Annotated in this window: 89 protein-coding genes, 1 tRNA gene and 2 pseudogenes; 40 read left to right on the plus strand and 52 right to left on the minus strand. The window is 60.8% G+C overall.

Translation table 11 applies throughout. The annotated features are described in order from the left end of the window. Positions 1 to 603, minus strand: a 603-nt coding sequence (locus KG698_RS11635) for a TadE/TadG family type IV pilus assembly protein (RefSeq protein WP_213685751.1), incomplete at its 3' end; no start/stop codon positions are given. Between the two features lie 217 nt (positions 604 to 820). Here KG698_RS11635 and KG698_RS11640 point away from each other — a divergent pair. Beyond that, a complete protein-coding gene (locus KG698_RS11640; RefSeq protein ID WP_213685752.1) occupies positions 821 to 2,254 on the plus strand; it encodes a Glu/Leu/Phe/Val dehydrogenase in 1,434 nt (477 codons plus the stop codon). A gap of 3 nt (positions 2,255 to 2,257) precedes the next feature. Here the strand turns inward: KG698_RS11640 and KG698_RS11645 are convergent, their stop codons facing one another. Further along, on the minus strand, positions 2,258 to 2,782 hold the full coding sequence (locus KG698_RS11645; protein WP_213685753.1) for a hypothetical protein: 525 nt from the start codon (positions 2,780 to 2,782) through the stop codon (positions 2,258 to 2,260). A gap of 155 nt (positions 2,783 to 2,937) precedes the next feature. Between KG698_RS11645 and KG698_RS11650 the strand changes: the two genes are divergently transcribed. Continuing rightward, the gene (locus KG698_RS11650) at positions 2,938 to 3,849 is read left to right on the plus strand and encodes a pirin family protein (protein WP_213685754.1); all 912 of its coding nucleotides are present in this window, start codon (positions 2,938 to 2,940) and stop codon (positions 3,847 to 3,849) included. Between the two features lie 65 nt (positions 3,850 to 3,914). Beyond that, positions 3,915 to 4,673, plus strand: a complete 759-nt coding sequence (locus KG698_RS11655) for an alpha/beta fold hydrolase (RefSeq protein WP_213685755.1) — start codon at positions 3,915 to 3,917, stop codon at positions 4,671 to 4,673. On the opposite strand, the gene KG698_RS11660 is transcribed toward KG698_RS11655, so the two are convergent. Then, a complete protein-coding gene (locus KG698_RS11660; protein ID WP_213685756.1) occupies positions 4,670 to 5,167 on the minus strand; it encodes a cytochrome b/b6 domain-containing protein in 498 nt (165 codons plus the stop codon). The two genes, KG698_RS11655 and KG698_RS11660, sit on opposite strands and share 4 nt — an antisense overlap. Before the next feature lie 973 nt (positions 5,168 to 6,140). Here KG698_RS11660 and KG698_RS11665 point away from each other — a divergent pair. The 3 genes from KG698_RS11665 to KG698_RS15855 all read left to right on the plus strand — a co-directional run bounded on the left by KG698_RS11665 (position 6,141) and on the right by KG698_RS15855 (position 7,234). After that, positions 6,141 to 6,422: a hypothetical protein gene (locus KG698_RS11665; protein ID WP_213685757.1), complete on the plus strand. Its 282-nt coding sequence runs from the start codon at positions 6,141 to 6,143 to the stop codon at positions 6,420 to 6,422. Positions 6,423 to 6,593: 171 nt separating this feature from the next. After that, the gene (locus KG698_RS15600; protein WP_300983734.1) at positions 6,594 to 7,073 is read left to right on the plus strand and encodes a hypothetical protein; all 480 of its coding nucleotides are present in this window, start codon (positions 6,594 to 6,596) and stop codon (positions 7,071 to 7,073) included. Further along, a complete protein-coding gene (locus KG698_RS15855; RefSeq protein ID WP_367114090.1) occupies positions 7,016 to 7,234 on the plus strand; it encodes a hypothetical protein in 219 nt (72 codons plus the stop codon). Before KG698_RS15600 ends, KG698_RS15855 begins: the two co-directional genes overlap by 58 nt. Before the next feature lie 200 nt (positions 7,235 to 7,434). Here KG698_RS15855 and lepA read toward each other — a convergent pair whose 3' ends face one another. The 5 genes from lepA to rpmB all read right to left on the minus strand — a co-directional run bounded on the left by lepA (position 7,435) and on the right by rpmB (position 10,727). After that, on the minus strand, positions 7,435 to 9,234 hold the full coding sequence (gene lepA, locus KG698_RS11675) for a translation elongation factor 4 (protein ID WP_213685759.1): 1,800 nt from the start codon (positions 9,232 to 9,234) through the stop codon (positions 7,435 to 7,437). Positions 9,235 to 9,272: 38 nt separating this feature from the next. Then, positions 9,273 to 9,431, minus strand: coding sequence for a hypothetical protein (locus KG698_RS11680; RefSeq protein ID WP_213685760.1), 159 nt, complete (start codon positions 9,429 to 9,431; stop codon positions 9,273 to 9,275). Beyond that, complete coding sequence (locus KG698_RS11685) at positions 9,415 to 9,915, minus strand: copper chaperone PCu(A)C (RefSeq protein WP_213685761.1); 501 nt, start codon at positions 9,913 to 9,915, stop codon at positions 9,415 to 9,417. Before KG698_RS11685 ends, KG698_RS11680 begins: the two co-directional genes overlap by 17 nt. Before the next feature lie 48 nt (positions 9,916 to 9,963). After that, positions 9,964 to 10,332 (minus strand): hypothetical protein, encoded by a 369-nt coding sequence (locus KG698_RS11690; protein WP_213685762.1) that lies wholly within the window; start codon positions 10,330 to 10,332, stop codon positions 9,964 to 9,966. Between the two features lie 104 nt (positions 10,333 to 10,436). Further along, positions 10,437 to 10,727 carry a 50S ribosomal protein L28 gene (rpmB, locus tag KG698_RS11695; protein ID WP_213685763.1) on the minus strand — a complete coding sequence of 97 codons (291 nt, stop codon included), beginning with the start codon at positions 10,725 to 10,727 and terminating at the stop codon, positions 10,437 to 10,439. Between the two features lie 178 nt (positions 10,728 to 10,905). Here rpmB and KG698_RS11700 point away from each other — a divergent pair, with 178 nt between their 5' ends. From KG698_RS11700 to KG698_RS11725, 6 genes are all read left to right on the plus strand, one after another. Beyond that, complete coding sequence (locus tag KG698_RS11700; RefSeq protein ID WP_213685833.1) at positions 10,906 to 11,559, plus strand: DUF2161 domain-containing phosphodiesterase; 654 nt, start codon at positions 10,906 to 10,908, stop codon at positions 11,557 to 11,559. A gap of 156 nt (positions 11,560 to 11,715) precedes the next feature. Beyond that, complete coding sequence (gene nrdR, locus KG698_RS11705) at positions 11,716 to 12,186, plus strand: transcriptional regulator NrdR (protein WP_213685764.1); 471 nt, start codon at positions 11,716 to 11,718, stop codon at positions 12,184 to 12,186. A 3-nt stretch (positions 12,187 to 12,189) separates the two neighbouring features. Continuing rightward, positions 12,190 to 13,290, plus strand: a complete 1,101-nt coding sequence (gene ribD / locus KG698_RS11710) for a bifunctional diaminohydroxyphosphoribosylaminopyrimidine deaminase/5-amino-6-(5-phosphoribosylamino)uracil reductase RibD (protein ID WP_213685765.1) — start codon at positions 12,190 to 12,192, stop codon at positions 13,288 to 13,290. A 65-nt stretch (positions 13,291 to 13,355) separates the two neighbouring features. Next, positions 13,356 to 14,114: a fumarylacetoacetate hydrolase family protein gene (locus KG698_RS11715; protein WP_213685766.1), complete on the plus strand. Its 759-nt coding sequence runs from the start codon at positions 13,356 to 13,358 to the stop codon at positions 14,112 to 14,114. 284 nt (positions 14,115 to 14,398) lie between these two features. Further along, positions 14,399 to 15,325 carry a hypothetical protein gene (locus KG698_RS11720; protein ID WP_213685767.1) on the plus strand — a complete coding sequence of 309 codons (927 nt, stop codon included), beginning with the start codon at positions 14,399 to 14,401 and terminating at the stop codon, positions 15,323 to 15,325. A 142-nt stretch (positions 15,326 to 15,467) separates the two neighbouring features. After that, a complete protein-coding gene (locus KG698_RS11725; protein WP_213685768.1) occupies positions 15,468 to 15,896 on the plus strand; it encodes a fumarylacetoacetate hydrolase family protein in 429 nt (142 codons plus the stop codon). An 8-nt stretch (positions 15,897 to 15,904) separates the two neighbouring features. Here the strand turns inward: KG698_RS11725 and KG698_RS11730 are convergent, their stop codons facing one another. The 5 genes and pseudogenes from KG698_RS11730 to KG698_RS11750 all read right to left on the minus strand — a co-directional run bounded on the left by KG698_RS11730 (position 15,905) and on the right by KG698_RS11750 (position 21,377). Then, the gene (locus KG698_RS11730) at positions 15,905 to 16,408 is read right to left on the minus strand and encodes a type II TA system antitoxin MqsA family protein (RefSeq protein ID WP_213685769.1); all 504 of its coding nucleotides are present in this window, start codon (positions 16,406 to 16,408) and stop codon (positions 15,905 to 15,907) included. After that, positions 16,405 to 16,698: pseudogene (locus KG698_RS11735) on the minus strand (type II toxin-antitoxin system MqsR family toxin); the annotation flags it as partial. The gene KG698_RS11730 and the pseudogene KG698_RS11735, both read right to left, overlap by 4 nt. Before the next feature lie 119 nt (positions 16,699 to 16,817). Then, entirely contained in the window at positions 16,818 to 18,863 is a 2,046-nt protein-coding gene (locus KG698_RS11740) for a capsular polysaccharide biosynthesis protein (RefSeq protein WP_213685771.1), read from the minus strand. A gap of 7 nt (positions 18,864 to 18,870) precedes the next feature. Beyond that, complete coding sequence (locus KG698_RS11745; RefSeq protein WP_213685834.1) at positions 18,871 to 19,995, minus strand: polysaccharide biosynthesis/export family protein; 1,125 nt, start codon at positions 19,993 to 19,995, stop codon at positions 18,871 to 18,873. Positions 19,996 to 20,087: 92 nt separating this feature from the next. After that, complete coding sequence (locus KG698_RS11750; RefSeq protein ID WP_213685772.1) at positions 20,088 to 21,377, minus strand: capsule biosynthesis protein CapA; 1,290 nt, start codon at positions 21,375 to 21,377, stop codon at positions 20,088 to 20,090. Between the two features lie 170 nt (positions 21,378 to 21,547). On the opposite strand from KG698_RS11750, the gene KG698_RS11755 reads away from it, so the two are divergent. The 8 genes from KG698_RS11755 to KG698_RS11790 all read left to right on the plus strand — a co-directional run bounded on the left by KG698_RS11755 (position 21,548) and on the right by KG698_RS11790 (position 27,224). Beyond that, positions 21,548 to 22,135 (plus strand): riboflavin synthase, encoded by a 588-nt coding sequence (locus KG698_RS11755; RefSeq protein ID WP_213685773.1) that lies wholly within the window; start codon positions 21,548 to 21,550, stop codon positions 22,133 to 22,135. A gap of 89 nt (positions 22,136 to 22,224) precedes the next feature. Further along, positions 22,225 to 22,821 carry a hypothetical protein gene (locus KG698_RS11760; protein ID WP_213685774.1) on the plus strand — a complete coding sequence of 199 codons (597 nt, stop codon included), beginning with the start codon at positions 22,225 to 22,227 and terminating at the stop codon, positions 22,819 to 22,821. 55 nt (positions 22,822 to 22,876) lie between these two features. Then, positions 22,877 to 24,007, plus strand: a complete 1,131-nt coding sequence (gene ribB / locus KG698_RS11765) for a 3,4-dihydroxy-2-butanone-4-phosphate synthase (RefSeq protein ID WP_213685835.1) — start codon at positions 22,877 to 22,879, stop codon at positions 24,005 to 24,007. Beyond that, on the plus strand, positions 24,007 to 24,528 hold the full coding sequence (locus KG698_RS11770) for a 6,7-dimethyl-8-ribityllumazine synthase (RefSeq protein ID WP_213685775.1): 522 nt from the start codon (positions 24,007 to 24,009) through the stop codon (positions 24,526 to 24,528). The genes ribB and KG698_RS11770 overlap by 1 nt, the downstream gene beginning before the upstream one ends. Continuing rightward, positions 24,525 to 25,025, plus strand: a complete 501-nt coding sequence (nusB, locus tag KG698_RS11775; protein WP_213685776.1) for a transcription antitermination factor NusB — start codon at positions 24,525 to 24,527, stop codon at positions 25,023 to 25,025. Before KG698_RS11770 ends, nusB begins: the two co-directional genes overlap by 4 nt. 113 nt (positions 25,026 to 25,138) lie before the next feature. Continuing rightward, positions 25,139 to 26,059, plus strand: a complete 921-nt coding sequence (locus tag KG698_RS11780) for a calcium/sodium antiporter (RefSeq protein WP_213685777.1) — start codon at positions 25,139 to 25,141, stop codon at positions 26,057 to 26,059. Between the two features lie 108 nt (positions 26,060 to 26,167). Beyond that, positions 26,168 to 26,464, plus strand: a complete 297-nt coding sequence (locus KG698_RS11785) for a hypothetical protein (RefSeq protein ID WP_213685778.1) — start codon at positions 26,168 to 26,170, stop codon at positions 26,462 to 26,464. 295 nt (positions 26,465 to 26,759) lie between these two features. Beyond that, complete coding sequence (locus tag KG698_RS11790; RefSeq protein ID WP_213685779.1) at positions 26,760 to 27,224, plus strand: MmcB family DNA repair protein; 465 nt, start codon at positions 26,760 to 26,762, stop codon at positions 27,222 to 27,224. Here KG698_RS11790 and KG698_RS11795 read toward each other — a convergent pair. Next, positions 27,221 to 27,418 carry a DUF6324 family protein gene (locus tag KG698_RS11795; protein WP_213685780.1) on the minus strand — a complete coding sequence of 66 codons (198 nt, stop codon included), beginning with the start codon at positions 27,416 to 27,418 and terminating at the stop codon, positions 27,221 to 27,223. The genes KG698_RS11790 and KG698_RS11795 overlap by 4 nt on opposite strands. Before the next feature lie 114 nt (positions 27,419 to 27,532). Here KG698_RS11795 and KG698_RS11800 point away from each other — a divergent pair. Then, positions 27,533 to 27,609: transfer RNA gene (locus KG698_RS11800), tRNA-His, on the plus strand. Between the two features lie 350 nt (positions 27,610 to 27,959). Continuing rightward, positions 27,960 to 28,085 (plus strand): annotated as a pseudogene (locus tag KG698_RS11805) (IS5/IS1182 family transposase); the annotation flags it as partial. 175 nt (positions 28,086 to 28,260) lie between these two features. Here the strand turns inward: KG698_RS11805 and KG698_RS11810 are convergent. Next, positions 28,261 to 28,953, minus strand: a complete 693-nt coding sequence (locus tag KG698_RS11810; RefSeq protein WP_213685781.1) for a fumarylacetoacetate hydrolase family protein — start codon at positions 28,951 to 28,953, stop codon at positions 28,261 to 28,263. A gap of 70 nt (positions 28,954 to 29,023) precedes the next feature. Continuing rightward, positions 29,024 to 29,527, minus strand: a complete 504-nt coding sequence (locus KG698_RS11815; protein WP_213685782.1) for a hypothetical protein — start codon at positions 29,525 to 29,527, stop codon at positions 29,024 to 29,026. Between the two features lie 277 nt (positions 29,528 to 29,804). Between KG698_RS11815 and KG698_RS11820 the strand changes: the two genes are divergently transcribed. Continuing rightward, a complete protein-coding gene (locus KG698_RS11820; RefSeq protein WP_213685783.1) occupies positions 29,805 to 30,485 on the plus strand; it encodes a GntR family transcriptional regulator in 681 nt (226 codons plus the stop codon). A 586-nt stretch (positions 30,486 to 31,071) separates the two neighbouring features. On the opposite strand, the gene KG698_RS11825 is transcribed toward KG698_RS11820, so the two are convergent. From KG698_RS11825 to KG698_RS11870, 10 genes are all read right to left on the minus strand, one after another. Further along, complete coding sequence (locus KG698_RS11825) at positions 31,072 to 31,992, minus strand: alpha/beta hydrolase (RefSeq protein ID WP_213685784.1); 921 nt, start codon at positions 31,990 to 31,992, stop codon at positions 31,072 to 31,074. A 26-nt stretch (positions 31,993 to 32,018) separates the two neighbouring features. Beyond that, a complete protein-coding gene (locus tag KG698_RS11830) occupies positions 32,019 to 33,005 on the minus strand; it encodes an aldo/keto reductase (RefSeq protein ID WP_213685785.1) in 987 nt (328 codons plus the stop codon). An 11-nt stretch (positions 33,006 to 33,016) separates the two neighbouring features. Beyond that, entirely contained in the window at positions 33,017 to 33,994 is a 978-nt protein-coding gene (locus KG698_RS11835) for an aldo/keto reductase (RefSeq protein WP_213685786.1), read from the minus strand. Then, entirely contained in the window at positions 33,981 to 34,721 is a 741-nt protein-coding gene (locus KG698_RS11840) for a GntR family transcriptional regulator (RefSeq protein WP_213685787.1), read from the minus strand. The genes KG698_RS11835 and KG698_RS11840 overlap by 14 nt, the downstream gene beginning before the upstream one ends. Positions 34,722 to 34,782: 61 nt before the next feature. Next, on the minus strand, positions 34,783 to 35,796 hold the full coding sequence (locus KG698_RS11845) for a tripartite tricarboxylate transporter substrate binding protein (protein ID WP_213685788.1): 1,014 nt from the start codon (positions 35,794 to 35,796) through the stop codon (positions 34,783 to 34,785). Positions 35,797 to 35,846: 50 nt separating this feature from the next. After that, positions 35,847 to 37,118: a hypothetical protein gene (locus tag KG698_RS11850; protein WP_213685789.1), complete on the minus strand. Its 1,272-nt coding sequence runs from the start codon at positions 37,116 to 37,118 to the stop codon at positions 35,847 to 35,849. Between the two features lies 1 nt (position 37,119). Then, positions 37,120 to 38,631, minus strand: a complete 1,512-nt coding sequence (locus KG698_RS11855; protein WP_213685790.1) for a tripartite tricarboxylate transporter permease — start codon at positions 38,629 to 38,631, stop codon at positions 37,120 to 37,122. Between the two features lies 1 nt (position 38,632). Next, positions 38,633 to 39,124 (minus strand): tripartite tricarboxylate transporter TctB family protein, encoded by a 492-nt coding sequence (locus tag KG698_RS11860; protein ID WP_213685791.1) that lies wholly within the window; start codon positions 39,122 to 39,124, stop codon positions 38,633 to 38,635. Between the two features lie 4 nt (positions 39,125 to 39,128). Beyond that, a complete protein-coding gene (locus KG698_RS11865; RefSeq protein WP_213685792.1) occupies positions 39,129 to 39,986 on the minus strand; it encodes a fumarylacetoacetate hydrolase family protein in 858 nt (285 codons plus the stop codon). A gap of 154 nt (positions 39,987 to 40,140) precedes the next feature. Then, the gene (locus KG698_RS11870) at positions 40,141 to 41,019 is read right to left on the minus strand and encodes a fumarylacetoacetate hydrolase family protein (protein ID WP_213685793.1); all 879 of its coding nucleotides are present in this window, start codon (positions 41,017 to 41,019) and stop codon (positions 40,141 to 40,143) included. Between the two features lie 85 nt (positions 41,020 to 41,104). Here KG698_RS11870 and KG698_RS11875 point away from each other — a divergent pair, with 85 nt between their 5' ends. Next, on the plus strand, positions 41,105 to 41,851 hold the full coding sequence (locus KG698_RS11875; protein WP_213685794.1) for an FCD domain-containing protein: 747 nt from the start codon (positions 41,105 to 41,107) through the stop codon (positions 41,849 to 41,851). Further along, positions 41,817 to 42,803 carry a 4,5-dihydroxyphthalate decarboxylase gene (locus KG698_RS11880; RefSeq protein WP_213685795.1) on the plus strand — a complete coding sequence of 329 codons (987 nt, stop codon included), beginning with the start codon at positions 41,817 to 41,819 and terminating at the stop codon, positions 42,801 to 42,803. Before KG698_RS11875 ends, KG698_RS11880 begins: the two co-directional genes overlap by 35 nt. A 317-nt stretch (positions 42,804 to 43,120) precedes the next feature. On the opposite strand, the gene KG698_RS11885 is transcribed toward KG698_RS11880, so the two are convergent. Then, the gene (locus KG698_RS11885) at positions 43,121 to 43,288 is read right to left on the minus strand and encodes a hypothetical protein (protein WP_213685796.1); all 168 of its coding nucleotides are present in this window, start codon (positions 43,286 to 43,288) and stop codon (positions 43,121 to 43,123) included. A 290-nt stretch (positions 43,289 to 43,578) separates the two neighbouring features. On the opposite strand from KG698_RS11885, the gene KG698_RS11890 reads away from it, so the two are divergent. Next, complete coding sequence (locus KG698_RS11890; RefSeq protein WP_213685797.1) at positions 43,579 to 43,899, plus strand: transposase; 321 nt, start codon at positions 43,579 to 43,581, stop codon at positions 43,897 to 43,899. Positions 43,900 to 44,098: 199 nt separating this feature from the next. Here KG698_RS11890 and KG698_RS11895 read toward each other — a convergent pair whose 3' ends face one another. After that, the gene (locus tag KG698_RS11895; protein ID WP_213685798.1) at positions 44,099 to 45,148 is read right to left on the minus strand and encodes an IS110 family transposase; all 1,050 of its coding nucleotides are present in this window, start codon (positions 45,146 to 45,148) and stop codon (positions 44,099 to 44,101) included. Positions 45,149 to 45,937: 789 nt separating this feature from the next. Here KG698_RS11895 and KG698_RS15860 point away from each other — a divergent pair. Then, positions 45,938 to 46,102 (plus strand): integrase core domain-containing protein, encoded by a 165-nt coding sequence (locus tag KG698_RS15860; protein WP_367114087.1) that lies wholly within the window; start codon positions 45,938 to 45,940, stop codon positions 46,100 to 46,102. A 271-nt stretch (positions 46,103 to 46,373) separates the two neighbouring features. On the opposite strand, the gene KG698_RS11905 is transcribed toward KG698_RS15860, so the two are convergent. Beyond that, on the minus strand, positions 46,374 to 47,012 hold the full coding sequence (locus KG698_RS11905; protein WP_213685800.1) for a hypothetical protein: 639 nt from the start codon (positions 47,010 to 47,012) through the stop codon (positions 46,374 to 46,376). A 1,001-nt stretch (positions 47,013 to 48,013) separates the two neighbouring features. On the opposite strand from KG698_RS11905, the gene KG698_RS15605 reads away from it, so the two are divergent. Further along, a complete protein-coding gene (locus KG698_RS15605) occupies positions 48,014 to 48,370 on the plus strand; it encodes an HGGxSTG domain-containing protein (protein WP_300983755.1) in 357 nt (118 codons plus the stop codon). A gap of 75 nt (positions 48,371 to 48,445) precedes the next feature. Here KG698_RS15605 and KG698_RS11910 read toward each other — a convergent pair whose 3' ends face one another. From KG698_RS11910 to KG698_RS11925, 4 genes are all read right to left on the minus strand, one after another. Then, a complete protein-coding gene (locus tag KG698_RS11910) occupies positions 48,446 to 50,740 on the minus strand; it encodes a phage/plasmid primase, P4 family (RefSeq protein WP_213685801.1) in 2,295 nt (764 codons plus the stop codon). Next, complete coding sequence (locus KG698_RS11915; protein ID WP_213685802.1) at positions 50,737 to 50,934, minus strand: AlpA family transcriptional regulator; 198 nt, start codon at positions 50,932 to 50,934, stop codon at positions 50,737 to 50,739. Before KG698_RS11915 ends, KG698_RS11910 begins: the two co-directional genes overlap by 4 nt. 186 nt (positions 50,935 to 51,120) lie before the next feature. After that, positions 51,121 to 52,281, minus strand: coding sequence for a site-specific integrase (locus KG698_RS11920; protein WP_213685803.1), 1,161 nt, complete (start codon positions 52,279 to 52,281; stop codon positions 51,121 to 51,123). A gap of 192 nt (positions 52,282 to 52,473) precedes the next feature. After that, on the minus strand, positions 52,474 to 52,791 hold the full coding sequence (locus KG698_RS11925; protein ID WP_213685804.1) for a DUF6476 family protein: 318 nt from the start codon (positions 52,789 to 52,791) through the stop codon (positions 52,474 to 52,476). Here KG698_RS11925 and KG698_RS11930 point away from each other — a divergent pair. The 5 genes from KG698_RS11930 (at position 52,790) to KG698_RS11950 (ending at position 56,585) form a co-directional block, all read left to right on the plus strand. Further along, positions 52,790 to 53,821, plus strand: coding sequence for an RluA family pseudouridine synthase (locus KG698_RS11930; protein ID WP_213685805.1), 1,032 nt, complete (start codon positions 52,790 to 52,792; stop codon positions 53,819 to 53,821). The genes KG698_RS11925 and KG698_RS11930 overlap by 2 nt on opposite strands. Before the next feature lie 157 nt (positions 53,822 to 53,978). After that, positions 53,979 to 54,875 (plus strand): RNA polymerase sigma factor RpoH, encoded by an 897-nt coding sequence (gene rpoH / locus KG698_RS11935; RefSeq protein WP_213685806.1) that lies wholly within the window; start codon positions 53,979 to 53,981, stop codon positions 54,873 to 54,875. A 119-nt stretch (positions 54,876 to 54,994) separates the two neighbouring features. After that, the gene (locus KG698_RS11940; RefSeq protein WP_213685807.1) at positions 54,995 to 55,987 is read left to right on the plus strand and encodes a Gfo/Idh/MocA family oxidoreductase; all 993 of its coding nucleotides are present in this window, start codon (positions 54,995 to 54,997) and stop codon (positions 55,985 to 55,987) included. Next, positions 55,974 to 56,279, plus strand: a complete 306-nt coding sequence (locus KG698_RS11945) for a DUF4389 domain-containing protein (RefSeq protein ID WP_213685808.1) — start codon at positions 55,974 to 55,976, stop codon at positions 56,277 to 56,279. Before KG698_RS11940 ends, KG698_RS11945 begins: the two co-directional genes overlap by 14 nt. A gap of 60 nt (positions 56,280 to 56,339) precedes the next feature. Further along, positions 56,340 to 56,585: a CDGSH iron-sulfur domain-containing protein gene (locus KG698_RS11950; protein WP_213685809.1), complete on the plus strand. Its 246-nt coding sequence runs from the start codon at positions 56,340 to 56,342 to the stop codon at positions 56,583 to 56,585. Between the two features lie 19 nt (positions 56,586 to 56,604). Here KG698_RS11950 and KG698_RS11955 read toward each other — a convergent pair whose 3' ends face one another. From KG698_RS11955 to KG698_RS11970, 4 genes are all read right to left on the minus strand, one after another. Continuing rightward, on the minus strand, positions 56,605 to 58,446 hold the full coding sequence (locus KG698_RS11955; RefSeq protein ID WP_300983760.1) for a M3 family oligoendopeptidase: 1,842 nt from the start codon (positions 58,444 to 58,446) through the stop codon (positions 56,605 to 56,607). 184 nt (positions 58,447 to 58,630) lie between these two features. Continuing rightward, positions 58,631 to 59,317 carry a molecular chaperone DjiA gene (locus tag KG698_RS11960; RefSeq protein WP_213685810.1) on the minus strand — a complete coding sequence of 229 codons (687 nt, stop codon included), beginning with the start codon at positions 59,315 to 59,317 and terminating at the stop codon, positions 58,631 to 58,633. Positions 59,318 to 59,370: 53 nt separating this feature from the next. Then, complete coding sequence (locus tag KG698_RS11965; protein ID WP_213685811.1) at positions 59,371 to 59,841, minus strand: GNAT family N-acetyltransferase; 471 nt, start codon at positions 59,839 to 59,841, stop codon at positions 59,371 to 59,373. Beyond that, the gene (locus KG698_RS11970) at positions 59,838 to 60,449 is read right to left on the minus strand and encodes a VOC family protein (RefSeq protein WP_213685812.1); all 612 of its coding nucleotides are present in this window, start codon (positions 60,447 to 60,449) and stop codon (positions 59,838 to 59,840) included. Before KG698_RS11970 ends, KG698_RS11965 begins: the two co-directional genes overlap by 4 nt. Before the next feature lie 74 nt (positions 60,450 to 60,523). On the opposite strand from KG698_RS11970, the gene KG698_RS11975 reads away from it, so the two are divergent. The 6 genes from KG698_RS11975 (at position 60,524) to carB (ending at position 69,565) form a co-directional block, all read left to right on the plus strand. Then, positions 60,524 to 61,090: a 5-formyltetrahydrofolate cyclo-ligase gene (locus tag KG698_RS11975; RefSeq protein ID WP_213685813.1), complete on the plus strand. Its 567-nt coding sequence runs from the start codon at positions 60,524 to 60,526 to the stop codon at positions 61,088 to 61,090. A 51-nt stretch (positions 61,091 to 61,141) separates the two neighbouring features. Then, on the plus strand, positions 61,142 to 61,966 hold the full coding sequence (locus KG698_RS11980) for a TIGR00282 family metallophosphoesterase (protein WP_213685814.1): 825 nt from the start codon (positions 61,142 to 61,144) through the stop codon (positions 61,964 to 61,966). Then, complete coding sequence (locus KG698_RS11985; RefSeq protein WP_213685815.1) at positions 61,956 to 62,861, plus strand: DMT family transporter; 906 nt, start codon at positions 61,956 to 61,958, stop codon at positions 62,859 to 62,861. Before KG698_RS11980 ends, KG698_RS11985 begins: the two co-directional genes overlap by 11 nt. A 78-nt stretch (positions 62,862 to 62,939) precedes the next feature. Then, complete coding sequence (locus tag KG698_RS11990) at positions 62,940 to 64,721, plus strand: SLC13 family permease (protein ID WP_213685816.1); 1,782 nt, start codon at positions 62,940 to 62,942, stop codon at positions 64,719 to 64,721. A gap of 178 nt (positions 64,722 to 64,899) precedes the next feature. Continuing rightward, positions 64,900 to 66,126, plus strand: coding sequence for a cyclopropane-fatty-acyl-phospholipid synthase family protein (locus tag KG698_RS11995; protein WP_213685817.1), 1,227 nt, complete (start codon positions 64,900 to 64,902; stop codon positions 66,124 to 66,126). 109 nt (positions 66,127 to 66,235) lie between these two features. Next, positions 66,236 to 69,565, plus strand: a complete 3,330-nt coding sequence (gene carB / locus KG698_RS12000; RefSeq protein ID WP_213685818.1) for a carbamoyl-phosphate synthase large subunit — start codon at positions 66,236 to 66,238, stop codon at positions 69,563 to 69,565. Positions 69,566 to 69,636: 71 nt separating this feature from the next. Here carB and KG698_RS12005 read toward each other — a convergent pair whose 3' ends face one another. From KG698_RS12005 to KG698_RS12045, 9 genes are all read right to left on the minus strand, one after another. Continuing rightward, positions 69,637 to 69,855 (minus strand): YlcI/YnfO family protein, encoded by a 219-nt coding sequence (locus KG698_RS12005; RefSeq protein WP_300983768.1) that lies wholly within the window; start codon positions 69,853 to 69,855, stop codon positions 69,637 to 69,639. Positions 69,856 to 69,934: 79 nt separating this feature from the next. Beyond that, positions 69,935 to 70,318, minus strand: coding sequence for a BrnA antitoxin family protein (locus KG698_RS12010; RefSeq protein WP_213685820.1), 384 nt, complete (start codon positions 70,316 to 70,318; stop codon positions 69,935 to 69,937). Positions 70,319 to 70,420: 102 nt separating this feature from the next. Then, a complete protein-coding gene (gene proS / locus KG698_RS12015; RefSeq protein WP_213685821.1) occupies positions 70,421 to 71,767 on the minus strand; it encodes a proline--tRNA ligase in 1,347 nt (448 codons plus the stop codon). 78 nt (positions 71,768 to 71,845) lie between these two features. Beyond that, complete coding sequence (locus tag KG698_RS12020; protein WP_300983770.1) at positions 71,846 to 73,414, minus strand: Ppx/GppA family phosphatase; 1,569 nt, start codon at positions 73,412 to 73,414, stop codon at positions 71,846 to 71,848. A gap of 56 nt (positions 73,415 to 73,470) precedes the next feature. Next, positions 73,471 to 75,645, minus strand: a complete 2,175-nt coding sequence (locus KG698_RS12025; protein WP_213685822.1) for an RNA degradosome polyphosphate kinase — start codon at positions 75,643 to 75,645, stop codon at positions 73,471 to 73,473. A gap of 87 nt (positions 75,646 to 75,732) precedes the next feature. After that, on the minus strand, positions 75,733 to 76,410 hold the full coding sequence (locus tag KG698_RS12030; RefSeq protein ID WP_213685823.1) for a DnaA/Hda family protein: 678 nt from the start codon (positions 76,408 to 76,410) through the stop codon (positions 75,733 to 75,735). Beyond that, positions 76,410 to 77,492: an AI-2E family transporter gene (locus KG698_RS12035; RefSeq protein ID WP_213685824.1), complete on the minus strand. Its 1,083-nt coding sequence runs from the start codon at positions 77,490 to 77,492 to the stop codon at positions 76,410 to 76,412. Before KG698_RS12035 ends, KG698_RS12030 begins: the two co-directional genes overlap by 1 nt. A gap of 195 nt (positions 77,493 to 77,687) precedes the next feature. Then, positions 77,688 to 79,820 (minus strand): methylmalonyl-CoA mutase, encoded by a 2,133-nt coding sequence (scpA, locus tag KG698_RS12040; protein WP_213685825.1) that lies wholly within the window; start codon positions 79,818 to 79,820, stop codon positions 77,688 to 77,690. After that, positions 79,783 to 80,712, minus strand: coding sequence for a hypothetical protein (locus tag KG698_RS12045; RefSeq protein WP_213685826.1), 930 nt, complete (start codon positions 80,710 to 80,712; stop codon positions 79,783 to 79,785). The genes scpA and KG698_RS12045 overlap by 38 nt, the downstream gene beginning before the upstream one ends. Positions 80,713 to 80,872: 160 nt before the next feature. Between KG698_RS12045 and KG698_RS12050 the strand changes: the two genes are divergently transcribed. Beyond that, complete coding sequence (locus tag KG698_RS12050) at positions 80,873 to 81,340, plus strand: DUF4174 domain-containing protein (protein ID WP_213685827.1); 468 nt, start codon at positions 80,873 to 80,875, stop codon at positions 81,338 to 81,340. 45 nt (positions 81,341 to 81,385) lie between these two features. Here KG698_RS12050 and KG698_RS12055 read toward each other — a convergent pair whose 3' ends face one another. From KG698_RS12055 to KG698_RS12080, 6 genes are all read right to left on the minus strand, one after another. Further along, positions 81,386 to 83,431 (minus strand): acetyl/propionyl/methylcrotonyl-CoA carboxylase subunit alpha, encoded by a 2,046-nt coding sequence (locus KG698_RS12055; RefSeq protein ID WP_213685828.1) that lies wholly within the window; start codon positions 83,429 to 83,431, stop codon positions 81,386 to 81,388. A gap of 138 nt (positions 83,432 to 83,569) precedes the next feature. Beyond that, the gene (locus KG698_RS12060; protein WP_213685829.1) at positions 83,570 to 83,782 is read right to left on the minus strand and encodes a hypothetical protein; all 213 of its coding nucleotides are present in this window, start codon (positions 83,780 to 83,782) and stop codon (positions 83,570 to 83,572) included. A 304-nt stretch (positions 83,783 to 84,086) separates the two neighbouring features. Further along, entirely contained in the window at positions 84,087 to 84,455 is a 369-nt protein-coding gene (locus KG698_RS12065) for a hypothetical protein (RefSeq protein WP_213685830.1), read from the minus strand. 72 nt (positions 84,456 to 84,527) lie between these two features. Next, a complete protein-coding gene (locus KG698_RS12070) occupies positions 84,528 to 84,674 on the minus strand; it encodes a hypothetical protein (RefSeq protein WP_213685831.1) in 147 nt (48 codons plus the stop codon). Between the two features lie 205 nt (positions 84,675 to 84,879). Further along, positions 84,880 to 85,290 (minus strand): DUF6497 family protein, encoded by a 411-nt coding sequence (locus KG698_RS12075; RefSeq protein WP_213685832.1) that lies wholly within the window; start codon positions 85,288 to 85,290, stop codon positions 84,880 to 84,882. Beyond that, positions 85,287 to 85,438 (minus strand): RidA family protein (locus KG698_RS12080; RefSeq protein WP_213685838.1); only part of this gene is annotated, 152 nt, incomplete at its 5' end. The genes KG698_RS12075 and KG698_RS12080, both read right to left, overlap by 4 nt.

An 85,438-nucleotide genomic window follows, 5' to 3' on the forward strand; every position in this document is an offset into this window, starting at 1 on the left:
ATGGCGCCAGAGAATTTCCACCACTTTTGAGACACAACCATCGTTCGCTTCTAGAATACTCGTCACGAATTCGCGCGCTGCTGGTTTGAGGTTGGTCATGCGATCAAGAAACATCATTGATCCAGAGATATCGAGAACGAGCGAGACCTCAACCTTTGGAATGCGCTCTTCAGCGGCACCGCTCGCAAAAGACGTCAACACCCTTTGGCCAAAAAGCTTCATGAAAAGCGTTTGAACATCGACCTCGGCCTCGACGGCGACGCGGCGGAAATTGATGTTGCGCTCGACATCAACACTCAAGCGATAATTCTCAAAGCCCGCGGTTTCAAAGTAGTTGCGCACAACCCCTTCGGCATCGCGCTGCTGGTTGAGCGAGGCGGCCGCCAGAACCGCGCGATCCAGTGTAGATTGCAGCTGCGACCGCTGCGCCTCGAAGCGCATCAAATCGACGGCAATACCGCCCACCCCGACCATCAAGACAAAAACCGCCATTGCGAACACGGTAATGGTGCCATCTTCGCGTCGCATGAACCGTTGGGCAATGCCATGCGTAGCCCTTAGGGCTGCTTTCGGGACGAGGCGTTCTGCTTCGCATGGGCGCAAGGTCTTTCTCCTCTCAACGCTGGCCCCGGCAAGAGGTGAACGGGGCCATGCGCCTCGATGCCCGGCGAGCGGGGCAAAAATATGTCCCAATCGGGCCATTACATGACAATTTGACGACCCCCTCACTCAAGGGTTGAGTTGCAGGGCGGCCTATGGCTTGCTGGCCGCAGCGGTGCCGCACCCATGGGCCGGGTGCCGCGTGCAGGGGGATTTTGTGATGCAGACGCAAGCAGGCGAGCCGAGTTTTCGCCAATCGGTCGATTTGATGTTCAACCGCGCCGCCGCGCTGATGGATTTGCCGCCGGGGCTGGCCGAAAAGATCCGGGTCTGCAACGCGACCTATATCGTGCGCTTCGGTGTGCGGCTTAGGGGCGAAATCCGCACCTTTACCGGCTATCGCTCGGTCCATTCCGAACATATGGAACCCGTCAAGGGCGGCATCCGCTACGCGCTGGCCGTCAACCAAGACGAGGTGGAGGCGCTGGCCGCGCTGATGACCTATAAATGCGCGCTGGTTGAGGCACCTTTTGGCGGCTCGAAGGGGGGGCTTTGCATCGATCCCCGCGAATACAGCGAAGAAGAACTGGAAAAGATCACCCGCCGCTTTGCCTATGAGTTGATCAAGCGCGACCTGATCAACCCCGCCCAGAACGTGCCAGCCCCCGATATGGGCACCGGCCCGCGTGAAATGGCGATTATCGCCGATCAATATGCGCGCATGCACACCACCGATATCAACGCGCGCGCCTGTGTCACCGGCAAACCCATTCACGCGGGCGGCATCCAAGGCCGGGTCGAGGCGACGGGGCGGGGCGTGCAATACGCGCTTCGCGAGTTCTTCCGCTATCCCGAGGATGCGGCCAAAGCGGGCCTTTCGGGCACGCTCGAGGGCAAGCGCGTGGTGGTGCAGGGCTTGGGCAATGTGGGCTATCACGCGGCCCTGTTTCTCAGCACCGAGGATGGCTGCAAGATCACCCATGTGATCGAACATGATGGCGCGGTGGTGAATGAGAACGGCCTTGATATCGCGGCGCTGCGCGACTGGATCGTGGCCCATGGCGGGGTCAAGGATTGCCCGCTAGGCACCTATCACGCCGAGGGCGCGCGCCTGCTCGAGGCGGAATGCGACATCCTCATCCCCGCCGCGATGGAGGGGGTGATCAACCTCCACAATGCCGCCGCGATCAAGGCGCCCCTGATCATCGAGGCGGCCAATGGCCCGGTGACCGCAGGCGCCGATGAGATCTTGCGCAATAAGGGCACGGTGATCATCCCCGACCTCTACGCCAATGCGGGCGGTGTCACGGTCAGCTATTTCGAATGGGTCAAGAACCTGTCCCATATCCGCTTTGGCCGGATGCAGCGCCGCCAAGAGGAATCGCGCCACCAGCTTTTGGTCGATGAGCTTGAGCGCATCAGCCGCGACAGCTCGATCAACTGGACACTTTCGCCGGGCTTCAAAGAGAAATACCTGCGCGGCGCGGGTGAGCTGGAACTGGTCCGCTCAGGGCTCGACGACACGATGCGCGCGGCCTACCAATCCATGCGGCAGGTCTGGTGGGAACGCGACGGTGTCCACGATCTGCGCACCGCGGGCTTCCTCGTCTCCATCGGCCGCGTGGCCAAGGCGTATCAGGCCAAGGGGATCTAGACCTCAGCTTGGCCGCTTGGGCATCTCGCCGTTCATCTCGGCCACGATGATCTTGATCAGGTCGGCCACAGGCTTGGCTTGGCTGGGGGCCGTGGCCCCACCGACCGCGACGCGCCGACCCGCCCGCCACCATAGCGCTGGCGCATAGACGCGCCCGCGTGTGGTTGGGGCCTTGAGCCGCACCAAGAACCCGCCCGCTGGCTTGAACGCAAAGATTGAGCGGTCGACGCTCTCGACCTCGTCCAAGGCGAAAAGCACGCGCCCGCCCACTTCGCGCAGTTCGGTGCGCGTCAATTCCACCGCGACCGCCGTCGCCACCCAGACCCGCCACGATAGGTAAAGCGACCCAAGCCCAAGGATCACCAGAAAGGCCAGCCAGCCGAAATCCGCAGGTGGCGTTGCGGCGGCAATATAGACCAGCATAAAGCCCAACATGCCCACCACGCCGGTCGTGAACACGCGGCGCACCGGATGCGGGTCGATGGTGGCCAGCACCTCGTTGGGGTCGGGGGTTTTGCGTTTGGGCATTGTGTCTCGCCTATTGCTTGCGCGCCCCATACCCCGTCGCGGATGATTTGGCGAGACTTGCGCATCATTGCACAGTCACAGTGTGCGCATCCCCCTTTGCCGCGTGGCCCGCGACCGCTACATCACAGGCCAAGACACAAAGGAGTGCTACGACCATGTCGATCCGCCCCATTCTGGAAACCCGCCGCGCCAAACCCACGATGGAGGGGGCAGGCGTCCATCTGCACCGCGCCTTCGGGTTCCAAGACCCGACCGAGTTGGACCCGTTTTTGCTGTTCGACGATTTCCGCAATGATGACCCGATGTTTTATCGCGACGGCTTCCCCTGGCACCCACATCGCGGGATCGAGACGATCACCTATGTGCTGGCGGGCACGGTCGAGCATGCCGACAGCCTTGGCAATCGCGGCCGCCTTGGGCCGGGGTCGGTGCAATGGATGACCGCCGGATCGGGCATCTTGCATCAGGAAATGCCCTTGGGCAACGCGCGCGGCCAGATGCATGGCTTCCAGCTTTGGGGCAACCTGCCCGGTAGCCAGAAAATGACCGCGCCGCGCTACCAAGATATCCAAGGGGCCGAAATCCCCGAGCTGACCGATGATGACGGCACCCATGTGCGGGTCATTACAGGCGAATTCTGGGGCAAGCGCGGCCCGGTCGATGGCATTGCCGCCGATCCGCAATACCTCGATATCTCCATGCCTGCGGGGGTGAAGAAAACCTTTCGGATCGACACCTACCGCCGTGCCTTTGCTTATATCTTCGAGGGTCAGGCAGCCTTTGCCGATGCGTCACGGCCGCAAGGTGTGCTGCTCGAAAAAGAGGTGATGGGCCAAGAGCTGAATATCCGCGACATGTCGGGGGACCGCACCTTGGTGCGCTTTGGCACGGGCGACGAGGTGACGGTGCAAGCTGGCCCCAATGGCGTGCGCTTCCTGCTGATCTCGGGCGCCCCGATCGAGGAACCCGTCGCATGGCACGGCCCCATCGTGATGAACACCCAAGAAGAATTGCAGCAAGCCATGCGCGACCTGCGCAACGGCACCTTCATCAAGCCCGCGCATTGAGAACGGACCCGGCCCCGCCACGGCGGGGCTGGCTTTTGCCACGCGCTTTCGCCTAGTCTTGGTGCATGCTCCAGACCGTGACCATGGGTGCCGATCACACCCGCCCGCCCATCTTGATCGCGCATGGCCTGTTCGGCTCGGCGCGCAACTGGGGCGTGATCGCGCGCCGCCTGTCCGAAGATCGCCGTGTTCTGACGGTCGATATGCGCAACCATGGCGACAGCCCTTGGGCCGACAGCCATACCTACCCCGATTTGGCAGAGGATCTGGCCGAGGTGATTGCCGCCCATGGTGGGCAGGCCGATGTGTTGGGCCATTCGATGGGCGGCAAGGCGGCAATGGCGCTCGCTTTAACGCACCCCACCCTTGTGCGACGTCTCATCGTGGCCGATATCGCGCCTGTCGCATATGGGCACACCCAAATGCATCTGATCGACGCGATGCGCGCGGTCGATTTATCGGTGATCGAGACACGCCGCGACGCCGATCTGCAACTTGCCCAATCGGTCTCAACCGATGGGGTGCGCGCCTTTTTGCTGCAATCGCTGGATGTAAAGGGGCGGTGCTGGCGGTTGAACCTTGATGCCTTGGAACGCTTCATGCCCGCGATCTTGGGCTGGCCTAGGCTTGGCGACACATTTCCCGGCCCGACCCTGTTCTTGTCTGGGGCGCTGTCCGATTATGTGCAGCCCGAACATCGCCCCACGATCAAATCGCTGTTTCCCAACGCGCGCTTTGCCAAGATCCCCGGCGCGGGACATTGGCTCCATGCCGACCGCCCGCGCGAATTCGAAGCGACAATCGCGGCCTATTTCAACGCTTAATCCTGCGCCCGCATCATTCGTTTGAGGATACCCGTCTTCCAAACAAGTTGATGCAAGACGACCGCGCCGATATGGGCCAGCACAAGCAGCATCAGAAGCGTTTTCAGAACCTCATGCGCCTCACCTGCGGCCTCCATCTGGCCGCCCCATGCCAAGGCACCGGTCACGGGCAATGCGATGAGCAGCCCGTAAAGCGCCAGATGCGCGGCATGGCCTGCCTTGCGGAACACTTCGGGCTCGCCCTCGGGTGCGGGCGGGGTGCCGCGATCATTGCGCAAGATCAGCCGCCAACAGGCCAAAAGCAAGATCAGCGCGCCGCCAATGATATGGCCGATCACCGGGGCGGACATGGCATAGACGCCTGTGTCTTTTGCGACATCATAGGCATCCGCGATCCCCTCATGCAGCACGAATTGCAGCACGACCAAGAGCGCGACCACCCAATGCAAGATGATCTGTTGGCGGCTATATCCCTGCGGCTGTGGCTGTGGCATGGCGATCTCGCTTTGATTGATACGCTTGCGAGCCTACCACGCCGGTGCGTCGGTTTCGAGATTAAAGGGCACATACCACATGTTGCGGCTTTGCAAGGATCCTGCCCCGATATGGCGCATAGGCCGAGATATGGTTGCGCAACGCAGGGTCGGCCCCTAAACGCAACATCACAGGTGCGTACGACGCGGTCGCATTGCAGGGGCGGGGTTGGCTTTGGGCCGGCTCCGCCTTTCATATTTCTGCGATGCAGCATGGTGCAATAGATGAAGACGTCAGGTGCTTAGACGCGGTCTTCGCATTGCCTGACGCCTTCTTTCGGACCAACACCCCGAGGGGTGTTTTGCCCTATGATAACCGACCGATCTTGCGACCAATCGATCCCGGTACCCGTGGTCGCAAGACCCCGTCTACCTTCCCGATCTAGCGGTCCAAGACCGCCCGACCGGGCCACCGTATTGCCCATCCCCAAAGGGCTGGCCAATCCAGCGCGCCACCTGTCCTTCCCGTCCGGTAGCAGACCCAAGTCCTTGATCCAAAGATCATTTACCCCGATCTACCCCAGTCCGTCCGGCATTCCAGCATCGCCTGCAAAGCACGAGTCCTTGCTGCGTTTCGCCTTTGGCCTCCGGGCCTGTCGCGCCCCGCTTCGGTTGCCCTTGGCGGTGATCAAATGGTCTCAAACACCCCCTCATCGCGCAAGCATGAAGCAGTGCAGCATAAAAATTTCCTGTGGAGGGAATGGTGGAATTCCGGTGAGTGTAGGGCGATTTCGGGCCTTTGATCAGCGGTTTGCCGGGTGCTGCTTGATGTAACGATTTCATGACGTTTTTCTGCGTCTGCAAAGGGGTTTTTGCCGCGAAAATCCCCGGATGCCGCCCGCACTGACCGCGAATCCCCCCCTTTTGCGCCGCATCAACCCGTCCGCACCGCGCCCGTGCAAGGCTGGCGGACACGCAACCAAGGGGGGAGCAGATGATCTCGCTCGAGGATATGGAGGATATGTGCTGCCTGACGCGGGCCGAGATCGCGCAGGTGGCCGCCCATGAACACATCACCGAAGAAGCCGCCGTAGCCGAGATCGAGCGGCTGATGCACCAGCATGGTGGGCCGCAGGCACTCAACCAGATGCTATGCGAAGATATCCGCGCGGCGCTGCATGCCGATGATGTGGCCGAGGCGCGACGGCTCTTCGCGCTCCTGCGCGGGTTTCTGGCGGAGCATCCCGAGGCTGTGCGGGGGGCGGGTGAGGGGTAGGGTGGGTGAAACCCACGCGCATGCGCGGGTCATGGGGGTGGTGTGGGGTGGAACCTCAATTTGCACCAGCTATTGTTCACTAATGATTTACGTTGAGTGAGTATGCTGCCACCTTGTCAATCTTGTATGTCACCCTGATCTATGTAATTCTGATAGGCAATCTGGAGGCGCGTGAAAAGTTGGAGCTGGAAAAGAGGGCTTAGAACTGGGTTTGCGGATGGTTTCGCATCTCCATTCGTTTTGTTTTTGGGCCGGCGCCATCGTTATGCATATCGTCACTACGATGGCTTAGCGATTGCTTGGCAAGAAGTTGGTAATGATCTTCATGCAGCCATGACGGCTGAGGGTGTACTAGTTGACGAAGCCAATAAGCGCCAAAAGTCAGATCAGTTACCCACTGAGCAAGGCCAAACTGACGATTTGGCGATCGAAATTGACCGCATGATTGGGAGTAACGTCCCGCAAAAGCAACGTGAGGTCATCGTAGAGCGGTTGACCCGTTTGATGATCAGCGAAAGTTTTCTGGCCCCTTGCCGCACCCACGGCACTTACGCGGCTATGAAGAGACCAGCCCAGGTGCCGCGGAACGCATCATTGCCATGGCAGAAAGTCGCCAAAAGCACCACGAAGATATGGATCGGCGGGTTTTGAATGCCGAAAAATCTGATCGGGATTTAGGCATGTGGCTAGGTGCCGGGGCCTTCACGTTACTTGTGGTTAGTGCGCTCATCAGCGCATTGATATTGGAAAGCGAAATAGTTCAGGGCTATTCCTGGGGGCTGCCGCTCTTGGTGCTGTTGGGTTGTTTGTGAAGGGCAGGACCAATGGAAATTGAAACGCGTCGAGAATTTATCGCCAACTCGTGAGGCATCCATATCGCTTGGGGTGGGGTTGCACTCCAAGCATTTGCGCCGTTGACCGCAGGGAACGGTGTGTTTTACCCATCCTACGGGATGGGGGTGGGCTCGGTGCACCCTTTGATGGGGGTCAGGTTTGGTGGGTTTCACCCACCCTACGAATCCATCTTCAACGCATTGATAAACGCCGACTGCGGGATTTCCACCTTCCCGAACTGGCGCATCTTCTTCTTTCCCGCTTTCTGCTTGTCCAAGAGCTTGCGCTTGCGGGTGGCATCCCCGCCGTAGCACTTGGCGGTCACATCCTTGCGCATGGCCGACAGCGTTTCGCGCGCGATGACGCGGCCGCCGATGGCGGCTTGGATCGGGATCTTGAACATATGGCGCGGGATCAGCTCTTTGAGCTTTTCGACCAGCTGGCGGCCACGCCCCTCGGCCCGGTCGCGGTGCACCATCATGGAAAGCGCATCGACAGGCTCGTCATTCACAAGGATCGACATCTTGACCAGATAATCCTCGCGGTAGCCGATCATCTGGTAGTCGAAACTCGCATAGCCCTTGGTCACCGATTTCAGCCGGTCATAGAAATCGAACACCACCTCGTTCAGCGGCAAATCATAGACCACCATCGCGCGGCTTCCGGCATAGGTTAGGTCAAGCTGTTCGCCGCGCCGATCTTGGCAAAGCTTCAGCACATCGCCCAGGTATTCGTCGGGCACCAAGATCGTGGCCTTGATGCGCGGCTCTTCGATATGATCGACAAAGGTCAGGTCGGGCATATCGGCGGGGTTGTGCAGCTCCACCATCGTGCCGTCGCGCATATGGACATGGTAGATCACGCTGGGTGCCGTAGTGATCAGGTCGATGTCATATTCGCGTTCCAGCCGGTCGCGGATCACCTCAAGATGCAACAGCCCCAAAAAGCCGCAGCGGAAACCAAAGCCAAGGGCGGCTGATGTCTCCATCTCCGAGGTGAAAGAGGCGTCGTTCAGCGCCAGCTTTTCGATCGCGTCGCGCAGATCCTCGAACTCATTGGTATCGACAGGGAAGAGGCCGCAAAACACCACCGGCACCGAGGGTTTGAAGCCCGGAAGCGGTGTTTCGCATTGACGCTTTTCATGGGTGACGGTGTCGCCCACGCGGGTGTCGCGCACCAGCTTGATCTGGGCCGTCAGAAAGCCGATCTCGCCCGGCCCAAGCTCGGCGATATCTTGCATCGCGGGTTTGAAGACGCCGAGGCGGTCGATCTGATAGCTGCCGCCCGTGCGCATCATGCGGATGCGGTCGCCCTTTTTCACAATGCCGTCGATGACACGGATCAGCACGACCACGCCCAGATAGGGGTCATAGTAGCTATCGACCAGCATCGCCTTAAGGGGTGCGTCGCGATCACCCTTCGGCGCGGGAAGGCGGGTGACAATCGCCTCCAGCACATCGGGGATGCCAAGGCCGGTCTTGGCCGATATTTCCACGGCGTTCGAGGCGTCGATGCCGATCACATCCTCGATCTGTTCCTTGACGCGGGCAGGCTCGGCCGCGGGCAGGTCGATCTTGTTGAGCACCGGCACGATCTCGTGATCGGCATCGATGGCCTGATAAACATTGGCCAGCGTTTGCGCCTCGACCCCTTGGGAGGCGTCGACCACCAAAAGTGAGCCTTCGACCGCCTGCATCGAGCGGCTGACCTCATAGGCGAAATCGACATGGCCGGGGGTGTCGATCAGGTTCAAGATATAGGTATGCCCGTCGCGCGCGGGGTATTCGATGCGCACGGTATTGGCCTTGATGGTGATGCCGCGCTCGCGCTCGATATCCATACTGTCAAGGATTTGCGCCTGCATATCACGCTCGGCCACGGTGCCGGTCAGCTGGATCAGCCGATCGGCAAGCGTGGATTTGCCGTGGTCGATATGGGCGACGATAGAGAAATTGCGGATGCGCGAAAGCTCGGTCATGGACGGCCTGCAAGGGAACTGGTTGCAGGGGAGATAGCTTAACCCACGCGGTGGGGAAAGGGGCTGTGCGCGATTGGGAAATGCGCCGCAGCAGGCATGATCGCGCCCCGATCCTTGGCCATCACGGCCAAAGCCCCGCGACCCTTGCCCGACAGGCATGGATCGCGGGGAAATATAGGCTCAGCCGCCGTTTCCATGGCCGCTGTGATCCATCTGGCCATGCTGCATGCCGCCCGCGCTATGGCCGGGCATGCGTTCCAGATCGACGGGCACCTCGATGGTGATCGGATCGGAGTTCTTGAACTCCAGCGTCAAGGTAAAGCTATCGCCATGTTCCAGCGTGCGGGTCAGCCCCAACAACATCACATGCAGCCCGCCGCGTTCCAGCATTACGGTCTCATCGGCGGCCATGGGAATGCCGCCCTCGACCTCGACCATGCGCATCACGCCCTCGGCGTTCATGATATGGGTGTGCAACTCCACCCGCGCGGCAACATCGGAACTGGCGCCGGTCAGTACCTCGGGGAAATCATTGTGGTTATAGATGGTCATGAAGACCGCGCCGGATTGGGCCATCGCGCTGGCGACGCGGGCATAGGCGTCTTCGATCACGACATGGGCGCTGGCAAAGCCGGGCAAAAGGGCCAAGAGCCCCGCGAAAAGGGTAGTTTTGGTGGACATGGGTGTGTCTCCGTCCGAAAGGGATTGGATCGTGTCAGGTTGGGGGGATCAGCCCGCCAAGGGCGGTGCCCTTGCCTGACCACCGGGCGCGGCACGCGCGGGCGACCAATGGGTCGTGACGGAAAGATAGACCAAGCCTGACCACGCAAGCTTGCGCGCCGGCCCATGCAGCGCGGGTGGCAGATCGCTCGCCACGCTCAGACAATCAAGGCACGCGCTCCAATCCAAGGTGACAGGCGCGCCTGCGGCATCAAACAGCGGCAGGCCGTCATGGGCAAAAACGATGGGGGCGGGTGCGGTGATGGTGCAAAGCTGCCCATCGGCGGCCATCGCACCGCGCGCCATGCCCGCACCGATCCCGGTGGCGATCATCGCCAAGCCGACAAGCGAGAACAAAATGGCGCGAAGCTGCTGCATCAGCGTGATGTGGCCCGTCGCGCGCCCCGGGGGAACGCGACAAAATGTCAAACGCCCCGCAGGCCAAGCCGCGAGGCGTTCATCTCTCATCCGATCAAAAGCGTTCAGGCCTGTGCGGCCTTGGCTTTATCGATCTCTTTTTTGATCTTCAGCGCCTTGTCCGAAAGCTCCACATCCTTGGCCTTGGCCATGAATGCGTCCAGACCACCGCGGTGATCGACAGTGCGCAAAGCAGCGTTCGAGATGCGCAGCTTGAAGCTACGATCAAGAATCTCTGAGCCCAGCGTCACCTCGGAGAGGTTCGGCAAGAAACGGCGCCGGGTCTTGTTGTTGGCGTGGCTGACATTGTTGCCAACCATCGGGCCTTTGCCGGTCAGTTCGCAGACACGCGACATGGCATTATTCCTCGAATCTCGGATACGTCAAAGGGCGTAGGCCGTGGCCTCGCCCGGAAATCTTGCGGGGGGATACGGGGCGTGCCCGGCGGTGTCAAGCCGGGAATCGGCCCCTTTGCTTGTTCCGCGCCGCCACAGCGGGCAAGATGGGCGCAAATCGCGCATGAAACGGGCCATGATGCAAGAAACTGCGCTTTACCCACCGATCAAGGCCTATCTCGAAGCTGCAGGCTATACCGTTAAGGCCGAGATCGGGCCTGCCGATGTCATGGCGCTGCGCGGTGACGAGGCGCCGGTGCTGGTCGAGCTGAAAACCGGCTTTTCGCTGACCCTGTTTCATCAGGCCATCGCCCGCCAAGCGATCAGCGACATGGTCTATCTGGCCGTGCCGATGGGCCAAGGGCGGCGGTTCCAAAAAGCCTTGGCCGAAAATCTGGCGCTGGCCCGGCGTTTGGGGCTGGGGGTGATGACCGTGCGGCTCTCGACCGGGCTTGTCGTGGTGCATTGCGACCCCGGCCCTTACGCGCCGCGCAAATCGCCGCGCAAGCGCCAAGCCTTGATGTCAGAGTTTGCCCGGCGGCGGGGCGATCCGAACCTTGGCGGGATGCAAGGCGCGCGCATGACCGCCTATCGCCAAGATGCGCTGGCCTGCGCGCGGCATCTGGCCGTGGCGGGGGCCATGCGCGGTGCGGCGGTCAAGGCTGCAACCGGCGTTGAACAGGCCACCCGGATGATGCGCGATAATCATTACGGCTGGTTTCTCGCCCTTGGCGCGGGGGTCTATGATGTGACCGAAACGGGCCGTGCCGCCCTTGGCCCCACCCCTGAGTGAGGCATCAAAGCCCCACATGCTGTGGTCGTGAAATGCCATCTACCCAACCCCTGTAGGCTGGCCTATAGTGGCTGTGGATAACAGGGGCATCAGACCCCAAGGATGAGGCAGGGGCAGGCCGGTCGGGCCGCCCGAGGGATGAAAAGGGGGACGCCGATGCGCTGCCCATTTTGCGGTAATGTCGATACCCAAGTGAAAGATTCGCGCCCCGCCGAGGATCATGTCGCGATCCGGCGGCGGCGGTTTTGCCCGGCCTGTGGTGGCCGTTTCACCACCTATGAGCGGGTGCAGTTGCGCGATCTGGTCGTGGTGAAATCCTCGGGCCGCCGCGAAGATTTCGACCGCGACAAGCTGGAGCGCTCGGTCCGCATCTCGATGCAAAAACGCCCCATCGAGCCGGAGCGGATCGACCAGATGGTCTCGGGCATCGTGCGGCGTCTCGAAAGCTTGGGCGAGACTGATATCTCGTCGAAACAGATCGGCGAGATCGTGATGGAGCGTTTGGCCGCCATCGACACCGTCGCCTATGTGCGCTTTGCCAGCGTCTATAAAAATTTCCAGGCGACTGATGATTTCGAGGATTTCCTCGCGGAACTGGCCCCGCCAAGCCCCAAGACTGACGGCTAAGCGATGAGCATGGGCGAAGACGACCGCTGGATGCGGTTGGCACTCGCCTTGGGCGCGCGGGGTCTGGGCCGGGTCTGGCCTAACCCTGCCGTCGGCTGTGTGATCGTCAAGGCGGGCCGCGTTTTGGGGCGCGGCTGGACCCAAGATGGCGGCCGCCCCCATGCGGAAACCATGGCCTTGGCCCAAGCGGGCGCGCAGGCGCGCGGGGCCACCGCCTATGTCAGCCTTGAACCCTGTTCCCACCACGGCAAAACCCCGCCTTGCGCCGATGCGCTGACCCGTGCCGGTGTGGCGCGCGTGGTGGTGGCTTTGGGCGATCCCGATCCGCGCGTCTCGGGGCGCGGTCTGGCGGCGCTCCGCGATGCTGGCATCCAAGTGACCGAAGGGGTCTGCACGCAAGAGGCGCAGCGCGCCCATCGCGGTTTTCTCACCCGTGTCGGCCAAGGTCGCCCGATGCTGACGCTGAAACTCGCCACCTCCGCCGATGGGCGGATCGCCACCGCCTCGGGCGAAAGCCAATGGATTACGGGGCCGCGCGCGCGCGCATGGGTGCATGGGATGCGCGCCTGCCATGACGCGGTGCTGGTGGGCGCGGGCACCGCGCGCGCCGATGACCCCAGCCTGACGGTGCGCGGGCTTGGCATCACCCATCAACCCGTCCGCATCGTGCTGTCGCGCCGTCTTGATCTGCCATTGGACAGCGCCCTGATGCGCAGCGCGCGCGATATTCCGGTTTGGCTTTGCCACGGCCCCGATGCGCCCGCGGCGGCGAAAACGGCGTGGGAAGCGGCAGGCGCAAGGCTGATCGCGGTCACAACGGGCCTTGGTGGCCAGCTTGATCTGGGCGCAGTGATGACCGCGCTTGGGGCGGCTGGGCTGACGCGCGTCTTTTGCGAGGGCGGCGGGATGCTGGCCGCCGGTCTTTTGGGCGCCGATCTGGTCGATGATCTGGCCCTGATCACGGCGGGCATGGTTTTGGGTGCCGAAGGCACGCCCGCCATCGGTGCCATGGGCATCGCCGCACTGGCCGAGGCACCGCGCTTTGCCTTGACCGAGACCCGCGCGCTGGGCGGCGATGTCCTTAGCCTTTGGTCGCGCGGCTGATCGGGCTTGCACCCCGGCCCCTCACGCGACAAACAAGACGCCAACGGATTTTGGGGGGGCAGATCATGCATTGGGCCAGAGGCATCACGCCAGCGGGTGAAACGATCACCGGCGTCATCATCAAGGACACGCTCGAGCCGCGCGCAGCACTCGGCGCGGACAAGGTCATCGGCGCGCCCATCCCGCTTGCCGATCTGACACGCTTGCCCCCCGTCGTGCCGGGCAAATTCATCGGGCTTTGGAACAATTTCAAAGCCGCCGCCGAGAAAAACGGGAATGAGCACCCCACCCATCCGCTCTACTTCCTCAAACCCGATAGCGCGCTGTCGGGGCCGGGGGCCACGGTCACGATCCCGGCATCCGCTGGCCGCGTGGTGTTCGAGGGCGAATTGGGCATCGTCATCGGCAAGACCTGCAAAGAGGTGACGCCCGAGGCCGCCCAAGACGCCATCTTGGGCTACACCTGCGTCAATGATTTCACTTCACTGGGCGTGCTTTTTGCCGACCCTTCCTTCCCGCAATGGACACGGTCCAAGGGCTTTGACGGCTTCGGCGTCATCGGCCCGGTGATCGCCACGGGGCTCGATTGGCGCGATCTGACCGTGCAGGTTTTGGTCAATGAGCGTGAGCGGCAATCCTACCCGGCCCATGACATGATCCTGTCGCCGCCCGAGATCGTGAGCTTGCTCTCCCACGACATGACCCTGAACCCCGGCGACGTCATCGCCTGCGGCACCTCGCTGGGGGCCGCCCCTGTGAAGGCGGGGATGGAGGTGGTCGTGGTGATCGAGGGGATTGGCGAGTTGTCGGTGGTGATGGGGTAGGGGGGCGAGGTGCTTGGCGGGGGGGCGTTGTGAAGGGCGGAGAGCGGACGTTGGCTGCGTCCGCGACGAATGGCACAAATGGCAGCAAGTGGGCTTTGCAAGGTTGCGTCGAATAACTGCGTTCACGCTCGTTTGCTGAAAGATGACCGATGCCAGAGTTTTGTAGCTTTCTTGTCTTTAGACCCGACGAAATCGAGTTGATCCACTCGATTTGCGCTGCAGCGAACTGGTCAACCCGGGATATTCCTGACCCATCTATGCGATATACCTTTTTCGAAAGAGACATGACAAAACTATCCCAATTCAGTACATTAAAGGATATTGGCATCCACCGCGAAGGGCAAGAAGGTGGAAGGTTGCTGCAGCTGGGTTCAAACAAAACTGAAGCTGACAACATTATTCAACTGGTCTGCGCGGCAAATGTCATTCTTGAAGGGTTCCCGTTTGTTGAGAACCCGCCCAGTTGCGGGTTCGAGCTTTCTGACGATGAAGCAGATCGGCAGGTAACGTTTGAGAACGTTTTTCGAAGCGATGGGTTCTTTCAATGGTTTACCTATCGTCATACGCTACCAGTCGCCGTTGCCATCGCCGCTGAAGCTTGGCGGGACAAGAAGCTAGTCTATGCCATTCACAAGTTGGCAACCAGCTACGAGACCGAGTGCGTAACGCCGTGGTCAATGCATCCTCGTTACGGGCAGGCGTTTGAAAAACACACCGACAGTTTTGCCTCGCACGTGGGAACGTCTGTAGCGATAAACCTTGCATATTCGGCCATCGAAGAACTTGATCTCGGCGTGAAGGCGAGCGGTGAGATGCCGAGATCGATTGGAAAAGGAACCTTCGTCTGGAACCCGGACGTCTTGAACCCATTCAAGGCACGTTTGCGAAAGGCTGGGATTGATCCAGAAAGAACGATTGATTGGGTAACCCGTGGTGAAAAATCCGAAGTACCCGTATATGAAATGTTCAATCAGCTTTCGGAGTATTCGAATGGGGTTGATGTTAGAGATCGTAAGGTTTCTTTGCCGGACGCGATCAATTTTAGTGAGTTCTTGCGTAGCAAAATGACAGCCCACGCATTTTCATCAGAGACCAATCGTCTCGGACCTTACGAGGTCTACAATGTTCAGCAAGTCGCTAGATTCCTGATTTTGTCGAAATGTAACCTATGGAACACTTGGACCGAGGAACTGAGAACGCGATACCATTAGGATCTTTGGAAAAAGCTGAAAAGCCAGAATCTGTCAGACGCGACGATGGGGTGCCCGCAATGGGGGTGTAGACCGGTCATTCGCTTTGCATCAACAACGGCAGGGCAGGGCCGACATCTGCCGCTCGCACCACGCAGCTTGAATGCTGGGTTTGCCCTCCCACCCTTCCCTACCCCCCACTCAGCGGCATAATACGATCAGCCCGAAAGCCATCGGCCAACCGCGTCAACGTGATGGCGCGCACCACCCCGCCGGTGGCGAGGGGCTCGCCTTCGGCAAAGGCGCGGGCGGCGGCTTTGGCGTCATCGGCCCGGTGATCGCCACGGGGCTTGATTGGCGCGATCTGACCGTGCAGGTTTTGGTCAATGAGCGTGAGCGGCAATCCTACCCGGCCCATGACATGATCCTGTCGCCGCCCGAGATCGTGAGCTTGCTCTCCCACGACATGACACTGAACCCCGGCGACGTCATCGCCTGCGGCACCTCGCTGGGGGCCGCCCCCGTCAAACCGGGGATGGGGGTGGTCGTGGTGATCGAGGGGATTGGGGAATTGTCGGTGGTGATGGGGTAGGGGGGCAATCACGCCGCAACGCCCCTTCGGCCCATGCGCTGCGCAGGTGCCTTGGGTCTTGCACGCTTGGGTAACATTTGGGCGTCGTGCGCCCATTCGTCAGTGTTCAGGGTGCCTTGGCTGCGCATGGTTTCGAGAATCCCGATCATGTCGGGTTGCTGGTTCAGGATTTCCAGCAGCCCCATCGCCGCATCACTGGGGAAGAGTGTTCCGGCCTCGTATTTCTGGAACGCGCGCTTGCCCCCACCGATCAGCAGGCCAGCCTTTTCTTGCGTCAGCCTCAGCTTCTTCCGGATCTGTTTGACATGGTCGGGATAGGCCGCGCGCAACGCCTTGTAGGCCGCGTTCGCCTGCTTGAGGTCTGCGCCTGTGTGTAAGCTGTCGCTGTCGTCATCGGGATACCAGCCCTGCACTTCGACCTCGCGTTTCAGCGGCCCGAAAGACACGATCTCCTTACGCGTTTGGCGCGTGAGCTGTTTCCCGGTCTCGGGGTGAACGCGCGTCTGGGTCATCTGTCGCTCTCCTTGAAAGAGGTGAGGGCTATGTCAACGATTGTCGCGCCTGCGAACTTGATGAAGATGTTTCTCTTGTCCCAAGGCATGACGTAGGTGTCGTGCCAGACCCCCTGCTGTGCCGGGGAATGGGCGGGTTTGGAGTGAACGAAGTCTTCGGGCATAAGATCTTGAACGGCTTCGACAACATCCTCCAACGCATAGCCCATTTTGAAAGCAGAGCGCTTGGCAGAGCCCGTTATCACAAGATTATCGGTCGTGTCGAAGGTCTCCTGTATCTTCTTCAAGTCATGGGTGGGGCGTTTTTTTGATTCTCAGGTCACGCACGAATATACACCATATTGGTCACTTTTCAACAAGGCCCGACGCAGAAGCTAGTTTGTGGCAAGGGCGTCTCGCACTCCCCCCCTCACCGCCAAACCCAAGCCCAGCCTGCGAACCACCCCTGCAGCTTGGCCAATGCGCGCAGCGTCGGGCGGCCGCGCAGCCCCGTGCCATCGGCCAGCCGGTCGAGTGCCACTTCGGGCGGGCAGGGCAGACCGGTCAGCGGGTCGTGGTAGCGCGGATAGGTGATCAGGGCTGCATGGGCCAGCGCGGCGAGGCTGGGCCGCGCGCGGCGATGGGCGGGCATCGGCCCCAGATCGCGGGTCAGCCCCCAGCCTGCGTAAAAGGGCGCACCAAGGCAAGTGACCGGCACGCCGCGCAAGAGCGCCTCGAACCCCAGCCCCGAGGTCATCGTGACCACCCCATCGACCTGTGCAAGCAGCATCGCGGGATCGCCCCCCGCCAGCACGTGATCGGCGCTGGCCACCAGCACATCTTCTGCTACCGCGCCTTGGCGCAGCCCCGCCACCACATCGGGATGAGGTTTGTAAAGGATCACCGCCTCGGGGAACAGCGCGCGGGCGCGGGCCAATAGCCCCGCATTCGTGCGCACCTCGCCTGCGCCAAGGATGATCGAGGCGTCATCCTCCACCTGCCCTGGCACAAGGATCAAGGGCCGCTCACCTGCCAGCGGCAGGTCGGGGGCGGCACCGCCGGGGTTGTATTTCGTCACCCCCAAGGCCACCAGCCGCGCGATCAGATCCTCGGCGCGCAGCAGGTGCTTCGGCTCCATCTTCGCGGCCTCTGCGATCAGGCGATCAAGACGGCTTTCGCGGCTGGGATCATAGTAAATCCCCAGATCATCGCGCACCAGCGAGAGCGGCGGCACGAGGTCCGCCCCCAACCCGCGTGAGCGCAAAAAGCCGTCCTCCACCCGGTGAAGCGGACGCTTCGCGACGTCGCAGGCCGCGCGCAGCGCGGGCGTTGCGCGGCTGGTCCAGACCATGACGGGCCGCCCATCCGCCGCCGCCTTGGCGGGATCATCAGTAAAGCGCATCGGCCCGAAGAATTGCGTCAAATGGCGGCGCTTCCATGCGCGCATGCCGACCGCGACATGCCCCCCCCGATCCTCGCGCCATGCGCGGGCCTGCGCCTCGAGCGTGCCCAGAACATCCTCGATCCGGCCTAGACGGTCGCGGTAGGGGTCATACCATCTGGGGTAGAGGATCAGCGCGGCGGCGGCGAGTTGCGCGCGCGTCAGCCGGCGATTTCGGCGCGCGGGCGTTGGGCGGCGATCATCACTCAGCCCCCATCCGGCATAGAAGGGCACACCGAACAGCACCGGGCGATGACCCGCCAAGATCGCCTCGAACCCCATAAGCGAGGTGACGCAATAGACCGCGCGCGCCCCTTCAAAAAGGCGTTGCGGCGAAATTGGCCGATCCTCAAGCGTCACACCGGGGGGCAGGTTGGCGGTATCGAAATGGCCCGCGCGGTGGCCCGCCCGCGTCTCGGGATGGGTCTTGATCACGATGGGCGCGCCGGGGTGATCCTCCTGCGCATGGGCAAGCATCTCGGCGAAACTATGCGTATTCGCGCCGCCCATCCGGATGGCGGCGTCGCCGCGCGTCTGGTCGATCAGCAGCACATAGCCCGGCGGGGGCGGCGCAAGATCGGGGTCGGTCGCGGCATATTTCGTCAGATGAGCGGCGGCGATCCGCGCCATTGCGCCGCGCGCCCGATCAAGAAGCACTGTGTCATCCAGCGGATGGGTCGCCAAAAGCACCTCGAGATCCGAGGGGGCGCTTGCGTCGAAATAAATCCCGCGCCGGTCGATGATCAGCCCCAAGGGGGGATCACCCGCGCGCCCGGGGTGAAGCGAGCGTAAAAACGCATCCTCCACCCGGACCAGATGCGCGCCGCTGGCCCGCGCCACGCCCTCGCCGCGCCTTGCATAGGGCGAATGGCCCCAGACCAGCACATCATCATCCGGCCCCGGCTTGCCCAAGCGCAGATCATAGCCCGCAAGCTGCAAGATCCGGCGCAGCCGCGCCTGCCTTAGGAACCCCGCGTTAAAATAGAAACCCCGCCTGCGTGGCGCGCCGTTCGCGGTCTCGCCCGGCGCGCCCATACCGGGCTTATGGAATCGCGTTGCCGACCGTTCCGGCAGCACCCAATGTGCCGGTCAGCGCGCTGATGGCGTTGTTCCACTGGGTGATCGGTGCGGCGGTGACATAGACCGTATCCTCGTCGCGGATCACGAAATCGCGCGCCTCGAACATGCCGGTGGGGGCGGTCAGATCCAGCACATAGATCATGCGCTGCGCCCCGATCAGATCGTCGCGGCCCAACACGGCGCGGGCAATCGGCTCGGCCTCGTTGCGCAAGACGAAAACACCTGTTGGGTCGGCCAGATTGGCGTTCAACCCGCCGACGGACGCAATCGCTTCAATGGCCGAGATGACTTGGCTCTCAAACGGCACGATGGTCTGGCTGCCGGTGGCCCCCAATGCGGTGAACGAGCGCCCATCCTCTTCGACCAAGATCCGGTCGCCACCGCGCAGCGCGATATCAAGCGTGGGGTCGCGGAACAAATCTTGAAACCAGATCGTGCCGCGATGATTGCCACGCATCAGCGTGACTTGCGCGATCTCGGGGTCAACGGCGATACCGCCCGCTGCCGCCAGCATGGCCGAAAGCGTGCGCGTCGGCCGCTCGATCGGATAGACGCCCTGACCACCCACGCTGCCCGTGACGGTCACGGTCGACCCGTCGCCAGCGGTGCGGTTCACGATCACCTGCGGGTCGGGGGTTTGTTCATCAAGATTGCGGGTGATGATGCCGCGCAATGCCTCGGGCGTATTGCCAGCGGCACGGATGCGCCCGGCATAGGGGATAAAGATAAAGCCCGAACTATCCACCTGCACCTCGTTGATCGCGGCGGCGGCGGCCCCTTGGCCTGCCAAAAGCCCGTCGGTCACATTCTCATAGACGATCAGCTGGATTTGGTCGCCGGGGCGGATCACATCGGTATCAGACAGGGCCGCGTTCAGCATTTCGGGCGGAAAGCCCAAAGCAGGCACGACCGCCGTGGCGGTGGTGACGCGCTGGTTGACCTCGACCACGAAAGCATCGCCGTCGCGCTGGACCGATCCTGCGAAGATCTCGTTCTTCGTTGGGCCCGAACGGGGCAATAGACTACAGGCCGCGACCGCGCCCGAAATGACGCAAAGCGCGGCGATGCGCGCGATGCGGGATGCCATCGATGTCACAGGGTGGCTCCTCTTGCCTGAACTGCCTCGGATTATCTTTTTTCCTGACATTAGCGATTTTGAGCCGATGGCGCTAGATATCTTTACGTCACCAGTCGCAAGTGTTGCCGTGGTGCCGGTCTGCCCGCGCGCAGGGCGGCATAGGGGTCGTCGGGCGAGAGCATCATATCAACCACTTGGCGCAAAAGTTGTCGCCGTCCGCGTGCGGAATAAAAGCTCCCGCTGATCTGCGAGGTCTCCAACAGGAAATGCCGGTAATCGCGGTAGGCGCGGCTGTCGGGGCGGGTGGGGTTTTGGAAAAACGCATCCAGCGGTTGGGTCGAGACAAACTCCGGCTTGAGATAGACCGCCTGTCCAAAGGCCTTGAGCGGCAGCCCGCGCCACAGCGCTTGTTGGGCCGCCGTAGAATTGACCGTCACCGCCGAGCGCGCGTCGTTCAAAAGCCGCGCCAGCTTGCCGCCGCGCACATAATGCACCCGCGCGCTCACACCATGCTCTGTGGCGATCTTTTGGATGATGCGCCTATGCGGGGTGCGCCCATCCTCGAGCGGATGGGCTTTGAGCACGAGATGATGATGCGCGGGCGCACCGGCGGCAAAGCCTTCGATCAGCAGCGCCAAGAAATCTTGCATTGCGCCAAAAGGGCCATGATCGCGAAAGCTCGCGTCATGTTCGAGTTGTAATAGCGCCAAATGATAGGGAAAGCCGCCGGTCTTGATGCGCCATGTCGCTTGCACGCGGTCCAGCCAATGCACGGGCATCAGCGCCAAGCGGCGCAGGTAAAGCCGGAACTCCTGCGCCACGCCCAAGCTGCGATGGGGGCGGAAATGGGCATAGCTGCGGTTCCAGACCAGCACGAAAAAATGGTAAAGCGCGCCATAAAACACATGCTGGCGCATATCACCCCAGCGTGCGGGCGCATCGGGCAGCTCAAGATCGAGACCGGCCAGCGCTTGGCGCATCTCCTCCACGCTCAGCGACATGATCGGCGAATTGCCATTGGCCCCGCCGCGCTCATACGTCACCCAATAGGGGCGCAGATACCCCTCTTCGAAAACATGCACGGTGATGCCGCGCGCGCGCGCCGCCATGATTGCCGCAGCATGGATGGGCCGTGTATCGCCGTAAACCACCAGATCGGTGATCCCTTTCTCATCAAGCAGTTCCGCCGCGCGCGCGGGCCATTGATCGGCGGGGGCGCGAAAGGCGATGAAGCTTGCCGCATCAGGCCAGAACACCGCATCGCCCGTGTTGAACCCCACCCGCCAAATGCGCGCGCCCGCCGCATGCAGCATGCGCCCAAGCTGGCCGAAAAACGGGCCATGTGGACCTTGTAGGAATAAAAAGACACGATTGGCGTGGCTGGGGGCCATAGGTCGTATTTCCGGTTATCGAAAGTGTGGATCTGCGATTTCGATTGTCAAAGCAACAGTTGTCGTCAGGCTTGCGGCAGAAATCAGCCTGAAATGTGGCGGTGCTGCCTCTTGATGCGGGGGGGCTTGCATGCTTTGTGGATGCGTGTCGCAACAGGAGGGCAGGGGCCATGTTCACAGGGATCGTGACCGATCAAGGCGAGGTCAGGGCGATGCATATGGCGGGCGATCTGAAGGCGCGCATTGCCACGGGCTATGACACGGGCGGTATCGATATCGGTGCCTCGATTGCCTGCGACGGTGTTTGCCTGACGGTAACAGCCCTTGGCCCTGATTGGTTCGAGGTCGATATCTCGGGCGAGACCGTGTCCAAGACCGCGATCAGCGATTGGGTGCTGGGGCGCAAGCTGAACCTTGAACGCGCACTCAGGCTTGGCGATGAGTTGGGCGGCCATATCGTGTCGGGCCATGTCGATGGGGTGGCCGATGTGGTGGGGATGCATGATGAGGGTGCCTCGACCCGGATCACCTTTCGCGCGCCCGAAGCGCTGGCGCGATTCATCGCGCCCAAGGGCTCGGTCGCGCTCAACGGCACATCGCTGACGGTGAACGAAGTGAACGGGGTGGAATTCGGGGTGAATTTGATCCCCCATACCAAGGCTGTGACCAATTGGGGCACCACGGCTGTGGGCGACCGGATCAACCTCGAGATCGACACGCTGGCGCGCTACGTGGCGCGGTTGCAAGACTGGGCTTAAGCGCCTCCACGGGCCTTGCAGGCCCTTGTCGGCGCGCGGCTCTTGGCCTCCGGCGGGGATATTTTTGAAACGAAGAAGGGGCGGGCATCATGGGTGAGCGGCCGGGAGCGGCGCAGATCGGTCATAATGGTGGCCCAACGCTGGAGGCGGGATTTGGGTTTCGCAAACTCGCTTGGACCAAGGCGCGCCGCGCTCTTTTGCCAAGCCTGCCCTTGGAGGTAGTGCGCCTGCGCGTGACGCGCGCCAAGCGTCTGGGCCTGCCCTATCAGACCTATGCCACGATCCGCGCCACCTCGGGCCATGATATCGTGGCCTTTCTGTTCTCGGGCAATGCGCTTGATCTGCGACCAGGGCAGGCCGTGCTGGCGCCCGGCGTGGCGGCGCATCTGCATGCGCTAGACGGGCAGGCTGAGCGGATTGGCGCCATCTATGCGCCCACCGATCCCGCAATCCTTGATGCCGCCCATCCGGGGCTGTTCGAGGCGACAGGCCGCGCGCCGGGTTTCACCGCCACATGGCGCGAAACGCGCGACGGGTTGCGCGCGCTTTTGGCCACGCGCGGGGTGCCGCGTGACGGGGTGGTGCTGGTGGCCGCCACCAGCATCGAGCGGGGCTGGACCTCTGCCGCAGGTCTTGCCGGAACCATCGACCGCGCGACATTCTTTGCCACACCGCCCGTGGCCTAGTCATCGCCTGATGGATGGTCTATCTGGCGGCCAAGAGACCGGCGAGGGGATGGCCATGACACAAGTTTTCGAACAACCGGGTCCGGTCGAGCGCGATTGGGCCGATGCAATCTCGCCCATCGAAGAGATCCTCGACGAGGCCCGCAATGGCCATATGTTCATCCTTGTCGATCACGAGGATCGCGAGAACGAGGGCGATCTGGTGATCCCCGCGCAATGGGCCACGCCCGATGCGATCAATTTCATGGCGACCCATGGGCGCGGTCTGATCTGTTTGTCGATGACATCGGCGCGCATCGATCAGCTGGGCCTGCCCTTGATGTCGACCTATAATTCCTCGCGCCACGAGACGGCCTTTACGCTGTCGATCGAGGCGCGCGAGGGGGTGACGACGGGTATTTCGGCGGCTGACCGGGCGCGCACTGTCCAAGTGGCGATCGATGCGGGCAAGGGTGCGGCCGATATCGCCACACCGGGCCATGTCTTTCCGCTACGCGCGCGCGATGGCGGGGTTCTGGTCCGCGCGGGCCATACGGAGGCGGCTGTCGATATCTCGCGCTTGGCGGGCCTCAACCCTTCGGGCGTGATCTGCGAGATCATGAACGAGGATGGCACCATGGCGCGCCTGCCCGATCTGGTGGCTTTCGCGCAGCGCCACAACCTCAAGATCGGCACGATCAGCGATCTGATCTCGTATCGCCGCCGCCACGACAATCTGGTCAAGCAGCGCGAAGAGCGTGTGATCACCAGCGAGTTCGGTGGCGACTGGACTATGCGCATCTATACCGACGAGACCCAAGGCGCCGAGCATATCGTGCTGATCAAGGGCGATATTACTGGGCCTGATCCGGTTCTTGTGCGGATGCATGCGATGGACCCGCTTTTGGATGTGGTGGGCACTGGCCCCAAGGGCCGGGCGGGCGAGTTCGGCGATGCGATGCGCCTGATCGCCGAGGAAGGGCGCGGCGTTCTCGTCTTGCTGCGCGATCTGACCATGAAGCTGGTGGTGGAGGATGAAGTCAGCCCCCAGACGCTTCGCCAATATGGGCTTGGCGCACAAATCCTCTCGTCGTTGGGGATCAGCGATATGATTTTGCTCACCAATTCCCCCAAACCCAAGGTGGTGGGGCTAGAGGCTTACGGGCTGACCATCACCGGCACGCGCAACATCTCGGAGCTTGGATAATGGCCGGACATTCCGACAATGACATGGGCCTGCCCCAATTCGACAAGCCGGTGAAGATCGCCATCGTGATCGCGCCATATTACACCGCCATCGCCACAGCCCAGATCGCGGCGGCCAGCGCTGTGCTTGCGCGCGCGGGGGCCACCCATGAGGTGATCGAGGTGCCGGGCAGCCTTGAGATCGCGACCGCTATCGGCATCGCGCATCGCTTGGGCGAGTTCGACGGCTATGTTGCGCTGGGCTGTGTGATCCGGGGGGCCACCAGCCATTACGATGTCGTGGTCAATGAAAGCAGCCGCGCGCTGACCATGCTGGGGTTGCAAGGTGTCTGCATCGGCAACGGCATCATCACGGTCGAAAACCGCGCACAGGCCGAGGAACGCGCCGATGCGGGCCGGCTCAACACGGCGGGGGGCGCGGCGCAAGCGGCCCTTCACCTGATCGCGTTGACGCGGCGGCTTGGGCGGCCTAAGGGCGGCATCGGCTTCATGCCCCGCTCTGAAAGCAACGCCACATCATGACCGACGACGAGATCCAAGCGCCGCAGCCCAAGACGATCAGCCGCGAGGACCGCCGCCAGATGCGCGCGGCCGCCCGGCTTTACGCGGTGCAAGCCTTGTTCCAGATGGAAGCATCGGGTCAAACCGTGCAAGCCGTCCGGCAGGAGTTCGAAACCCATCGCTTCGGTGCCATCTATGATGGCGAGGAAATGGCCGAGGGCGACCCCGACCTGTTTCGCAAAACGCTTGAGGATGCGGTCAATTATCAAGCCAAGATCGACCAAATGACCGACCGCGCGCTCGTGGCCAAATGGCCCATCGCGCGGATCGACCCGACTTTGCGCGCGCTCTTTCGTGCCGCAGGCGCGGAGCTGGTCGAGGGGTCAGCCCCACCCAAGGTGGTGATCAGCGAATATGTCGATGTGGCGCACGCCTTTTTCCCCGATGGCAAAGAGCCGAAATTCGTCAATGCCGTGCTGGACTTTATGGCGCGCGAAGCGCGGCCAGATGCTTTTTGATGTGAATTCGCCGCGCTGCTGGTGCCGGACCCTTGCCGCATAGCGAAGCTTGACCCATCTGCTCACAAATGTGTGTGCCAAAGTTCGCGCGCGATCGAAGGGATCATTGATCGATGAATGCCGTGATGATGGTGGCTGGGCTGGCGATGTTGCTGGTCGGCGGCGAGGGGTTAGTGCGCGGCGCGGTGGCCTTTGCCACGCGGATGCGCCTGCCCATGGCGGTTGTTGGCGCGGTGGTCTTGGGCTTTGGCACCTCCATGCCCGAGATGCTGACCTCGCTCTCGGCGGCATTGGCCGGTGCGCCGGGGATCGCCATCGGCAATGTGCTGGGCTCCAACATCGCCAATATCGCGCTGATCTTGGGGGTGGCCGCCATGATCGCGGCGATCCCCGCCGACACGGCCGGGTTTGAAGATCGGCTTTGGCTGATCGTGGCGACCGTGATGGGCATCGCCGTAATCTTGATCGGGGCCAATATTGGCCGGATCGAAGGGGCGATCTTGCTCGGCGCTCTGGCCATCTACCTGTGGCGCGCGCTCAGCCGCGACGCGGCCAACGAGCCGGTGCCAGAGATCCCCGATATGGGGCTGGGCGTGATGGCCGCCTATCTTTTGGCCGGGCTTGGCACGCTGATCGCGGGTGCGTGGTTGTTGGTCGCGGGGGCCACGGGCATCGCGCGCGGGCTTGGCGTCAGCGAAACCATGATCGGCCTGACCATCGTGGCCATCGGCACTTCGCTGCCTGAACTTGCCACCAGCGTGATCGCCGCACGGCGCGGCGAGGCGGGGCTGGCGCTGGGCAATATCCTTGGCTCGAACGTGTTCAACATCTTGGCGATCTTGGGCCTGACGGCGGTGATCGTGCCGATCCCGGTGCCAAGCGATCTGTCCTTGGTCGATCTGGCGCTGGTGGCTGGCACGGCGGCGCTTTTGCTGGTGGCGCTGGCCACGGGCCGGATCGGGCGCGGCATGGGGTTTTTGTTCTTGGCGGTTTATGCGGGCTATACCGGCTGGCTGGTGCTCAACGCTGCCTGAATTTTGGGCAATTGACCGCTGCCTGCGCGCCGCAATGCCGCGCCCCCTTGTGTCTGCAAAAGCCATAGCTACCTTTGAGCCAACAGATGCAACGCCGGGGGGTGCGCCGTGCCTGATCATATTGCCTTTATCTTGCGTCACGGCCTGATCGGCTTTGCCTTGGCACTGATCTTTGTCGCGATGCTCTTGGCCTTTGATGTGGCGGGGCTTTGGCATCTTGTCACCCATACCGCCGATGGGCCGATTGCCGTGATCATGCTGGTGGTGTTTTTCACCATCACCTTTGGCGCGGTGCAGATCGGCTATCAGATCATGATGCTGGGCGAAGATGACGATGATGATGATGACCAAGGCGGCCTGCGCCAGCCGATCCCGATCCGGCTCAGCGATACCGACCGCCGCTAGGCATTGTCCCCAAAACACAAACGCCGCCCCCAAGGGGGCGGCGTTTTGATGTGGCGGGGACCGCAGCAACCGTGGAGGCGTGAATTCCCGAGGACCTGTATGTACAGGTGGGCGCCAGGTAACCGGACCAGGATCCAGACAGAGCCAGCCCCCTCGGAAATGCTTAAGGCCACCGGAATTTTGCCACAGGCACGTGAAGAGCAGACCCGCCACCCTTCACATAGGCGCGCGCGGATGCGCTGGCAAGTGGCGCGCCGCCCTTGTCATTGTTCGCGCAATGTTCCAGCTTGCACCCATGTCCGCCCCCGATCCCCATGCCGCACCCCTTGCCCCCGGCCAGCTCTTGGCGCGCGGTGTCTGTCGCCATCTGCGCGGCCATGACTTTGTCACGCTGGCAGAATTCACCCCCGAACGCGGTAAGCGGCTCGATGTCATGGCGCTTGGCCCCAAGGGAGAGCTTTGGGTGATCGAATGTAAATCAAGCCGCGCCGATTTCACCTCGGACAGCAAATGGGGCGGCTATCTGGAATGGGGGGATCGCTATTTCTGGGCGGTGGATGCGGATTTCCCGACCGATCTTTTGCCCGAGGGCACGGGGCTGATCATCGCCGATGCCTATGATGCCGCGATCATCCGCATGGGGCCTGAGGTCAAACTTGCGTCGGCCCGGCGGCGCGCTGTGATCCATCGCTTTGCCCGCCACGCGGCCCTGCGCCTGCAGGGTTTGCGCGATCCGGGTGCAGGCTTCGACGCGTTTTAGCGCTTTTGCTTGGCCATATTGCGCGCAAGCGCTGCGGCGGCGCGCAGCTCCTCGGCGATTTCTTCGGCCTCTTCGGGTTCGAAATCCAACGGCAGGTCAACACCCTCACCCTCGACATAGATGCGCACCATGCCAAGCGTCGTTGGCCCGATCTGCAAATTCGCCGCGATCTCGCTTTCCTTGTTGATGCCCATCGCCGTTCCCTCCAAGCTTGACGCCGGGGTAGCGACAGACAGCGGCCAGTGCAAGCGATCAGCAGGCCAAGACCCCTTGCAATCGCGCCGACCCTTGGCTATCCCACCCCTCGTGCCGGCGTAGCTCAGTTGGTTAGAGCGCCTGATTGTGGATCAGGAGGTCCCCCGTTCAAGCCGGGGCGCTGGTACCAATACTTTCAATAACATACAAGAATTTGGTCGGCTGGGCACTTGCTGCTGGGTTCCAAGTGGGTTCCAAAAACCGTCGGCTAAGGTTTGCCTTGCAGGGCTCGTTCAATCGACTCTTCTCTCAGTAGGGCACTACTATTGGAATCAGCCATGTCCAGAGGGGTTACTTGCCCCTCTCGTTATCCAAGTCAGATCGTTCACGCAGGGGGCACCCCCCTAATTTAGCCCCCCTGCGCGTCAGAAACGCCCTTGTTTGATAGGTCCGCAAAAAATTCGTTGGGTAATTTCGTTTGTCAGCTGCGGCAGAGATCAAAGTTTTGGGCACCAAGCGCCTTGCCCAGTGACCACGACGCGGCGCAACCAGATCGAGATCATGGCGGGTCGGTTGAAGAACCGGCGGCGCATTGCCACCCGCTATGACAGAAACCCAAATATTTTCCTGTCCGATACAGCCCCCGCAGCGGTCAGTGTGCTCTAGTTTTAAGGATCAATCCCCTCCAAGCCGCGACTAAGGGAACTCTCAGAGATCGCCCCATTTGCCTAAAAAGTCGCGCGGAGCGGAAAGAAGTGATGGTTTCGTGCCGCGACAGTGCGGTTCCCAGATTGGAGAGGTGAAAAACGGGCGGCACCATTGTGACGCCTGCTTGCGATGCTCACAGAACCTTTACCGTCAGATTGCCCACACCTGCGACATGGCCTTCCATCATATCTCCGCGCACGATGGGTCCTACACCTGCAGGCGTGCCCGTCATGATCGCATCGCCTTCGACCAGTTCAAAGTAGCGCGACAGGATCGAGATCATTTCCGGCACCTTCCAGAGCATCTGGTTCAGATCGCCCTCCTGCCGGATCTCGCCATTCACCTTGAGCCAGATCGCGCCCTGATCGGGGTGGCCGATCTTGGATGCGGGCACAAGCGGCGTGCAAGGGGCGGATTGGTCGAAGGATTTGCCGACTTCCCAGGGGCGGCCGAGCTTCTTGGCCTCGCCCTGCAGATCGCGCCGCGTCATGTCGAGGCCGACGCCATAGCCATAGACATGCTCGAGCGCCTTTTCGACGAGGATGTTCCGCCCGCCCTTGTGGAGCGCCACGACCAGTTCGATCTCGTGATGCACATCGCTGGTTTCGGTCGGGTAGGGGAAATCGCCAAAGACGATGTTGTCGGGGCTTTTCTTGAAGAAAAACGGCGGTTCCTTGTCCGGGTCGTGGCCCATCTCGACGGCATGGGCGGCGTAGTTGCGGCCGATGCAATAGACGCGGCGCACGGGAAAGGTGTTGTCCGAGCCTTCGATCGAAAAACGCGTGACCGCGGCGGGGGCGAAAAGGTCTTTGGGGGTCGTTGTCATTCCACTCTTCCTTGGAGTTTTGGTCGTTTGGAGGCCTGATGCCCTGCCTTTGCAGACAGGGCAACAGCCTTCAGCTGTCGGTCAAGGTGCTGGATTTGTGCCAGAACACGAAACGGCGCTGGGTCCAGACCACGGCCATGAAGATCACGAGCCCGATGATGCTGAGATAGATGATCAGCGCAAACACCCGCGCGGTATCGAGATTGGAGGCGGGCGCATCGGGCAGAACCATGGTGTCGCCCTGTCCGATCACGGCGTTCGAGACCTTGTGAAAGGCGTTGATCGGCGGCGGTTCGGGCAGGGTGCCGTCTTCCATGTAGTTGGTTGCCATGCACACGATGTTGCGCGGACGCGGTAGCGGCGCGCGGATGCGGATTGAGGTCAGCGGCACGCCAGCGGCGGTTTTCACATGCGCCTCAATCCGGGCGCGGTAGCTGTCGAACTGCGCGATCAGCGCTGCCATCAGATCTTCGCGCATTAGATGCGGTAGGTCGGTCAGCAGGGCCGTCACATTGACGCCCTCATCGCCCCGCAGCACGAAAACTTCGTGGTCATTGCCGTAAAACAGCCGCATGCATTTCCCCCCCTTGCCGACCGAAGCCATGATTCTATCTTGCTTTTTTCATAGAATTGTCGATTATTTTGTAAACGGCAAACTATTTTCGAAAAATTTGCTGTGAGCCTCGACTTGTCGAGGCTTTGCCTCCGAAACCGCCGCTTGGCGAGCTAAGGAAACGTGTAGGAATAAGGGGCTTTTCCGCTGTATTCATGCGGACTTGCCTGATCGGGGCGGATGGCTTAGGTGCGAGCCGTTCTGCCGATTAGGGCATGGCGGTCATCGGGATCAGGATATGTCTGACAAGGCACAATCGCTTGGAATTTCGGTCTTTCACGAGATCAAGCGCGATATCTTGATGGCCATTCTGCCGCCTTGCCAGAAGCTCGGGCTGAAGATGCTATCGGATCGTTATAACTGCGGCAACTCGCCGATCCGTGAAGCGCTCAATCAATTAACGGTCGAAGGCTGGGTACAGCGTATTGATAAGCGAGGTTTTTTTGTAGCCGATGCCTCGGCAGCCGATTTTGACGACATCTTGCGAAACCGCTGTCTGCTCGAAGGTGAGGCACTGCGCCGATCAATTGAACTTGGTGATCAGCAGTGGGAAGAACAAGTTCTCGTGGCTCATTTTCGTATGAACGCTTTGGACCGCGACGCCGATGATCAGCCCGGCAGCGCCGTCTCGGCCTGGGAAGTGGCCCATCGCAATTTTCATCAGGCGTTAATCTCGGCTTGCGGGTCGCGTATCCTGCTCGAAAACTGTGCTCGGCTCTATGAATTGAACATCCGTTACCGCGTCTTGGCGCGGCGTAGGTCACGTATCGTGCGTAACGTCGTTAATGAGCATGACGCTATAAAAGATCTCGCGCTCATGCGGGATTCAGCTGGTGCAGTCGATATGCTAGTAAAACACTACGTCGCGACCGGTGAGTTCCTATTTCCTACCGCCCCCCCCTCCGATAAGGCAGGTTAACGGTAGTGATAAGGCATCCATAGGTTTGTCGCCTGGCATAGGAACATTCATTCCATTCGATCGTGACACGGTCTTTAGATGCGCAGCGCCGCTATTTGCCTTTACCTTGACCACGCCGACTGAGACGCGCCTATTGTTCTAGACGCTTGCTTTGTTCAGTTTTTGCTGTCTGAATTCGAAGTCAAAAGGCGCTGGATCGACAACACCTTCATCGACCGCTTTTGCGGGCTCTGGCGTAAGAGTGCGCCTACCTGCACGCTTGGGAGACCCAACCGCAGGCAAAGGTAGATGTCGGCCGCTGGATCGCTTTTACACTCATCAGCGGCATCAAACCGCCCATGTCGGACAGCCGCCTGCATTGGTCCAGTTGGGTGCATTCGAAACCGACCAGGTGAAGGCATTATCAGAAGATGATCACACTCCTGAACGGGCCAGAACGGCCCAACATAATTCGATCCAGCCCCGGCTGAGCCTGCATAGTTGTCCTGCCGGACAGCAGCTCTCGTATCCCGCGAAAGCCAAGGTTCATTCTAAGAGAAGCTTAAATCAATTAGAAAGCTGTCCGACAGTTGGGGAGCGGCTCAACCTATTTGTAAACAGCCGCCGGCGTTTCGAAGAAAGATTGCAAGATGTGATACACCGTCATGTAGTTCTTTTGCTGGATCGAGGCGTGTGAAATCCCCTGCATCACCGAAAACTGCTTGTCAGGGTGGGGCAACGCCTTGAAGAAGGCCAACAGATCATCGATCCCCGCGATGCCGTCATATTCCCCGCGCATTACCAGCGTAGGCATGGTCAGGCGGCTGGGGTCGGTCACTGGAAGATTGGCGCACATATCTAGGTAAGTGCCGGTCGGAACGCTGTCATCCAGCGCCACAATGGCCTCGGCAAAGGCTTCAATCACCTTGTCCTCAGCGCAGCCGGGATGGTCGCGATTGAAAATCGACCAGACGAAATCGCGGTCGATAGGGCGGCGTTCGCCTGTTTGCCAGCGCGCAAGGTTTTGGGCGCGCTGTGCCAATGTCGGGCTTCCCTCGCCTGTCCAAACCATCGCATCAAGAGCCAACCGCGCCACCCGCTCGGGCTTGCGCTCGGCGAAATTCGCGGCCCTGAGCGCGCCTGAAGAAATCCCGTAAACCAGGAAGGCGCTCACGCCTGTTTCCGCCATGATGTAATCGGTGGCAGCAATCAGGTCATCGCCGCCGGCCGCGATATTGGCGGTCACGGAGGGGTCTTTGTCAGAGCGGCCATACCCCTCCATGTCGACACACCAAGTGTCGTAGCCTTGGGAAACGAACCAATCCATCGCCGAGGAATAGGGCCGCCCCGGCACCTGAAGATCAAAGGTTGGCGTCGAAGCCATGGATGATCCATGCACGAACAGCACCGTTCCCTTGGGCGTCCCCACTGGCACCTTTTTCTGCCACAGGAACAGGGTGACATCGCCCTTTTTTGTCCAGTGCTCGGTTCCGGAATAGCTCTTTTCGGGCATAACGGGGGTAACCATGGTCATCCTTTCGTATGGGCGGGCCGTTACAGGCCCATTTTTGCAAGTTGGAATTCGGGGTAACGCAGGCCCGCCGCCACTCCGGGGGAAAAGGCGGCGGACAGGCGGGCGATATCGGACGCGGTCAGATACACAGCGCGCGCTGCAAGGTTTTCTTCAAGCCAACGGCGGCGTTTCGTGCCGGGGATCGGTACAAGCCCATCCCATTGCGCCAAAAGCCATGCCAGCGCCACCTGCCCATTGCTGACGCCATGGGCCGCTGCGATTTCGGCAAGCGGTTCCAACAGCGCCAGATTCTGTTCGAAATTCCCTGCTTGAAAGCGCGGATGGGCGTGGCGGCGGTCGGTCGGGATCAGATCGTCGCGGCTCGCGAAGGCGCCGGTCAGAAACCCGCGCCCCAAGGGGCTATAAGGCACCAGCCCAACCCCCAACTCCCTGAGAAGCGGCAAGATCGCCGCCTCAGCATCACGGGTCCAGAGCGAATATTCCATCTGCACTGCAGACAGCGGGTGGGTATCATGGGCACGCCGGATGGTGTCCGGCCCCGCTTCGCACAGGCCGATGAAACGGATCTTACCTGCCTCGACCAGCCGCGCCATGGCGCCGACCGTATCTTCGATCGCCACATCAGGGTCGATCCGGTGGACATAGTAAAGATCGATCACATCAACGCCCAAGCGCCTGAGACTGGCCTCACAGGCTTGCGGTATGTAATCGGGATGACCGTTGGTGCCGCCGCGTTCGCCGTTCGGGCCGCGGATGTTGCCGAATTTGGATGCGATCACCAGACCATCGCGCATGCCCAGGATTGCACCTGCGATCAGCTCTTCGTTGCGGCCCGCGCCATAGGCGTCGGACGTGTCAAAAAGCGTCACGCCCATCTCGATGGCACGCTGGATAGTGGCCACCGATTCCACATCATCGGGCAGGCCATAATCCGACGTCATGCCCGAGCAGCCCAGCCCAAGCGTCGAAACCTGCAAGCCCTGCGACCCCAGCGCGCGATAGTCCATCGCCGCCACTGTCACAAGTTCACGCGCTTCATCTGGCCCGCCGGATAGCGGGTGCCCGCCCCAGCCCCTTCGCGGAAAATCCGATCCAGCGTGGCAAGTGTAGAAACCGAGGGAATGATGTCGAGCGCGGCGGTGTTTTCCTCCAGCCAGCGACGGCGTCGGGTGCCGGGGATGGGCAGGATGTCATCGCCTTGGGCCAAAAGCCACGCCAGCGCCAGTTGGGCCGGGGTGCATCCTTCGTGATGGGCGAGTGCTCTGAGTTCTTCCACCAGCGCTACATTGTGCGCAAGGTTTTCCGGCTCAAAGCGGGGATGGTCGCGGCGGCGGTCATCCTCGGCCATGTCCGCAAGCGTGCCGATGGTGCCAGTCAATAGACCACGCCCCAGCGGCGCATAGGCAACAAAACCGATCCCAAGCGCGCGGCAAGTGGGCAGGTGTTCGGCCTCAACCCCACGATACCAAAGCGAGTATTCGGTCTGAAGCGCGGTGATCGGATGGGTCGCATGGGCGCGTCGCAACGTCTGGGCCGATGCCTCCGACAGCCCCAGATGCAAGATTTTGCCCTCAGCCTTGAGGTCGGCCATAGCACCGATCGTGTCTTCGATGGGCACCGTTGGGTCGATACGATGAATGTAATACAAATCGATCCGGTCCGTACCGAAGCGCTTGAGACTGGCTTCGCAGGCTTCGCGCACATATTCGGGCCGCCCGTTCACATCGCGGCGACCATCGGGATAGCGAATGTTGCCGAATTTTGTAGCCAGAACAGCCCCATCGCGCCGCCCGGCAAGCGCCCGGCCCACCAGCATCTCGTTCTTGCCGTCGTTATAGGCATCGGCGGTGTCGATCATTGTAACACCCAGATCAAGGGCGCGGTGGATCGTTGCCACAGCCTCATCGGGATCGGGTGCGCCATAGATCGGGGTCATGCTCATGCAACCCAAGCCGACCGCAGACACCTCGAGAGAACCAATTTTACGCAATTTCATGGGACATACCTTTGGTGTTCTGAAAAATATGGGACATATCAAGACCTAGACCGGCCGGCACAATCGTAGCCGCCAGCACAGCGTCGCCTGTTTGTCGGTAATGATCGATCAGCGCTTGCGCCGCGCCTTGGGGGGATCGCTCCAATGCCAGATCGCACAGCTTTTTATGCTCGGCCTCGACCGACCGGGCCGAGCCCTGAACCGTACGGGCGAAAAAGCGATAGCGGTTGTTCAAGTCGTGCAATCTTTCGCAGGTTTCCAGCAATATCCGCGAAGGGCAGGCCGACAAAAGCGCCATATGAAAGCGTTTATGCGCTGCTTCCCAATCGGGATTAGGCTGCCGCAATCCATCTTTGCCCTGTGTGTCGCGCTTAAGGTTGCTGAGCCGAAAATGTGCGATCAGCACGCGCTCTTCCCATTCGGCATCACCCAAGGCGATGGATTGCCTCAGCGCCTCGCTTTCCATGAAGCCACGGTTGAACAAGATATCTGCGAAATCATGCGCTGAGATTCCCGCTACGAAAAATCCGCGCCGATCGATACGCTCGACCAGCCCTTCCGAGGCCAGCCGCGTCAGCGCCTCGCGCACAGGAGAGGCGCCACAGGCGTATAGTCCGCTCAACAGTTTGAGCGAGAGCTTTTCACCGGGTTTTAGCCGCGCGGTCAGAATGTCGCTACGAATGGTTTCCACGAGGGAAATACCAATAGATTGCGTTGCGCTGGCCATGAGGCTCCTTTGATTAGGGAAACCGGCGACACAGGGTCGCCGGTTTGCTGTTATGCCTATGTCAGCTGGCGCGTAGGCGATCCGCATAGCGGCGCGCCAGTTCGATCGTATCCGCGACGATCTTCTGGCAGACCACCTCGTCGCCGTATTCCACCCCTTCGAATGGATAATTCGCGGCTGCGAAATTGGCACGCAACTCGGTGTTGTCAAAGCTCGCCCGGATCGAATTGACCAAACGTTCCCGCACTTCGGGCATGGTTTCCCAAACCTCTGTGTGCATGGCGAAACCATTGGCCAGTTCCAGCTCGGGAATGGTTGTGCCGAACACATCGTTGATCAGCGGCGCATTCCCCATTTGGGCGTTGAACGCCTCGACCGAGCGGAATGTTCCCAATACGCGCACCTGATCGCCGAGGCTGATGGCAACACCGGCCGTCAATACCGCCGCATCGGTTTCACCGGTGATAACCGCCATGGAAGTTGGATTGCCACCGCCATAGGGGATCATATTGAAATCAGCGCCCATGGCATCGGCCAACGACAGCATCCCGATGGTACCTGGATGCGGCAGGCGGCTGGTGGCGATGTTCACTGTGCGCTTTTTGCCTTCATCGACGAGTTGCTCGATCGACTGGATCGGGCTGTTGGCCCCGACGTAACATACGATGGGCGTGCCGCCGGTCTTGGCAAAGTGGATGATATCACCGGGCAGATCATAATTGGTGTTTTGCGTCGCAAAGGTGATGATCTCGGGGTGCATGTTGGAATAGAGCAGGTTGTAGCCGTCCTTATCGCGGCGCTGGGCATAGAGCTCGTATCCCACCTGACCACCAGCGCCGGGATGGAATTCATATTCGAACTCCACGCCCAGATCGGTGCGCATCACATTGGTAAAAGCGCGCGCCGTGGTTTCCGCGCCGCCACCTTGACCCGTGGCGATCACGATATTGATGTTTCGTGTCGGATAGGCTCCCTGCGCCCGCAGGATCGCAGGGGCAAACAAGCTGGCTGCCCCAATCGTCGCCCCGGTTCCCAGAATACTACGCCTGCTGAATGTCTTGAGTGTCTTGGCCATGATGTCCTCCCTAATTGGATTTGGCCTTGCGCCATTCCGTCCGAAGCTGATCAGCCCGGCCGGAATTCCAGAATGTCGAGCCCTTCCAGCCGGTCGATCAGATAGACCAGCCCCCGGTCATCGACGTAAACGTCATTGCTTTGTGGGGTCGCGTGCCCGCTTGTGGGTGTGGGGATGAAGTGACCCACCTCGGTCGGGTCTTTGGGATTTGACAGGTCGACCGCCCGCAGCCCCCCAGCAAACCACGCGCAAAACAGCGTGTTGTCGTAAAAGGTCTCGGCGTATTGATGCAGCCCGAACCGCCCCCCTGCCGCGGCAAAGGGGGTATCCAACTCGCCCACATGAAAGGTCGCGGCATAGCGGATGTCGGAAAGATCGGTGACATCAAACACCCATAGATGGGCCGGAAGCTGACCTTGTTTATGGGCGTGTTCTTCATCGGCGGCCACAGCGTAGCGGCGCCCGCCTATCGGGGACAGCAGCGGCTTGATCGTGTGGGTCGGATGCTTGCTCGGCGGGTGGTAGTCAAAGGATGCGATCGTTTTCATCGCTGTGATGTCGGTGGCATCCACCACACGAAACCCCGCATGCCAGCACGAGGCCCACAGCTCATTGCCGACGCGTTGGGTGTGGTGCAGCCGCTGTTGATAGCCTTTCCAGGTAGGGCGAGCGCCGTCGAAATTCTCTTGCTCGGGCATCCACCAGCGTCCTACCTCGACCGGCTTGGTTGGATCGGCGTAATCATAGACGACAAGAATATTGCCGACAAACCCGGGCATCTCGGTCGACATATAAAGATAGCGTTCATCAATATCGAAGCGGTGAACGCCGAAGCCATGGGTCTTTTGATGGCACAGCAAGCGCGGATTGGTGCGATCCTTGATGTCGTAGATGCGAAACCCGCCATCATGATAGCCGCGTTTGGCGCTTTCGCGCAGCGTCGGAATATCGGCCAAGGTCACACCCAGAAATGCCGCCAATTCGGCATCGCTGGGATCGCGCCCCTCGCGGGCTTGCATATGGGCCGTATGTTCAAGCAGCCCTTCACCTTTGCGGTGGAAGTGGCGCTTATTTTGTTCATGGTTGACGATCATTAGATCGCCGCAAACCCGCACCTTGTGGCTGTGGGACCAAGGATCATCCATCGCCACATGGGCCACGACCTTGGGCATACGCGGATCCCTGATGTCGATGATGCTGGTGCCGTTGGGGGCATCCATGTGGCCGACGTAAGCATAGCCGCCCTCGACCCGCACCTGACCGCCGCCAGGAATGTTGAGCCGGGCAAGGCTTGTAAAATTCTTCGCCAAAGTCGCGCCCATATCAGACCGCCTCCTTTTGTTTCTTTCTTGCCTGCCAGCTTTTGTAGACCGGCAAGAGAAGCGTGATGATGAGGAACAGCCACAGGATGTTGCCTAGGTTCGAACTGAACAAAATGCCCACATCCCCGCGCGAAATGCGCAACGCGCGCATCAGATATTGCTCCATCAGCGGCCCAAGGATGATGCCGATCAAGATCGCGGTAACGTGGTAGCCGGTCTTGCGCGCCAAATAGCCCAAAAGACCAAAGGCAACCGCCAGCCCCATGTCGAACATATAGGCGCGCGGCACAAAGGCTCCCAAAAGCGTGAAGGCCAAGATCATTGGCACAAGGAAGAAAGCCGGAACAGTCGTGACCCGCGACATGTATTGCGCCATTGGAAACATCAACGGGATCATCAAGAGGTAGGTGATGAAGGCCGCGGTGAAAATGCCATAGGCCAATTCGGGACTGTCGATAAACAGCCGCGGGCCCAGCGTGACGCCATGGTACTGCAACACGACCATCATGATTGCCGCGGTTGATCCGCCAGGCACACCGATCGCCATCAGCGGAACGAGCGTGCCCGAAGTCACACCATTATTGGCAGCTTCGGGGGCCGCGACCCCCTCGGGGACACCCGTGCCGAACAACTCGGGCGTTTTTGAGAATGTGCGCGCTTGCTGATACGCGACGAAAGCTGCGATCGAGGCTCCGGCACCCGGAATGATTCCGATAATCACCCCAATAAGCGCAGTCCATGTCATCAAGAACCAGCTTCGCAACGCCTCTTTCACTAGCACCCAGACGTCATAAAGTTTCGAGCTGACGACGACATCCATGTATTCGTCCTTCAGCACTCGCCCGCGCTCGATCAGAACGAAAACTTCCGAAATTGCAAAAAGCCCGATCAGCGCGGGCACGAGCGGCACGCCGCTATACAGCTCCAACATGCCAAAGGTTGCGCGCGGCTCTGAATAAATGAAGTCGGTTCCTATGGCACCGATCAACAGCCCAAGCATACCCGCCAAAAGACCCTTGATCATGTCTGCAGCAGCGATCACCGCGATCAGCGTCAGTCCAAAGAGGATGATCACCACCATCTCGACCGAGTGCAGGTAATTTCCGACCTGCGAGAGCACCGGCAACAGCGCCAACACGAACATGGTACCGATCAGCCCGCCAAAGATCGAGGCCACGAAACAATAGACCAGCGCGCGCTGTGCCTGACCCTTTTGCGCCATCGGATAACCGTCGAGCGTGGTGGCCGCCGCCCCGCCCGTTCCGGGGATATTGACCAAGATAGCGGGAATGCCATTGCCAAGCTGCGAGGCCGAATACAGCGCCATCATGAAGATCAGCGCCACCTCGACATCCACCGACAAGGTCAGCGGCAGCAAGATGATGATGGTGTTGGCCGCGCTGAAACCAGGGATCGCGCCGACCAGATTGCCCAGCAAAATGGCCGGGATCATCACCCACCAATATGTCAGCGAGTAGGAGAAAAGACCCAGGATTGTGGAAAATTGTTCCATGTCAGAGGAAAAAGCCCTTGAGGGTCTGGTCGATGATGTTCGTCGGGAAACGAACCTTCACCAGAACGATGAAGACAAGAAAGGCGACGATGGTCATGCCAAGAGCGGTAAAAGCGGCAGCCTTGATCCGCTCTACTCCGCCGATGACGATCACGGCAGAAAACACAAAGGCGAAAATCGTGACGACAAAGCCCAAGACCGGCATCAACACGATAAAACCAACGGTGAGTGCCAGCACGCTCCAACGGCGTGCCTCCGACACCGGGTCGCTGAAAAACCCCTCGATCCCCCAGGATTTCTGACCCGACCAGATTTCCCGACCGAACCGGATGAACAGAATGAAGCTTAGGATCGCAATCGCGGCAGCGACGTAGATGCCGACGACCTTGGCCTGAAACGGCAATTCCCACACCGTCGACAGATAATAGATGCCGAATGCGATCGACCCGACCGGGATGATCAACTCTGGCAAGAGACCCGGACGCTTTTCCATCTGTTTACCTTATCCTTGCTACTGCGCGGCCGACCCGTTCGACCTCGACCACGATCTCGTCGCCCGGCTTCATCCAGACCGGCGGCGTGCGGGCATAGCCCACCCCCGAGGGTGTGCCTGTTGCAATTACATCGCCTGCGCGCAGCGTCATGAATTCGCTGATCAACGCGATCGCTCTAGCGACGGGGAAAATCATGATGTCGGTATTTGCATCCTGCATCACTTCACCATTCAGGATCGCGCGCACGCCAAGTCCGGTCGCACCGGGCGCAAGCTCATCGGCAGTCACAATCTGTTCTCCGAAGATTCCGGTGCCGTCAAAATTCTTGCCCGGCGTCCACTGACCGCCCTTTTGCTGAAAATCACGGACAGAAATGTCATTGAAAACGCCATAACCAAACACGTGATCCAAAGCGTCGGCCTCGGCGATCTTTCGGCCGCCCCGGCCGATCACCACCAAAAGCTCGGCCTCATAATCCAGCTTGTCGCTGATCCCCAACGTGTCGACTTCAGAGCCGCTCGGCGCCAGCGAGGTGTCGATGCGAAAGAAAAACGCAGGATAGCTCGGCGGCTCCCGCCCACCCTCGCGGGCATGTTCGGCATAGTTCAAGCCGATACATATGACGCGGGCATCAGCCACGATTGGAAGCGCGGGCTCAATCGCTCCCGCGACAATGGCACCGCCAGTGATCCGGCCAGTAGCCACATCTTCGGCAAACTGTGCAAAATCGCTGCTATTTGCTGGAAACGGCCCGACATCGCGCACCCCATCCTGATCGCGCAGCGCCAGGCGGGTGCCATTATTCTGTCGATACGCAACCAGTCTCATTATTTTCCCCGATAATTTTGATTCTAAGGTCAAATAGTCGACAAAAATACGAAATGGTCAAATTATTTCGATAAATTGAGTGATTTTATTTATTTATCGTCATGTTCTGGATGCGCAAAGAAGCAGGCCCCACGCGACGCAGTGCCTGATTCAATCTCATTACCGGAGCGCGGCTGCGCCCGAGCGCTTAGCCGATCGTGTTTTCCAACACCCCCAGCCCAGTGATTCTGACACGCATCTGATCGCCCTTCTCAAGATAGCGCGGCGGCTTGAAGCCAATACCAACCCCAACAGGCGTGCCCGTCGCAATGATATCACCGGGTAACAGCGTCATGGTGCGTGACATGGTTTCGATCAGCGTGGGTATATCAAAGATCAGATCCGACAGGCGTGCGCGTTGGCGTTCTTCGCCGTTTATCTCGGTCACCAACTCAAGCGCAGTGACATCAGAGACCTCATCAGCGGTCAGGATCCACGGGCCCATCGGGCAAAAGCTGTCGATCCCTTTACCTATGACCCATTGGTTATGCTGTTTTTGCAGCTCACGCGACGTCACATCATTGATGATCACATAGCCAAAGACGTGGTCCATCGCATCGGCTTTGCTGACGCCGAAACAGCGGGTGCCGATGATCACACCCAGTTCACCCTCATAATCGACCGATGCGGTGGGATCGAGAGAGCCACGCACCACATCTCCCGGCCCGCAAACGCTGGTCGTGGCCTTGGTGAAGACAACTGGATGCGACGGCACCTCTTCTTTGGCCGAAGAATCGAAGCCGCTGGAATAAAACTCAGCGGCATGGGCGTAGTAATTCTTGCCAATACAGAACACATCTCTCCGCGGTTCGGGGATCGGTGCCAACAAGCGCACATCCGCCAACGGCAGGCGACGACCGCCCTTGGAAACCCAGTCCGCGCGCGCATCCGCGCCGCCCTCGATCAACCCCAGAACGGCACCAAGCGCGCCCGCCCCTTCGGCGCAGATCACTGCCTCTTGCCCATCAATGAACCCTGCGGCGGGGCCCGTGGCAGTTTCAAAGCTGATGATTCTCATAATCGACATTTCCTTACTTTATCGATAAAGTAGAAAAACAAATAAATAATGGACTGTCAAACCCGAACCAGAGACCGGCCAAGAGGAGAGCAAGGTGATCAAGGCCCAGTTTGACCCCATCACTGCCGAGACCTTGGCGCAAACCGCCTATCTCCGGCTCCGGCGCGATATCATCACCGGCGCACGCCCACCGGGTGAACGTTTGCGGATTGCCAAGCTCAAGACGATCTATGCCATCGGTCCCACCCCCTTACGCGAAGCGTTACAAAAGCTGGCGCAAGACGGGCTGGTGGTGGCCCATGACAATCGCGGCTTCGCGGTGGCCGATCTGGACCCGGTGGAGTTTGCCGATCTCAACACTGCGCGAACGGCAATTGAAACCGAAGCGATCCGCCTTTCGCTGGCCTACGGCGATGATGGCTGGGAGGCGCGCGTGGTCGCGGCCAGCTATATCATGCAAAAAGAGGACGCTGTCTTGGCGCGCGCGGCGGGAACGGTTGCCGACACATGGGAAAGGGCGAACGCCGATTTCCATACCGCAATCGTGTCGGCTTGCGGCTCCACATGGATGTTACGGCTCCGGGCGCAGTTGCATGATCTGTGCGAACGCTATCGCCGCGCCTCGGTCTATCAAGGGTTAGGCAGTCGCGATCTGGGTGCCGAGCACGCCGCCATCGCGGCGGCAGCACTGGCCCGCGACACAGAACAGGCCACGGCCTTGACCGTACAGCATTTCGCTCGGACCGAAACCGCGCTGGCTGCGCGGGGCCACCAAATCCCTCAATCCGCCGAACAGGACAAACAAGATGCCCAAGATCACTCTCGCCACCTGGGATCATGACCGCGTCATGCCGATCCATGACGGGACGCTGCGTTTGCCGGGCTATGAAATCGACCCGGTGATCCTACCCACCACCAAGCTATTTCCTATCGCCGCCCAAGAAGCGCGGTTCGACGTGACCGAGATGTCGCTGTCGACCTATATCCTACAGCTGTCCCAGGGAACCACGCCCTATACCGCTCTGCCCGTCTTTCTATCGCGCGCATTTCGGCATAACGGATTTTTCGCGCGCAGCGGATCCGGTATTCACAGCCCTGCGGATCTGAATGGCCGCGTGGTCGGCGTGCCGGAATACCAGATGACCGCGGGACTTTGGATGCGGGGCATCTTGCAAGATGAATACGGTGTCGATCTGGCCAGCATCCGGTGGCGGACCGGCGCTCTAGACGAAGGGGTGCGCCACGAGCGGCTGGCGCTTTCCCTGCCTGAAGGAATGGAAGTGCTCCCCATCGCCGAGGGGGAAACCTTGCAGGATTTGCTGCTCGATGGGCGGATCGACGCGGTTCTGGCCCCCAAGCCGCCCATGGCCTTTCTGAAGGGCGATCCCCGCATCCGGCGTCTGATACCCGACCCCGAAACGGCCGAGGCTGATTATTTCCGCCGCACTGGATTTTTCCCAATCATGCATATTGTGGCAGTGCGCGCGAGCCTATTGAAAGACGACCCTGGGCTGGCGATGTCACTGTTTGAAATATTCTGCGAAGCCAAACGCATTGCCATGGAGCGGCTAGAAAATATCTGGCTTGGGTCGGCCAACCGGCTGACTTTGCCGTGGCTTGGCGCCGGGCTCGAGCGCACTCGGCTTGTGATGGGTGCCGATTACTGGCGCTACGGCTATCAAACTAACCACAACGAGCTAGAAACCATCTGCCGCTACTCCACCGAGCAACATCTTGCTGCGCGTCCTGTCTGCGCGCAGGAATTGTTTCACCCCACGGTGCTGTGGACCTGACAGGATCATACCTTTCAGCCTGTCCGCCGTCGGCCAATTTGGCACGAGCGACGTGATCTTGGCGTAGGGGGCGTTTGCTCGTTTAGCGCGTGTTGCGTTTGATCAGTTAGCTATATTGCGTGCAACAGGTGAGGCATCCATGTTGGTGTATCGGGAACGGCAATCCCTAAGCCCGTCGTGAGCCGTGGCGGCAGTGAAAAAACGACACCTGCTGCCCGCATTTCGAAGGTGTTACAGACGAGCGTCACGCCTGAGGTGTCCTCGCTTACCCTGCGCACTGGGTGATCTAAGTGCAGACTATCTCCCAACATTTCGGCTCAAGCATAGGTCACGCGCGCCATCCCACCTTTGATGCGCAACGCACCTCCCATGGTGGCAAAGTCGAGGTCACGACGAACTGTGCCATCTGTATCTACGAAGACAAGACGCCCAGACGCGTATTGCGGAATGCTGCGCAGACCGAGATGCTTAGCAAGTGCCAGCATGCGGTGGTTGTGCGGCCATATTGGCTTGCGCGCGCTGTGTCGTACTTTGCCCCAAGCGATGTCTTTCTGATCATCGCCGTTTTTTGAGGCTTGGTTGGTTGGTTTGCGATTGGACGTTTCCTTGAGCCTCCTTGCACCGCGAAAACTGCGGCGAGAGCAACTCAGACCGAAGTCGAAGGCGTTCGAACTGCACCCGCCGCTTGACGCGCATGTCTCGCTGGCCGCGACGACACCTTAGGCGTGTAATGACCCAGTGAAAATCTGCTCATGCTATAGAGAGGAAAATAGCGATGAGTATGACGATGGACGACAGCATCAAGCGGTGGACAGCGAAGCGGAAGACGGCGCTGGTCATCGAGATCATCCAAGGCAAGACGACGGTGGCGGAAGCCAGTCGTTCCTTCGATCTGTCACCCTCTGAGATTGAGGGCTGGATCGAGGATGCCAAGCGCGGGATGGAGAACTCCTTGCGCGCCAACCCGCTCGATATCCGGGAACAGTACGAGAAGCAGCTCAAGGATCTGCAAGAGGCCTATGGCGAGGCGATGCTGGAGCTTCGTGCGCGAAAAAATGTATGGTCCGCCCCGCTATTGCAAGGTTTTCGTGGGTGACGCACCGGCTTGCGTAAATGTATCCGGCCTCTGATCAGTCAGCCGCTTTTGGCGACAAGGCCTTGATGAGATCCGCCCCTCGGGTTCCAGATTAGTGGAACGGGATCATGTCCCGCTTTTTTGCGCGTGGCTTACCCGTGGTCGATCAACCGTTTGGTCATCACGTCCCCTGCAATGGGTTTTGCGGTGAAGGTTCAGCTCACACAGCTGCCCCTTTTGACCGCAGATAGACGGTGCCGGGTTGTGTGAGGATTGCCCAAACAATCCTCGTCAGTTTGTTGGCCAAAGCAACAACGGCTTTGTTGCGGTGTGTTCGGGCTTCCAAAGCATTTAACCAGCGCCCCAAGGCATGGCTTTCCCGGTTTAGATGCAAAAAACAGGATCGCGCCCCGTGGATGATCAGACGGCGCACGTATCCATTTCCGCGTTTACTGATCCCAAGAAGGATTTGCTTTCCCCCGGTCGAATGTTCTGCTGGCACCAGCCCTAGCCATGCCGCCATGTCTCTGGCTTTGCGGAATTGCTTCCCGTCACCAGCCGCCGCCACAAGTGCTGTTGCGCCCAAGGGGCCAATGCCCGGTACAGTCAACAACCTGCAGATCGTCTCATCCTCTTTGGCTATTGCCTCGATCTTTGTACTCAAGGCTTTAACCCTCTTCTCGATGTAGGTGAGGTCGTCTAACAGATCGCTCAGCAGCCCCCGCATATTTTGGGTCAGATCGTTTTCCTGATTGTCGAGATGCCGCCGAATGTCGGCATGAAAGCCACCGGCTCCTATCCGCATTGCCAGCCCGTATTCGATGCAAAAGGCCCGCGCCTGATTCATCAATCCGGTTCGCTGTCCGACAAGCCGGTCTCGGATCCGGTGAAGCGCTTGCAGATCAACCTGCTCTGGCGTGCGTACTTCGACAAACCTCATAGTCGGCCTGGTGACGGCTTCAGCAATGGCCGCCGCATCAACCGTGTCGGTCTTGTTTGACTTGACATAAGGCTTGACAAATCTTGCCGGGATGATCCGGGCATCATGCCCCATATCAATCAGCCTTCGTGCCAACCATTGTGAACCCGGACAGGCTTCCATGCCAATCAAGGTTCTAGGCGCCAAGTCGAAGAACGATTGGAGCGTCTCACGCGCGAACTTTGTACGCTGGATGACTGCGCCCTCGCGATCGACGGCGACAACGTGAAACACCTTTTTGCCGATGTCGATACCATAGGCAAAGGTTTCTGGTAGGGGTTTGGTTCGCATCCTTTGTCTCCTTTTGTTTGGCGATGCAGCAAGAGCATACGTTAGGGTGCGGGGCGGACCATCCCATTAGTTTCAGGCCCTCATGGTGAGGCCATGAGCCGCCACCGGTCCGAGGCCATGGCCGAACGGAGGACGGGAATTGATCCGGACGCTTCATGAGGGCCTGCTGGCGGAGGGGGGATCTCAGTGCCGCTGGCCGCTGTGCGCTTGTCTGCGTGCCGCGGCGGACGATTTACTACATAAGCCAACGAAGGTCGCGCCGAAGGTCGATCCCTGGCTTTGCCGACCCGACTGCCGATGATCGAGGCAGAGCCGTCCTTTGGGTATAGGACGGTGGCGTGGCTCGGCCTAATAAAAACACGGTTCAGAGGATCTTCCATCAAGGGCTGGCAGGTTCGCAAACGACCTATCGGTATGCGTCCTCGGATCGAGGCGCTGCCTTCCGTCGCCACGACCCCGGAACGAGCGCTGGTCGACTGATCTGTGCCGCGTTTTGCAGGGCGAGATGGCTTGACAACGCTTGCACTGGTGATCAACTGCCATACCCGCGAGCTTCTGGGCTGGCACTCCTCCTCCCGATCTGGAAAATACGACAGTGCCGCCGGCACCTTTTGGAGCACGCCTGATTGCCCGATTTGGCACGCTCGGCAGGGTCCCGCAGGAGTTCCTTCTGAGGTCTGACAACGGCCTGGTCTTCACGAGTAGAAAATACACGGCCTTGGTGAAAAGCTACGGTCTGAGGCAAGAGTTCATCACGCCCCACTGCCCGCAGCAAAACGGCATGGTCGAGTGTGTGATCCGACCCCGAAAGAATGCGTCCATCGCCAGCGCTTCGACAGCATCCAGCACGCCAGACGTGCCATCGGTGACTGGATCAGTTTCTACAACCACAAACGCCCTCACTATGCGATTGCCACGAAAATACCCGCTCAGGCATATGCATTAGCGTCCTGAAATGCGCAGATTCCGCTGAGCCATTACACCGCCGCCAGCCCTCAGCCGTTCGCCTGATCAAGTTCCAAGGACCAAGGACCTCGGACCACGGTCCTCGAACCTTGGCCCTGAGGCCATCGGATTATGGACCGAGGATCTTGCGCCTTGGGGCCCAATCTGTCAAATTTGCGCCCCGCCCATTTGAGCGTTCAGGGAAGAGCATGTGGCGAACTACTATATGCAAGATGTATGCAGTTCTGGAATGATACGTTAGATCTACAATAAGCTTAAACTAACGAATTTTCATTGATTGAACTGCGCCAGAAAAACGATCCTTGTAAATAAAAAATAGATCATTGCCGGCTTCCTGTACGGCATAATCACTGTAACCATATGAGATGTCTATTCTTGATTTTTCACCATCGCTCATTACTACAATGATCCCAAATGGCTTTACTGATGTTGGTGAGCTTATTACAATAAATACGATGGTTCCGTGGTTATTTGTCTCAAGAATAGCAGAGTAAAAATCTGCGGAATAATCAATGCTGGGGGATTTTCCATAATTATAAGGCCCGTGCGACTCGGTAAGGTAAAAAATAAAGTCCTCTACTACTAGGTTTGCAACAGACTGTAGTGTTTCTTGATAGTATTCTTCGGGTAGGCCGCGTTCAAAGTTTATTGATGTGCAACGTTGTGCTCCCTCAGAAGCAGAGCAAAGTTCGTTTGTTACATCTGCTTGAGCGGTGTGGGTAATGGCTAACCAGAAAAGCAGGATCCACCAAAACTTTGAGAGCTTCATTGGCAATAAATTTCTAAATTTGCGAGACTTGGAGGCAGGTGGCTCCAACGTGGTAGCGTTGTGCACCGCGTTGGTACGTTCGGTTGCATCGGTGCGATGGGTTGAAAAACTGGCGGTGGCCGCGCGCAACGTTCCCCAGTCAACATATAGAGTTGTTGATCAGCCATTCTTTCACCAACAGATCCTTGGGGTGAAATACTGCAAGCCGCTCGCAGTTGAATGACGCGGTTCTGTAAATCTTGTTGAGCGTTGGTTGTGCTGCTACTTGGGGTAGACGGCCTACTGACTTGTCTAACTGCAGGTGTCTCTCGAAAAGCAGTCAAAAATAAGCGATCGATATCTCGGTGTGTGCTGCTAGCCCTTAAAAAACTTGACTCTGTGCGCTGCCCCCATAGCCCATCGATCGCACCATTATATTGATAATTGTTTGCGAGCCATTTTTGGATGCGTTCTCTGTCTGATGCTGACAGCTGAAAAAAAGTACTTTTTGCTTCATTTATCCACTCAGCTTGGCTCGTGCGATTTGCTTGCGGGGTATTGATGGCAAGTGCCTCTCCACTAGGCCTACCAAAAGCGGTCTGAGCGTCGTTCTTAAGCGATGTAAATGTGGTAGTGGTTTCCGTCATTATATTTTGTGCCCATGCCAAGATGGGCTCATGAAGAGATGGTTTTTGATATATGAGAAAACCTACAACAGCAAAAGAAACGATGAATGCAATTGTTTTGGGGGATCGGAACGCGTTTCGGTTTTGGCGTGCAGAGGGTGTAGCAGGAGCTTCTTGATACAACTGCCGCGCTGGTTGAGAAGGGTGTTCGCTTTTGGGTGATCGCAAAGGAGGTTCAATCCTCTGGGCCATCTCGCACCTGCCTTCTGTTTCGCAGCAAACGACCGCACCATGCTAGGTGGCCACACCGTTGCCCATATTTTCTCAACTTCCAACTTAGTCGTAAGTTCTCTTGGTGTAGCCGACGGGTCAAGTGTTTGTGCTTGAGATGATGCTTTCTACGATCCTTGACCCTCTGTGCTGATGAGGCCCCTGGTATTGGATTGCGGACCGCGGTTCTTGCAACTCGGCCCTCGACTGTCACCGCAAATGACGTTATATTATAACAGTCATATTGGGGCAGACATGCGGTTCACAAAAGGCAACGAAATCGGCGCTGCAACTCGCTTCGGTCCGGATTGGTCGGGCCAACGCTGTGGCGCGAGGACCAAGGCTGGGGTGCCTTGCCAGCGTCCTGCTGTGAAGCGGACGGGGCGCTGCACGCGGCATGGAGGCAAGTCGACCGGAGCTCGGACCGAGGCGGGACTTGCGCGGATCGCGGCGGCGCAGCTCAAGCACGGGCGGTTGACGCGTGCGGCTAGGGAAGCTGCTAAACGCCGTGCTCAGATTGGGCGTGCGATCAGGAAGGAGCTGCGGAGCATTGAGCAGGCTCTAATTGCTGAAGGGTTGTTGCCCAAAGCGTGGCGCGATCAGTTCGATTAGCGCGTAAGAAGTGACGAAAGTGACGAAAAAAGTTAACAAATTGGAGGGGGGAGACGATGACCCCCCCCTCCAGTATCAAACTTTGGCCGGAAAATTCATCACTTTGGTCAGCAGGTTCCTCTGAAACACCATTTCGCCCTTGCTGCGGCGGACGATGTCCCAGCTGTGATCGCTCACAACGCGCTCCCGCAGGCGTTGCGTAAACCGGCTCTGCCCCGGGATGTGCTGGATGCCGAGGTTGCCCATATCCTCGCGGAAACGTACGTACAAATCGCGGACAAGGACGCCCGCCGTGTGGACGTGCCGCTCTAGCCCCCCATCCTCGAACCATTCTGCTACTGGATCAACATCCTTGAACCACTGCACGGTAGCGGCTTCGCATTTTGATGGGATGGTGAAGCCCCCCCGCGCGACCACATCGGCAGCCGCTTGAAGAGCCAGCGATACGAGCACATCCCCCTCTTGCTCGACGATTTTGGCGGCTAAATCGGGGATCCGCTCAGCTTCTGGGATCGACCGATTAAACGGAACGACGACGATCCGCCTGACAATGCCGTTGTCCACGCCGCCTGAGAAGCTGGGCAAATGGTTGGCCGAGAAAACGTGCAGCGCCCTCGGCGTGAAAGTAAACGGCACTTTGTAGATCGCCTTCGCCTGTACCGGATCGCCGGTCACCGTCGCCTTGAAGCGGTCGGTTGCGATCGCCTTCGCACTCGATATTTCGTCGCTGAGGTTGACTTGGCAGCCCGCGAGCGTCGCCAAAAACTGCGGCTCCCCCAGATCGGCCGGCGCGATGCAAGCGACTACGTTTCTTGGAAGAAGTTGGCGCATCGTAGCTTGAATAGTCGATTTTCCGTTTGCGGCGCTCGGTCCGTGAAAAACAAACGCCTTGGGGTTGGAGAGGCCGGTATTTATCCCAGAAATCGCGGCTCCCATTATCTCCAAAATGAGCCGGTGACTTTCGACGTCGTCCTTGCCGAAACTGCCGAATAACAGTGTCTGCAGGAGGCCGTCTGGCACTTCGCAGACGTCGGGGAGCCATTCTTGCGCGATCAAAAACCGCTGCCGATGCTCAGCAGAATGAGGCTCGAGGCCGATCTTGCCGCACGCGGAGATTTTGACGAAGCCATTGCGCAGATTGACACCCCGTTCACTGGCTTCGAAGAAGTTGGGACTGTCTGCCATGGCGGCCATCTCCCGAATTACCCCGTCTATGAAGCTTCTCGAAATCCGCAAGATGCTGTTTTTTCCGTAGTGCGTCCCGTCAAGTTTGTGGGCCCTCTTACGAAGCGCGCTCTCCGGGATTTCTTCCCAGTGTGTCGAGCTGTAGCCCCAAAACGTTCCCTCGCTGTGGACAAGAGGGGCTGAGGTTTCCGCGCCGATTTCGTTGCACAAGAGGGTGGCGATCTCAATTTGTGTCCCCAGCCGTAGGCCGTTGTTGCGCCGTGTCGGGACGTACCCATTGGCCTTGGCCATGGCGAATATAGCCCCAATCCCGATGCGGTTCGGGGCAAAGCTGTTCCAAGCTGCGATCACGTCGGCGTCATCGATGTAGTTGTGGGGTTTGCGGCCGGTCAGGTCACCTCTCGAAAATTCGAGGTATAGCGCGAGCAGGTTGGGGTCAGTGCTTTTCATTGCATGGCCGATTTTGATCCAATTTTCTCTAGGTTCGGGGTCGATATGCGCCAGAGCTTCCCGTAGCGCCTCAAGGTCAGCCTTGCCGTCAGTGTCAAAATCGCTGTCTGTTTGCTCGACAGCAGGTTTTTCGGTTGTCGGAAATGCTTCCTGAAGCTCGGCATATGTGTACGAAAGGTCGTCATGCGCGCTCTCGATCTGGGTCATGAAGGGCTCGCTTCGGAGGCCTCTTTGCACTTTCTGGTGAAAGAATCCGGGCAAGCGCATAACGCGTGGAAGGTCGCAACATGCGTGATCGCCATCGAACGCATCGGCGATCGCATGTTGCGTTGGCGTGAACGCTTCAAGGGGCATATCCGAGCAGAGAAAATAAACGTGCCACCGCCCCTTTGAGCTTTCGACAACTATGGTCGGCTCGAGTTGGTGATTGAGCACGGGTTCCAATGGTGCGCCGTCTAGATCAACAAAACAGGCCCGCACTTTCAGAACGTTGCTGGCCTTGCGTCCTTTGAAATCGGTTTGATTGATGACAACGAATATCCCCGCCCCTTGTTCGTTGTAATGAACCAGAGTGTCGAAGTGTGTATCCAAGGCCCCATGGATAAACTTTGATAAGTGCCCGCGTTTGCGGTCCTTATCGTCGTCTATGATTTGGAAAACGAACATCCCTCCGGGATCGAGCATATCAAGAAAGCGTTGTGCTTCGGCTTTCGACGGTTTCAGCGGCATGCTCATGGCTGCCCCTCCGCGATGCGTTCGCCACGGAGCCATCTATCGATATCGCCCCGATCGTAAATTGGCACTTGCCCTGAATTGGGCAGCGGTTCGGGAAAGCCGCGCTCTGCGGTCCAGCGCAAAATTGTAGTTTTCGAAATTCCAAGCTCGCGCAGCAGCTCGCGCCGCCCGACGAAACGGGTGATGGTCGACATGCGTCGGCCTCCTTTTTTAAAGTTAAAGGGGGGGCCGCTTTTGCGAGGGTAGGGCGGCTGACCATCTGCATGCAGTTATGGGCGCATGTCCCCCGGGCGCAGCACACCTCGCGTGCCGCTATTTCAGCATAGTGCAAAATAGTGCGCTATGCAATCTAGAGTATAAATTAAGTACGTGATTGTATGCTACTTATTGGAATTCACCAAGTCCTCAACAAATTGCCCCCAAGCCGTCAGCGCGGCTTCTCGATCCGCCAAATGCTCGCCCCTTTGGTAAATCGCGGCTACGCCACGCACTGTGCCTGAGACGTGGTTCAAGATGCGATCAACTACGACCGGAGTAATCCTCATGTCGTCCGCCATAAACGTTGCTGCCGTCCGCCTTAGGTCATGGAGGCGCCAATCAGAGACATGGCTGCGGGCGTCGAGAGCAACCTTGGCCTTTGAAAAGCCGCTTACGGCTGACCGCCCGGTTGTGGTGAACACGAGATCAACGCCGTCCCGCCTAGGGATTTTGGAAAGCAGGGCGCAGGCCTGCGGGCTTAGGTGTACGATATGTGCTTTCGAGTTTTTTGCTCGTTCTTTGCCAATTATCCACCGTGCGCGGTCGAGGTCGAGCTCAGACCATTTCATGCCCGCAACCTCGTCGCGCCTCTGGGCGGTCAGAATAAGCAGCTGCACAATGCCGCCGAACGGAAAGCCCATTTGTTCAGCTGCCTGCCATACGGCAAGCAGCTCGTCCCTCGATAGAACACGATCCCTCGACACCTCCACGGTTGGTCGTGGTAGAGTGGCTGCTGGTGACACTGTGAGGAGATCGCGTTCGGTGGCAAAGTTGAAAAATCGGACGACGAACGCCCGGACCCTATTTGCTTGGGTAAGCTTTCCTTGATCCGCCACTCGGTCAATCACGCGCATGAGATCTGCCTTTGTGATCTGATCGAGTTGGTGCCGCCCTAGGAAAGGCAGGACGTGAAGTCGTATAGCTTGTTCGACCTGCCAAAAGCTTTTTCTGGCCCGCTGCTCGCGTGCGTACCACTCCACTAACGCAGCCTCAAAGGTCATCGATGCCTTCTTGCGGTCAAAAGTACCCTCATGGATTTCGGATAGCGCAACCCGAGCCGCCTCGCGCGCTTTGCTCAAACCCATGGCAGGATATCCGCCGAGCGTGACCCGCTTTCGTCTGCCGCCCTCACGGGTGAGCAACACCCACGACAAAGCGCCGCTCGTCGCTACGCGTACACCAAATCCGGGCTGGGAGGCGTCATAGACATCGTATCGCTTATCTTTCGGCTTGAGCGAACGGATGAGCGCGTCAGTTAGCCGGACCGTTGACAGCTTAGGCATTTTTGGGTTCCATATGGGTGCCAAAATTGATGCGCTGGTACGCAATGGCATGGTACGCAATGGCACGGAATATTCAATATAATATGATATATATAAGGAAAAATGCAGCACTATGGTTCAGCGCGAAACTATCTAGCAGATAATTGTGGATCAGGAGGTCCCCCGTTCAAGCCGGGGCGCTGGTACCACCCCTCACTCCCCGATGCGGAATTCCTGCACCAAGGTGCGGGTTTCGCTGTCATAAACGCGGATCACCCCATCATCGCCGACGATCACGCTTTGCCCGTCGATCACGCTGATGCCCACCGCCCCGACCCCTGCGGGCAGGGTGAAATCGCCCGGTGCCACCAACACAGGCACAGAAGTTGCGTTCAGCCGGATGACAAGCAGCGCCACGATGGTTAAGACGCCGATGATCATCACCGCGGTCAGCACCGTCACCAACCCCTTCAACCACCGAAGGGAGGCGGGCAAAGCATCGGGCAATTCCGCGTCAGGGGGCGTTTTCATGGGCAGGGCCACTCGCATCGTTACGGTCCTGATCGGCCCGGACCCGGCCGGCCGCCTTGATAAGGCACTGGGCGACGCCGTGCCAGAGCACGAGGCGCTGAGCCGTTCGCGGTTGGCCCGCTTGATCGCTGATGGGGCCGTGGCGGTCAATGGCGCCTGCGTCACCGATCTGCGCGCCAAGCTGGCCGAGGGGGACCGCGTCGACATCACGATCGACGAGGCCACCGAAGTCGCCACCGCGCCCGAGGCCATTGCGCTCAGCGTCGTTTATGAAGACGATGACCTGATCGTGATCGATAAACCCGCGGGCATGGTCGTGCATCCCGCACCCGGCACACCCGATGGCACCTTGGTCAATGCGCTGTTGCATCACTTCGGCGGCAATCTCTCGGGGATTGGCGGCGAAAAACGCCCCGGCATCGTGCATCGCATCGACAAGGATACGTCGGGCCTTTTGGTCGTCGCCAAATCCGACCGCGCCCATCATGGGCTGGCCGCGCAATTTGCCGATCATTCCATCGAACGCGAATATATCGCGCTTTGCCATGGCGCACCCGATCCGGGCGATCCGCGCTTGAACGGGGTGCGCGGCGTGAATTTCGAGCTGGGCGGTATCCTCAAGATCACCACCCAATTGGCCCGCCACAAAACCGACCGCCAGCGTCAGGCGGTGTTGTTCCAAGGTGGCCGCCATGCCGTCACCCGCGTCAAGCTCGAGGAAAACTTTGGCCCCGTTGCGCGCGTCACCTGCCGGTTAGAGACAGGGCGCACCCATCAAATTCGTGTGCATATGACCCATGTGGGCCACGCGCTGATTGGCGATCCGGTCTATGGCGGGCGTAGGCGCGTATCGGAAAAACTGTTCGGCGCAGCTCTGGCCGAACGCATCAACGCCTTTCCGCGCCAAGCGCTGCATGCCGCAAAGCTTGGCTTTCGCCACCCGGTCAGTGATGACGATCTGCTGTTTTCCGCCGATCTGCCCGAAGATATGGCCGCGTTAGTGGATGACTTGCGCGCGGTCACAGCCTGATCTGTGCAAATGTGCAATGATTTATCACGACATTGCGACTTGCTGTTCATCTACGTGAAGGTCATGATCTGAACGCTTCGGTTCACTTCCACCTCTTGACAGAAAGTTAACCGATTTTACTTAATCCCCGGTGCAACCTGATAGGGGGGCTTGATCGATGACCAGTTACACCAATTTGCCGGCACCTTCGCCGGAACAGGGTCTCAACCGCTATCTTCAAGAAATCCGGCGTTTCCCGATGCTGGAACCCGAAGAGGAATATATGCTGGCCAAGCGCTGGGTCGAAGATCAAGACCGCGCTGCCGCCCATAAGCTTGTCACCTCGCATCTGCGCTTGGCCGCGAAAATCGCCATGGGCTATCGCGGCTACGGCCTGCCGCAGGCCGAAGTCATCTCCGAGGCGAATGTCGGCCTGATGCAGGCGGTCAAGAAATTCGACCCCGAAAAGGGCTTTCGCCTTGCCACCTACGCGATGTGGTGGATTCGCGCCGCGATCCAAGAATACGTCCTGCGCTCTTGGTCGATGGTCAAACTCGGCACCACCAGCGCGCAGAAAAAGCTGTTTTTCAACCTGCGCAAGGCCAAGGCCCGCATCGGCGCGTTGGAAGAGGGTGATCTGCGCCCTGAAAACGTCGCCCGCATCGCCCATGATCTCGGCGTGACCGAGACTGAGGTGATCTCGATGAACCGGCGTCTGTCGGGGGGCGATGCCTCGCTCAACGCGACCATCGGCTCCGAGGATGATGGCGCGACGCAATGGCAAGATTGGCTCGAAGATACCGATGCCGATCAAGCGGGCGATTACGCCGAGCGTGAGGAATACGAAAGCCGCATGGCGCTGATGACGCAGGCGATGGGCGTGCTCAACGAGCGCGAGCGCGAGATTTTGACCCAACGCCGCCTGCGCGACGACCCCGTCACGCTCGAGGATCTCTCCGCTGTCTATAGCGTCAGCCGCGAGCGTATTCGCCAGATCGAAGTGCGCGCTTTCGAAAAGCTGCAAACCCGCATGCGCGAACTGGCCCGCGAGCAAGGCATGCTGGCCACCGCCTGAAGAAGCCAAGCAAGACCGCGCGGCGCGGGGGCAAACCCTCGCGCCGCTATGCATTCGCGCCTTGCACCGCGCCCCTGATGGCCGCTACCAAAAGCCAAAGATGCAGGGGGAAAGCGCGCATGACCGATCACATTCGTTGGGGCATTTTGGGCGCTGCGGGCTTTGCGCGCAAGACCATGGCCCCCGCCATCAACGCGGCGCAAAGATCGCGCCTTGTGGCACTCGCCACCCGCGACCCGGCCCGTGCCGCCCCCTTTGCCGCCATCGCGCCGGGTCTGCGCGTGCATGACAGCTATGACGCGCTTTTGGCCGATCCGGGGATCGACGCGGTCTATATCCCGCTGCCCAATGCGCTGCATGTCGATTGGTCGATCCGCGCGGCCCATGCGGGCAAGGCGGTCTTGTGCGAAAAACCCATCGCCCTGCATGCGGATGATTTCGACCGCCTGATCGCCGCGCGCGAGGCCACCGGCCACCTGATCGCGGAAGGATGGATGCCCGCCCATCACCCGCAATGGCAAACCGTGCGTGACCTGATCGCCCAAGGCGCGCTTGGCCAGCTTCACAGCGTCACCGGCGCCTTTACCTATGGGCTTGCCGATCCCGGCAATATCCGGCTTTCCGCCGATCTGGCCGGCGGCGCGTTGCGCGATGTGGGCGTCTATCCCATCGGGGCCTTCCGCTTTGCCACCGGGCGAGAGCCCCAGATCCTCTGGGCCGATGCGATCCGCGAGAACGGCGTCGATACCTCCGCTTGGGTGCAGGCGCGCGCGGGCGATATCCGCTTCTCCTTCCATGTCTCGATGCGCACCACCCGCTATCAATCCATGGTCTTCGAAGGCAGCCATGGGCGGCTGAGCGTCATGGCCCCCTTCAACCCCGGCCAATACGGCCAAGCCGACCTTCACCTCGCCATCGAGGGCGCGCCGCTGCGCATCATCTCCTTCCCCGATGCGCGACAATACGCTCTACAGGTCGAAGCGGTCGCCGCGACCCTTCTCGACGGGGCCGCTTTCCCCTATCCTCTCGAAGTCGCGCGCGGCACACAGGCCGCAATCGACGCCGTATTTGCAAAGTTGGATGAGAAAGGTGTCGCGTATGGACCGCAATGACGACGACAAGATCGAGGGCCGCCTGAACGGCGAACAGCCCGATGCCCCCAAGGACGGGATGGGCCTGCGCCTGCTGTATCTGGTGCTGATCTGGATCATGCTCAGCCTCAGCCAAACGGTGCTGGCGCTGATCACCGTGGTGCAATTCATCATCATGCTGGTCAACACCGGCGAGCGGAACAAGCGCCTTGCCGATTTCGGCACCGATCTGGGCATCTGGATGGCCAAGGCCGCGCGCTACCAATCCGCGGCCTCCGAGGTCAAGCCCTGGCCCTGGACCGATCTGGATTGACGCGCGCATATCGCGGCCCATCTCAAGGCGTCACCACATCGCGCCACAGGAGCAAGCCAGATGTCCGACGATACCCCGATCATCGCCCAGAAATCCCCCTTTCCGGTCGAGGTCACCGCCGGAAAGACCTATTTCTGGTGCAGCTGTGGCCGGTCGCAAAATCAGCCCTTCTGCGATGGCTCGCACAAAGGCACCCCGTTCCAGCCGCAAAAATGGACCGCCGAGAAAGATGGCCGCGCGTTTTTCTGCGGCTGCAAGGCCAGCGCGAACAAGCCGCTCTGCGACGGCGCGCACACCAAGCTCTAGGGTGGCGCGATGGGGGGCTTCAGCCCTCCATCGCCTCCAACTCGTCGATGAAGCCCTCGATCATCGACAGCCCTTTGTCCCAGAACGCCGGGTCTGAGGCATCGAGGCCAAAGGGTGCCAGCAATTCCTTGTGGTGCTTCGATCCGCCCGCCTTGAGCATCTCGAAATACTTCTCCTCGAACCCCGGCGCGCCCTCGGCATAGACGGCGTAAAGCGCATTCACCAAGCCGTCGCCAAAGGCATAGGCATAGACGTAAAAGGGCGAATGCACGAAATGCGGGATATAGGCCCAGAAGCGGTCATAGCCTTCCATGAAGTCGAACACCGGCCCTAGGCTTTCGGCCTGCACGCTCATCCACAGCGCGCCGATGTCGTCGGGCGTCAACTCGCCTTCACCCCGCGCGGCATGAAGCTTGCACTCGAAATCGTAAAACGCGATCTGGCGCACCACCGTGTTGATCATATCCTCGACCTTACCGGCGAGTAGCACCTTGCGCGTGGCCTGATCTGATGCCTCGGCCAACATGGTGCGGAAGGTCAGCATCTCGCCAAACACACTCGCCGTCTCGGCCAAGGTGAGCGGCGTGGCCGAGAGCAACTCACCTTGCTCGGCGGCCAGCCGCTGATGCACACCGTGACCCAACTCATGGGCCAAGGTCATCACATCGCGCGGTTTGCCAAGATAGTTCAGCATCACGTAAGGATGCACATCGCTGACGGTGGGATGGGCAAAGGCACCGGGCGCCTTGCCCTCCTTCACACCCGCATCAATCCAGCCTTGGGTGAAGAACGGCTCGGCCAGCCGGGCCAGATCGGGGTGGAACCCCGCATAGGCGCGGCTCACCAGATCGCGCGCCTCTTCCCAGCCGAAAATGCGGTTCTCCTGCATCGGCAGCGGCGCGTTGCGATCCCAGACCTGCAACCGCTCTAACCCCAGCCACCGCGCTTTGAGCGCGTAATAGCGGTGCGACAGCCTTGGGTATGCCGCCACCACCGCATTGCGCAGCGCCTCGACCACCTCGGGCTCGACATGGTTCGACAAATGCCGCCCCATCTGCGGGGAGGGCAGCTTGCGCCAGCGATCGGAAATCTCTTTCTCCTTGGCCAGCGTATTGTGCACCCGCGCAAACAGCGGGAGTTTCTCACCAAACCCCTCGGCCAGCGCACGCGCGCCCGCCTCGCGCCGCGCGCGGTCGGGATCGGTCATCAGGTTCAGCGTCGCCTCGATGCCCAGCTGCTCGCCTGCAACATCGAAATGCATCCCCGCGATGGTCTCATCAAAAAGCTTGTTCCACGCACTCGCCCCCACGACCGATTGATCATGCAGAAAGGTCTCCAACTCGTCGGATAGCTGGTAGGGGGCCATCGCGCGCATCCGGTCAAACACGGGGCGGTAACGCGCCAAATCCGCATCAGCGCCAAAAACCGCAGCATAGCGCGCCTCGGGGATGCGGTTGAACTCAAGGCTGAAAAACACCAGCGCCGTCGTGCAAGCGGTGATCTCGTCTTGCATATCCGACATGAACTTGGCCCGCACTGGGTCGGTGGTGTGCTGGTAATAGCGCAACCCCGCATAGGACATGATCCGCCCCGCCACCCGGTCGATCGCCTCGTAGCGGCGCACACAGGCCAGCATCGCCGCCGCGTCGAGCGCCGCCAACTGCCCCGCATAGGCAGCGGCGAAATCGGCACATTCCGCCGCGAGCCAAGCCAGATCGCGGGTCAACTCGGGTGCATCAGGCGCGGTATAAAGATCGGAAAGATCCCATTCAGGCAGTCGCCCAAGCGGCACGCCGCCTGCATCGGTGGCGGCATCGCGGGCAATTGGGGCGGCAAAGGACAGGGCCATATCAAACCTCATGAAATCCATCTTTCCCCTGATATGCCCTTGCGCGCCCAAGGTCTCAACCCACAGCGGGTCCAATCCTTCTCTGTTTCATAAATATCCCGGGGGGAGGCGGCCCAAAGGGACGCCGTCGGGGGGCAGCGCCCCCCGCCAGAAAGCGCAAGGGGCAGCGCCCCCCGCCAGAAAGCGCGCCATCGGCTCAGGTAGGGCGGCCTGCGATCTCTTCCCATGCGCGGTTGATCGCGATCAGCCGCCGCTCGGCCAGCCGCATCGCTTCTTCCGGCACGCCGCGTGCCATCATCCGGTCGGGATGGGCCGCGCGCACGGCCGCACGCCATGCCGCGCGGATCTGATCAAGGCCCATCTCGGGGCTTACCCCCAAGACCGTATAGGGGTCGGGTGCCGCATCAGCGACATAGGCCGCGCGGATGCGGCGAAACACAGGCTCAGACAGCCCGAAAATCTCGGCCACCCGCGCCAAGAACGCATCCTCGGCCGGGTGATAGCTGCCATCCGCAGTGGCGATATGAAACAACCCGCCCATCAGATCGCTCAAGACCCCCTCGCGCGCGCGCCCGGCAAACATCCGCGCGATGCGCCCGGCATATTCCTCGAACCCCGCCACATCCTCGCGCGCAAGGTTAAAGACCCTTGCCGCCGCGCGCTCCTCGGTGGGGGGAATGTGAAACACCTGACGAAAGGCCGCCACCTCGTCGCGGGTGACCCGGCCATCGGCCTTGGCCATCTTGGCCGACAGCGCGATCACCGCGATGGTAAAGGCGACCGAGCGCTCGGGCGGGGTGCGCAGCCGGTCGAACACAACCGAGAGCCCCTCACCTTTGGCAAGGGCCGAGAGCGCGTCTTGAATGCGAGACCATAGCGACATGGCGACCGTCTTAGCCCAAAACACGCGCCCCTGTCAGCGCAAAGCGCAACCGCTCACAGCATTTTCTGCATCAAGACCAGATCGTGCCAGCGCCCGAATTTCCATCCCACCTCCGGCAGGCGCGCAATCTCGCGGTAGCCCAAGGCGGCGTGGAACGCCGCCCCGCCCGCATTCTCGCCTGCCACCCCTGCGATGATCGAATGGATCGCTGCTGCGCGCGCATGGGCCTCGGCCGCCGCCATCAAGGCGCGGCCCAGCCCCGCCCCGCGCGCGCCTTGGGCCACATGGATCGAATGCTCGACCGTATGGGCATAGCCCGGCCCTGACCGGAACTGGCCATAGATCACGAACCCCACGACCACCCCCGCCGCCTCAGCCACGAAACAGGGTTGCGCGATAATCTGCTCCGCCAACGCGCGCGGGTCTTTTTCGGCGGTGGTAAAGGTTTGCGTCGTCTCGCGGATCACATGGTTCCAGATCGCGGCGATCCCGCCTGCATCCTCACGCCGGGCGGGTCGGATCACAAAACCACCTCGCCATTGGGCGTGGCGATGCGCGCCTCCATCCTCGGGGTAGGGGCCTCATGCACCGTGATCCGGGCATCCGCGACAAGCGGCGCCAGCGCCGCGCGGAGCGCGCTCGCCTGCGGCGAATAAAGCGTCAACCCCACCAACCGCGCGCCCAGATCGGTCAGGCGGGGTGCCGGGTGCGCCGTGCCTTGCCACTGGATCAACGCGGGAAACAGCCCGTCAAAGGGCAAGATCCCATCCTCGGGCACGCCCATGCGCCAGCGCAGATCGGCGCGCGCTAAATCCCAAGGCCGCCCCGTGCCGCGCGGTGCTTGCGCCAAAGCCGCCTCCAGATCATCGCAGCGGCAGATCCAAGTGGTCGCGCGCGGCGCGCCGGTGAAACGGTCCAGATCGAACCAGCGCGGCTGCGCCGGGGCCGCGCCCTCGGGGTCAATCGCGATGACTTCAAGGTAATCCGGGCCCAGCGACATCAGCCGGTTATGCGTGCCCATATGCGGATGCTGCCCACCGGGCTGGAGGGGCAAGCCCAGCTTTGCCTCCACCGCCTGTGCGCCCGCCGCCAGATCGGTTGCCGCCACCGCGATATGATCAAGAACCAGCATCCCCGTCGCCTCTTGCCTGCATTGCGTCGCCCAGCGCCTTGCGCCTTTGTGCAAAACCCTTTCTTGTCGCGCCCATGTCCGAGGTCAAGACCGCGCTGCGCCAAACCGCCTATACCGCCCGCAAGCGGGCCTTTGATCTGCGCGCAGAAACAGGCGCGGTTGCGGCGGCCACCGCCCATCTTCTGGCCGAGATCGGCCCGGCCCAAGGCCGCGTGATCGCGGGCTACCTGCCCATCAGGACCGAAATTGATCCGCGCCCCGCCATGGCCGCCCTCCATCAGGCGGGCGCGCAGATCGGCGTGCCGGTGATCGCGGGGCCGGGCTTGCCGCTCGATTTCCGCCTCTGGACACCAGACGCCGCCCTGATCCCCGGCCCCTTCGGCGCGATGATCCCGCAAAGCGGCGACTGGGTCATCCCCGACACGCTGATCGTGCCCTTGGTGGGGTTCGATGCCGCCTGCAACCGTTTGGGCTATGGCGGCGGGTTTTATGACCGCACGCTGGCGCGCCTTGCCGCCGCAAACCCCGTGCGCGCCTTGGGCTTTGCCTTCGCAGCACAAGAACTGCCGCCGCTACCACTCGAGCCCACCGATATCCCCCTTGATGCCATCGTGACCGAGGCAGGCGTGATCCGCCGCTAGAACCTGTTTTCCCGCTTGCCCCGCAGCGCGCCCGCGCCTAAGCCATCGCACATGCGTATCCTCTTTCTTGGCGATGTGATGGGGCGGGCCGGGCGCGCCGCGATCACCGAACGCCTGCCCAAACTTCGCACGGACTGGCGCCTCGATTTCGTCGTGGTCAATGGCGAGAATGCGACCGCTGGCGCGGGGCTTTCAGCGGGTCATGCCAAGGAATTGCTCGATGCCGGTGCCGATTGCCTGACCTTGGGCGATCACGCCTTCGATCAGCGCGACATGCTGCAATTCATCACGCAAGAGCCGCGCATCTTACGCCCGCTCAATTTCGCCAAGGATGCGCCGGGTGCGGGTGCGCGCGTCTTTCAGGCGCGTGGCGGTAAACAGGTCTTGGTGGCCCAAGCCTTGGGTCAGGTTTTCATGAAGCGCCCCTTCGATGATCCCTTCTCGGCGCTCGATGCGGTGCTGAAGAAATTCCCGCGTGGCGGCAATGTGCAGGCCGCGCTGATCGACATCCATGCCGAGGCGACATCCGAGAAAATGGCCATCGGTCATTTCTGCGACGGGCGCGCCAGCATGGTCGTGGGCACCCATACCCATGTGCCGACGGGTGACGCGATGATCCTGCCCGGCGGCACCGCCTATCAATCCGATGCGGGCATGTGCGGCGACTACAATTCCGTGATCGGCATGGACAAGGCCGAACCGATGCGCCGCTTCATCACCGGTATGTCGCGCGAACGCTTCACCCCCGCATCGGGCGAGGCGACGCTGTCTGGGCTGATGATCGAAACCGATGACCGCAGCGGCGTGGCCACCGCCCTGCACCCCATCAGGCTGGGTGGCCGACTGTTGCACGCAGGCCCGCCCGATGCGCCGTGATTGGCTTTTATACATCGCGATCTTGATCTTTTGCGGCGCGGCTTGGGGCATCACCCAACCCTTGGCCAAGATCGCCGTGACCGCAGGTTATCGCCATTTCGGCATCATCTTTTGGCAATTCGCCATCGGCGCGGCGCTTTTGGGTGCGCTCAATGCCGCGCGTGGCGGCACCTTGCCGCGCCGCCCGGCGCAATGGGTGTTTTGCACGATCATCGCGCTGATCGGCACGCTTTTGCCCAATGCGGCAAGCTATACGGCGGCCTTTCACCTGCCCTCGGGGATCATGTCGATTGTCTTGTCGCTAATCCCGATGCTGGCCTTTCCCGTAGCGCTGGCCTTGGGGCTTGATCGCTTTTCGGCGCTGCGTTTCGTGGGCTTGGGTCTGGGGCTTGCCGCGATCATCTTGATCGCCGCACCGCAGGGGGGGCTGCCTGATCGCGCCATGGTTTGGTGGCTGCCCTTGGCGCTGGTGGCACCCCTGTTTTACGCGGTCGAGGGGAATTTCGTCGCCCGCTACGGCACCGAGGGGCTAGATGCGGTGCAGGTCTTGCTTGGTGCCTCGCTGGTGGGAATGGTCTTGGCCGCGCCGCTTGCGATGATGACGGGCCAGTTCATCATCCCCACAGCACCGCTTGGCTTGCCCGAATTTGCGATCATCGGCTCATCGCTGGCCCATGCCATTTCCTATACGCTTTATGTCTGGCTCGTCACCCGCGCCGGATCGGTCTTTGCGGCGCAAGTCTCTTATCTCGTGACGGGTTTTGGCATTTTCTGGGCCAAGCTGATCTTGGCCGAGACCTATTCCCCTTGGGTCTGGGCTGCCGTTGTCTTGATGCTGGCCGGGCTTGCGCTGGTGCAGCCGCGCAAACCGCCCGAGGTGGTCGCCTTGCCATAAGATGCATCGCGCGCCCGCTTGTGCTGCGCTGCCGCATCGCTAGAGTTGGTCGCGTAGGCGTTGCGCAAAGGGACCAGTATGATCGACCTCTCCCTCTCCGAGACCGGCCAAGGCTTGGCGGCCATCGCGATCATGCTGACCATGTTCGCGCTGTTCTTGCGCGAACGCTGGCCGACCGAGGTGGTGGCCATCGGCGGTGTCGCGGCGTTGTTGATCTTTGGCCTTTTGCCCTTTGATCGCGCGACCGCTGTCTTGTCGAACCCTGCGCCATGGACAATCGCCGCCATGTTCATCGTCATGGGCGCGCTGGTGCGCACAGGCTCGCTTGACCGGCTGACCAAATTCGCCGAGGCCAAGGCCGTCTCTCACCCGGCGGTGGCGGTGGCCACGCTCTTGGCTTTCGTGGCGCTGGCCTCGGCCTTCATGAACAACACACCCATCGTGGTGATCATGCTGCCCATCTTCGTGCAGATCTCCCGCATCCTTGGCACCGCCCCCTCCAAGCTGTTGATCCCGCTGAGTTACGCCGCGATCATGGGCGGCACGCTGACCCTGATCGGCACCTCCACCAACCTGCTGGTCGACGGCGTGGCGCGCGCCGAGGGGTTGGCCCCCTTCACCATTTTCGAGATCACCCCCATCGGCCTTGTCGTCGTGGCATGGGGGCTCATCTACCTGCTGGTCTTTGGCCGCCACCTCCTGCCCGAGCGCAGTTCGATGGCCGCCCTTTTGGGTGGCCCACGGGCCAAGCCCAAATTCTTCACCGAAGTGGCCGTGCCCGAAGGCTCGGCACTCATTGGCCAGAATGTGAACGAAGTCGATCTTTTCGCCCGTGACGGTGTGCGGCTTGTCGATGTGCTGCGCGGCGATGCCTCGCTCAGGCGCGATATGTCGGGGGTCGTGCTGCAGCCCGGTGACCGGATCGTTCTGCGCACCGACATGGCCGAGGTTTTGGGGCTGCAAGCTTCCAAGGAACTGCGCACCGTCGACAAGCTCAGCTCCGTCTCCACTACCACGGTCGAGGTGCTGATCACGCCCGGCGCGCGCATGGTGGGCCGCAGCTTGGGCAGCCTGCGCCTGCGCCGCCGCTACGGCGTCTATCCTTTGGCCGTGCATCGCCGAAACCAAAATATCGGCATCCAAATCGACGAATTGGTCGTGCGCGTGGGCGACACGCTGCTCATCGAAGGCGCGCCCGAGGATATCCAGCGTTTCGCCGCCGATATGGACCTTGTCGATGTCTCCAAACCCTCCGAGCGCGCCTATCGCCGGGGCAAGGCCCCCATCGCCATCGCGGCCATGGCGGGGATCGTGATCCTTGCGGCCTTCAACATCGCCCCAATCCTTGCGCTGGCCGTGGTCGCGGTGGCGGTTGTGCTGCTGACCGGCTGCATCGACGCGGAGGAGGCGTTCTCTTTTGTCGAAGGGCGGCTTTTGGCGCTGATCTTTGCCATGCTGGCCGTGGGTGCTGCACTCGATCACACAGGCGGGATCGAACTGATCGTCGGTCGCATCGCGCCCGCCTTGGTCGATCTGCCACCATGGGTGCTGGTCTGGGCGGTCTATTACATGACCACGATCCTGACCGAGATTGTCTCGAACAACGCCATCGCGGTCATCATGGCCCCCATCGCCATCGCGCTTGGCCAAACCATGGGCGTCGATCCGCGCCCGCTGGTCGTGGCGGTGATGATCGCGGCCTCGGCCTGTTTTGCCACCCCCATCGGCTATCAGACCAATATGCTGGTCTATGGGCCGGGGGGGTATCGCTTCACCGATTTCATGCGCATCGGTATTCCCCTCAACCTCAGCCTTGGCGTGGTGGTCTGTCTCACCATCCCGCTGATCTGGCCGCTGTAACGCACGGGAAATCTCGAGATTTCCCACGCGGAAAACCCTCGGTTTTCCGCCGCCCTTGCCCTTGATCGTGATCAAGGCTGGCCTGCCATGCGCGCCCTATCCTTTGATCAACCGGCGATGCCGACGGCACCATCCGGCGCAGCTCTCGGCAAGCCATCACCGCAAAGGATATCGCGTCATGTGGGATATGGTTCTCGACCGGATGCTGGACCGCTTCATCGTCACGGGCCAGCTTACGCTGACAGGTCCGGGCGGCATCACGCGCCGCTATGGGCCGGGGCAGGGGCCGCAGGCGCATATCACCCTGACCGATCCCGCCTTGCCGCGCCGCTTGGTCTTCTCGCCTGAGCTTGCGCTGGGCGAGGGGTATATGGACGGCACCCTCACAATCGCGGGCGATGATCTGGACGGGTTTTTCACCCTGCTCATCCAAAATGCCGCCCATCCGCCCGTGGGGCTGCGCGCGCTTGACCTCCGCCTGCGCAGATGGCGTCGCTGGCTCGATCAGGCCAATCCGGCCCACAGGTCACGCGCGAATGTCGCCCATCACTATGACCTCTCGGGCACGCTTTACGATCTCTTCCTTGATGCCGACCGCCAATATTCCTGCGCCTATTTCCGCGATCCCGGCATGACGCTGGAACAGGCGCAAGCGGCCAAGAAACATCATATCGCGGCGAAACTCTGTCTTTCGCCGGGGATGGAGGTGTTCGAGATCGGCTGCGGCTGGGGCGGCATGGCGCTGACATTGGCGCAAGACTACGGGGTCAAGGTCTTGGGGGTCACGCTCTCGGTCGAACAACACAAGATCGCCACCGAACGCGCCGCGCGTGCGGGCCTATCTGACCGCGTCCGCTTTGCGCTTGCCGATTACCGCGCCATCCGGGGGCAATTTGACCGGATCGTCTCCATCGGCATGTTCGAACATGTGGGCGCGCCGCACTACACCGAATATTTCAACCAGATCCGCGACCGCCTCAAACCCGATGGTATCGCGCTGATCCACACCATTGGCCGCGCCTCCCCGCCCGGTGCCACCAGCCCTTGGATCACCAAATATATTTTTCCCGGCGGCTATGTGCCGGCCCTGTCGGAAATGGCTGCGGCGGTCGAGGCCGCAAAGCTTTACCCCACCGATCTCGAGGTGTGGCGGTTGCATTACGCCGATACGCTGCGCCATTGGCACGACCGCTTTACCGCGAACGCGGACAGCGCCCGCGCGCTTTATGACGACCGCTTTTGCCGCATGTGGCGTTTCTACCTCAAGGCCAGCGAACACAGCTTTCGCCATAACCGCCAATGCGTGTACCAGTTCCAACTGGCCCGCCACCAAGATGCGGTGCCGCTGACGCGCGATTATCTCTATCCCGCCAAAGCCCCTGAGGCACTGCGCGCCGCCGAGTAGGGTGCTGCCTTCAGGCGCAGCTTGCGCCCACCCCCGCATTCGCACCTTGCGCCCCGGCTGTCCCTGTCTATAACACCGCCAATTTGCGCATCGTCTGCCGGGGGATCCCATGCCGAAAAGAACCGATATCCGCTCGATCATGATCATCGGCGCGGGGCCAATCGTCATCGGTCAGGCCTGCGAGTTCGACTATTCCGGCGCGCAAGCCTGCAAGGCACTGCGCGAAGAGGGCTACAGGGTCATCTTGGTGAACTCCAACCCCGCCACGATCATGACCGATCCGGGGCTGGCCGATGCCACCTATATCGAACCCATCACCCCCGAAGTCGTCGCGCGCATCATCGAGAAAGAGCGCCCCGATGCGCTTTTGCCCACGATGGGCGGACAGACCGGCCTCAATACCTCGCTCGCGCTTGAGGAAATGGGCGTCTTGGCGAAATTCGGGGTCGAGATGATCGGCGCCAAGCGCCACGCCATCGAAATGGCCGAGGATCGCAAACTCTTCCGCGAGGCGATGGACCGCATCGGGCTGGAAAACCCCAAGGCCACGATCATCACCGCGCCCAAGCTGCCCAATGGCAAATTCGACATCAAGGCGGGGCTGCAACACGCCATCGACGCCATCGAATATGTGGGCCTGCCCGCGATCATCCGCCCTGCCTTTACCCTTGGCGGCACCGGCGGCGGCGTGGCCTATAACCGCGAGGAGTATGAATTCTACTGCCGCACGGGGATGGAAGCCTCGCCTGTCGCCCAAATCCTCGTCGATGAAAGCCTCTTGGGCTGGAAAGAATTCGAGATGGAGGTGGTCCGCGACAAAGCCGACAACGCCATCATCGTGTGTTCTATCGAAAACGTCGATCCGATGGGCGTGCACACAGGCGACAGCATTACCGTCGCCCCCGCGCTGACGCTGACCGACAAGGAATACCAGATCATGCGCAACGGCTCCATCGCCGTGCTGCGCGAGATCGGGGTGGAAACCGGCGGATCGAACGTGCAATGGGCCGTGAACCCCGCCGATGGCCGCATGGTCGTGATCGAGATGAACCCCCGCGTCTCACGCTCCTCGGCGCTGGCCTCCAAGGCCACGGGCTTCCCGATTGCCAAGATCGCCGCGAAACTTGCCGTGGGCTACACGCTTGATGAGCTCGACAACGACATCACCAAGGTCACGCCCGCTTCCTTCGAGCCGACCATCGATTATGTCGTCACCAAGATCCCGCGCTTTGCCTTCGAGAAATTCCCCGGTTCTGAACCCACGCTGACCACCGCGATGAAATCCGTGGGCGAGGCGATGGCCATCGGCCGCACCTTCCACGAATCGATGCAAAAGGCGCTGGCCTCGTTGGAAACTGGGCTGACCGGCTTTGACGAGATCGACATTCCCGGCGCGCCGCAAGAGGCGGCAATCATCAAAGCGCTATCCAAGCAAACCCCCGACCGCATCCGCATCATCGCCCAAGCCATGCGCCACGGCCTGTCCGACGAGGCGATCCACACCGTCACGAAATTCGACCCGTGGTTCCTCGCCCGCATCCGCGAGATCATCGAGGCCGAGGCCGCCGTCCGCCGCGACGGCCTGCCCGTGACCGAAGAGGGGCTGCGCCACCTCAAGATGATGGGCTTCACCGATGCCCGCCTTGCCAAGCTCACGGGCCGCGATGAAAGCAACATCCGCCGCGCGCGCCTCAACCTTGGCGTCACCGCCCAGTTCAAACGTATCGATACCTGCGCCGCCGAGTTCGAGGCGCAGACCCCCTATATGTATTCCACCTATGAACACCCCACCATGGGCGAGCCGGAATGCGAAGCCCGCCCCTCGGACCGCAAGAAAGTGGTCATCTTGGGCGGCGGCCCCAACCGCATCGGTCAGGGGATCGAGTTCGATTATTGCTGCGTCCACGCCTGCTACGCGCTCAGCGATGTGGGCTATGAAACCATCATGATCAATTGCAACCCCGAGACGGTCAGCACCGATTACGACACCTCCGACCGCCTCTATTTCGAGCCGCTGACCTTTGAGCATGTGATGGAGATCATGCGGGTCGAACAGTCCCGCGGCACGCTCCACGGCGTGATCGTCCAGTTCGGCGGCCAGACGCCGCTGAAACTCGCCAACGCGCTGCATGACGCGGGCATCCCCATCCTCGGCACCACGCCCGACGCCATCGACCTGGCTGAAGACCGCGAGCGCTTCCAGCAACTCGTCCAGCGTCTGGGCCTGAAACAGCCCGAAAACGCCATCGCCACCACCGACGCCCAAGCCAAGGCCGCCGCCGAGAAACTGGGCTACCCGCTGGTGATCCGCCCCTCCTATGTCTTGGGTGGCCGCGCGATGGAAATCGTGCGCGACACCGCCCAGCTTGACCGCTACATCCGCGAGGCCGTGGTGGTTTCCGGCGATAGCCCCGTGCTGCTCGACCGTTACCTGTCAGGCGCCACCGAAGTCGATGTCGACGCGCTCTGCGACGGCACCGATGTGCATGTCGCGGGCATCATGCAGCATATCGAAGAGGCGGGCGTTCATTCCGGCGACAGCGCCTGTTCGCTGCCCCCCCATACGCTCAGCGACGAGATCCAGACCCGCATCATCGCACAGACCAAGGCGCTGGCCCATGCGCTTAACGTCGTGGGCCTGATGAATGTCCAATTCGCGGTCAAGGGCGATGATATCTACCTGATCGAGGTGAACCCCCGCGCGTCTCGCACCGTCCCCTTCGTGGCCAAAGCCACCGACAGCGCCATCGCCTCCATCGCTGCACGCCTCATGGCGGGCGAGAAACTTTCGGCCTTCCCGCAGGCTGCACCGCACAAACCCGTCGATGATCAAACCGTCATCCCGATGGGCGATCCGATGACACTCGCCTCCTACCGCACGCCGTGGTTCTCGGTGAAAGAGGCCGTGCTACCCTTCGGCCGCTTCCCCGGTGTCGATACGCTCCTCGGCCCCGAGATGCGCTCGACCGGCGAAGTCATGGGCTGGGACCGCACCTTCCCCCGCGCCTTCCTCAAGGCCCAGCTTGGGGCTGGCACCGTCCTGCCCGATGCAGGCACGGTCTTTGTCTCGATCAAGGATGACGACAAAGGCCCGGTTCTGGTCGAGACTGCCCAGATCCTCATCGCCCTTGGCTTCGACCTGCTAGCCACCAGTGGCACGGCGGCCTTCCTCAAGACGCATGCCATCCCATCGGCCGTGGTGAACAAAGCCTATGAGGGCGGCCGCTCCATCGTCGACATCATCAAGGATGGCGGCGTGCAACTGGTGCTCAACACCACCGAAGGCGCGCAAGCGGTCGAAGACTCACGCTCCATGCGCGCGGTCACACTGGCCGACAAGATCCCCTATTTCACCACGCTCGCCGCCAGCCACGCCGCCGCACAAGCCATGCGCGCCAGCCGCGAAGGGGAGTTGGGGGTCAGGTCGTTGCAGGGGTAGGGTGGGTGCAACCCACCACGCGCGCAGCCCCGTAGGGTGGGTGAAACCCACCACTTACCGTAGGCCGGGCTTCAGCCCGGCACCCCCGGCCGCGCCTCCAGAAACCGCACCGCCCGCTCCGCGTCAGCGCCTTCCGCGCGCTTGGCGAAGAAGTCCGCCGCGCCCATGGTGCCGACCTTTTCGGCCAGCGCCAGCGCGATGAACTGGTTGAGCGACACGCCGTCCTTCTCGGCAAAGTCCTCTGCCGCCGTTTTCAACGACTGCGGTAGTCTGACAGTGATCCTTGCCATCCTTGAAAACTCCAAATTCTATCGTCTACTCGTAACCCCACCAGTCTAACTTGGGCTCCTCATTCCCCCAAGAGTTTCCTCACCCCCGCCGCTTCTCCATATCCCCCCAATCTGGCATCGGTTGGCTCGCCTGCCAGTTCTCCCGAAACGGCTCGATCGTCTCTTCCCCGCGCAACAGCCCCGCAAGCTTGGCATGCATGAAGGCGCGCAGCACATCGTTCATGCGCGGCTGATAGCCCGGCCCCATCGAGCGGAACCAGCGCACCACATCTTGATCCACCCGGATCGTCAGCCGTTCCTTCGCGCTGTCGCGTCGCGTGGCGATCTCGTGCCAGTCTTGCGGGATGCGTTGATCCAGCCAGATGCGCTGGTGCATGTCCCATTCAAAGCGTCGGAGCGCCTCGACCATATAGTAGTGGTGCTCCCGCTGGCGCCTGCCGAGCGGTTTCTCTGTGTTGGTCATCTGCCCCCCGTTTCATGCGAACGGGGGCAGTTTCCGATGAATTGGTTAAAATCGTCTCTATGCTGCGTGTAGCTACAAGATCACGACAGGAACCCTACGCGTTCACGCCCCCATGTGCGGCGCGTAAATCTCCACCACCCGCGCCACCACGGCCGCAAGCGACAGCTCCTCGCTTTCGCCCGTGCGGCGGCAGGTCAGCTCGACCGTGTCGCCCGCCAACCCGCGCGGGCCGACCGTGATCCGCCAGGGCAGGCCGATCAGATCCATCGTTGCAAATTTTGCCCCGGCACGTTCCGTGCGGTCGTCGTAAAGCGGCTCCAAGCCGTTGGAAACGAAGGCTTTATAAAGATCGTTACAGGCCGCGTCGCAGCTTGCATCCCCTTGCTTGAGGTTCACGATCCCCACATGGAAAGGGGTCACACCCTCGGGCCAGATGATGCCATTGTCATCATGCGACGCCTCGATGATCGCGCCCACCAGACGGCTCACGCCGATCCCGTGGCTGCCCATATGCACCGGCACGCGGCCCCCCTGACCATCATCGACCAGCGCGCCCATCGCTTCGGAGTATTTCGTCCCGAAATAAAAGATCTGCCCCACCTCGATCCCGCGCGCAACGCGTTGACGTTCCACGGGAATTTGCGCGAAAACAGCGGCGTCATGGGTCTCGTCGGTGCGCGCGTAACGGGATGTAAACTCTTCTAGGACAGACTGGCACTGCGCCCGATCATCATAGTCGATCGCCCGATCCCCAAAGCGCAGATCGGTGATCTCGCTGTCGTAAAACACCTCGCTCTCGCCCGTTTCGGCGAGCACCAAAAACTCATGCGTATCATCGCCGCCAATCGGCCCGCTATCAGCGCGCATCGGGATCGCCTGAAGCCCCATCCGCTCATAGGTCCGCAGGTAGCTGACCAGATGGCGGTTATAGGCGTGCAGCGCATCTTCTTTCGTCAAATCAAAGTTATAGCCGTCTTTCATGTAGAATTCGCGGCCCCGCATCACGCCAAAACGCGGGCGGATCTCGTCGCGGAATTTCCACTGGATCTGATACATCGTCAGCGGCAAATCCTTGTAGCTGGTCACATGCGCGCGGAAGATGTCGGTGATCAATTCCTCGGCGGTGGGGGTGAACAGCATGTCGCGCTCATGCCGGTCGGTGATGCGCAGCATCTCGGCACCGTAGGCGTCATAGCGCCCGCTTTCGCGCCACAGATCGGCGGATTGGATCGTGGGCATCAGCATCGGCAGATGGCCTGCCTTCGCCTGTTCTTGGTGAACGATATCCTCGATCTTTTTCAAGACCTTGTAGCCCAAGGGCAGCCAAGAATAGATACCTGCGCTGGCCTGCTTGATCAGCCCCGCACGCAGCATCAGCCGATGGCTGACGATTTGTGCCTCGGACGGGGTTTCCTTGAGCACGGGCAGGAAATAACGGCTAAGGCGCATGGGCGTGATCTTTCTGGCGAATGTTGACGGGCGAGGCATACGCCAAAGAAAATCGCCTCACAAGCGCGCTGGTCCGTGTCAGCGCGTCTTGGCGATGATGGGTGCGACCTCCATCGCGGCGGCCAATGCGTTGAAGCGGGCCAAGGCCACTTCGCCAAACAGATCGCGGGCGGCATCCGTGTGCAGTTCCAAGATCAATTCGCGCCGCTTGGGCCGAAAGCTCATCGCGCCATGATCGGCCAAGTTAGCCACCGCGAACATCGCCCCAAAGCGCATGGCCCGGCCAAGGATCTCGGCCTCGCGCACCTGGTCTTCGGGCAAAAGTGCTAGCAATTCGGCGTTAAACCCTGTGCCTACGCGGCTGGATTTGTACCGATGCAAAAGCGCAAGGCCCAGATAGACGCGCTCTGCATGGGTCATGCCGCCCAGATTTGCGCGGGTGGCGTTGTCGAAACACACCTCGGCCCGGTAATCGGGATGGGCACGCCAACTGACGTCATGCAGCAAACAGGCCGCGCGGATCAGGCGCTTTTTGTCATGCTTGGCGCGTGGGAAAAGCGGCTCGACGAAATGATAGAGCTTGCGACCAAAACCGGGCATGCGCGACAGCTGCGCCTCGGAATGGCGGGCCGCTTCGATCAGCGGGTCGCGCGCCTTGAGCGCCTCGGACATCTGTTCGTAAAGCAGCCCCTCGCGCAGCCCGTAGGAGGAGACCGCAATCTCGCGCGGTTGTAGCTTTCTGACCAGTGCGCGCAGCACTTCGGCCGCCATCGGCACAAGGCGCATCCGCTCGGCGCTGGTGCCTGTGCGGGCGCGCAATTCGTTGATGTCGGTTTCTGCGATATATTTCAGCGTCTCAAGGATGCCGCGCGGTGTCATGCGGTATTCATGCAGCACTTTCAGTGGATAGCCGCGCCGCTCCATATCGATGCGCGCGATCGCCCGCCATGAGCCGCCGACCAAAAACAGCCGTTCGGTGCCTACTGGAAAGCCCGTGGCAAGGGTCGCGACCTCGGCCTTGATATGGGCGCGCAGCGCTTTTTTATCGACCTTCATGCCCAAAAGCTTGAGCGGCCCAAGATCCGAGGTAGCGCGGTGGCCAACCTTGCCCGAGCCCTTTAACTCGGCCAATTCCATCGACGAGCCGCCGATATCGCAAATCAACCCAGCCGCGCCCGGCCATCCCAAAAGTACGCCTTGGGCGGAAAGCCGCGCCTCCTCGGCGCCATCGATGACACGAATCGCAAGCCCTGTTTCCGCCCTGACCTGTTCGCGAAAGGCCAAGCCATCTTGCGCATCGCGCACTGCCGCTGTCGCCACCGCCAATAGCGGTGAGACCTCGGCAGCCTCGGCCAGACGCGCAAAGCGGCGCAGTGCGGCCAGCGCGCGTTCCTTCCCCTCGGGGTTGAGGCGGCCGGTCTCAGAAAACCCCATTCCAAGCCCGCAAAGGATCTTTTCATTGAAGAAATACGCAGGGCTGCGCGCGGCACCGTCGAAGATCACCATCCGCACCGAGTTCGACCCGATATCGATCACGCCGACGCGCGCCAGTGATTGCGCCTCGGGGCCATCGAAAAGCGGCACACCAAAGGGCCCCCATTCGGGGTGAATTTCGGCCTCTTCTGCGCGCATTTGCCGTCCGCTCATGGGTACGAGTGATGCAACGGACGGGGGTCGCCCGTCAATTGCAGGGGTGTCGCGGGTCAGTCGTGACTATGCGTCAACTCTGGCACATCCTTGGCCCCCGCCGAACCCCGCCCGGAAAGCGAGGGGTTCTCCATGAAAAAGCGGTGGCAAGAGAATGGGTTGGCTGTCTCAGACAGGTTGGGGCGGACAAAGCTGCCATCGGGCTGCAACACCCAAGATTGCGCCACATCGGCCAGATTGGCGGCCATGATCTGGCTGACGATCTGGGCCTTGACCGTAGGGTTACGGCATTCGACCAGCGTTTCGACCCGGCGGCTCAGGTTGCGGCCCATCCAGTCGGCGGACGAGATATAGACCCGCGCCTTTTTCGAAGGTAGCCCATGGCCATCGCCGAAACACATGATCCGGGAATGTTCCAAGAACCGCCCGACGATGGATTTGACGCGGATATTCTCGCTCAAGCCTTTCACACCGGGGCGCAGCCCACAGATGCCACGGATCACCAGATCGATCTTTACCCCCGCACCGGAGGCGGCATAAAGCGCGTCGATCACATCAGGTTCGATCAAGCTGTTGAGCTTGACCCAGATCATCGCAGGCCGCCCGGCCTTGGCATGTTCGATCTCGGTCGCGATGCTGTCGAGGATCGTGGATTTCAGGCTCAGGGGCGCGATGCGCAGGTTCTCTAGACCCTCGGGCTCGGCGTAGCCACCGACATAGTTGAACACTTTGGTCGCGTCGCGCCCGAGCGCGTCGTCACAGGTAAACAGTGATAGATCGGTATAGATGCGCGCTGTGATCGGGTGGTAATTGCCGGTGCCGAAATGGGTATAGGTCACCAGCCGATCACCTTCGCGGCGGACCACGGTGCTGATCTTGGCATGGGTTTTGTAGTTGATGAATCCATAGATCACATGCGCGCCTGCGCGTTCAAGCTTGCGCGATTGGCGGATATTCGCGGCCTCATCAAAACGAGCCTTGAGTTCGACCAGCGCAGTCACGGATTTGCCGTTCTCAGCCGCCTCGCACAGCGCATCGACGATGGGGGATTCGTAGGAGGTGCGGTAAAGCGTTTGCTTGATGGCCACGACATTGGGGTCGCGCGCAGCTTGGCTCAAGAAGCGGATCACCATGTCGAAGGTTTCATACGGGTGGTGAAGCAGCATGTCCTTTTGCCGGATCGCGGCAAACATGTCGCCGTCATGATCTTGCACGCGTTCCGGCACACGGGGACTGAAGCTGGGCCATAGCAGGTCGGGGCGGCTGTCGATCACCAATTCCTTGAGGCGCACAAGGCCGATCATACCGCGCACCTCAACCACCTCTTCGGGGCTGACATGCAGTTGATCAATGATCTCGGCCTTCAGGTCTTCGGGCGCGCCTGCACTGATCTGGAGGCGCACCACCTCGCCGCGGCGGCGGCGCTTAAGGGCGGTTTCAAACTCGCGCACCAGATCTTCGGCCTCTTCCTCAAGTTCCAGATCGCTGTCGCGCAGAACGCGGAAAAGGCATGAGCCGCTAAGCGTATAGCCGGGGAACAGCGCGCCGATATGCAGGCGCAACAGCTCTTCAAGCGGCAAGAAACGCGCTTTGCCCTCGGCGGCAGGCAAGGAGATGAAGCGATCAATCTGGCCGGGAATGGGCAACAAGGCCTGCAATTGCCGACCATCGCGGTCGCGCGTCAATTGCAACGCAAGCGCGATGCCTTCGTTGGGGATGAAGGGAAAGGGATGCGCCGGGTCGATGGCCAAGGGCGACAGAACCGGAAAGACGCGGCCCATGAAAATCTCGGCCAAGGCTGATTTGTCCTGCGCGGTAAGCTTGCTGGCCGTCACCACGCTGAGGCCCTCGGCCTCCATCTCGGATTTGAGCGCGTTCCACGCGGCTTGCTGATGCTGCATCAAGCGGCGCGCATCGGCATTGATCAGTTTCAGCTGCATCGCAGGCGTGCGCCCGTCCGCCGCAGGGGTCAGATTGCCCTCTTGCGCCAGACCGCGCAGGCCCGCCACGCGCACGGTGTAGAACTCGTCAAGATTGCCCGCCGAGATCGAGGCAAACCGCACGCGTTCAAGCAGCGGCACACGCGGGTTCATCGCCTCTTCCAGCACGCGCCAATTGAACGCCAGCCATGACAGCTCGCGATTGAAAAAACGTTGCGGGCCGGTGATCTGCGCCTCTGGAAGGGCGACCGGCTCAGGCAGGGGGGCGGAGAGGAAATCGGCAAAGCTCATAGCTGTGGCCTAATTGTGGTTCGTGACAATTGCATGACGCAGTGCGCTATTTTGCGTTGCCTTTCGCGCGGCGTCGAGGGGGGCGAATTACCCCTCATCACGCGCCAAGATCGCACGCACATGTTTCAGCCCCGGCCTTTGCTTGTCGGCTAGCGCTTCGGCATCGAGGCGGGCGATGAAGTCGCGCGCTTGCGCCAAAGATCGCTCGATGCGCGGCAAGATGTAGCCCAACAGCGCGGGCGTTAGCGCCATTTGGCGATCGGCGGCAAGCTTGACCAGCACCGCCGCGATGAGTTGGTCATCGGGGGCCGCAAGGGTCAACTGGCCCGCCTGCTGCATTCGGCTGTCGAGATCGGGCAAGCTTAACCCCCAGCGCGCGGGCGCGCTTCGGGCCGTGACCAGCAAGGCGACATTGCGATGTGCGCAGGCATTGTGGAGGTGAAACAGCGCCTCTTGCGCCGCATGCGCGCCCGCGATTTGGTCGGCATCCTCGATCGCGATGGCTTGCGTCTCGGCCAGATCGGTGGGGTTGAATGCCCCGATATCGCGCGCCGCGATCAGCCGCGCGCCCGATTGGTCGCAAAACACATGCGTCAGATGGGTTTTGCCTGACCCCGCCGGACCCACCAAAACCATCTTGGACAAGGGCCAATCGCGCCATGCCTCAACCCCTGCGACGGCCGCAGCATTGGCATCGGAGACGAAGAAATCGCTACGCCCCATCGCCGCGCGAAAGGGAAGGTCCAAGACCAATTGGCGGGCCATCACGGCGACCCGGTGTCATCTTTGGGACCGTTGGAATACCCGCGATAAAGCAATCCCGCCCGGTATTGATTGATCGCAAAGCGCACCAAAACCCCGATGGCCGCCGCAATGGGCACCGCGACAAGCAGGCCAACGAAGCCGAAAACCGTGCCAAATGCCGATAACGCAAAGATCAACCATACGGGGTGAAGGCCAACCGAACTTCCGACCAGCTTGGGCGTCAAGATATTGCCCTCGACCATCTGGCCCAGCTGAAAGATCACGACCACGGCCAAGATCGACCACCACTCGCCCCAGAACTGAAACAGCGCCAGCCCCACCGACAAGACGCCGCCGACCAAAGCGCCGACATAAGGGATAAAGGTCAAAAGACCCGCAATCAGCCCCACCACGAGCCCAAACTGCAGCCCGACGATCATCAAGGCCACTGCGTAAAAGGTGCCAAGGATCAGGCAAACCGTGCCTTGGCCACGAATGAAACTTGCCAATGTGCGGTCGATCTGTCCGGCCAAATCGCGGATTGTGTCGGCATGGTCGCGCGGCAGCAGCGCGTCGATGTTTGCCACTAACCTGTCCCAATCAAGCAGCATGTAGAAGGCGACCACAGGCACAACGACCAAGAACACCAGCACATTGACCACACCCGCCGCTGAGCTGAGCACTTGCTGCAACAACTCACCCCCGCGCGATTGGATCGTCTCACCCACGGCGATCAGCGATTGGCGCAGGGGCGAGCCCTCGTCCATCACATGCGGAAACCGTTCGGTAAGCCATGCGCGTAGCTGATTGAACAGCTCAGGGGCCGATTGGATCAAGTCATTGGTCTGTTGGATCAAAAGCGGGATGATCACCAGAAGTGACAAGATCACCACGCCCAGCAAGAAGACGAAGATGACGACGGTCGCCAAGACACGGCTCAGCCCCATTTTTTCCAGACGGTCCGCAACGGGGTCGAGGAAATAGGCGATGGCACTGCCCATGATGAAGGGCAAGATTACATCGCCCAAGGCCCAAAGCAGCACCAAAAACACCGCCGATGCGATGCCCCAATAGGTCAATTGCTTGCGAACGGGCAGGGCCATGACGCCTCCTTTGTTGCGGCATGAGAGCATGTCGCGTGCTAGCGCATTCACCGCAATACGCTTTAGATGCGATGACGGCGGTCGCAGGGCAAGGGGGCGCAGGCGATGCGCACACGGGCGTGGCGGAAAACGCGTGTTTTCCGGTGGGAAAACTCCAGTTTTCCCACGCGAAAAACTGGCGTTTCTCGTGCCCCCTCAGGCTGCGCGTGTCGCGCGGATCAGCGCCAAGATATCGCGCGCGGCATCGGGAATATTCGTGCCCGGCCCGAAAATCGCTTTGACGCCCGCTTCCTTAAGGAATGCGTAATCTTGCTGTGGGATCACGCCCCCGCAGATCACGATCACTTCACCTGCGCCGGCCGCCTCGAGGGCGGCGATCAACTTGGGCGCCAGCGTCTTGTGACCGGCGGCTTGCGAGCTGATGCCCACCACATGGACATCATTGTCGATGGCGTCTTGCGCCGCTTCCTCGGGCGTTTGGAACAAGGGGCCGACATCGACGTCGAAACCGATATCGGCGAAGGCCGTGGCGATCACCTTGGCGCCCCGATCATGCCCGTCTTGGCCCATTTTGACCACCAGCATCCTTGGGCGGCGGCCTTCCTCCTCGGCGAAGGCTTCGACATCGGCCTGGATCGCGGCAAAGCCCATATCGCCCTCATAGGCCGCGCCATAGACACCGGCCAGCGTCTTGACCTCGGCCCGGTGGCGGCCGAACACTTTTTCCATCGCCATGCTGATCTCTCCTACGCTTGCCCGCGCCCGCGCAGCATCGACTGCCGCTTCAAGCAGATTGCCACCTTGGACCGCGCGGCGTTCAACCTCGGCCAAAGCCGCATCGCAGGCGACTTGATCGCGGGTGGCGCGGATGCGAGCCAGCCGCACAACTTGCGCCTCGCGCACGGCGTCATTGTCGATTTCCAGAATGTCGATCGGGTCTTCAGTCTCCTTGCGGTACTTGTTGACGCCAACGATCACATCCTCGCCCCGGTCGATCATCGCCTGCCGCTTGGCGGCCGATTCCTCGATGCGCAGCTTGGGCATGCCGGTGGCGACCGCCTTGGTCATGCCGCCCATCTCCTCGACCTCTTGCATCAGCGCCCATGCTTGTTCGATCAGCTCACCCGTCAGGCTTTCGATGTAGTAAGAGCCTGCCAGCGGATCGACGACCTTTGTCACCCCGGTTTCTTCTTGCAAGATCAATTGGGTATTGCGCGCGATGCGGGCCGAGAATTCGGTGGGCAGCGCGATGGCTTCATCCAGCGCATTGGTGTGAAGGCTTTGGGTGCCGCCCAGAACCGCGCTCATCGCCTCATAGGCGGTGCGGATGACGTTGTTGTAGGGGTCTTGTTCTTGCAAGGACACGCCCGATGTCTGGCAATGGGTGCGCAGCATCTTGGAGCGTTCATCCTTGGCGCCGAATTCCGTCATCACCCGGTGCCACAGCGTGCGCGCGGCCCGCAGCTTGGCAATTTCCATGAAGAAATTCATACCAATGGCGAAAAAGAACGAGAGCCGCCCCGCGAATTTGTCCACATCCATGCCCGCGGCCATCGCGGCGCGCACATATTCGCGCCCATCGGCCAGCGTATAGGCCAATTCCTGCACCAAATTCGCTCCCGCCTCTTGCATATGGTAGCCAGAGATCGAGATCGAATTGAACTTCGGCATATGGTCCGAGGTATAGGCGATGATATCCGAGATGATCCGCATCGAGGGTTCGGGCGGGTAGATATAGGTGTTGCGGACCATGAACTCCTTAAGGATGTCGTTCTGGATCGTGCCGGACAATTTGGCCCGGTCGTGGCCCTGTTCCTCGCCCGTCACGATGAAATTGGCGAGGATGGGGATCACTGCGCCGTTCATCGTCATCGAGACGCTGACCTGATCAAGCGGGATACCGTCGAACAGGATTTTCATATCCTCGACGCTGTCAATCGCCACGCCCGCTTTGCCGACATCGCCGATGACGCGGGGATGGTCGCTGTCATAGCCCCGGTGGGTGGCCAGATCGAAGGCGACGGAAACGCCCTGTTGGCCCGCCGCCAGCGCCTTGCGGTAAAAGGCATTGCTCGCCTCGGCGGTTGAGAAACCGGCATATTGGCGAATGGTCCATGGCCGACCTGCATACATCGTGGCCTTCACCCCGCGGGTGAAGGGGGCAAACCCCGGCATGGTGTTCAGGTGATCCAAACCTTCGGTATCGGCAGCAGTGTAAAGCGGTTTGACCGCGATCCCCTCGAGCGTGTCCCATGTCAGGCTGTCGGGGCTGCGCCCTGCCAGTTCCTTTTCAGCCAGCTTGCGCCAGGCATCCATTGTCTTGGTCATCGGGTCGTCCTCTTCCTTGTCCTGTCAGGCGTCGGGTCTTTGCCCCCGCTCGATCAATATATGTCGCAAGCCCCCCGGCACCGGCGGCCAGCCATGCAAGGTCTTCTTGATACTGCGCGCGCAAGATTGCGCGTTGATGGGTGTTGAAGGGCATGAAACGCCCCGCCCGCTGGGGCAGCGCCGCAGCACCATCCAATCCAGCGTCGCGGCATGTGGCGATCAGTTGGGCCGCCGTTGGTGTCGCGTTGCACCATGCATCTTGCCCGCGCATCCCAACGCGCGTGCCGCTGAGCTGCGTGATCAAGTGATCTGGCCTGCCTGCCATCGCCTCATGGGTCCAGACACGGATGGCGATACCGGGCATGGCTTGGGCCAGATCGGCGATCACATGCCGCCAGCGGCGCGGCTGGGTGATCAGCCGCGCGCAGAGCGCAGCATCGGGGAGCGCACCGCCATGGCGCATGCGCCACCCAATGACCGAGGTCCAAAAGGCATCATAGCACCGGATCGACAGGCCAAGCGTGACCCCGTAGCCATCGAAAGCTTCCGCAAAACGGGCAACACGCGCCCCGGCCCCGTCGTAAAGCCGGGTCTGGCTCAGCAATCGGCGCATCGTGCCAAGCATATTCTCTTCACTGACAAAAAGCAGCGCTGTGCCAAGCTCAGCCGCTTGGCGGGCCTGTAGGCTGATGCGCGCATGGGCGCGGCCTGTTTTGCGCGGAAAGAACGCATCATCGCTGCCATATAGCCCATCGAAAAGCCCCGCGCGCAGCCGTTTTGGCCCCCAATAGCCAAATCCTGCGCCTTGTAGGCCCACATGGCTTTGGCCGAGCATGTGCTGCAACGTCGTGGTGGCCGTGCGATGCGCGCCAAGGTGAAGCAAAATCTCCATGCCGCAATCTCCAACCACGCTGCGATGTGCTTTAGCGTGATCATGCGGGCAGATCCGTGAAGATCGGGTGAAGCGCGCACCTGCGACCCTTCGGTCATTGGCCGGAAATCTCTTCGCATTTGTGCAAGTGCTGCCTATATCCAACCGGAACGGAGGACACATGCGACCAAGTCTTTTTACGCTGATCGCGGCCCTGCTGCTTGCCTTGCCCGGCGCCGCCCAGGCCGAGACCAAGACAGAAACGCCCTCAGAGCTGGGGGATGTCGTCGATCCGATGGCACCGCGCGCGGCGCGCGATGTCACGCTGGAGGAGTTTCTTTGGGTCTCGCGGCCCTTGGTCATATTCGCCGATTCCCCCGCTGATCCGCGCGTGCGCGAACAGTTGCAGATGTTGGCTGACCGCCCCGATGTATTGGCTGAGCGCGATGTGGTCATCATCGTTGACACCGACCCCTCGGAAGAAACGGCGCTGCGTCTGGCATTACGCCCGCGCGGCTTTTCGTTGGTGATCGTGCAAAAAGACGGCCGCGTCGGCCTGCGCCGCCCCAGCCCCCGTGATGTGCGCGAGATCGTGCGCGGCATCGACAATTTCGCGCTGCGCCAAGAAGAGGTGCGGATCGGGCAGTGATGCCCGACCCCCTCGTCGATATGTGGCGCAGGGTTTGTCACGGCCTTATGCGAACTCGATGATGATTTGATCCACGGCAAGGCTATCGCCGGGCGCGCAGGTGATGGCCCCGACGACCCCGCGCCGCTCGGCGCGCAGGATATTCTCCATCTTCATCGCCTCGATGGTGCAAAGCGCTTGGCCCTCCTGCACCTCTTGACCGACCTCGACATCGATCTTCACGATCAGACCCGGCATCGGGCAAAGCAGGAATTTCGACGTATCAGGTGGGAGTTTCTCGGGCATAAGCCGGGCAAGCTCGGCCTGACGCGGGGTGCGTACATGCACCTTGAGATCGGCACCGCGCGTGCGGATGCGGAAGCCGCCGGGGATTTTGCCAACCTTCAGCACCAAGGGCGCGCCATCCACCATCAGCCGCGCCAGCTGATCCCCCGGCGTCCAATCCGAGGTGACGCGCATGGCTTGACCATCGGCAAAGCTGACCGTTGCGCCGTCATGATCGGCCGCAATGGTGACGGGGAAGTCTTGCCCTTGCAGCGTCACAACCCAATCATGGCCCACGCGGCGCTCGTGATTGTCCATGCGCCCCGACACGCGTGTGCGCCGAATTTCGGCCACGCGGTGCATGGCAGCCGCCGCCGCGGCGACGCGCTGGGCGGCGTCATCGGCCAAACGCGCACCGGTGAAGCCTTCGGGGTATTCCTCGGCGATGAAGGCGGTGGTGATATTGCCGCTGACAAAGCGGTCATGCTCCATCACGGCAGAGAGGAAGGGCAGGTTATGACCGATCCCCTCAACTTCGAAGCCATCAAGTGCCACGCGCATCGCTTTGATCGCGCCCAAACGGTCAGGCGCCCATGTGCAAAGCTTGGCGATCATCGGATCGTAGAACATCGAGATCTCGCCGCCCTCGAACACGCCCGTGTCGTTGCGCACGGCGGTCTCGCCCGTCGGCGCATCGCCTTGCCACTTGCCGGTCTTGTTCAGTGGGCCTGCCTGCACCTCGGCGGGTGGGCGATAGCGCGTCAGCCGCCCGATTGAGGGCAGAAAGTTGCGATAGGGGTCTTCGGCGTAAAGGCGGCTTTCCATCGCCCAGCCGGTCAGCTTGATGTCGTCTTGTGTGAAGGGCAGCTTTTCACCGGCGGCCACGCGGATCATCTGTTCGACCAGATCGATACCGGTGATCAATTCGGTGACGGGGTGTTCCACCTGAAGCCGGGTGTTCATCTCAAGGAAGTAGAAATTGCGGTCGCCGTCCACGATGAATTCCACCGTTCCCGCGCTGGTATAGCCCACCGCACGCGCCAGCGCGCAGGCTTGTTCGCCCATCGCGCGGCGTGTTTCGGCATCAAGGAACGGCGAAGGCGCCTCTTCGATGACCTTTTGGTTGCGGCGCTGGATCGAACATTCCCGCTCGCCCAGATAAAGCGTGTTGCCATGGCTATCGGCCAATACCTGAATTTCGATATGGCGCGGCTGGGTCACGAATTTCTCGATAAAGATCCGATCATCCCCGAAGCTCGATTTCGCCTCGTTCTTTGAGGCCTGAAAGCCCTCGCGCGTCTCGGTGTCGTTCCATGCGATGCGCATGCCCTTGCCACCGCCGCCCGCGCTGGCCTTGATCATCACCGGATAGCCGATCTCGTTGGAGATCTTTACCGCCTCCTCCGCATCCGCGATCAGGCCCATGTAGCCCGGCACGGTCGAAACACCTGCTTCGGCTGCGATCTTTTTCGAGGTGATCTTGTCGCCCATCGCCTCGATCGCACCGGTCGGTGGGCCGACGAACGCCACGCCCAGCTTATCCAGCGCCTCGGCGAATTTCATGTTCTCGGACAAAAACCCATAGCCCGGATGGACAGCTTCGGCGCCGCTTTGCTTGATCGCCGCTATGATCTTGTCGATCACGATATAGCTTTCGGATGCGGGGGCAGGGCCGATATGGATCGCCTCATCGGCCATCTTCACATGCAGTGCGTTGCGGTCGGCATCCGAATAGACGGCGACCGTGGCGATCCCCATCTTGCGGGCGGTCTTGATGACGCGGCAGGCGATCTCGCCCCGATTGGCGATCAAAAGCTTCTTGAACATGGGCAGGCGTCCCTTGCTAGCGGGGCTGGGCCCCCGTTCTGGTGGTCAACAAAAAGGGCCACCGGGCGCGTGACGCACCGGAGGCCCTGAATTTTTGACAGATGGATCAGGCCGCTGATGCGACCCGCGCGATCTGATTTAGCGGCAGATGCCGATATCGTCGCAAAGCGCGCCACCGGCTGCACCAATGACGATGCCTGTGGCGATATTGCCATCAAGTGCTGCTGCGCCGACCCCGCCCGCCGCACCGCCGATGGCCGCGCGTTCAAGATCGGATGTAACGCAGCCCGCCAAGACGAAAGCGGTCGCGACAAGCGTGGTGAGAAGGGGGGCCTTGGTTTTTGCGCACATTTTGTGTCTGCTCCTTTCGTTAAGCCTCGTGACACGAAAGATAACCAGAATTTCGTCACCCCGATAGGGAAAGCTGTCGAAGGCCGTAAAGTTTGTGAAAAAAGCGGTCGGCCAAAGAGAGTGGCCGACCGTGTCGAGGGGGAAGGGGTAATCGTCACATCGCCATCGCCGGTCGCGGCCTTGCGCGCCAACGCTGACAACGAAACCCTGACACATCCCAAGGCATTGGGTGAGGGCATTCTTTTTGCTGCCGCCTCATGCGCGCCAAACCGCCCAGCGATGATGTCCCCCGGCAAGATCATGCCTATACCGTCTTCCAATAGCCGCTGCCGTCGAAGGCCTCGGGGAATGCGGCGCGCGCGCGTTTCTCGTCGATCACCAAGAGCGCCTCGTAGCTTGCCGGGTCAAAGGGGTCTTCGGCAGGCAAGACTTCACGCTCGAACAACCAGTTCAGCCGCCCCGCATCAAGATTGCCGCGCTCAAAGGGTTGATCGCCAAAGCACAGCCAAAGTGCTTCCATAAAGGCCAAATCGGCGCGGCGATCAGCGGGGCGTCGGTCAGGGTAGCGTTCGCGCCGCATGAGCGGGGTGGCCCCGTCCTTGTGCGCGCGTCTGATCGTGAATTGATAATCCGTGCCGGGAAGCCGACCGGGAAAGCCGCGATGCTTGATCATGCTGCACCCCCAAATGTCGGGGTGGCGGCAAAGTGCCGGGCGGAGTGTTGGCCCCGCCCGGAGATTGTTGCTTCAACGATACTTGGTCGACACCGGATCGTGGCTGATCGGTGCGGGTTCGATGAAAATGATTTCTTCTTGCTCGGGTGCGGGGGCTGCACAGGCGGCGACACCGGCCACCAGCCCCAACGCGAGAAGCGCCTGAATGAAACGCGACATCTTACTCTCCTACATTTTTGGGTGGTGACCGGACGCAAAGGCCCGGCCACGACCAGAGGTACGTCTACCCGGAGGTAAACTGCACCAAAGATACCGCTTACGCGCTTTTCTCCACAGGGTTTTCCACAAAGCGATTCATTCTGTGACCGGCTTGCATCATTCCAGTCGTTACCCGAAGGTCGCGCCGCAAGATTTTGTGCGCTCATCAAAATAGCTCCCAGATGCAGGCGTCGCCGGCGAGGCGATAGGTTTCATAGAAACGGTTGATCTCGGGCGTGGGGGTGCCACGCGGCGTGGGGGCGGCCATCATTTCGATCACGATTTGATCCGCCGTTGCATTGGCCGCTTTCGCAATAGGTCTGCCCCAATGCTCACAGGCCCAATCCATATCGGTCTTGAGCGCTGCATCATCGACCCCGCTGGCCCCAATCATCGGTGCGACAAGGCGGATGACGATCTGGCTTTCGCCTGACCACGGGTTTTGCTCGTCCAGCCATTCATGCAAGATCACCGCCTGACCCGATGGCGCGCTGATCTGATCGCGCGGCCAAGCCTCGGCCAAGGCCGCAATGGGTGGCAAGGCCACAAGCCCCGCGATCTGGGCGGCGCGCATCATGATGTCGGCTGATCCGGGCGGCGTGCGATGCAATCGATCTCGACCAAGGCATCAACAGCCAAGGCCGTCACCCCCACCGTCGTGCGCGCCGGGCGCCTGTCGGGCGGAAAGAAGCCTTGGTAGGTTTCGTTAAAGGTCGCGTAGTCGC

It is taken from the genome of Roseicyclus sp., assembly GCF_018402035.1.
GTDB lineage: Bacteria > Pseudomonadota > Alphaproteobacteria > Rhodobacterales > Rhodobacteraceae > Roseicyclus.

Coding starts and splice junctions, on each gene's coding strand:
- KG698_RS11815 (WP_213685782.1), bottom strand. CDS start 29,527: ATGCGGCTGTTTTACGGCAATGACCACGAAGTTTTCGTGCTGCGGGGC.
- KG698_RS12030 (WP_213685823.1), bottom strand. CDS start 76,410: ATGGCCCGCCAATTGGTCTTGGACCTTCCCTTTCGCGCGGCGATGGGG.
- KG698_RS11835 (WP_213685786.1), bottom strand. CDS start 33,994: ATGAAATTGCGTAAAATTGGTTCTCTCGAGGTGTCTGCGGTCGGCTTG.
- KG698_RS11780 (WP_213685777.1), top strand. CDS start 25,139: ATGAATGCCGTGATGATGGTGGCTGGGCTGGCGATGTTGCTGGTCGGC.
- KG698_RS11850 (WP_213685789.1), bottom strand. CDS start 37,118: ATGGGCGCGACTTTGGCGAAGAATTTTACAAGCCTTGCCCGGCTCAAC.
- KG698_RS11755 (WP_213685773.1), top strand. CDS start 21,548: ATGTTCACAGGGATCGTGACCGATCAAGGCGAGGTCAGGGCGATGCAT.
- KG698_RS12065 (WP_213685830.1), bottom strand. CDS start 84,455: ATGATCAAGCATCGCGGCTTTCCCGGTCGGCTTCCCGGCACGGATTAT.
- KG698_RS11955 (WP_300983760.1), bottom strand. CDS start 58,446: ATGAGGTTTGATATGGCCCTGTCCTTTGCCGCCCCAATTGCCCGCGAT.
- ribB (WP_213685835.1), top strand. CDS start 22,877: ATGACACAAGTTTTCGAACAACCGGGTCCGGTCGAGCGCGATTGGGCC.
- KG698_RS11690 (WP_213685762.1), bottom strand. CDS start 10,332: ATGCAGCAGCTTCGCGCCATTTTGTTCTCGCTTGTCGGCTTGGCGATG.
- KG698_RS11725 (WP_213685768.1), top strand. CDS start 15,468: ATGCTGGGTTTGCCCTCCCACCCTTCCCTACCCCCCACTCAGCGGCAT.
- KG698_RS11915 (WP_213685802.1), bottom strand. CDS start 50,934: ATGTCGACCATCACCCGTTTCGTCGGGCGGCGCGAGCTGCTGCGCGAG.
- KG698_RS11750 (WP_213685772.1), bottom strand. CDS start 21,377: ATGGCCCCCAGCCACGCCAATCGTGTCTTTTTATTCCTACAAGGTCCA.
- KG698_RS11680 (WP_213685760.1), bottom strand. CDS start 9,431: ATGGAAACGGCGGCTGAGCCTATATTTCCCCGCGATCCATGCCTGTCG.
- KG698_RS11745 (WP_213685834.1), bottom strand. CDS start 19,995: ATGGCATCCCGCATCGCGCGCATCGCCGCGCTTTGCGTCATTTCGGGC.
- KG698_RS11880 (WP_213685795.1), top strand. CDS start 41,817: ATGCCCAAGATCACTCTCGCCACCTGGGATCATGACCGCGTCATGCCG.
- rpoH (WP_213685806.1), top strand. CDS start 53,979: ATGACCAGTTACACCAATTTGCCGGCACCTTCGCCGGAACAGGGTCTC.
- KG698_RS11910 (WP_213685801.1), bottom strand. CDS start 50,740: ATGAGCATGCCGCTGAAACCGTCGAAAGCCGAAGCACAACGCTTTCTT.
- KG698_RS11985 (WP_213685815.1), top strand. CDS start 61,956: ATGCGCCGTGATTGGCTTTTATACATCGCGATCTTGATCTTTTGCGGC.
- KG698_RS11945 (WP_213685808.1), top strand. CDS start 55,974: ATGGACCGCAATGACGACGACAAGATCGAGGGCCGCCTGAACGGCGAA.
- KG698_RS12025 (WP_213685822.1), bottom strand. CDS start 75,645: ATGAGCTTTGCCGATTTCCTCTCCGCCCCCCTGCCTGAGCCGGTCGCC.
- KG698_RS11970 (WP_213685812.1), bottom strand. CDS start 60,449: ATGCTGGTTCTTGATCATATCGCGGTGGCGGCAACCGATCTGGCGGCG.
- KG698_RS11950 (WP_213685809.1), top strand. CDS start 56,340: ATGTCCGACGATACCCCGATCATCGCCCAGAAATCCCCCTTTCCGGTC.
- rpmB (WP_213685763.1), bottom strand. CDS start 10,727: ATGTCGCGTGTCTGCGAACTGACCGGCAAAGGCCCGATGGTTGGCAAC.
- KG698_RS11980 (WP_213685814.1), top strand. CDS start 61,142: ATGCGTATCCTCTTTCTTGGCGATGTGATGGGGCGGGCCGGGCGCGCC.
- KG698_RS11975 (WP_213685813.1), top strand. CDS start 60,524: ATGTCCGAGGTCAAGACCGCGCTGCGCCAAACCGCCTATACCGCCCGC.
- KG698_RS11810 (WP_213685781.1), bottom strand. CDS start 28,953: ATGACAACGACCCCCAAAGACCTTTTCGCCCCCGCCGCGGTCACGCGT.
- KG698_RS11840 (WP_213685787.1), bottom strand. CDS start 34,721: ATGGCCAGCGCAACGCAATCTATTGGTATTTCCCTCGTGGAAACCATT.
- KG698_RS11650 (WP_213685754.1), top strand. CDS start 2,938: ATGTCGATCCGCCCCATTCTGGAAACCCGCCGCGCCAAACCCACGATG.
- KG698_RS11895 (WP_213685798.1), bottom strand. CDS start 45,148: ATGCGAACCAAACCCCTACCAGAAACCTTTGCCTATGGTATCGACATC.
- KG698_RS11855 (WP_213685790.1), bottom strand. CDS start 38,631: ATGGAACAATTTTCCACAATCCTGGGTCTTTTCTCCTACTCGCTGACA.
- KG698_RS11700 (WP_213685833.1), top strand. CDS start 10,906: ATGCAAGAAACTGCGCTTTACCCACCGATCAAGGCCTATCTCGAAGCT.
- KG698_RS11960 (WP_213685810.1), bottom strand. CDS start 59,317: ATGTCGCTATGGTCTCGCATTCAAGACGCGCTCTCGGCCCTTGCCAAA.
- KG698_RS11665 (WP_213685757.1), top strand. CDS start 6,141: ATGATCTCGCTCGAGGATATGGAGGATATGTGCTGCCTGACGCGGGCC.
- nusB (WP_213685776.1), top strand. CDS start 24,525: ATGACCGACGACGAGATCCAAGCGCCGCAGCCCAAGACGATCAGCCGC.
- lepA (WP_213685759.1), bottom strand. CDS start 9,234: ATGACCGAGCTTTCGCGCATCCGCAATTTCTCTATCGTCGCCCATATC.
- KG698_RS11640 (WP_213685752.1), top strand. CDS start 821: ATGCAGACGCAAGCAGGCGAGCCGAGTTTTCGCCAATCGGTCGATTTG.
- KG698_RS11645 (WP_213685753.1), bottom strand. CDS start 2,782: ATGCCCAAACGCAAAACCCCCGACCCCAACGAGGTGCTGGCCACCATC.
- nrdR (WP_213685764.1), top strand. CDS start 11,716: ATGCGCTGCCCATTTTGCGGTAATGTCGATACCCAAGTGAAAGATTCG.
- KG698_RS12055 (WP_213685828.1), bottom strand. CDS start 83,431: ATGTTCAAGAAGCTTTTGATCGCCAATCGGGGCGAGATCGCCTGCCGC.
- KG698_RS11715 (WP_213685766.1), top strand. CDS start 13,356: ATGCATTGGGCCAGAGGCATCACGCCAGCGGGTGAAACGATCACCGGC.
- KG698_RS11655 (WP_213685755.1), top strand. CDS start 3,915: ATGCTCCAGACCGTGACCATGGGTGCCGATCACACCCGCCCGCCCATC.
- KG698_RS11760 (WP_213685774.1), top strand. CDS start 22,225: ATGGGTGAGCGGCCGGGAGCGGCGCAGATCGGTCATAATGGTGGCCCA.
- KG698_RS11890 (WP_213685797.1), top strand. CDS start 43,579: ATGAGTATGACGATGGACGACAGCATCAAGCGGTGGACAGCGAAGCGG.
- KG698_RS12070 (WP_213685831.1), bottom strand. CDS start 84,674: ATGTCGCGTTTCATTCAGGCGCTTCTCGCGTTGGGGCTGGTGGCCGGT.
- KG698_RS15605 (WP_300983755.1), top strand. CDS start 48,014: ATGCGGTTCACAAAAGGCAACGAAATCGGCGCTGCAACTCGCTTCGGT.
- proS (WP_213685821.1), bottom strand. CDS start 71,767: ATGCGCCTTAGCCGTTATTTCCTGCCCGTGCTCAAGGAAACCCCGTCC.
- KG698_RS12060 (WP_213685829.1), bottom strand. CDS start 83,782: ATGTGCGCAAAAACCAAGGCCCCCCTTCTCACCACGCTTGTCGCGACC.
- KG698_RS12010 (WP_213685820.1), bottom strand. CDS start 70,318: ATGACCAACACAGAGAAACCGCTCGGCAGGCGCCAGCGGGAGCACCAC.
- KG698_RS11830 (WP_213685785.1), bottom strand. CDS start 33,005: ATGGACTATCGCGCGCTGGGGTCGCAGGGCTTGCAGGTTTCGACGCTT.
- KG698_RS11845 (WP_213685788.1), bottom strand. CDS start 35,796: ATGGCCAAGACACTCAAGACATTCAGCAGGCGTAGTATTCTGGGAACC.
- KG698_RS11740 (WP_213685771.1), bottom strand. CDS start 18,863: ATGGGCGCGCCGGGCGAGACCGCGAACGGCGCGCCACGCAGGCGGGGT.
- ribD (WP_213685765.1), top strand. CDS start 12,190: ATGAGCATGGGCGAAGACGACCGCTGGATGCGGTTGGCACTCGCCTTG.
- KG698_RS11790 (WP_213685779.1), top strand. CDS start 26,760: ATGTCCGCCCCCGATCCCCATGCCGCACCCCTTGCCCCCGGCCAGCTC.
- KG698_RS11990 (WP_213685816.1), top strand. CDS start 62,940: ATGATCGACCTCTCCCTCTCCGAGACCGGCCAAGGCTTGGCGGCCATC.
- KG698_RS12075 (WP_213685832.1), bottom strand. CDS start 85,290: ATGATGCGCGCCGCCCAGATCGCGGGGCTTGTGGCCTTGCCACCCATT.
- KG698_RS11660 (WP_213685756.1), bottom strand. CDS start 5,167: ATGCCACAGCCACAGCCGCAGGGATATAGCCGCCAACAGATCATCTTG.
- KG698_RS11820 (WP_213685783.1), top strand. CDS start 29,805: ATGTCTGACAAGGCACAATCGCTTGGAATTTCGGTCTTTCACGAGATC.
- KG698_RS11920 (WP_213685803.1), bottom strand. CDS start 52,281: ATGCCTAAGCTGTCAACGGTCCGGCTAACTGACGCGCTCATCCGTTCG.
- KG698_RS11795 (WP_213685780.1), bottom strand. CDS start 27,418: ATGGGCATCAACAAGGAAAGCGAGATCGCGGCGAATTTGCAGATCGGG.
- KG698_RS11885 (WP_213685796.1), bottom strand. CDS start 43,288: ATGCTGGCACTTGCTAAGCATCTCGGTCTGCGCAGCATTCCGCAATAC.
- KG698_RS12050 (WP_213685827.1), top strand. CDS start 80,873: ATGCGACCAAGTCTTTTTACGCTGATCGCGGCCCTGCTGCTTGCCTTG.
- KG698_RS12035 (WP_213685824.1), bottom strand. CDS start 77,492: ATGGCCCTGCCCGTTCGCAAGCAATTGACCTATTGGGGCATCGCATCG.
- KG698_RS11685 (WP_213685761.1), bottom strand. CDS start 9,915: ATGTCCACCAAAACTACCCTTTTCGCGGGGCTCTTGGCCCTTTTGCCC.
- KG698_RS11860 (WP_213685791.1), bottom strand. CDS start 39,124: ATGGAAAAGCGTCCGGGTCTCTTGCCAGAGTTGATCATCCCGGTCGGG.
- KG698_RS11930 (WP_213685805.1), top strand. CDS start 52,790: ATGGGCAGGGCCACTCGCATCGTTACGGTCCTGATCGGCCCGGACCCG.
- KG698_RS12005 (WP_300983768.1), bottom strand. CDS start 69,855: ATGGCAAGGATCACTGTCAGACTACCGCAGTCGTTGAAAACGGCGGCA.
- KG698_RS11940 (WP_213685807.1), top strand. CDS start 54,995: ATGACCGATCACATTCGTTGGGGCATTTTGGGCGCTGCGGGCTTTGCG.
- KG698_RS12045 (WP_213685826.1), bottom strand. CDS start 80,712: ATGGAGATTTTGCTTCACCTTGGCGCGCATCGCACGGCCACCACGACG.
- KG698_RS11720 (WP_213685767.1), top strand. CDS start 14,399: ATGACAAAACTATCCCAATTCAGTACATTAAAGGATATTGGCATCCAC.
- KG698_RS11995 (WP_213685817.1), top strand. CDS start 64,900: ATGTGGGATATGGTTCTCGACCGGATGCTGGACCGCTTCATCGTCACG.
- scpA (WP_213685825.1), bottom strand. CDS start 79,820: ATGACCAAGACAATGGATGCCTGGCGCAAGCTGGCTGAAAAGGAACTG.
- KG698_RS11730 (WP_213685769.1), bottom strand. CDS start 16,408: ATGACCCAGACGCGCGTTCACCCCGAGACCGGGAAACAGCTCACGCGC.
- KG698_RS12020 (WP_300983770.1), bottom strand. CDS start 73,414: ATGAGCGGACGGCAAATGCGCGCAGAAGAGGCCGAAATTCACCCCGAA.
- KG698_RS11870 (WP_213685793.1), bottom strand. CDS start 41,019: ATGTCGATTATGAGAATCATCAGCTTTGAAACTGCCACGGGCCCCGCC.
- carB (WP_213685818.1), top strand. CDS start 66,236: ATGCCGAAAAGAACCGATATCCGCTCGATCATGATCATCGGCGCGGGG.
- KG698_RS11825 (WP_213685784.1), bottom strand. CDS start 31,992: ATGGTTACCCCCGTTATGCCCGAAAAGAGCTATTCCGGAACCGAGCAC.
- KG698_RS11925 (WP_213685804.1), bottom strand. CDS start 52,791: ATGAAAACGCCCCCTGACGCGGAATTGCCCGATGCTTTGCCCGCCTCC.
- KG698_RS11770 (WP_213685775.1), top strand. CDS start 24,007: ATGGCCGGACATTCCGACAATGACATGGGCCTGCCCCAATTCGACAAG.